Here is a 115,343-nt window from a genome sequence, read left to right on the forward strand (position 1 = left end):
AAAGGCCTCCATTTCTGACCGGTCACTCTGTTTTCTTTGCCTGAAACGCATCGTGAGCTCTTTCCACCAGTTCTTTCAATACAACATCCCGTTTATTGATTTCGGATTCATCCTTTTTCCAGCCTAAATGGGCTAAAAATTCAATGTTGCCATCTCCGCCTGTTATCGGTGAATACGTTAGGTCAATCAGTTGATAGCCTTCCTGTTCGGCAAACACGATGATCTTCTCTAAAACACTCAAGTGTATCCTTCTATCCCGGACAATACCTTTTTTACCAACCTGATCACGCCCGGCTTCAAATTGAGGCTTAATGAGAGCAATTACATCACTGCCAGATTTCAGCAGCTGACGCAATACCGGTAAAATTAATGTCAGGGAGATAAATGAGACGTCAATTGTTGCAAAATCCGGCTGACCATGCTGAATCATATCCGGTGTTACGTAGCGAAAATTCGTCCGTTCCATGACAATGACCCGTTCATCATTGCGCAGCTTCCAATTCAGCTGATTATAGCCTGTATCAATGGCATAACAAAGCTGTGCACCGTACTTCAGTGCACAATCAGTGAAACCGCCGGTAGAGGAACCAACATCCATCATCGTTCTTTTTTTAAGGTTGATGGAAAAATCATCCAGCGCTTTTTCAAGTTTTAAACCGCCGCGACCGACATATGGAATGGATTGTCCCTTTAGAGTCAAAGGAACAGACGCATCGATTTTCATTCCCGGTTTATCAAGACGGTGATTCTCAGTGAAAATAAGGCCCGCCATAATAAGCCTTTTTGCTTTTTCCCTGGTTTCAGCCAATTGCCGCTCAACCAACAAAACATCCAAACGTTTTTTCATAATTGATACCCTTTATTCATGAATTCTACCTTGCAGTTTTATTTTCATCCGGAAGCAGCTTTATTTTAAAGTTTTTCTCGATGAATGCCACTGCTTTCCCGGCAAAAAATATGATTTTAGTTGATGCTGTGATGGCAGCATATTTTCCCAGTGCCTTTCCGCCCACAGTCAGTGCAGCAACAAGGCTTGTCATCACAACTGACAAAACAATCTGTATGGTAGAGCCGTCTCCTTCACCAAAAATATTCGCAATTTGCAATACGACGGTTGCCGATGCTGTGCCACTGACAACACCAGCTATATCTCCAATCACATCATTACAAAAGCTGGCAAATTTATCGGCATTACGGATAATATTAACAGCTTCTTTAGCACCGGAAACCTTTTCAGCCGCCATCGCATGAAATGGTTTTTCAACAGCCGAGGTGGCAGCTATTCCCATCATATCAAAGATGACCCCTGCCAATACTATTATAAACACAATCAATAACCCAATCATCCAGATAACATTGCTGAGCACCGATTCAGAAACGACTGAAAAAATAGCCGCTAGCACAAACGTGATAACGGCAATGGTAACACTGAATTTCACAGAACTTTTAACTTGTGGACTCATTTTAGCTCCTATTTAAAAAAAATATGTACAAGGAGGAATGGTCATTTAAAAGGTAAAAACTGCGGCTTAGGTCCAGTAGGTTTTCCCAAGCGGATACCCTATGTTGCCATCAGGGCGGTTCCCCTTTAAATCCGCCTCGGCACCGTCTCCGAATGCCGGACTGGATTGCCACTTAGTCCGCACTATAATGCCCTTTAAATGTCACAGAACAGTCTAGGAGTTTTCCTCAACAGCCTTTGACCGCTCCCTATCCTCTTTTGCAGTGATGATTTCATAGAGACCATCAACAAATCGGCGGCCAACCGTAAATGTCGATTAAAACTCTAATCCCCTCACCACCACTCAAGGCAGGCTACGCTGTGAATAAGGTTCCCATCCCTATACCACAGGTTCATACCCCATTCCATAATAACACCTAGCCTTAGATGCCATTACAGATATGGGCCTCCACGGTAATCGGGTCAACGCCCACATGCCTTTGCGGATCGCCCGAAAACCTTAACTCCCAGCACCGACCCCAGGCTGGGCGCCCCAAGCCGGCACAAGGAACTTCATCGATATGCCCTTAAGCGGATTTTTAGGCCCGCCTTCAGGAACGGAGGGCTGACTAGAATACTGCACCATCCCTTTGTGATTCAATTATAACATGGTGCATAATAAAAAACCAGTGAAATTAATGATCCCGTTTACTGAAATAGTCAATCAGCGACATTAAATGAGATGCTTCAGCATCAGCCTTATTCAATGCTTGTTTGGCACGTTGTACGTAATGATTCTTTTTGTCGATCGCGCCATTGAGCCCCAGTAATCGGACATAAGTGTTTTTTTCATTATCTTCATCGCTTCCGACCGGTTTTCCGATTTTATCAGGATCTCCTGTGACATCCAAAATGTCATCCTGAACCTGAAAAATGAGTCCGAGAAAATGCGCATATTCATCCAAGTGTCTTATTTGTTCATCTGTTGCTTCACCGAGGAAAGCACCTGAACGGATCGCAAAGCGGAACAATTCCCCGGTTTTAAGCGTATGGATGTTTTCAAGCTCTTCCAGCGTAACAGCTTTTTTTTCCGCTTCCATGTCAAGGAATTGCCCAGCGATCATTCCTTTAGGACCACTGCCCTCTGAAAGCAGTTGAACAAGCTGCACTTTTTGCCTGTCGGTTAAAAGTGGATCATTTGTAATCAAGTCAAAACTGAATGTCAATAAAGCATCACCAGCCAGAATAGCTGTTGCTTCATCGAATTTCTTATGATTTGTCGGCAGTCCGCGCCGAATATCATCATCATCCATAGCCGGCAAATCATCATGAATCAGAGAGTAGGTATGAATCATTTCCAGTGCGGCAGCAGATGAAAGCACTTTGTTTATATTATGGTTATAGGCATAAAAACTCGCTATTAAAAGTGCGGGCCTTAATCGTTTACCACCGGCTTCTATCGAGTAAACCATTGAAGCTTTCAGACGCTCAGGAATCTCCAATTTATCCAAATGTTCCTGAAGTTCACGCTGAATAATCTCCCTGTTAGTTGCAATGAGATCATTAAGTTCCTGGTTCACGATCATTCTTCCTCCTGTATTTCAAACGTTTCAAACTGACCTTGCTCGTTCATGATTTTTGTCATCTTTTCCTGAACATTCGTTAACTTATCATTGCAGATTTTAGAAAGCTGCATGCCCTCTTGATAGTATGAGATTGCTTTTTCTAAAGGCACATCTCCTTTTTCCAGCTTTTCCACTATTTTTTCCAATTCAAGCATCGCCTCTTCAAACGACAGATTATTCTCCTCTTCCATTGTTATCCTCCTTTATATCCAACACACGGCACTCCAATTTTCCATCGGACAGCCTGACAGCTATTTCATCAGATACAGCTGCATGCTGAACTGATTTAAGAAGCTTACCTGATACTGAATAGGTGATTGCATAACCGCGCTTCATCGTTTCCAGTGGATTCAGAAGCGTTAATTTTTCAATTGCATTTTGCAGTCTATCCCGGTTTTGCTCTACCTGTTTTGTCATCACATAATTGACTTGTTTATTCAGTTGCTTCAATTCCTTTGCGGTACGGTCAATTTGCCGATTGGGATGGAGTGCCTCCAGGCGTGAATTCAGATGTGTCAGCAATTCATGTTTCCGCCGCCATTCATGGTTAAATGCCTTTTCAAGACGTTCCACGTGTTTGTCCAATTCCTGCTCTTTTTGTACGATTAATTGCTCAGGATAGCGAAATGCGTATGACTGTTTCATTCGATTTAAGTTTTGCCTGGAAGTTGCTGTTTGTTCACTGATTATTCGTGTTAACGAACGCTGTAAATTGCTTAGCTTTTCCAAAAGTTCCAGCTGGGATGGAACTGCAATTTCAGCTGCACCTGTTGGAGTCGGCGCTCTTACATCAGCTGCATAATCACTTATCGTAATATCTGTCTCGTGTCCGACAGCAGAAATAATGGGTATCGTCGAATTGAAAATAGCTTTAGCTACAATCTCTTCATTAAAACTCCACAATTCTTCAATTGAACCCCCGCCTCTTCCGACGATTAAAACATCACAACTGGTTTGTTGATTAGCCGTGTTTATAGCATCAGCAATTGACGCAGGAGCGTTCACACCTTGTACTAAAGCTGGAATGGTTGTTGTTTGAACGATTGGGTATCTGCGCTTAATTGTCGTAATAATATCACGTACAGCGGCTCCTGTAGACGATGTAATGATACCTATATGTTCCGGGAATTTTGGCAGCTCTTTTTTATACTGCTTATCAAAATAACCCTGTTTATGTAATTTTTCTTTTAACTGCTCAAATGCTAAATACAGTGACCCAATCCCATCCGGCTCCATTTGCTGAATATACAGCTGATATTGGCCAAATTGTTCAAAGACTCCAATTTCACCCCGCACGAGTACATTCATGCCATTTTCAGGCTGGAATTTCAATCTGCGGTTATTACCCGCAAACATAACTGCCTGGATACGTGCATGATCATCTTTAATCGTTAAGTACATATGGCCGCGGCTATGGTGTTTAAAATTTGATATTTCACCTTTCAGCCAAATGTTTTTTAAATGAGGATCGGTTGTGAATTTACGTTTTATATATTTTGTGAGGGCTGTAACCGTTAAATATTTATCTTCCAAAACGTGACAGTCCTTTAGCAGCTTTGATCGTATTCTGCAGCAGCATCGTAATGGTCATTGGTCCTACCCCTTTAGGGACGGGTGTTATATAAGAAGCTTTTTCAGCCGCAGATGCAAAGTCAACATCCCCGGTCAGTGATCCGTCATCCTGGCGATTGATGCCAACATCGATAATGGCTGCACCTTGCTTAATATGCTCAGCACGAATGACATTCGGTTTTCCCACAGCCGCAATAAGGATATCTGCGCTTGTGGTAAAATCAGTAAGGTTGTGTGTTCTTGAGTGGCAATATGTAACAGTTGCATGCTCATTCAGAAGCAATTGTCCCACCGGCTTTCCGACGATATTACTCCGTCCGATCACAACTGCATGTTTGCCCTTTATCTGTATACCGTACGAATGGAGCATTTTGATGATGCCGTAAGGAGTACACGGCAGAAACGTATCATTGCCTGCCATCATATTGCCAATATTAATCGGGTGAAAACCGTCTACATCTTTATGAGGGCTAATCGTTTCAATAACCGTCTGTTCATTAATGTGATCCGGCAGTGGAAGCTGTACCAGAATGCCATGAACTGATTCCTCATGATTCAGATCATTAATTTTTTCCAGAAGTTCGGCCTCGGAGGTTGAAGATGGCATTTCAATAACATCAGAAGCGATACCTGTTTGCGCTGTGGCTTTCTTTTTGCCATTTACATACGATTTTGATGCCGGATCATCGCCAACTATAATGACCGTTAAATGTGGCGTGATTCCTTGTTCCTTAAGCTGTGATACTTCCTTTGTCATGTCTCCCCTAAGTGTTTGTCCAAGTTCTTTCCCATCAATCACTGTGGCTGGCATAGCTTTTATCCCCTCTCTATGCAATTATTTTTGATAATACACCATTTACAAACTTTCCCGATTTTTCATCCCCATATAAACCAGCAAGCTCTACCGCTTCATTAATGGACACATTGACAGGTATATCTTCCCGGTAGTTGAGCTCAAAAACAGCAATACGCAAAACTGTTTTTTCCACAGAGGCAATCCGGTCAATGGTCCAGTTTTCCAGATGTTCCGCTATCGTGTTGTCTATCCTGCTTTTATACTCGGCTACACCTTCAACAAGACTTTGTAAGTAAGAATCAACTTCCAGAGATTCGAGCTGTTCCTCAATAGCCTCCTCAGGATGTTTGTCATTCATATCAAGTTGAAATAGTATTTGCATTGCTTTTTCTCGTGCTGCATGGCGATTCATTATTCATAACTCCTTTGGCAATATTCAAACTCAAAAGGCTCTTTTCGTAAATTTTGTTTCTTTTTAACCTCGTAGTCGATATAAAATGCGAAACACTGAAATATTTGAGTGTAATGACACCGCTCGGAAATACACTCCGCTGGTGTTGACTTTCTGTATATTGAATCTTCTCCACTAGAACAGAACACGACACGAAGCTGCGGAAAAATGCGACACTCCTGCTGGAAAGGAACAGTCTGAAGACCCCGCAGCGAGCGTTCAAGGAACAAAGGCTAAATTCGCCACGTCAATAGCCAACGCCTCCCGCGACCAACATCGTGTTGGCCCGCGAGCGAGGAGGCTGAGGCGTTCCCCGCGGAAAGGGAGTATTTTTCCGCAGCGACGGACGAGCACTCAGGTCCCGATAGAATTGGAGAAACACATTCCAAAAGTTGTTTCGCAGTTTATGGATTTTGTGTATAAAAACAAACAACAATCTTTGAGAAAACAGCCTTCAAAAAGAAGGAAATCGACTGGAAGACATGTTCACAACGTCATATCACTTATTTCCTTGAACATCTCTTATTTTATATCTTTTCAAATCATAACACGATTGCAGTCCCAAAAGCCAGAAAGAGATTACGATAAAAGAAGGGTCAAAAGAAATACTTCTTTTGACCTTACTCGTTATCATCCGTGCCTTCCATATGAACACCGACAACATGAACATTAATTTCATCAATTTCCAGCGCTGTCATATTCTTTAGCGTCTGACGGATATTTTCCTGAAGCTGCTGTGCCACTTTGGGGATTGATACACCAAAATTTAATACAACAAACAAATCAATAAGGATCCCATTTTCAGTCAGATCAACTTTAACGCCTTTACCGTGTGTTTTTTTCCCGAATCGCTCAACAACACCAGTTGCAAAATTACCGCGCATTGCTGACACACCTTCCACTTCAGATGCTGCGATACCAGTAATAACTTCTATGACTTCCGGCGCAATCTCGACTTTACCTAAATTTGCATCGTCACTAACGTTTAACAAAGGCTGTTCGACCATTATGCATCATCCTTTTCCATAATCGGATTTTCTTCAAGAAAATTCGTGTTAAAATCCCCATTCACAAAAACGTTATGATCCATTATTTGACGATGAAATGGAATGGTGGTATCAACACCTTCTACAACAAACTCATCCAATGAACGTTTCATTCTGTCAATGGTTTCTTCTCTTGTTTTCCCGTACGTAATTAATTTGGCAACCATTGAATCATAGTGTGGCGGTATACGATAGCCGGGATATGCACCTGAATCAACCCTGACGCCCAGCCCGCCCGGGGGAAGGTATAAATCAATATTACCCGGTGATGGCATGAAATTTTTGAACGGACTTTCTGCATTAATCCGGCACTCCATTGCCCAGCCATCAAACTCGAGATCTTCCTGCCGAAAAGACAATTTTGCATTGTTGGCTACTTTGATTTGTTCCTTGATTAAATCAACACCGGTCACCATTTCAGTTACAGGGTGCTCCACCTGTATCCGTGTATTCATTTCCATAAAATAAAACGATTGGTTCTTCCGGTCAAAAATAAATTCAATTGTACCGGCACCAACATAGTCAACGGCTTTGGCGGCTTTCACAGCGGCTTCCCCCATCTGTGCACGGATTTCAGGGGTCAAAGCCGGAGACGGTGTTTCTTCAATCAATTTTTGAAGTCTTCGCTGTATTGTGCAATCCCGCTCGCCAAGATGTACAATATGACCGTGTTGGTCGGCCAGAACCTGGATTTCCACATGACGGAAATCCTCAATAAATTTCTCCAGGTAAACACCTGGGTTCCCGAATGATTTTTCAGCTTCTTCCTGTGTTACCCGTATGCCCTTGATCAGATCTTCTTCTGTTCTGGCAACACGAATACCTTTACCGCCGCCACCGGCAGTTGCTTTAATGATGACCGGATAGCCTAATTGATCAGCTATTTCAATGCCTTCATCCTCACTGTCAATGACGCCTTCTGATCCCGGTACGATTGGTACATCAGCTGCTTTCATCGTTTCCCGTGCAACATCCTTGATACCCATTTTCTGAATGGCTTCAGCGGGCGGACCAATAAATGTGATGTTACAAGCATTGCAAATCTCTACAAAGTCAGCATTCTCCGCCAGAAAACCGTATCCCGGGTGGATAGCATCGACTTCTGTCAATGTCGCGACACTCATGATATTCGTGAAATTTAAATAACTGTCTTTACTTAGCGGAGGCCCAATACAATAGGCCTCATCAGCTAATTGCACATGCAGGGCATCTTTATCTGCTTCAGAGTAAACAGCAACGGTTACAATATTCATCTCTTTACATGCCCGTATGATGCGAACCGCTATTTCCCCTCTATTCGCAATAAGTATTTTTTTAATCACCTATGACATCCCCTTATTTTGTCTTCACTCTGAATAATGGTTGACCGTATTCCACCAATTCACCGTCTTCTACCAATACTTCTGTAATTTCCCCGGTTGTTTCCGCTTCAATCTCATTAAATAGTTTCATGGCTTCAACAATACAAACAACGGTTTCTGCTTCGACCTTTGAACCTTGTTTCACATACACATCGCTTTCCGGATTTGGTTTAGTATAAAAAGTACCTACCATTGGCGAAACAATTTCCTGATCAAAATCCGCTGTATTCTCTTCAGCTGATTTTTCGGGTTTAAGGTTTTCCTCTTTTGGCTCTGTTCGGACTGCTTCAGGTTCTGCAGTTTTAACCGGTTCTGCCGGCTGCTCGATCGTTTCGGCTGATTTGGCATTAGCAGCAGCAACCGTGTGTCCATTTGATTTTTTCATTGAAACAGTCGTCCCATTTGTTTCATAAGTGAATTCATCAATTGCAGATTGATCGATCAATTTTATTAATTCACGTATTTCCTGTACTTTCAACATGTCTGGCACCCCTTCGTTTATTACAGTTTAATAACAAGTACTAATAATTCCTTTTAAGTGCGTGTTCAAAAAGGAGGATAAAAAGGACCGAGAAGTTCGAGGCGGCGTAGTTTCGAGCAGCGGAATGTATGCCTTTAGATACATGAGCAGACGCTCTAGCACGCAGGAAAAGTGTTTTTCTTTTCCAAGGAGCGGAGAAATAAGCCAACGAGCTTCTCGCGCGTGTGGTGACTTCTGCGCCCGCCACAGGACGTGGGCGGTTTTAGCAGAAGTTCCCCTATCGATGCGTCATTTTTACTGGACTTTTTGAACAACCTCTTTAATATTTTACGATAAATTGAATTAAAACATCAACCGGGACTTCTTTGTGAAACGGTTTCAGTAATGTCATTATATCAATCTTCATCAGATTATGCGAATGTTAATCAGAAAATCTCAGGCCCAGCCTCGTCTTTACAGAGGTCAGATGCCGTAAGTCAGAGTTGAAGAAATCGGCGAGTTAGCCGATTTCCGTATCATCCGAAATTTTTCGATAAAAAAACCGGGAGCGCTTTCCACCCGGTTTTAATCAACATATTAAGGTTAGCCTTCAGCTGGCTGATAGTCCACATCTACTGTTACATCTCCAAACTCATCACGGACCATTTGCATAATGTTGACAACTTCAGAGTTGCTCAACTGTTCCGTTTGCTTGACGTGGACAAGAACTTTATCATCCTCATGTCTGACTAGGACGTCACTGTAATCAGCTGCTGCAATAATGGACTCTTCCAGAACCGATTCTTTTCTTGAGATTTCATCAAGCTGATTCATCTCATCTCTGGCCTCATTTTTCTCTTCAACACTTGCTGAGCTTGATGCCACAACATCGTTTAACCGATCTTTCGATTGACTGCGCTCATCCTGAATTTCCATCCTTATTGTGGTGAATAGCTGATCTTCTCCTAAATTGGATATATCATCCACATTTGCATCCTGTTCGCCTTCCGTTGCTTCATCCTCTGAAGTATCAGTAGAAGCTGCTTCCTCTGACGTATTTTCTCCCTGATCAAAATAAGCCAGATCCCCACCGTTATCAGGTGACGTCATGTAATAAACGCTTAGTACAATCATTAAACTTAACATTGTCAAAAGCCATACCGTTTGTTTTTTTAACATTATGAAACCCTCCTAATTTTTTGGCATTACAGATACTCTATGTGTTGGAACATCAAGCACACGGGAAACCGCCTCAACCACCCATTCTTCTACTGTTGCATGATCAACCCCTTGAGCAACAACGAAAACCCCCCTTACATCCGGTTTTTCTGTTCGGACAATCAGTGGCACTTCTTTATCTCCCTGATTCACTAACACAACCTGTGACTCTTCTTGCGTATCTTCTATATCTCTCGTACCGCCGTTTGTATCCGATTCTTCGGTTAATTGCTGGTTGCTTATCAGATTTTTTTCAAATACTTTTTCCCGCGTTGACTCGAGATTGACCATCACTTCAGTTTCAGAAACACCTTGTATCTGGTTCAGCATGTTCTGAAGATCGTCTTCATAACTGGTTTCGATTTCGCCTACATTCGACGTTTCGGATGAGTTATCTGAAAATGTTTCATCGGAAGTCTGTTCTTCCACATTGTCCTGATTATTTTGAATGGGTGGTTCATCATCATCAGCTTCTGTTGATGAAAATATATTTCCAATGATAATCAACAACAATCCCATTAAGCCGATGACAATAATATAACCTGCTTTTTTGGACGGCTTATCTGTCGAATCTGAGCTCTGCAAAAGTTTTTTTAATTGATTTTTCAAGATGACCCTCCCTCCCCTATAATGGTGATCTTCTCTTTCTCTACATCCCATAAATCCTGAAGCAGTTGTTTAATCCCTTCCACATCAAGATCCACTTCTTCTTCAGAAGGCTCATCAGTATCTATGACTACATCTTCAACTGCATCCACTCCCCCCTCACCTGGTTGTGATTCCTGCAATGTTACATTGATTTCATCCAGGTTCTCATCCAGGTTTTCATATGTAAGGTCAGCATCCCCGGAAATTTGCAAATCGATTTGTATTATTTCCTGCTCATATTCCTGCTGCAAAGAGCTGTTAGCTAAATCTTTCAGTTGGACAGCCATCTGTTCTAAAATATATGCATGTTGGGAAGCTTGTATTTCACTTTTTTGCGTTTTCATTAAATTTTCTGTCTGAACCATCTCATCCTGCTCGCTTTCAATCTGTTCCATGGATCCCTCCAGTGCCTGTCTAATGTCCATATCAAACAAATAAAATACCGGTTTTAAAATTAGGAGAATTAGAATCAGACCAACAACCAATTTGACATATTTTTTCATTGAAGTTGCCGGAACAAGCAAATCAACGACAGATGCCAGCAGTAAAAATATGATGATTTGTGTTACCCATTCAATCAGTACATCCATTGTCCGACCCCCTAACGAAGGAGAATTGTTATATTGCTTGCGGCAACTAAAATAACAATTGACAGAAAGAACATTAATGTGACAGCTAATAAACAGGCAAGAATAAATACGATATATTTACCGATTGTATCCAATGCTGTAATAACCGGACCATCACCAACAGGCTGCAGGATAGCTGCGGCCAGTTTATAAACAAGAGCAATGGCAAATATTTTCAGCGCCGGAAATACGGCAATCAATATGACGATCAATACACCGACAATGCCAACAGCATTTTTTAATAATAACGACGCGCTTAAAATCGTGTCTGTCGCATCCGTGAACGTCCTCCCGACGACCGGTATAAAATTGCCGGTAATGAATTTCGTTGTTTTCATGGCAACGCCGTCCTGAATAGCACTTGACGCTCCCTGGACAGACATAACACCCAGAAAGATTGTTAAAAATACACCTAATGTTCCCATTCCAACTTGTTTGAACAGATTTGCAAGATTCGTAACTTTATAATTGTCATTTAAACTGCTGACAATCAGTAAAAGTGCAGCCAGAAATAATAACGGCAAAATAAATTTAGAGACAAGTACGCCACTCACGTTAATAAGAAATATGATAATCGGATGAAAGAAAGACACCGTTATAACATTGCCGAGGGTGGCCATAATGCCGAGAACAAGCGGTAATAAAGCAATCATAAAGCTGCTCATCATGTCGATCGCATCACTGGCATAGGAAACCGCCGAATAAAAACTGTTAAGAGCCAAATAGATCAGTACGATATAGACAACATAATAGGCAATTTTACTGACCGCACTTTTTTCAAATGCTGTATGCATCGTTTGTAAAATAACCGAGAATAATGTCAGCATGAGCAGTGTACCTAATAATTTCCCATTCAGGATCAGCTCATGCAGCAAATACTCAACAAGACCCCGTAATGTATTTTCTATGGAAAAAGATCCGTTGTCTTTAATAAATTCATAGATACTCGTTTTCTCAAGCTCTGGTACATAGCCCCCATAGTCATCAATAAGCGTGCTCCAGTACGATTCAACCCCGTCAAGCTGAACATCATTCAGTATTTGTTCTTCGATATCTTCCGGATTCATTTCTTCCTGATTTTCGTCCGCTGAAACAGTCGTTTGTCCTATCAGGAGTAACAGTAACATGAAAGTGATCCCGACTATCTTATTTCGTTTCACTCAGCGCATAACCCCTTTCCCGGACTGATTCAGACCGAATCGACGAAGCTCAGGATTGCTTCGATAACTGCCGTAATAATAGGAATAGCCAATAAAAGAATAAATATCTTTCCGGCGAGTTCGATTTTGGCTGCTACCGACTGGAGGCCGGCATCCTTCGTGAGGTTAGCTCCAAGCTCTGTAATGTAAGCTATCCCGATGATTTTTAAGATGGTCTCCATATACATGCCATCAACATTGGCTCTATTCCCCAATGACTCAATCAGCTGAAAAATAACACCAATTTGTTGAATAACAATCAGAAAGATAAGGATTGTCGTGATGAGTACTAAAAAAAAGGCAAAGGAAGCATTGAGCTCCTTCAATACGATGTAAAGAATACTGGTAATGATCCCGATAGCGACGATCTGGAAGATATCCATTTGTAACTACCCCTGGAAAAGGAATACGGATTTTATCTGCTCAAATAGATCAGAAAGACCATCAATGACAATAACCAATACAATAATAAATCCTACCAGTGTTGCAAATTGTGCGATTTCTTCCTTACCCATTTGCTTCAATATCGTGTGTATGAGGGCAACAATAATGCCAATCCCTGCAATTTGAAATAATATGGATGCATCAATAGCCATAGAAGTACTCCTTTCCCTCTAAATAAGCAGCAATACGATGAAGATACCAGACAGAAGACCTAAACTTTTTGCCATTTTACTGTATTTATACTGCTGTTCCCGAGCATCATCCAATTCCCGGTCCAAGTGTTTAATCGTCAAATGAATATGCTTTTGCTGCTGATCAAAATCATGCTGTCCCAGTGTTCTTCCAAACTGCTTCAGTATTTCACCCTCATTGGCGTCCAGTGCAGATGTATTCATTAACACATCGACATGCTCGGCCCAAATACTGTACAATTCAACATTATGCTTGCGCAGCGAAACATCCAATTTATTAAAAAATGCACTCGCAGGCTGCGGAATCTGCATCGCTATTGTCGCGAACACATCCGGTAAGGGCAGCTGACTATAAAGTATTTCCGCCTCCAGAATCTGCAAAGCATTTTTCATTTGTCTGATATGCTTTGGTCTTTCATTTAATTTTGTACTGATATTAAAGCCTATCAACGTTGTCATGCCTATGAAAAGAAGCGCGCCAATCCACTGCATTCGTTACGCACCTCGGTTTCTGCCAAAGATTTTCGCCTTTTTGATTATAAACCTGATAAATATCACCAGGTTTGAGCTGCCTGTCCAATAAGACATACCGGTGAAAAACGTGTTCTGTAAACAACGGCTGTAAAGATGGGCGTTTTTGCAGTGCTTCCAGCGAATTGCCGTGGATGGTACATATGACGATCACACCGGCATTAATGGCTTCCATTAAAGCTTGTACATCCGACTGGCTCCCAATTTCATCAACAATCAATACTTCGGGGGACATTGATCTGATCATCATCATCATCCCCTCGTCTTTGGGACATGCATCCATTACATCAGTCCTTATCCCCAGGTCATGTTGTGGAATGCCTTTTTTTGAACCGCCAATTTCGGACCGTTCATCAACGATACCGACTTTGTGGGCGTCAGCTTTATTCCAGCCTGAACCAATCAGACGGGCTATATCGCGAATTAACGTTGTCTTCCCTGTTTGCGGCGGGCCTATCAGCAGTGTGTTGAGATACCCGTGCTGATAAAGATACGGGATGAGTGGCAGTGCCGCTCCAATTTTTTGTTTGGCAATCCGAATATTGAAAAAGGCTATATGCTGGATAGCTTTCACATGTCCATGAATTGTGTTTACTTTGCCCGATAACCCGACACGGTGACCGCCCTCTATCGTGACGTACCCTTCACGTAATTCATCTTCCATCCTGTATAAAGAAAATTCACTGAGCTGATTCAAGACAAATATACTGTCGTTTCTGTCCGGCCTGAAACCTTGAAGCCATTCTCTATGGTCATCAAAAATTAACTCAATGGGCTGATGAAGCCTGAAGCGGATCTCCTGCATACTATCCCAGCGATTATGAAGTTTTTTCTGGATAGCTTGTCTCATATTTTCCGGGAACAGACCCAATATTTCTTCCATCACATGTCCTCACCTTCACAATAGCTTGTTAGTAAATGTATGTTTTTCAGAATAAATTATGACTTTCAAGCGCGGTAAAAGTGCATAAAAAAACGGCCCTGACTTACAGGACCGTTTTTTAGGATAAAACGTATGACATTTGGATGATGTTTTTTAATACCGAAATCGGCTAATTCGCCGATTTCTTCAAGTCCGACTTCCGGCATCTGACCTCTGGAAAGGCGAGGCTGGGCCTGAGTTTTTCTTATTTATGCTCTGGATACATATTTACCTTCCGATGTACTGATGACCAGGACGTCACCTTCATTAATGAAGAGTGGGACCTGAACCGTATAACCGGTCTCCAATGTTGCGGGTTTCGTTCCCCCGCTTGCTGTATCGCCTTTCAATCCTGGTTCTGTTTCCGTTACAGTCAGTTCCACATTTTTAGGAAGATCAACACCGATGACTTCGCCTTCATAGGTTATCACTGAAACTTCCATATTTTCCCTCATAAAATTTAATTCGTTTTCAATCTGGTTAGTCTGCAGCTCCAGCTGGTCATATGTGTTTGTATCCATAAATGCATGCGTGTCGCCTGATGCGTATAGATATTGCATCTTCCTGTTTTCAATATGTGCTTTATTAACTTTCTCACCAGCCCGGAATGTTTTATCCTGGACATTGCCAGTCCGCACATTTCTGAGTTTTGACCGGACAAAAGCGGCGCCCTTTCCGGGTTTAACATGCTGAAAATCAACGACTTGCCAGGCATCATTATCCAGTTCGATTGTTAAACCAGTCTTAAAATCATTGACGGATATCATATCGAAGTCCTCCTTAAGCTTAAAATTTATGGCTCTTTTCGTAATCTTTGTTGTTCTGGATTCTCAGCTGATATAAACTGCGACACAATGAAGAATTAGAGTGCTATGACACCGCTCCGGAAATACACTCCGCGCACCTTAGGGCGGCTGGTGAGCCTCCTCGCGCTGTATGCTCGTCGTGTTGCAAGAATTTTCGGTGAAGCAGCACTCCTCGCAACTCGCAGCCTATTCGGTTGATGTTTCGCTTGTCGCTGCGGGGTCTCACCTATGCCTATCCTCCCGCTGGAGTCTCCGCGTATTTCCTCCGCTGTTTGCTGTTTATAATCTCATTTTGTGTTGTTTAATTAAACCTCTCTTGTGGTTGTTGATTGGAGTGGAGGGCAGGAGACTCCTGCGGGAAAGCGGGCAGCTGGACCTGAGCAGGAAGCGGTTTTCTTCCGAGGAGGCTGAAGCGTTGCCCTAAGGTGCGCGACTGCCCGAAACGGAAATCAACAAAGCACTCTGTGTCGCAGTTTATGGGTTTTGTATTGGAAACAACAGTCGTTTGAATCAGTCTTGCCTTATAACTGAATTAATTCTTTTGGTGCACGAGTCAGTCTTTCATTACCGGACTGTGTGATGACAAGATCATCTTCTATGCGGCAGCCGCCAACATTTGGCACATAAATACCAGGCTCCACTGTCACAACCATCCCAGGTTCCAATTGTTTGTCTGACCGGAATGACAGACTTGGCCCCTCATGTACTTCCATGCCAAGACCATGTCCGGTTGAATGGCCAAAATAATCACCAAACCCTTTAGCTTTAATATGGTCTCTTGTGAGGGCATCAGCTTCTTTTCCGGTCATGCCCGGTTTGATACCTTCAACACCTTGCAACTGTGCTTCCAGAACAGTGTTATAAATCGTTTTTAGCTCATCATTTATTTCACCGACAGCAATTGTTCTGGTCGTATCAGAGCAGTAACCATTCAACAATGCGCCGTAGTCCATGGTTACCAATTCCCCCGATTGGATTTCCTTTTCAGAAGCGACCCCATGCGGAAGGGCTGCTCGATATCCTGAGGCAACTATAATGTCAAAACTGGATGATGCTGCACCTTGTCTGCGTATGAAAAATTCCAGTTCATTTGAGATATCAATTTCTTTAACACCTGGTTTAATATAAGTTTGAATATGTTCAAATGCGTCATCTGCTATTTTAGCTGCCTGTTTTAAAATTGTCAGTTCGTCATCTGATTTAACGAGCCGGATTTCTTCCACGAGACCACTGACAGGCACCAATTCAGCCTCGAACATCTCTTTATATTGTTCGTAATCCGAAAATGTCACCTGATCTTTTTCAAACCCGATACGTTTTACGTTCATTTGCTTTAACTGTGTATTGATTTCCTGATGGATTAACTGTTTATGTTCAACAACCGTAAAATCAGTTGCCTGCTCATTTGCCTGTTCTATGTAACGAAAATCTGTTATGAAGCGTGCATCATTGTGACTGACAACTGCCGCTCCTGCTGTACCGGTAAACCCGGTTATATATCTTCTGTTGATTGGACTGTTAATTAAAATGGCGTCCAGGTTTTTAGCCTCTAATTTTTCACGAATTTTGTCTAATTTCCCCATCTGATCATCCCTTTCTATTTATTTTTCCAGGAAAGCTTGTGCCGCGAGTCGATAACTCTGCTTGCCAAAACCGACAATCTGCCCATAACAAACGGACGCGAGCATTGACTGGTGCCGGAAAGCTTCACGTTTATGCACATTCGAAATATGCACTTCGATTACAGGACTATTAATGGCGGCAATTGCATCGCGTAACGCAATACTCGTATGTGTATACGCAGCTGGATTAAAAATGATGCCATCATAGCCGGATTCATTCGCCTGATGCAGACGATCAATCAATTCCCCTTCATGGTTCGATTGAAAACAGTCCAGTTCACCCCCGTGAGCCTGCGCTAATTCGGTCAGTTCCGCTTCAATTGTCTGTAATGTGAATTCCCCGTAAACATCTGTTTCGCGTTTTCCCAGTAAATTAATATTGGGCCCATTCAAAAGTAAAAGACGGCTCATGTTACGACTCATTCCCTTATCAATCATAATCGTTATGGACTTCTCCAGTTTATCACAAACTAAAATGATTGAATAATGCTAAACACCGAAATTAACTTTTTCTTTCCTTTTCTGCCCTGATTTTCGTTTCAAGATAATCATAAGAGATGGAAAAACCAATAAACGTACCGTATAATATATATAAGCAGATTGTTGAAACAATTGTAATTAACTTCAGATCTGTCAAATGAGGGATGTTCGGGAAGATTGGCTGGATAATATAAAATACGATAAACCAGAGAGCAAGACCATAGGCAGCACCCATCCAGAGCGAATTAATCCTTTTGAATAATAGAAAATAAATAAACGCTGTCGCCAGCGAAAGAATTCCGATCATTAATATCGACAAAACCGAACCTAACCATGAGTCTATCCAGTCTGCAGTAAGCCAGGAACGAAGCAGATAACTCTTGGGGGCCACCTCTGAGAAGTTAAAAAAGTACAGAACAATCCCAAAAAATCCGCCTATTAATCCCCCGATAAACCCTGTCAGCAGTGATCTGGACAGAATACTTAACGGTTCTTCCTGTTTATTCTGTTCCAATTGTTTATCTTGCTTTCCCATGAAAACACCTCCATTTGTATTGTTACCAAACACCGCCAATCCAATTATGACATTTTTCGGAAAAGGCTATCTTAATAGTGGTTACCTGAGGCGATTTCTAGTAAAATAGAAGATGAAAATATTATTTAATTATGATGCATATTTATAACGTGAACGGAAACAATTAAAATAGGGTCTTATCATACAACGTGCCACGTTTTTTCCTAAAGGTTTAAATTGAATGATATAAATGCAGGTAAACGTGGTATAAGGGTAATAAGTATTGAAGAAGGAAAGGAGGATATCCCGGTGCCTAAAAGTAAAGGAACCTTGGTGGTATATGTGATTATAGGGCTGGCCATTATTGGTGTTGTCACCCAATTATTCAGCAATACAGCTTCCTTTCTGACAAACATACTGACAATGCTGGGATTTGGGGTAGCTGTGTTTGCTTTGCTCTATTTTCTTGTTCTGAGAAAAAGGGGTCCTTCAAATTCAAATGATGCCAAAAAATATAAGCAGGCGGTAAAGCAATCAAAAGCCAAATATAATCAGCAGCAAAACAAATCAGCTACTTCATCAAAATCAAAACGTCCGCAGTCATTCCCGTTAAAAAAGAAATCGGGTAAACGCCCGTCCCATCTGCGGGTGATTGATGGGAATAAATCAAAAAGAAAAAACCGGGCCAGCTTTTAAACTGGGCCGGTTTTCAATTTGGCCAATGCTTCAGAAACAAGTCAGCTTTTTGTTTCCCGATATGAATCAATTGTTCTTTTGTATCATCGGTAAGCTTAAAATCAGTTGTGTCAACATGATCCACCGGAATGAAAATAATATTATCTTTATCCGATTTGGATACATAACGGGCATCATGAGCGTTCAACATCGTGGAAAACAAGGCATGAAACATATCAAGTGCGTTTCGGATATCACGCGGTTTTTCCTGTCCCGGATAGCCGCTTAGTTTCACCCCTAATACCGGACGTTTACTTCGGTTGGTCGCATCTTTAAAAACCCATAATGGAAAATTGCTCAATAATCCCCCATCAACAATAAGGCTTTTTTTAGCCGTTTTTCCGGGTATTTTCTTCGGCATAAAAAAATATGGAAAACCGGCACTCATTCTCACGGCTTTGGCAACAGGAAAATAATTCGGGTTAATACCATAAATTCGTTTTAAGTCATCCGGAATAACGACAAGTTTCCCAAGCGATATATCACTGATAACCACTTTCAGATAATCAGGTTTCAAATCATGGAAAGTGTATATATTTTTTGCCGCCAGCTGTTTATAGATCCACTTTTCCAGTTTATTGCCTTTATAGAGACCAAGTTGGAAATAAAGGTTTATCCATTTGGAGAAAGGAATAAGCGTTGTCCATTTGGGGGGATCCAAAAGCTGTTCCGTATCCAGCTCTTGCATCATCTCATCTATCTCGTCAATCTGGTAGCCGGCTGAAAGAAAAGCCGCCATAATAGCCCCGGCAGATGAACCTGCCAGCCGTTCGAACGAATGATTGTGTTCTGAAATACGATGAAGCGCTCCAAGAAGAGCATATGCTTTTATACCGCCTCCTGAAAAAACACCGTCAATTTTCATCTGTTCTCTCCCCGATGTCTTAGTAGCCTTTTATATATATGTAAGACCACACAAGGGGAAATAGAACACAAAATTATGAGATATGTGAATTAATCCTCATTTGCCCGCATGATGCTTCGTAAATCATCGATACGTCCATCGTTACCCCTGAAATATTGCACCAGATCACCAATTCGGTCAATGGAATTCCAGCTGAGATGATGTTCGATTCCTTCTACATCTTCATATATTTTGTCATCATCAACACCGATGATTTCCAGAAATTCCTCCAGTAACTCATGCCGGTAAACAAGCCGCTCTCCAAGCTTTTTACCTTTGGTTGTCAGAATAAAACCCCTGTATTTTTCATAATTAAGATAACCGTCCTTGTCCAGTTTCTGCACCATTTTGGTAACGGATGACGGATGCACCATTAATGACTCAGCAATATCGGACACTCGGGCATAGCCTTTTGACTCCATTAAATTGTGTATCAGTTCAATATAATCTTCCATGCTCGGCGTTGGCATCGAATCACTCACTTCGCGGAAATAATTTTTATCAAATGCAACAATGTTTCTCAATAAAAGCATACAAGATATTTATCATGGAGACAAGCTTTTACAAAATGGCTCTTTTTGTAATCATTGTTGAATTTAATTCTTAGTTGATATAAAATGCGAAACACTGAAATATTTGAGTGTAATGACACCGCCTCCGGAAATACACTCCGCTGGACTTTCTGTAATATTGAATCTTTTCTCCACTAGGACAGAACACGACACGAAGCTGCGGAAAAATGCGAGACTCCTGCGGGAAAGGAACAGTCTGATGACCCCGCAGCGAGCGTTCAAGGAACAAAGGCTAAATTCGCCACGTCAATAGCCAACGCCTCCCGCGACCAACATCGTGTTGGCCCGCGAGCGAGGAGGCTGAGGCGTTCCCCGCGGAAAGGGAGTATTTTTCCGCAGCGACGGACGAGCACTCAGGTCCCGATAGAATTGGAGAAACACATTCCAAAAGTTGTTTCGTAGTTTATGTGTTTTGTGTTGAAACAACAATCTTTTGGATAACAGCCTGCTCAATAAAATGAGGAGCTGGTATGAACCAGTTCCTCATTAAAACTTTCATTATAATCCACATTTAAGCTGAGCACACAGCTTGTACACGTATTGGCAGCCTCCGATATCTTCAATACTGCCATTGCGGCAGACAGGGCAGGTATCTCCTATTTCGATCCGATCGAAACGTTTGTTTATCCAATTCCTGAAGTATATCATCAGAACGACTTTCGGTTTCTCATCTTCAAAAAGCTCGGTCTGTTCACTAATTGCGTTTTCTTCAGATTTCAACGTTAACACCTGTGTATCACGGCTGCCATCGACATAAACCGTTCCGCCCTTTGCACCGCCATTATACAATCTCCGGTAGACGCTCTCTACCTGATCAACCGTATAACCTTTAGGTGCGTTAACGGTTTTCGAAATGGAACTGTCCACCCAACTCTGGATGACACATTGTGCGTCTGCATGTTCCTCCGCTGACAGATCCATAGCAGATACAAACCATTCCGGAAGATTTTCGGAATCCTGTTCAGGGTGATGATCCAGGTATTCCTGTACAATATCTGCATTGACTTCAATGAACTTACCTAATCTTCCGCTTCTGTAGTAAGAAAAGGAAAAATAATGGTTCCATCCTGTGCTGACACCGGCCATGGTCCTGTGCTTCCAGTTGGGCGCACGTTAGTAAGTGTGAGTTACGGAATACCGTACTCTAATATATATTTATATCTTCCGGCATTTTCTTCATATAACCGGTATTAACGAAAGCTTCCCGCAGATTTTTTGTTTCGTCATCGGTCTCCCCGACCAGGAACGGGAAACTTCCCTTCTCTTTAGCCAGTTCAATCGATTCGCGGTATGCGGTCGTTGCAATTGTTTCAAAAATATTATCAGCTAGCGTATTGCCTTCTTCTGATCCATACTTGGTCTCGCAATAGATCAATAAATCGTGAAGACCCATAACACCAAGACCGACACGGCGTTCACCAAGTGCTTGTTTTTTATTTTCTTCAAGAAAATATGGTGTTGCATCAATGACATTATCCTGCATGCGAACTCCCGTTTTAACGGTTTGTTTCAGTTTAGCGTAATCAACGGATTTCGTATTTTTATCAGCCATCTGGGCTAAATTGACAGCTGCAAGATTGCAGACAGAATAAGGTGCAAGTGGTTGTTCCAATTTTGTTATCCTATTGGCTTTTTATCCAATAGTTCTTACAGTTGATTTCCTGCAAGTTCAGCATACATTTTCATTACACAATTTTTGCATGAATTTCAGTAATTCTTTTCTTCCACAATCTTTTCCAAAAACTGCTTTTGAAATAACTCTAAAGTCTTTTACTCCAAACTCTTTGTGTATATCTTCAATTAATGGCTCTAAAGTCGATTTAATTTTGTTAAATGGTGTTTGAATTACAATATCTTTGTTCTGCAATGACCATTGAATAATATAGTTTCTAATGTTTTCATGAATGCTTTTTCTTTTGTTTATATAGGATTTTGTTGCATTTCTTATCGCGAAATTGCCAGCACATTTTTGAGTGCAAAACGTTTGAATGGATGTAGCAATCACCTCAAAATTATGTCCGCATTCTTTACAGAGTCTTATTTCTCTGGGCTTTTTGAACTTTCCTTTTTGAGCTAAACCTGATTTTTTTAAACCAACAACCATTCTTTGTTTTGCGGTACTATTAGAGGCCCATAGTTTCTTGGTATGTTCACCTATTTTTCTTTTGGTGTCAATACTATGAGCTATGTTGTAATGTCCATTAAGTTTTCCTTTTGCAGCCTTATGAATAGTTGTGTTTTCAGATTGAATCCATTCTGTTATTGTTCCTGTTAACGAAAATGGCAGCTCCCTATACTTCTCTAGCAATTCTTCATAAGAAACCAGTTCATATTTAATATTATAATTTTTTTCAATAATACTTAGAGCCTTTAATGCACTTATTTTCTCGTCTTTATTTCTTGATTTTATTTCTGTTATTTTTTTAATCTTGCCATCTTGACCGTAGAAGAAAAAATCTGGTTTATAAATTTTGTAACCTAAATCGAAAAATTCAGTTTCGTATTCCATGGGATTGAATAGTAATCAAGACATTTAGCGTAGGCATATTCATAGGAGCTTCTTAAATAGTTTCCCTTATAAAAGCCTGCATATCCCCTATTCATTATATTAGCTCAACCCCTTAAATGAACTTAAAAAACTAATAATATAATTGTGTATTGTTGCGGTCTCGTGGGTGGGTTATATTCTCTTTCGAGGTTCACCACCTATGCGTTGCCCCTGACTAACGTTTTACCTTTAGTCTTCGGTTCGGATTAGCATCTCAGCCTTCCCGTTTAATCCCGCAATTTTTAACGTGAGGCAAACTATACCACTTTACCACACGGGTTTGTTGCAACGACCTGATCACCATAAGCTTTAGCGTTTGTCATTTCATTGGCGTTATCAATGAAGAAAATGCCCGGTTCTGCTGAATACGTTGCGCAAATGTTGATCAGGTTCCATAATTCTTTTGCTTTAATCCGGCGATAAACACGAATACCGTAACCCATTTCTTCCCATTTTCTTACATCGCCAACTTCATGCCACTGTTCATTGTATGCTTTCATTTGTTCTTCCGTATAATTCTCGACATCAGGGAAACGGAGTTCATAAACATCATCATTCTCAACGGCTTCCATGAAATCTTTTGTGATGCAGACTGAAATATTGGCGCCGGTTAAGAACTCCGGATTATGCACATCGTACGTTCCGCCGGTAACAAGTTTTTGTTCCGCTTCACGGATGGCAGCCTGCGTGAACCCGCCTTGTCCAGGCATTGACCGGTAATTGACAATTCCCTGATAAAGATCGGATTCTGTTTCAGTCAATGGCGTGAACTTTAATTTTTCCTGTGCCAGTGTCTTTATTTGCTCATCCTCGGTGTTTTCAATCAAATACCGTAAAATTCTCGGATTCTGCATTTTTGAAATGATAAATTCAATAATATCCGGGTGCGAATCGACTAACATGATCATTTGAGCACCACGTCTTGATCCGCCCTGCTCGACAAGATGTGTCAGTTTGGCGATATCATCAAGCCATGAGACCGACCCGGATGATTTGCCGTTCACACCTCTTGCAAGAGCATTCCGCGGTCTGAGTGTCGAGCCGTTTGTACCGACACCGCCGCCGCGTGACATAATTTCCATTACCTGCTTGCGGTGGTCTGATATGCCTTCACGCGAGTCTTTAATATATGGCATGACATAGCAGTTGAAATACGTAACATCTGTATCTGCTCCGGCCCCATAAAGAACACGCCCTGCAGGAATAAAGTTCATGCTGCTTAATTCTTCATTGAATTTTTTGTACCATTCATTCTGTTTTTCCTTAGTTGTCTCAACATCAGCGAGACCTGTTGAATTCCGCTTAGCAATCTGCTCATAATAAATTTCCAGCGGCTTGTCTATCACACTGAGAGAGCGTCTTATAATGCCTGTGGAAGCCTCCTCCTCATCATCAAGGACAGACACAAACTCTGAATCTACCTTAATCATGGCTTCCTTGTTATCCCAATTAATAGACTCAACAAATCCCAGTCCCCGTGCAGGAAATTTGGGATCGGCCTTTACGGTCAATACAACAAAGTCACCTGCTTTAAGTGTCGTCTTTCCCGTATCTTTAAATGAATACCGATCAAGCATAACCAGCCGTGAGACACCTTTGTGCGTCAGTTTCATATCGTCAGTAATCGGATGTACTTGCGGAAACAGCTTTATATCTTCATTCAGCGTTTGTACATCAATTTCAGGCTGGTTTTCAACAGCAGTCGACATATTTGATTCACTCCTTATCATAAATATGCTATTATTAACATACCACATTTCGAATCATTTAAACAATATATAGTATATAAATTTTTAAATTAATACAATATATGGAGTAAAAGGCAAAAAAACAATACTTTGTCAATCACAAGAGGGCACAAATATATCAAGAAACCAGAAGTAAATTCAAGCTAACCGGCTAAAATATAGCTTTTTTAAACTTTTTCAAGTTTTGTATGAGGAATGAATGATCTCGTATTTTCATTTTCGGCACATCCCTTTTTAGCCTTATTTTTAACTCTATTAATCGTACGTAACGGTGAAAAATCATACGTATATCGAGCGTTAAGAAAAATACTTTGAAAAAAGATAACATCACTCATATAATAGAAGAGAGAGATTTAGATTGACGGGGGATTCTTAATGGACATTTTAGTCATAGTTGTTCTGGTTTTATTGGCAATAGGTATGTTCCGGTATTTCAGGCGAAAAAACTTCCTGAAGGTATTAACAGAGGATCAATTCCGGGAAGGCTACCGAAAAGCACAGCTGATTGATGTGCGTGAACCAAATGAATTTGATAAAGGGCATATTCTTGGTGCCAGGAATATACCTTTGACACAAATGAAACAGCGGCTTGTAGAGCTCAGAAAAGATAAGCCGGTTTATCTTTATTGCCAGGGTGGTTCAAGGTCAGCAAGAGCTGCACAACTGCTCCATAAAAAGGGCTATGAAGATATCAGCCAGCTCAAAGGCGGGTTTAAAAAATGGACCGGAAAAGTAAAATCTAAATGACTTTACAAATAGATAAATGAAATGGGCGGGGAGCATTACCCGCCCATTTCATTATTAATAGCGCAATATCGGTTTCCGTGCAGCTGTTGTTTCATCCATTCGTTTTACAACGGTATTGAGTGGTGCTTCCTGAACCAATTCAGGCTTATGTTTCGCCTCCTCGGAAATCTGGAGCATCGCATCTATGAAACCATCCAATGTTTCTTTTGACTCGGTCTCAGTCGGTTCGGTCATCATAGCTTCTTCCACATTCAGTGGGAAGTAAATCGTCGGCGGGTGATACCCGTAATCAAGCAGACGTTTTGCCATATCCAATGTACGGACACCCAGCTGTTTCTGATTCCTGCCGGATAAAACAAATTCATGCATGCAGTGCTGCGGATACGGCAGTACATATTCTTTTTCCAGCCTGCGCATTAAATAATTTGCATTTAATACCGCATATTCACTAACCTTCTTAAGGCCTTCTGCACCCATTGTTCGAATGTACGTGTAAGCCCGTAAATAAATACCGAAATTCCCATAATACGGTTTGATCCGTCCGATGGATAGAGGGCGGTCATAATCGAATACGTATTGGTCATTCTTTTTGGTAAGTACCGGGTTTGGCAGAAAGGCCGCGAACTCCTCAGTCACACCGACAGGACCTGACCCCGGTCCACCGCCGCCATGCGGTCCGGTAAATGTTTTGTGTAAATTTAAATGAACGACATCAAAGCCCATATCTCCGGGACGGGCATATCCCATAATCGCATTCAGGTTTGCCCCGTCATAATAAAGCTTTCCGCCTGCTCCATGAATAATTTCGGCCATTTCCATGATTTCAGTTTCAAACAACCCGAGTGTGTTCGGGTTTGTCAGCATTAATGCGGCTGTCTCCTCATCAACGACACGCTTTAAATCTTCAAGATCCACTAAGCCCTTATCATTTGTTTTAACCGTGACAGCATCAAATCCGGCTACTGAGACTGAGGCTGGGTTGGTTCCGTGGGCAGAATCGGGAACAATGACGTTTGTCCTGTTATAATCGCCGTTTGCCTCGTGAAACGCCCGGATCATCATCAGGCCACTCCACTCTCCTTGCGCTCCGGCTGCCGACTGCAGAGAAAAATCATGCATACCGGTTTTTCACTGAGCGAGGTTTGCAGATCGTACATCCATTTCCATAGCCCCTGTACCGTTTTTGGATCCTGATGGGGGATGAATGTGACTGAACCCGGCAAAGTTTGCAACATCTTCATTTATTTTCGGGTTATACTTCATCGTGCATGATCCAAGCGGATAAAAGCCTGAATCCACGCCATAATTGCGATTGGACAATGCCGTATAATGACGCATAATATCCAGTTCACTCACTTCCGGCAAGCCGGGTGCCTCTGAACGGATATAGGAATCCTCAAATTCGCTGTCCAGATCGATTTCCGGAACATCGAATTCCGGCAGACTGTAACTTGTTCGTCCCTCTTTGCCACGTTCGAAAATTAACGGAAAATCTGTATTAGCCATGGATATCCCCCAATTCTTTTACAAACGTATCCAATTCTTTCCTTCGTAACGTTTTCTGTGACTGCAACCAGCCATATGGCCTTCCATTCCGGATAACTGTCCAGATCATAGCCGCCCAATATACCGCTCGTCAATAGCTTATACATTGGATACGCGATACAGCTTCAGGCAGTTTGATGACCAATTCATTGAAAAATGGACCTGAGAAAGCTGCAGGTATGCCGGCCATTTCAAGTTTGCTTAAGATAACGTGCCTTTGCATATCAAGACAGCCCATTTTCCGGAGACCATGTTTCCGATGATGTCATCGCCACAGAACTGGCCAGCGCATTTAATGCCTGATGAAAACAAATGTTGATGTTGCCTTATCCACGCCTGATATGCTGTCCCTTGCCTGCAGTGTCAGCACAAACCCGCGCGCGCCTTCTTCATCAGTTGTTTGACCGACCAGCCGTCCCGGAACTTTGCGTTTTAACTTATCCGTCGTTGCAAAATAACCGCAATGCGGCCCTCCAAATTGAGCAGGAATACCAAACACTTGCGTATCACCCACGACAACATCGGCACCAATGTCACCTGGTGGCGTCAAGTAACCTAATGCCAGCGGATTGCTGGAAACCAGAAACATCGTCTTTCTGCTGGCGAAATAATGTCGTTTACTTTCATTTAACGGTCAATCGACCGAAAAAATTAGGGTATTGGATGACGACACTTGCTGTATCATCAATCATGTTTACTGCTCAAGATCAGTTCCATATGATGTCAAATTTCAATAATGTCGAGGTTTGCCCTTGGCATACGTGAATGACTGCGCGTGATCAGGATGAACTGTTTGATACAATAACTTTTCGTTCTGTCTGACCGGCACTCAGCGTGACAGCCTCAGCCAGTGCTGTTCCCCCATCATACATGGAAGAGTTCGCTACTTCCATGCCAGTCAGTTCACAAATCATCGTCTGAAATTCGAAAATGGGCCTGCAGCTCACCTGGGATTTCCGGCTGATAAGTATAAGCTGTATAAAAACCGAACGTGAAATAACATGATCAACAACAGATGGATGTAGTGATCATAAACCCGCACCCCAAAAATGAGGTGTATTCCTTCATATAGCATTTCTCCTGCCATCCTGTAAGCTTTCATAATGCTGCTTCTTGCAGGTCAAGATCAATGTTGTTGAACCGAACATCATCCGGAATATCCGAAAATAGCTCCTCGGTGGATTCAACACCAATAGCAGCAAGCATTTCCTCCTTATCCGATTCTGTCATTGGCAAATAACGAAATTCCATATCAACTTCTCCCCCTTTTACTTCCGTTTATAAAATGGTGTTTCGACAATGATTGCCTTTAGCTTCCGTTTCCGCACCTGTACATACAATTCAGTGCCTACAGCAGTAAATTCACTGTCCAAAAGGGCCAGACCAATATTTTTTTGCAGCGTTGGTGACTGGGTTCCGGTTGTCACAAAACCGGCCTCTTCATCACCGGCAAAAACCTGATAGCCTGTACGCGGAATGCCTTTATCAACCATTTCAATACCGGCGAGCCTGCGATCCGGACCGTTTTCCACTTGTTGTTTCAGAACGTCTTTACCGATAAAATCAGTTTCTTTGTTTACTTTTACAGCGAACTTCATGCCAGCTTCAACCGGGGTGATTGTCTCAGAAAGTTCCTGACCGTATAACGGTAAATTTGCTTCAAACCGCAGTGTATCCCGTGCCCCCAAACCAATTGGTTCAAGACCATCCTCTTTACCTGTTTCAAGAATAAGTGTCCAGAGTTCACGACCTTTGTCTGCATCGAGATAAATCTCAAATCCATCTTCCCCTGTGTATCCTGTACGCGAGACTATCGCACCCGCATCAATTGAGGAAAAATAGACAGGATTTTCGAACCGGAAAAATTTAATGTCACTCAAGTCCGTATCAGTGATACGTTGCAGGATAGTTTGTGCAAGCGGACCTTGCAAGGCCAGCTGAACATAGTCCCGCGAAACATTTTCAATGACAACCTGCTCATTCCTTTGATGTTCTGTCAGCCACTTATAGTCTTTTTCCGTGTTCGCCGCATTGACAACAAGCAAATACTGATCTGCATCAAGCATGTATACGATAAAATCGTCTATTGTGCCACCATCTCCATTACACATAAACGTATATTGGCACGTTTCGGTGTAATTTTGAGATATCATTTGTGACCCATCTTCTGTAAAAATAGTGCACTGTCAGGACCTTGGACTATAATTTCACCCATGTGCGATACATCAAATAAGCCTGCTTTCGTTCTGGTTGTTTCATGTTCATGCTTAATACCGTTAAATTGGACAGGCAGATCCCATCCCCCAAAATCAATGGTCTTGCCTCCTGATTTTTCGTATTCAGGAAATAAAGGTGTCCGTTTTAATTCACTCATCCCCTCAACTCCTTTTACTAAGAATCTTTCCTTCAGCCTCCCGTTTTTGGCCATAAAAATAGAGACTCCCCATTATCAGGGAAATCTCTGTCCTTAAACCAGAAAGTTGCACACTTTTGAAATCGCCTTCATCTGCAAAAGTGCTTGCTTCGTGGGTGGTTTACGTATGTAAACACTCTCCAGAGCTGCGTCCTACAAGAGTCTTTTTGCCTGAGAGATTCACAAATTGCTTGCTCCTTCGGCGTTACTGCGCACGCTTGCAGTAAGCTCTCCCCTTGTAATCATTCGCATTATGATATTCATTGTTTTGGTTATACTATGTATGAACTATCTATGTTACTTGCATTATATCACATGAACAATGCTAAAAGTAGAGATAATCATTACTTTGTTAAAAAGGAGTATTCAATGAATCATATGGATATTCAGCAGGATTCCGTATTTATTGATGGATTTGAAGAAAGACTGCAAACAGAAGGTCCCTTTTCTTCCTGGGATCTGTTTCAGATGAATTATCAGGCTGCCCTGACAACGATGACAGCATCATTCGAAGGGTTAAAGGCGCTGGATTACCTGCCGCAAATGGATTTTATGGAGCACCAATTAACAAGTGCCACACAAGTCATTGAAGAGATGAACGGTCGTGCTATTTTGGCTGATGAGGTAGGACTTGGCAAAACAATTGAAGCTGGTCTGATATTAAAAGAATACATGATCAGAGGGTTAGTCAAAAAAGCATTGATTATTGTCCCGGCTTCGTTAGTCAACCAATGGGCGCAGGAATTGAATGAAAAATTTTATATCCCGGCCGTTACATTCCGAAAAAGTTATCCGTGGGACCAGTATGACGTGATTATCACATCGATTGACACGGCAAAACGTTCACCGCATCGTGAACAGATTCTTGAACAGGACTATGACTTCCTGTTAGTTGATGAAGCCCATAAACTGAAAAACCATAAAACAAAAAACTTTGCGTTTGTGCAGTCTTTGAAGAAAAAATATTGTTTGCTGCTGACGGCAACACCCGTCCAAAATCGGTTAGTCGAAATATTTAACCTGGTTTCCATTTTAAAACCGGGTCATCTTGGCGACTATGATTCTTTTTTAAAGACATATGGGAAAAACCGCAAAAACCTGAAGCAGGACGCCTATTTGAAACAGCTGGTTCAAAAGGTCATGATACGCAACACACGGCAAAACACAAAATTTGATGCGATTAAACGTCATATTGAAACGATCTGGGTTGACTTCAGCAACGAAGAGAGACAGGTTTATTCTCAATTGGAAAATGCAACTGACGTCTTCAGTGCCTTTTCGAAAATCACATTTCTCAGAGAGCTCTGTTCATCACGTGAAGCATGTTATTTGTCACTGAATAAAATGATCGATCAATCAAACGAAAATAGCATTAAACCGATAACTGAAGAAATTGAACAGCTCCGCCACCATGTAAAGGCGGAAAAAGTCGTTGAGTTAATTAAGCAGGCCGGCGATGAAAAAGTGATTATATTTACCGAATACCGGGCAACCCAGGTTTATTTGCAATGGTATTTAAAGGAAAGCGGTATTATGTCAGTTCCTTATCGGGGCGGATTTAATAAAGGGAAAAAAGATTGGATGAAGCAACTGTTCGAAAACCATGCCCAGGTACTGATTGCAACTGAAGCAGGCGGTGAGGGAATCAACCTGCAGTTTTGCAACCATTTGATTAACTATGATCTGCCGTGGAATCCAATGCGTCTCGAACAGCGCATCGGCAGAATTCACAGGTATGGTCAGCAGCATGATGTGCATATTTACAATATTGCCATTCGCGGGACAATAGAAGAGCATATCATGACACTTTTGTATGAGAAAATCAACTTGTTCGAACAAATCATTGGCCATTTGGACGATATTCTCGATGAACTTAACATTAATGATATGGAATCTGAAATCCAGTCGATATTTTCCGAGTCGGCATCAACCGGTGAAGCCAAAATAAAATTGGATAACCTGTCTTCTGTTATCAACCTGACACATCAACAAGCCGATCAGGAGGAAGAGTCTTATGGCAATTAATGATCTGCACAATTTTATACAAGATTATTTCACATCGCACCATTGTGATGTATTGTACAACCATGACGGCATGATCACAGTACAGCTGACAGAGGACATGGACCGGGCCCTTATGAACCGCCCTTTTTATTGGCACTATATTAAAAAAATGGGCCACCCGGGAGATCCAAAACAGCTGACTTTAATTACAAATCCGGAGAAGCGGGATGGCAATCATGAATGGATTCATTATGGCAGTCCCAGGCTCCATCAGATTATCAATCATTTACACGAGCATGAAAAATACACGAAACTATTTGAGCGCCTTGATACGAATAAGAAGCAGGCTTTATACCCATGGTTAGTCACCAATATCAAAATCAGCTATCAGGGAAAACAAAAAAAGGATGAAATGGTTTCAATCGGCCTTCATCTCGTGAATGGCGTCATGAAATTAAAGATGATGGAAGAGCTGCAGACCAAGACGATGCAGAACACGATTTCCGATTATTGTTATACCATTTCACCCATGATAAAACTTCACAGCGGTTTTAAACGAATCGAAAAGGTGCTTGAAAGTTACGTCCACGACCAGGACCATGACTGGGCAGAAGAATCACAAAAAACAATGGATGAAGAAATCGATTTACTCCGCCATTTTTATAAAGAAGAAACTGAGGAACAAGCAATGAAAAAAGAAATCAACGAAATTAAAAAGCGCTATTCACCATACATTAAATTTGAAGTCGTTAATGGCGGCATTTTTTACTTAGCAGACAATACGATTTAGGAAACAGGCTCCTTATAAAAACCCGGCACGCGCTAAAAGATATAAGCGCGTGCCGGGTTTGTTTTTCCAGTGAGTCAGTTGGTATTCTTTCTTGATACTTTAAAAGCGAAGGGCAATACCCCAAGCCATCTGTTGGAATAGAGCGGTGGCTCCTGTTTATTTTTTAGCCGCTGTTTCCGTTTTTCCTCAGCCGGCGTGTCCAAGTAAGCGGTAATCTGTTGCGTCAGATATTTGACATAATCATCAAAAGACATAAGCATCACCTATCCGGTTAAATTTGTATGCTATTATGTCCTGTCTAAAGAAAAATTATACAGACCCCGCAGCTGAATTTCCACGTCTCTTTCCTGAAACGGGATGACCACAGTTACATGCTGGATAAAGATTTAAGGATTTCGGCCGCAATGTCTTGTGGCGATTTTCCGTCTGTTTCCATTGTGATATCCGCTAATTCACCATACCGTTCATTCCGGGCCTGGAACAATTGAAATTTCTCTGACCTGTCTTTTCCCCATAACGGTCTTTTAGAGTCGGTTCCTAAACGGTGCTCAATTTCAGCAAATGATGCATTAAGGTGTATAATCCGGCCATTATTTTTCATAAATAAAGTGTTTTCCTCTCGCTCGACAATCCCGCCGCCAGTCGAAACAATATAATCTGATTCAGGAATTTGGGTAAGCATATCTGTTTCATAATTACGAAACTGTTTTTCACCCTCCCGCTGAAATATAGACGCTATTTCGCCATACTTTTCAACGACCATTTGATCTGTATCCAAATGCGAAACACCCAATTGTTGATGCAACAGCTTGCCAACCGTACTTTTTCCACTTCCCATAAACCCGATTAAATAAAGTGTTTTCACCCTTTTCAACCTGCCTTTAAAAAATTTTTAAAAATAATTTCAAAAAAAAGAAGGAGTTTTACAAAACATGTCGAATATAGTCTAATAAAGGAGGTGACAAATGATTGGACACAGCATCCAGACTCTCAGATAAACTGCTGCAATCTGCTGTCAATGTCAATGCTTCGGATATTCACTTCTACCCTTTCTCCGATAAAGTTAACATTTACTTCCGTGTATTTGGAAAAAGAATCCTTCATCAGACAATCCCTTTAAACCAATACCAGTTATTACTGACGTATTACAAGTTTACATCAGGAATGGATATAGGTGAAGTCCGTAAACCACAAAACGGCACCATCATTCATGAGAAGCTGAACCATTATTATTATTTGCGTTTATCCACGCTTCCGGTAAACCACATCGAAAGCCTGGCAATCCGTCTCCTCCCGCAGGAAAACAGTCTCACCCTTGATAGACTATTTCTTTTTCCCAGTCAATTACAAAAACTGAAAGAATGGATTACCAATCAGAGCGGCATCATTCTGCTCACAGGTCCAACCGGCAGCGGGAAGACAACAACTTTATACGCATTACTGCAATCAATTTTGGCTGAAAAGTCATACCAGACAATCACACTGGAAGATCCAATTGAAAAAGAGATTAACGACATATTGCAGGTACAGGTGAATGAAAAAGCAGGAATGACGTATCAAACCGGACTTAAAGCTGCTCTCCGGCATGACCCGGACATCATTATGATTGGCGAGATCAGGGATCGATTCACGGCCGAGTTTGCATTTGACGCGTCATTGACCGGACATCTGGTGTTAAGCACGTTACATGCTAAAAACGCAGCAGGCACGGTTCACCGTTTAATTGAGATGGGTATGAAAGAAACAGACCTGAAGCAATCATTAATTGCTGTTGCAGCATTGCAATTAATCCCCGTCGAAATCAACCGCCATGTAACAAGACGCGCTGCCATTATGGAGCTGTTGGATGGCAAGCTGCTGGAAACTATCATTAATGGAGGAAATATGCCATCAACAACACATTTTCACACATTCCATCATTTACGAAAGAAGGCTTTTGCATATGGCTTTATCACAGAAGAAACGTTTTTGGCAGCCGGTAAGTAATGCCCCTAAAAAAGAGCTGCAGTTACGTTTTCTACGCCGTCTGTCACGATTACTGAACAATGGCTATCCGATTATTCAGGCACTCGAAATAATCCAGTGGGACAGCCAATTGAAGTCGATCTCCTCCTCTGTCATGCTGTCCCTGAAATCCGGCAAACACTTCGATGAAGCGCTGGAAGCTATTCATTTCAAGCAGTCCATTACAGCTTATTTATATTTTGTCCGCAGTAATGGCGATCTCAATACCAGTATTGAAAAATGCATTAGCATGTTTGAACAGCGTCTGCTTTATATGAAAAAATTCCAGGAAACCATACGCTATCCACTCATATTACTGCTTATCTTTGCGGTTCTTTTATATTTTGTTAAACAGTCGGTTCTTCCATCATTTGTCGACCTGTTTCAGAACAGTGCCGAGACAGCTTCTGCTGTGATGTTGACAATGGCATTCATTGATATCGCAGGCCGGTTTATTATGATTGCAAGTCTCATTCTTGGGATTGGGTTTCTTATATGGCGATTTCAGCAACGAAAGATAAGTATTGATAAACGCATCAAATTTTATAGCTTAATCCCGATTTACCGGCATTACAAAACGATGGAAATATCATTCCTATTTGCTGCCCACCTCAGTTCCTTATTGACAACCGGACTTTCCATAAAAGAAATTTTAGTGAATATGGCTAGGCAGAAAAAACAACCCATTCTTGCTTACTATGCTTCGTTGCTTACTTCCGAATTATCCAAAGGGATTTATGTGACAAACTTACTGGCTAATCTGCCGCTTATCGATAAACAGATCTCTGTCATATTTCAAAAGAATTCAGATACAGAAGCATTAGAAAAAGACTTATCCGTTTACGCGGAATTTCAGACAGAAGAAATGCACCGAAAAGTCATGAAAATCATCACATATATCCAGCCAATTTTCTTTTTGATATTGGCAAGTCTGATCATTTTTATCTACATGGCACTCATGTGGCCAATGTTCCAGTTAATCAATACAATCTAAAAAAGGAGATGCAATCAATGTTCAACAATCAACGTGGTTTTACTTTAATCGAGATAAATATGGGTGATTACCCATGATATAAAGACCAGCTTTCCCCGGTCTCATCACTATATATTTTTAATTTTTTAAGGAATAGCATAGCAGTATAAAATAAAGTCAGTTAGATATGATAAGCGACATGAATAACCAAATGCCTTTGTAACTTCTAACAAATAATTCAATTATTATTATGTGACAATGAAGAAGAGAATATATCTTGAGATCACCCAATTAACCGTGCTCATTATGATAGTAGGGGATTAATTAATACAATTCAATCATTTGGAGCGCTTTTCCTCAATTGATACTTAGAAACACTGTTTGTCAATGAATAAAATGACAGAACATCAAAGTTTCATTTACCAAATAGCCTAGTTGGGTAAAACATAATTTAAGTCAGCTCCGAATATATTTTTATGGACAACTTAAGATTGGAGTTGAAATTATGTCTCTCGCACTAGTTCTCATTATTGGACTTTTTATTAGTCAAGTTCTTATCATTATTACCTATATCACGCATTACCGCAGATGGATATCACTTATGAGCGGAATGGTGATTTCTATGTCAGTTGGTATGACAGCCGGCATTTTAATGGGAACCATCTTTGGCGTGTTTCTCCATGGTGATTTGTTTGTATCTACACTATATGGCATCCTGATTGGCATGACAGCAGGATTTCTAGCTGGTATACCTATTGGACTGCCTGCGGTCATTGACGGTATGCTTTCCGGATTAATGGGAGCCATGATGGGGGCGATGCTCGGAGATATGTTGGCCATTACACACCCTGATTCCATCATAAAAATAGTGGCCCTTATCGTGACTATGACGTTACTGCTCGTACTATATATGACTGAAGATTTAGTTCGAAAGCAATCCAGTCAAGCAACTGTTTTCGTATTAAAACATCCCTATTTGGTATTATTTATCCTAGCAATTCTTTTAAAAGGATTAGAACTCTCAGGAGCGATTATCGAGGGAAAATAACCGTGACATATTGTATTTGTTGAGTTGTCACAAAATGAAAAGAGAAAAACTCGTTGTGGAATTGATGGAATGATAATGGAAACCTACGATGATTAAAATATAACGTGCAGAAAACCCAAATGCTTTCTGCACGCAATATTTGATCAGCCGGCCATTTTCCGGCACGCTTCAGCACATTGCCGGCATATAGCTGCACATTCTTGGCAATGGGTATCTTTAAATTTTTCACATTCTGTGGCACATTGCTCACAGACATTCGCGCATACACCGCAAAATTGAGCTGAAAAAGTACTACTTCTGGACATATATTGCCCCGCTTGCGCACATATTTCCGCACAGTCATTTAACGTTTGGATGCATGTTGCACGAGCCTGCACATCCGGTTCCTGAAAACAAGCCATCGTACATTCCTCACAAGCTCGCATGCATTTAAGGCACGCTTCAATACAGTTATCCATAGCGGTTGGTGATGTTGATAATACGCCCATTAGGCATTCTCCTTTCATGATAAGTCCTCACTATTTTGTCCATCATGAGCAGTTATATGAATTTAAATCATTATCTCAAATATTATCACCCTCATACAAATGTCAATATAAGCACCTTAAAAAGTGTCCCAAGGCTATGCGCCCCGGGACACCGTCTTGTGCCTATGCTTTCAATAATTTGGCGTTAATCGCAACAATGATCGTACTCATACTCATTAATACCGCTCCAACTGCAGGGCTGAGTACAATCCCGATTGGCGCCAGAACACCCGCTGCTAAAGGAATTGCAAATATGTTATACCCGGCTGCCCACCAAAGATTCTGGACCATTTTGCGATACGTTTTTCTGGATAGATTCATCAGTGATACAACATCTTTTGGATTGCTTTTGACAAGTACGACATCAGCTGACTCCATGGCTACATCTGTTCCTGCACCGATCGCAATACCTAAATCGGCTGTTGCCAGTGCGGGGGCATCGTTAACACCGTCACCTGTCATAGCAACTTCCCAGCCTTTGCTTTTAATCGTTTTGACCTGATTGGCTTTATCATCAGTAGAACTTCCTGCATAAACTTCATCGAATATCTAAATTGCTTGGCAACCAATTTCGCACTTTTTTATTGTCACAGTCAACATAATGGAAATGATATCTTTTCTTTAATGATGCAATGGCTCTTTTGCAGTTTTCGCGAACCATATCCGCAAGTGCAAACCATTCAATCAATTCGTCATCAAAGCAGGACAAAACCAACGTTTTACCCCTCTCGGACAATTTAGCGAACGTTTCCCGGTCATAATTCATGTTGTTATTGTCAACATAGCCAGGACTTACGACATTCACTTTTTTGCTCTCAATTTTTCCTTCGATTCCTTTTCCGGTGATGGATTCAAACGCCTCAATTTTTTTCAGTTCAAGATCTTTTTCGTTTGCCGAACTGACAATACCTGCCGCTATCGGGTGTTCCGAATTCTGCTCAAGACTGGCAGCCCATGTCAACACCTCGTTTTCTTGATACCCGTTATTTGGCACAATATTCGTTACACCGAATTCTCCCTTCGTCAGGGTCCCAGTCTTATCGAAAACAACGGCATTCAATTTTCGTGCTCCTTCAAAATTGGCACGGTTCCGGATAAGCAGTCCCTGTTTGGCCGAAATGGATGTCGATACTGCCACGACCAATGGTGCTGCCAGACCGAGCGCATGCGGACATGTAATGACCATTACCGTGACCATTCGCTCAAGTGCAACATCAAAGGAGTAACCAAGCATTAACCATACAAATAAGGTAATAAAACCGGATGCAAGGGCGATGTAAAACAGCCATTTGGCAGCACGGTTGGTCAGATCCTGTGTTTTTGATTTGGATTCCTGTGCTTCCCTAACCAGTGTGATTACCTGGGACAGATAGGAATCTTCACCAGTTTTTTCAACTGTTACTTTGATTGACCCTTCTTTATTGATCGACCCACCTATCACTTCATCGTCTTTATCTTTCTCTACCGGAACTGATTCACCAGTCAGCATCGATTCATCAATTGCTGAACTGCCTTCGTAAATCGTTCCGTCGACTGGAATTTTCTCCCCGGGTTTAATCAGTACGTTATCATCATGTTTCAATTCCGATGTGGGCACGTCTGTTACGTCGCCATTCTCATCAAGCTTATGTGCTTCACTCGGCATCAGTTTAACCAGTTCCTCAAGTGCATTCGATGCCCCCATCACTGAACGCATTTCAATCCAGTGACCAAGCAGCATGATATCAATCAATGTGGCAAGTTCCCAGAAGAAGTCCTTCCCTTCCCAGCCGAAAACAGTTAATGAACTATAGCCATATGCAACAAGAATCGCAAGGCCAATTAAAGTCATCATGCCAGGATTTTTATCTTTTAACTCACTAATCGCACCAGTGATGAACGGCCAACCACCGTAGAAGAAAACAAATGTCGCAAGTGCAAACAAGATATATTGATCAGCCGGAAATCCCCAGTCAAAACCAATAAAATCTTGGATCATCGGCGACAAAATTAAAATGGGAATTGTGACAATCAGCGATATATAAAATCTTTTTTTGAAATCACTGACCATATCGCCATGATCATGGTGTCCGTGATCGTGATGGTTATGATCGCCATGATCGTGACTACCGTGGTTATGATCATGATGCTTATGTTCTCCGTTGCTGTGGTCAATATGGCCTTCATGAGCATCGGTGTGATGACTATGATTGTCGTATTCATTATGTCGGTTATTTTGCCCTTCTTCCCTATCATGGACGTAATGATTATCATAATGTCGGTGATCATGTTGATTCGTATTTGTGTTATGATTTTCCTCTTCAAATTTACCCAATTATATTCTCCTTTCTGGAAAGCTTATTTTCCCAAATAATTACTTATCCATGATATCAATTTATACAATACCCCCGTATGGTAATAAACAAGCTGTACAATTATATTATCATTTTTCTTAATGAAAGTAAACTGCCAAATCTCTTTCATTAATTCCGAATTACATTGGCTGTGACCTATTTAATTGGTTCATCATGGGCTCTTGGGCTCTCATGATTCGTGTTGATAGCGGTAACAACTGGAAGCTCCACTCCATTATTGATTGCAGCAGTCCTTTCCGATGGTACCTTCGGAGATATGACATTCCCGGTTTCCGGTATGACCGCCATGTCATTAGGAATATCAAAAGCAACTCATATGACGTATGTCAGAGCAATAAGCACTTACATATTATTTACTGGCATTCCTTTCATTATCGATTAAGGATAATATTAGTCTGATATTGTCCAACTCCTACTCCCAACACGTTGTATCTAATTCTTATAAAATTAATTGACAAATACGAGACGGGGGTATAGACTTTACATGAAATTGGTAAAGTGGACAAAATAGGGAGTTGAACAATATATGAAAAAAAGTATCATCGGATTGATTGGATTATTGCTGATTTTTATAGTGGCGGCATGTGGTGAAGGTACCCAAAATGAAAAGGAAGCACAGAATATAAAAGAAATGGTAGAGGAATACAGTACTAGTGAATCTGATGACATATCAGCTTCCATTACATCACATGAACTTATTGTAACTGATAGTGAGTCCAACGAAACTTCTTATGAACTTCCTGAAGATGAATTTTTTGTTTCAATTGCGCCATATGCTAACCAAACACACCCTTGTTCCATTCATAGTTTAACAGGTTGTCAAGGGGAATTGACTACAGAAGAATTCGAGGTAAATATAACAAATGATGAAGGCAAAGTAATAGTTGATGAAACCATGACTTCATTACAAAATGGATTTATTGACTTATGGTTACCTCGTAATGAAACATTTCAAGTAAAGATTGAACAAAACGGCAAAACAGCAGAATCTGAAATTTCCACTTTTGAAGGTGACAATACTTGTATAACCACCATGCAATTAACATAGTCAATAATGATTAAATTTCCGGCTGAGAATCCATTTTGATTATTTAAAATGGATTCTTTATATTAAAACAGCAGAAATATTAAATCAAATCACCTTATGAAACAGCTGCAATTAATTCGTTGGAAACCATACCTTAACGGTTGTCCCAACGTTTATCTCGCTTTGAATTTCTATTTCACCGTTATGGGCATCAACTAGAGCTTTTACGATTGACAATCCAATACCAATACCACCTGTTTTCCTATCTCGTGATTTGTCACCACGATAAAACCTTTCAAATAAATGCGGAATATCTTCTTCACTAATGCCCGTTCCCTGATCGCTGACAATGAATCCAAGATAATCCGTTTGCTGTTGAATGTCTATAGACACCCTCCCATTAGTTGGCGTATAACTCAGTGCATTCTTCAAAATATTTGTTAATACCTGGACCACTTTATCACGATCACCTATGAAAGAATACTCTACATCAGGCTTATTCACATACAATTCTACGCCTTTTTCTCTAAACAAAGGAAAGAATAGATTCGTTAATTGATCTAAAAGCTGGTTTGCTTCAATTGTTGATGTTTCCAGCTTGATTTGTGGATTTTCAGCTGCAATCAGCTGTTCCAATTCATTAACAAGACGTACTAAACGCATTAATTCATTATGACTCTTTTCCAGCCTTTTTGGAGTTGGTTCCCATATGCCATCTTGATAAGCTTCGATTTGACTCCTAAGCGTTGCAAGAGGGGTCCTAATTTCATGAGCAAAATCAGCTGTGAATTGTTTTCTCAGTTGTTCCTCCTTAACCAGTGATTCTGCAAGTTGATTAAACGATTCTCCCAGTGTTTTTAATTCTGAAGTTAATTCATCCACAGGAACCTTTGCTTTGTGATTGTGTTTCCGTAAACTTTCGATTGCCCTCGATAATTGTTTAAATCCCCTTGTTAACCGCCTGGAAAAAAACAAACTAAAAAGTACTGATAGTCCCACCGTCACGATAACTGCTATCAGAATGTTTCTTTGAATTGACTTAAGAAACGTAAAATCCTCACCAATAAGTTCTACAGGGTAAAATACGTTTATCTGACCAATACGTTTATCATTTATCATTATATCAGTGGTATAGGATTCATAATTCTGTTCTGATCGGGAATCCCCGTGCATCCTGTTCATCATATCAAGCATCGTTGTCGTATTAATTAATAAGTTGTCGTTTTCATCATATATTTTATAATATAAATCCTCTGTCATCGCCTGATCATGCAGCAAATCCCTCAATCCATTAATTGATAAATGTCCACTTTCATCATAGTCCTCAATCAATTCTTGCTTAATGAGTTCTACATTCTTCTCCCTATCTTTTTGTAAGTATTTAGAGAAGTTATTCTCCACACCGAAAAATATTGTAAAGCTTGAAAGAAAAATGCCACAAAAGGAAACCACTAGCAGGTAAAACAAAATTTTAAATCGTAGCGTTCGGTTCATCAGCCTCTCCCCCAAATTTGTATCCCATTCCAAATACAGTCACGATGAATTCAGGATGTCGCGAATCTTCTTCTACTTTTTTCCTAAGGTTTTTGATATGGGTATCAATACTTCTTTCATACCCTTCGAAATAAACAGCGTCCACCTGAACCTTTTCTAATAAATCCGCTCTGCTATAAACACGTCCTGGGTACGATGCCATGGCAACAATAATTTTATATTCATTAGGTGTTAATGTTAAAACTTGATCATTTAGCTTTACTTCTTTTTTGTCTTGATCAATGACCATTTTCTCATTATTAAACTGAAGCAGACTTGTTTTCTCTGTATTTCTTAGCCTTCGCAAAACTGCTTTAACACGTATAACGACTTCTCTGGGACTGAATGGTTTTGTAACATAATCATCCGCCCCTATAACAATCCCATTGATTAAATCGTCTTCCGCTGATTTAGCCGTCAACATAATAATGGGAACATTACTCTCTTTTCTTATCAAACGGCAAACTTCTTCCCCCGAAATATCGGGTAACATCAAATCTAATATCATAATATCCGGTCTCTCATGCTTTGCTTTTTTTAAAGCTTCTAACCCATTAGATGCAAAATCAACAAACCAGCCTTCTTTTTTAAAATAAGCCTCCAGTACTTCAAGAATAACTTCTTCATCATCTACCACAAGGACTTTTGTCATGTAATCACCTCACCACTAATAGTATCATTTGTTAATTTAAAATGAATCATCTTCACAACTTCTACACAAGTTCTACATAAGAAAAACACGAGCAACCTGTATGATGTAGGTAAAAGAAAGGAGATGGACACAATGAAAAAATTATTTATTAGTATTTTAGCTGGAGCATTTATCATCGGAGGGACTGGAACTTTAGCTTTTGCGAATGCAGGAGGAGAAGAAGGCAATGGCCCATTTAACTTTGGTCAAATGAAACCCTATATAGAAGAGATGCATCCTGACCTATCAACACAACAGCAGAAAGAAATGTTTGATAATTGTCATGGCGAAGATGGGTATATGCAAAACTTTAACAATCAGGGCATGATGAGCGACTTCTAAAAAGGGGGCGATTACTATGATGGGTGGCTACAGTGGAATGATGAATGGATACGGCCTAATGGGTTTTGGATGGATAGGTTGGCTAATTAACATTATCGTAATTGGGATTGTTGTTTACTATGCAACCAAGTTAGCACTGAAACATCATAATAAAGAAAATCAAAATAAAAGGATAGACAAGGATAACAGCGAAAACAAGCAAGATTAGCTTCAATTAATACGTCACCGAATTTGTAACCATTTAAAACACATCTGAATTTTGCTGTGTTTGTGCTTTTAAGGTTTTATAAAAAGCATTCAATTCATAAATATAGGTACATTACCTGCACATGTGCATACGATAATTTCAGAAAACATGTGAAAGGATTGAAAAAATGTACAATTTTCCTTATGTGTATCCATGGCCGCATCAATATCCTTATTATACGAATGGACCATTGTATCAACATGAAAGGCAGCCTGTTTACTGGCCATATCCTAATGAATATGCAAACAACTCAAATGGTTTTTGTTCTAATTGCAGTGCTCCTATTTACTTAACAGACTACGGGCCAAATCCATTTGTGATCAATATCAATGAAGCAACGAAACAAAACAATACATTTCGCACCGCTTTGTGGACAGGAGAGCATTTACAAGTTACGTTAATGCGTATCGAGGTTGGGGAAGACATTGGTTTGGAGATGCATCCAGATGTTGATCAATTCATACGTATCGAACAAGGGCAAGGAATTACGCAAATGGGTGAGGATAAAAACAACTTAAATTTTGAACGAAATGTCTATGATGATTCCGCAATAGTCATACCTGCTGGAATGTGGCACAATCTGACCAATACCGGTATTGTTCCACTCAAACTTTACTCCATCTACGCTCCACCTAACCACCCATTTGGTACGGTTCATGTTACCAAAGCGGATGCAACTGCTGCTGAAGAAAATCACTACAAAGAAAATACAAGTATTTTTGGTAAGACACCGGATGAATGGGTTCGACACACTGAATTTTTGGTAGAAGAAGGATTGGAAGATGTAGAAAGAGGCATAAATGCTACGCATATTCTTCAGGAATTTATATTAATGGGTGTTCTTGTCGGGAAAGGCTATTCTCCTGAAAGAGCATATGAGACAGTAGAAGAATGGGAACGTACAGGAGAATCCAAACTTCTTCAGCAAAGTAAAAATATGTAGGGGGCGTCAATTGAACCCCCCCTTATTTTAGATTGACTTCTTACAGAATAAGGTTACTTTATTTATTCCCCTACATACGTATTAATAACCGTACGATTTATGACTGCATTCCTTGTTAAATGAACTTCTTTTATCAGTGAGCCATCTTCGGAATCAGGATTAATTAGATTTAAATTGTCCATATAGCCTGGTGGGGTTACTTCAAGTAGTACATAGCCTCCTAGTTTCAGTGATTCCCGAGGTTCCTCCCAAATAACAATTCCTTCTTCATTGGTCGTTCCAATTATTTTTACTTCATCAGTAAATTGTCCAGCGCTATTATCCCAATAATCTTCCCAATTTAAATTAGGAATTTCGATATCACTCAGTTCTCTGGCAAGAATAAAAGTGATGTTCGCTAGTTGATTTTCTCTTGGTCCACCGATAATCTCTTTCATAACATGAATATTATCTTCCGGAACAGTTGGCACGGCAGTACCAATGGTAAAGTTCGTGCGCAATGTCATATCTTCTTCAGGCGGAAAGCTAGGATCTGTACTCATAGAGACAAAGTATCTAGCACTATAATTTTGCGTCATATGAAAGAGGGTGGCAATATATAAATTAAATCCCGTTGTGTCAGGACCAATAACTACTTCTCCTTCCCCGAGAATACGATTGCTACCCGATTGTTCTACCTTTACATAATACGTGGTTGGTACAAAAATTGGTTTATAGGCAACAAGATTTTCCACATTAATGAAAACCTCTTCCGGTCGAGTGTAAACCTCTTGGGTTGGATAGATGAGTTCAATTTCTGGTGCGACACTTACTGTTAGTTGAGCATATGCTTGAAATCCACCGTCAACTGTCTCCGCTGTTATGATAGCAAACCCTGGAGAAACAGCAGTTACCAATCCAGTTTCTGACACTGTTGCCACATTATTATTGGAAGAACTCCAAGTTACATTAGGAGTAGTGGCATTATCTGGCGTTACGGTTGCGTTTAACTGTAATGTTCCTCCGACATAAAGAGATGCTGTATTGGGTTCAACACTTACTCCTGTAACTGGGACAGCTGATTCTGGTTTAGAATCTACTGTAATTAGTAACTGGGCAGTTAAATTTGTATAGGCTACATCCCCAAGCAACGTGTAGGATGGGGCAGGATTTAACGGGATAATAAATGTAGACCCAACAGGATCACCAGTAGAAGTTCGCCACATCACCGGTACATTTCTAGTGGAACCATCACTTAGGCTGACGGAAATTGTTTCAGGAAGAACGACAATTTGCCCTCTAATAGCGTTAATCGGTTCTGGAGTATTAATTGATTCGACATTAACGACCGTTACCATAGTAGATGCGGTAAACCCACCTCCATCGGTAGTTACGGTAATGATGGCAGTTCCTTCAGAGAGAGCTGAGACTACTCCTTCGTTATTAACTATCGCAACGTTGTCATTATTACTATTCCAATAGACAACTTGGTTATTGGCGTTTTCAGGTAGTACGGTTGCAGTTAATTGTCCTTGATTCCCTACTAGCAGACGCAGAGGCTCAGTATCTATGCGAACTCCTCCAACAGGTATGTCACTTGCTGTATATTCTAATGTTTCTGTAACGTATCTTTGATTTCCAGTTAAACGAATTTGTTTTGCTGGGGTAATGAAGCCAGGAACATCTTCCCCTCTGATAGCAACATCTCCACTTGGTTCTGTCGCAAAAGTTGCAACACCGTTAATGGTACGAGAGGTAATTACAGCATCTTCTCTGATGTTAGTCTGAAAATTGGACACAGAGAATGGGGATTTTTATACTTAAAATAATCATTTCTAGGAGTGTCCAAGATGAGCGGAAAAAGATATGATCGAGAATTTAAATTATATGCTGTAAAAATGGTAGTGGAAGACGGCAGGAAGGTTTCTGAGGTAGCACGGGAGTTGGATATAGTTCATCAAACCTTGCATAAATGGGTAGGGAAGTATCAAGAAGACCAAGAGGCGAGTTTTGTTGGCAGTGGGAGCTTGAGTCCTAAGGAAGAAGCCGAATACAAAAAAGATAAACGTATCCGTGACCTGGAAGAAGAAAATGTGATATTAAAAAAGGCTATGGGCATCTTCGCAAAAAACCAGAAGTAATCTACGACTTCATTGAAAAACACCGACACGAATTCCGTGTAGCGAAGATGTGCCAGGTATTAGGTGTTTCCAAAGGCGGTTATTATGAATGGCGAGATCGACCTCAGAGTGAACAGAAAAAGCGAAAAGAAAAGCTGACTGCACAAGTCAAACGCGTATTTATTGAGTCTAAAAGAAGGTACGTAAGCCCGAAAATTACAGAAACATTAAATCAAAAAGGCTGGAACGTATCTCCAAAAACAGTGACTCGCATCATGAAAGAGAATCGTTTGCGTTCAAAGACAGTGAAAAAATATAAAGCGACGACAAATTCAAAACATAATTATCCTGTTTATCCAAATCTATTGAATCAACAATTTCAGGTGAATCGACCTGGTGCTGTTTGGGTCAGTGATATCACATACGTGTGGACAAAAGAAGGCTGGCTGTATTTGGCCACTGTGATGGACCTATTTTCAAGAAGAATCATAGGGTGGCAAATGAGCCGTCGAATGACCAAAGAGTTGACAATGACAGCTTTACAGAGGGCCATCAATCAACAGCAGCCCCAGAAAGGACTCATTCATCACTCCGATCGTGGCAGTCAATACGCAGCAACTGATTATCAAGCGATTCTACGAAACCATGACATTACGACGAGCATGAGCAGGAAAGGCAACTGTTATGATAACGCCTGTATCGAATCGTTTCATAGCGTCATTAAGAAAGAACTAATATTTCACGAGAGGTATCAAACACGGAAAGAAGCTAAACGAAGCATATTCACCTATATAATGACCTTTTATAATTACAAACGGATTCATTCAGCTATTAATTATATGTCACCATTACAATATGAAAAAATGTATATTCAACAGCTAAAAGCAACTGCTTAAAAGGAATTTAACACCCTCTCAGGTAATGAAAGGGTAGCGTCCCTTTCATTACCTGAGAGGCCAGCAAGCGAAGCGCGGTAGGGATTGCAGGGAGATTCAACATTTTATGTGTCCAATTTCTTGACATAGATCCAGTCTCACTTATATTTGTATCATCAAAATAAATTACATCAATATCAGGCATAGGTGTCCTTTCGCTATAACCATGTAATATATCCCAAATTTTTGAACGGACAAAACCAGCACACACCCACCAATCGGGTAAATTCAGTGACTTTACCGTAGTTAAAATATCCATCATCCAATCATCTTCATTAATTACTTTTAAAATGTCCTTTTCACTCTTTAAGTCCATATTAGGTCCCGTATGCTCCCTATTTTAATGAATTTCCTTATCAGCAAAATGACTCTTATGTACATCCCAGACGCCAAGTCTTATTCCAGATAGCCGCCCGTTAACGGAACTTTAGTCATTAAATAAATCTTCATCTGGATAAGCAGCAGTCCAGTGATAAGGTTGCACCTCTGATAAAGTTTTAAAGACTATATCTTTTCCTGGTAAACTAACTGCCACCTTTACATCTGGTCCCCAATAAATTAATCTTTCCTGGCATACTCCACACGGTGACAAGACCTTGAATTCAGAATGTTCATCATCACGTACTACGCATATTGAATGAGTCACTTTTTTTCCAAGTTTATGAGCTTCAAGGATTGCTCCTGTTTCTATACAGAGTTCAGTGGAAGCAACAATGACTTTAGGTGCTATACTTGTCAAAATTGTACCATCTTCTAATGCCATCGATGCGGCACCGCCCCAATCAGAAGGATATTTTTCTTTAATTAATTCAATAGCCGAATCATATAATTTCTTTTCTATATCCATTGATATCCCCCTAGTAAATGATAATTGTATTTGGGTAGTGTCAATAAGTTTGTGTAAATCTTATAGGGTATCCTACAGAATAGGATTGGATTTTCAGACATCACCCCGGGTACCGGTAGATGTCTGAAAATTAAGTCAAATTACCCCCGGTCATTTCCGTACCGACTTTCGAACATATCCTGCAGCTGCTGATAAGCACTTGCGAATCCCCTCAGTTTCCGTTCTGCCCATCTTTGGTTGTAATCAGTAACCTGAAGATATACCACCTTTTCTGTAGCCCTTTCGCTGGGCAAACTGTTCATCGTCTTTGTGCGTTTCTTGATTTCCTTCATGGTTCTCTCTATGATGTTTGTCGTGTAAATGATGCGTTGGATGGAAGACGGATAATCCAGAAACGTCAAAAGCACTTCGAGATCTTTTTCCCATGATTTAACGACTTTCGGATGCTTGGACTGCCAAGCTTCTTTAAAAGCTTTAAATTGCTTTTTAGCTTCTTCTTTTGTGCTTGCCTCATATATAGGTTTTAAATCTTCTGCAACGGCAGTCTGATCCTTTTTACGTACGGCGTTTAAGGCATTACGGATTTATGGACGACGCCAACGCTGGACATCGGCTTTTGGAATTATATTTCTTCTCGCTTCCTTAAGCCGGGAAGGCCGTCAAACACCCGAGCAATACTTCTTCGGCTCCCCGTTCGTATATCACAAGGATATCTTTCCAGCCAAGAAGCGCTTTCCTGGCCACCATAGATCCTAAGATTTCACGATATCCCTCTTCCCGTGACACCATGACAATGTAGACCACTTCGTTAGCGACATCATCGCGACGCAATTTCAGATAGGTCCCGTCAAGGTAAAGAACGGAGTATCGCTTTTGTAATGGACGCTGCTGCCAGGCCTCAATGTTTTCAATCGTTGCATCTGTGATGTTACTTACCGTCGTTGCCGAGTAGGACGATCCCAGCATATGCTCGATCATCTGGCCGATTTCTCGCGTGCTCACGCCCTTTTGATACATTCGCGTGACCGTTTCACCGACCCATTGATCTCGACGCTTGTATGGCGAAAATAGTTCTGTTTGAAAGTCTCCATTGCGATCACGTGGAACGGCGAGATCATCAATATGACCGTGTTTGGTATCCAGTGTCCGTTCGTAATAGCCATTCTTCACTTGCTTCAAATCTGGCCGTTCTACCTTGAAAAATTGTTCTCGTTCTTCTTCCATCATTGTTTCGAGCTGATCTTTAACAAAATCACGCACAAGATCGTTCAGTTGATTCATGAAGCCATCATTCGTTATACTTTGAGACATGGTAGGGTTTCTCCTCTCTTTTTTCTGTCCAATTCTGAGGATACCCTACCTCTTTTTTTGTCTCAAAGAGTTTACACAAACTATTTTACGTCATCTGTATTTGGATTGAGTTGTGGTGTTTCACGCCAAGTGTATTTCGGAATGGCGCCCTTTAACGAAAGAATCTTTAACATACTATAGCTGTTTACCTTGCGCATTCATACTTCATTTTCAAAAACTCAAAACTACTGCCATTAGTATCTTGCATAAAGGTCTCAACAAATTCAAATCCTGCTTTTTTATAGACCTTTATAGCCCTATCATTAAAAGTGGCAACGGATAGCGTTATTTCCTTAGGGTTATATTTGGATATCGCAAATCTGAGTCCAGCTTTAAAAAAACCCAATCCAAGACCCCTCCCAGTCAATTCAGGCTTCATTCCTAACCCAATATCAACCGAATCACCCTTGTCATTAAAACTAAAGAACCCAATTTCTTCTTCGCCTTCTTTAACAATGTAATGAGAGTCCTCCCGTTTTTTTGGGTCCAAAAATTCAGCTAAATCTTCTTCATCTGCATCAACATCATAAAAAGAATATTCACCTTCATAGTGCCAATTTGAAGCAATATTTTCTGCCTGCTCTTGTGACATTTTACTAAAAATATAATCCATAACGACCCCTCCAATATATCCCTAAAACCTATCTGATCTTCTGGAATAATGTTTCTTATATCCAGTTAAGGCGCTAATGCTTATTCCTGATTAGCGCCCGATTGTTTAAATGCCAGCAACTCTATTTTACTGAATCCACAACTTTTTTTGCATCTACCAAAGACAAACCATATTTCTCTCTTAATGATTTAACGACCTTTACCTCAGTTGAAGTGCTTAATATTTCCTTTGCTTCACTTTTTATATCTTCATATTCCCCAGTTTTCTTTAACAGTCTGTTGTTTTCTCGTTTTAAAGCGTCGTTTTTACGCATTAAACTAAAGCACCAACACGCAAGTGCAATTATAATTAATAATGAGCTAATATCTGACCACGGCATTTTCAAGATCTCCTTTAACCATTGGTTTTGGTCAATGACCTACTTAAATTTTAACATATTCTACTCCCCAAAATGGTTCACTCTCAGGAGAAAAGAACGCAATTCTTATTCCGGAATGGCGCCCTATTACGGAATACCGTTAAGTGTTCGTTTTGCTGATGACTATCTTTCTGTACATACCGTTAAACATTAAAGGTGTATCCTCTTTAATAGATAAAGCCTCTTTGTTTTTCTCATACAATGTCTCAAAGTTCATACCTATGTCAGTACTAATACTTGAATAACGGTCTAACTGCTTTTTTCAAAGGAGAGTTCTTACTTTAGGTGAAATTTATCAAAGATGATATCTCACCATTTGGTTTTTAATACTCTTACTATCTCTTTGATGGCATTTATCTGCATTAGGAATAACTGATAAAACAAGACTTCAATCACTACATCGAAATGATTATCTTTAAAAGCTCATATCTTGAGCGTCCATTTTCAAAACTGTATTTGATGAACTTTTGAATTTAATTTTAGCCTTCTCAGCATTTCGTTAGAGTAGTCTATTCCTGTATATTAAATCACGATGATTTAATTAGTTCCAAATCCGCACCTGTTCCTTACACCAACGATAGTATACTTTGATTTTAATAAACTTTTTCTCCTGAATATCAACTTTCTCGCTTCAAGAATTTCTCGAATTGAAAGTTTATCGTACACTGGAGACCACATTTATATATTATTTCGTTCCAACGATTATTCATTTTTCACCTCCTTTTATCAACTATACTGTTCGATTTCAGAAAAAGACACCTTCTAATTCAAGAATGGCGCCCCGTTAAGCAGGAAATGAGAATAAAGGCCGTTGAATGTGCCATTTCAAACATAATATAATTCCTAGCCCTATAAAAACAATTGGGACAATTCCAACGGTTCATATTCTTCAATTTTCCGATACAAATCTAGGAAAGCTAAAGCGATAGCTGACATAGCATAAACCGCCACATAATTAAAAAGACAATAATAGCAACAATGATTTTCAAACATATTTAACGCCGTAAAGTACGGTATATAATGGAAAATCATCCGCACTGGAGCCAAATACAATAAAAAGTAACCCGTTCAAAAATAATTGATTAAACCTATCTGAGGAAAATAGGACAAAATGTTACTTTCAATCTTCATCCTCTTCCCTTTAAATCCATATTTTTACACCTAAATAAAAGTGGTAAAAGTCCAAAGTAGTCCTACAACCCATTGCTGAGAATTAAATTTGCAACCCCGGGCAACTAAAGACTTACTCCTATAATAATTACAGTCCCTATATATTGTCCCTATCCAAATATGTTTTGGCCTGGCCTTTTTTATTTGCGAAACAAGAATTAAATATAACAAAGTATCAATTCCTGTCGCTACATAAAACCGCAGCAGCTGTAGTATCGTTTGTAATCATTTTTCATCTCCAAAAATATTCTCTGTAGTCATTTTATACTGATTAAACATTACCTCTCCCACTTCCCTATGTGTCAATGCAATCTCATTATCTCCTTGATATGTTCATCATCTAAAGAATAAAATGCAAGTTTGCCTTTTCTTCGGTATTCACAACTCTTGTTTGTGAATTTTCGTAAATGTTGAGAAGCATTTGCAACTGTGATACCTATAATATTTGCTATATCACAACACACATAGCTCTTCATCTTGACATAAAGCATAGGTAATTTTTGCCTCTATTTCATCAGCATAGGCTTTTAGCATTTGAGAAACACTAGAAATATCTACTGTCTGTAAATCCCCTTGTATTCGATTGACCTTTTCTTCGTCATAACAATAAATCTCACAAGTACCTTTCTTATTCATAACATCATCTCATCCTCATTAAATATTTTGCTTGAATAAAGTATAACTCTTTTTTTATTTTCATTCAATTAATTACTTAATGAGAAATAAAAAAAAGAATTGATTTCCAACTCTATAAAAATTCTCAAATATACGAAATGGCTCTAAAAAGGAAAACAGGCGCTACCTTCAAGTTAAGCGCCTGATTAGCTAACACTTAATTGGAAATAAAAGAAATAATTTAATGCATTGTATTATAAATTATTATGTGAGAAAGTAATCATTCACAGCCACCTTTTTAAAGAAAGAGAGATTCATTTATGGGACACTAGATAAACTACAAACCTTTATCATACTATTTGCTGTTGTTTAGGGTCTTTTATTTAGGACAAGCAGACAATAATTGAACAATATGCGGAGACTCTAGTTATTCCGTTTCTGCTCCTAATGCTATGGATATTTTTACGATTCCTTGCAGCAATAAAGAGGCTTTTCAAATATTTAAATTCCTGGGATCCAGCACGATCATTAATTTTATATGGACACAATACTCGCTTGGGATTGGGAGCTATATTCTTATCTTGATTATCCAGCTTTATGGATTGGTTTATCATGCTTATGGTGGACACCTTGTACAGATTGGTATCTCGCGTTCACTGGCATAGCAAAAGGAAATATGTCTCTTTCAACATCAATTTTACCGATTAATTTAATTCTGCAGGTGGTGCTTCTGCCGGTATTATTTACTCCTATTGCTGGAACAATTGAACAAAATAGCCATATCAACGCTTGTAGAGAGTGTATTAATTGTATTGGTTATTCCCTTCGTACTTGCGCACTTTACGCGATTCTTATTAAGAAGAAGAGAGTCTGTTTTAAAGAAGAAAATTATCCCCTTCTTCGCCAATGCTCAAATTTTCTTTTTATCATTGGCCATTATGTCAATGTTTGCTTCCCAAGGTTCTTACTTAATTGAAAACCTAGAAGTCATTTACATTTTAATCATACCAATATTAATGTTTTTTTTTGATTAATTATGTAATAGCACGACATTCTAGAAGCATTATACTTTTTCCTCGCTCATGTTCTTTATCACGTTCTGTCAAAACTTGGTTCCATCTCGTCAATAAATCCAACAGCCGTTTCACGTAAATCAGCCAAGAGCTTTGCTTTATCTTTGATCTCTTTACCTTATGTCCAAGTGGCTAAATAACTCAGTGTATAATCGCTTGTATCAATGTTTTAAAATAAAGATGCTACCGCATAAGCCGTCATTTCAGCTTAAAACTTCTTTTCTTCTGCCGACATAGCTTGGTAATGTTCAATCTTTGGATTATGCATCTTGGCATGTGCCAGTGTATCCAATAATTTTTTAACATTCTGTAGCTCACCATTTCTTGGGTTCCAAATATATGGCTATTATTCTTATCATAAACGCTATGATAGAATATCCCTTTTGCTGTACCGAGTTCTTCAAAAGGATCACCAATTGTGACATTTAGCTTATATCAAGCAATACGTTGGTAGCAGATAAGTTTAATTGGATTTACTCTTTTTCAGTCTCCCTTGCATCAAAAAATGAACAATCTCCTGTACAACACCGGTTGAAATACACTATTAATTTTATTTTAATCTCCTTCTTGCTCTAATTAATGTACTTTTAGAAATCCCCGTCATTTCTTCGACTTCTTTATATGTACGGGAATCCAGTAAGCTTATCGCATGTGCTTTTTGTTTTTTGGAGAATTTCGTTGGCCTTCCCTCTTTGTAATTAGGATTTTGTTTTGCTATTTCTCTGCCTTCCGACGTTCTTTCAATAATTAAATCCCGCTCAAATTGTGCAAATGAACCCAAAACATTAAACAACAATGTTTGCATACTATTATTCTCAGCTCCGGCAACAAATTCAATGTTATCTTTGATAAATGAAATGGACACTTTTTTTGCTTGTAAGTCCTGCACGATATTACTCAGGTCGGTAATGGAACGTGCAAGGCGATCAATTTTGGTTACATATAGTTGGTCACCTTCACCCAATTCGTTGAGCAGCTGATTAAATGCAGGCCTGCTTTTTTTCGTTCCTGTAAATTTGTCCTGGTAAATGTTTTCATCTTCACAACCCTGTTTCTTTAAGAGCGATATTTGAGAATGTAGATCCTGATGGATTGTCGATACGCGCGCATATCCATATTTCATTTAGCTCCCCCTTTTTACTAATAACTTATGACCCTTACTTATGACACCTTTCTAAGCCCGATACTACGCGACTAAGTTTTCGGTGTCAAAACTTCTAAGTTATGACACCATATCATACTTTAAATCCACAGAAGACAAGATTATTAAAGCTTCGAAAAGCATCATTTCATTTTTTGTATAACATAATATAATTGTCGCGCGCCCGTTAGTTGAAGAAACTAAGGAGATCCCTTAAACATAAATCGCCCGGTTGAAGGCTGGATTCCACATCACATGCTGCTTTCCGATCACTGGTTGTTTCCGGATGAACGGATGTATGAAGAAATACGCCCCGGAGCAATTCATATTCGAGTTGTACCTTTACACCAGACGCATGAGCACCGGGATATTCCGGCATTTCATTCGGTAATGAAAAAGAAGTGGCACCCATAATTCGTATACGCGAAAAAAGATGGTCAAGAGCCATTGGAAAGGCAAACTCATATTGCCGACAGACTAGTTTAAAAGGGAACAAATTGCCAGGAAATCATCAGGCTTAATCTTTTTAAGACGTTGGACAAACCCCGTATCTCTTGGCGACTTGACGTAAATATGAAGGTGATAAGGTTTGATAAATAGCTTGAGCAAGTGGTCTAAATTCATGATGCGGCATAAAATCACCCTTCCTTGGAAATTTCTTCAAGGAAGGATAACGTTTGGATTGGGGTATACGAAAATACGTTGCTTAGCTTGACGGCTATGGGGTCTGACACCCTGTCCCCCATCACACGAGGGGCATGATGGCGACTTCTTCGCCAATTTCCATTTTTTTGCTTATTGGCAGGTGTGCGATGATGGTTTGGCCTGCCACATCGACGGAATAATGGTATTCTTTACCCTGGAATTGTCTGGACCTGATCACCCCGGTCATTTGGTCTTGCGTTTGGTTGGTTAATGTTATTTGCTCCGGGCGCAGGGGGTAAAGGTTTTCCTTTTTTATTTCATCGGGAATGCCCCAATCACGCCACGAGACCGCGCTGTTCTCAAGCGTAAATACCGAACTCTGATGCCATGTACCTTTAAAAAGATTGGCTTTGCCGACAAAAGTTGCGACAAATGGGGTTTTCGGGTAATAATAGATTTCTTCCGGCGTGCCAATTTGCTCGATTTTACCTTTATTCATGACGACAATACGATCGGCCATTGCCAGAGCTTCGCCTTGATCATGCGTCACATACACAATCGAAGCTTTTGTTAATTGATGCAGTGCTTGAATCTCACGGCGCATTTCCATACGCAGTTCAGCATCCAAGTTGCTCAGTGGTTCATCCATGAGCAGCAATTTCGGTTCCGGTGCGATGGCACGTGCCAGTGAAACACGCTGTTTTTGACCGCCTGACAATTCATTAGGCATGCGATCTGAAAAATCCTCCAATTCAACAATCCTTAACACTTCATTGACGCGGTCCGCCATCTTCCCTTTTAATGCCCGATCAACAAAATGGTGGTGCCGCAGGGGGAATTGAATATGTTCGCGTACATTCATATGCGGCCACAAAGCAAATGACTGAAACACCATGCTGACATTGCGCTGTTCAGGCGGGACGACCATTTTATTGTTCGCCACTTCTGAGTCATCCAGCAAAATCGCACCATCCGTCAATGATTCAAAGCCTGCCAGAAGACGAAGCAAAGTTGTTTTGCCGCAGCCGGACGGCCCGAGGATAGCTAGAAATTCCCCGTCTTGAATGTTTAAATCAACATCATACAAGGCCTGAACGTCACCAAACTTTTTGTTGACATGCTTGACAGCTGTACTCATTTCTTTTTTGCCACCTTCCTGTTCCAAACATTCTGTACCAAATATAAAAGACCATAACCGCACATAATCATCACTACAATCACGCTCGAAAATGCCGTGGCGTTCAAGGTATAGCCTGATTGCTGAAAACTTAAAATGGAAACACCGATCGTTTCAGACGTCGATGAATACAACAGAGCGGACACTGTCAGCTCGGTTAGTGCAGTAAGAAAGACCAAAAGACCGCCGCCCAGGATGCCGGGTGTGATTAATGGAATAATGATCGTCTTCCACTTTCCGAAGCCATTCGAACCACTTACCCGCGCCGCTTCTTCCACGCTGACATTCAATTGCTGAAATGCGGTCATACTGCTTCGAACCTGCAAAATGAGAAACCGCGTGACATAAGCGATATACAAGATCATCGCCGAGCCGTAAATGCCGGGATTCCATCCGGGGATCGGCTCCATCCATGCAAAAATCATTGCCAGTGCCAACACCGTCCCGGGCAAAGCATACGGAATGGTGATCGCACTTTCAGCAATTTTACTTGCTGCATCCGCCTTGCGAACCCGAATATAAGCAAATATTGTCCCCGCAATAATGCCAACAATTGTTGTAACACCAGCCAGTTTAATACTTGTTAAAATAGAAGCAACGGTTGATTGACTGGTCAATATGTATTGATAGTTTTCCAACGAAAGATTTTCAAAGCTAAAATCAAGCCCGTACGCTTTTAAAAACGATGTCATGACCATCGATAGCAACGGCAGAATACTCGTCACAGCAAAAAACAGCCAAATGCCGATTTCAACATACTTCCGCTTTTTGCCTAAGAAATACCGTGGCGTATAATCGAGTTTCGTCGTTTCCATACGCTTTGACTTGCGCAAAATCAGCCATTGCAAGCCGACCCCGATAATAGCAATAACCCCAAGGATGACCGATAATACAGCAGCGTGATTAAATGCTGACGTTCCAAACCCGATAATTTGCTGATAAATATAGGTTGATAACACCGAAATATCGGCAGGTGTGCCAAGAAACGCCGGTATCCCAAAATTATCAAGGCTTCCTAAAAAAGCAATAAACGAGCCGCCAACAATACCAGGCAACGCCATAGGCAGAACAATCCTGGTAAACGACCGCCATCTCGAAGCACCGGAAATTTGCGCGGCTGATTCCATTTCCCGCGGGATCTTACGAAAGACGTTAACCGTAAATAAATAGACCAGTGGAAAATGGCTGATTCCCATGACAAATATAATACCCGACATACTGTACAAATCCCACGATGGTACATTATCCGAAACGATACTAGCACGTCCATCAGCAAGCCTGTCGGACCGAAGAATTGCACCCAGGCGAGTGATGTAATGTAAGATGGAATAATAAAGGGCAGAAAGACAAATAATTGAATAAGATGTTTCATACGAATATCTGTGTAGGCAACTACCCACGCAAAAAGTGTTCCCAGCAATGACGCAATCATCGTTGATCCTGCCATGGCAATGAGTGTGTTTTTCAGCACATCCCACGTCCGCGGATCCTGCAGAATCTCCTGATAATAGCCGAGTGTCACACCGTCACTGCTCATAAAACTCATAACCACTAAGCGTACAATCGGAATGATAAAGAAAATCGTCACTAAACCGAGACCGATCACCTGAAAAAATGAAGGGGAAAATGCACCGTGACGCATTTTCCCTTGTGTCAACACATTCCGCATCAAAACCATCACCCTATCCGTTATTCAGAAAACAATTGATCAAATTCTTCTTTATCCGCTTCACGATTTTGATACAATTCTTCGATTGGCGCCGTCAGCACATCGATTTCATCGAAAGTCTTCAGCCCTTCAGGTGCTTCGACCCCTTCACGAATCGGTGTATAACCGATTTCCGACTGCATTTTCTGTCCTTCTTCGGATAACACAAAGTCAACAAACGCTTTAGCCGCCTTTTCCTGATCGGTATCTGCCATGATGCCAATTGGTTCGGTGATGACCGGAACACCTTCGTCCGGATAAACCAATTCAACCGGAGAACCATCATTTGCCGCACGGGCAGCAAGATAGTCAACCACCATGCCATAAGTTTTTTGACCTGAGGCTACATTCTCCATTACAGCACCGTTGCCATCGGTTACCATTGGATTGTTCGCTTTTATGTCCTCGTAAAATTCCCAGCCAAACGCGTCATTCCGGGTCAGTACACTCAGATTATAAGCCGCTGCACCGGAATAAAGCGGGCTTGGCATGACAACCTGATCAGCTGCTTCGTCTGACGTTAAAACCTGCCATGATGACGGCATTTCATCCACATTTTCCGTATTTACTACTAATCCGGTCGACATGATTTTAGTCCCTGTATACGTACCATCTGAATCAATGAACTCATCCGGAATCGCGTCTGTTTCAGGTGATGAATACGACATCAGCATTTCTTGTTCTTTTAACCCTTCAAATGTTACTTCGTCAGCAACTAACAGAACGTCTGCCTGAACATCTCCCGCTTGTTTTTCCGCATTGATTTTACTCATCACTTCCTCTGTACCTGAGCGGAAAATGTTCACCTGAACCTCCGGATATGCCTCGTTGAACGCCGACACTAACTGTTCTGCGTCAGCATCAGGCTGTGAGGTGTAAAATTCCAGCTCCCCAGTCACTTCGGCGTCCGACTCAGCGTTTTCCCCTTCACTGCTTGTTTCCTCTGAGCTTTCCTCAGCTGTTGCAGATTCGTTCTCGTCTGATGCGTCAGTTCCGCACGCTGCAAGAATAAGCATGAACAGCATGAACATAGCGACTAATACTTTTTTCATTTAGTACTCCTCCTCAGTTGTTGCGTATTGTTTAAACCAGCGGCTGATTGTGTCGATTTTCCGTTTCTGCGTATGGTTCAATTCAATCGGTGAAATGGTGACATAGCCTTCTTTCAGCAGATGATAATCTGTTCCTTCATTAATTTCCAGATCATGATAGCTGTCTTTCAGCCAGTAATACGCTTGGCCATGCGGATCATTTAATCCGGTGAAATTGTAACGTGATAACTGACAAATCCATTGGCACAACCCGTACTCCTTTACAAAGTTCCTTTGACGTATAAGGCAAATTAACATTGAGCATCATATTGCCGGGAATTTTATTTTGTAAGATCACCTCCAATACTTGGTAAAACAATTGTTTCACCACACTAAATTTAACTTTTTGATGGTGGAAAGCTTCCAGTGATACAGCCACTGAAGGCACGCTATAAAGCATCGCTTCCTGGGCCGCTGCAATCGTAGCTGAATAGTAAACATCCCTCCCCACATTCGGACCGATATTTATGCCGGTAAATACAATATCCGGCTTTTCCTGTAATAGCACTTCCATACTGAGCTTGACGCAATCAGCCGGCGAACCATTGACAGCATAGGCTTGGGCAAATGATGACAGCGTCACTTCTTTCAGTTTCAACGGCTGCCGGAGTGTAATTTTATGGCTGTAGGCGCTTTTTTCGGTTTCAGGGCATACAATAATCACCTCGCCAAAATGTGACAGCAAATCCGCCAGTGCTTCAACACCCGGTGCAAAAATACCATCATCATTTGTAACTAAAATTTTCAATCGTGCTCACCTCCTTCAAGCCATTTTTCACGCTGCAAGAATTGAATATGTTTCCTCAGAAAAGGTAGCGCTTCACTCGTATCCAATCCCTCAAGCACGACCGGCAAGCCGGATTCCGCCAGACGCTGCTGTATTCTTCCCAGATCAATTGAGCCTTCACCCAACGGAAGATGATAGTGTTCCGCACTCGAATCGCTTAAATGAATGCTGTTGACATCCGTTATTTGCTCAAGATAATCCAGCGCATCGTCGACCAGCGGCACATGTGCAATATCGAGTGTAACGTGCAGACCGCCACGGAGTTTTTGCTTGAATTCAGCCATTTTATCCGGAGTCGTCAGAATCTCTTTTGGCAGAGGTTCCATTAATTCCATTGACAAGGTAACGTCTTTTTCAGATGCATAGGCCATTAATTTTTGCGTATTGCTGATCAGAGCCTGTTCATGTGCCTCCGGAAAAAATGTTTTTACCGAGTATTTGCCGGGATGAAATGTCATATGACGCGCATTCACCCGGGATGCCAAATCAATCGATTTATAGAGTTCGTTCAGCGATTGTTCCTGAACCCCTTCATTTATTGAGCAAATATTCAAATCCCAGCTGGAAGCATGCAGCGACAAAGTAAGGTTTGCCTGCTCAGCACAATCACGAACGGCTTCAGGGTGAGCGTCATGATCATACATATGCTCCGCCCACATTTCTACCCCCTGAAAACCGTACAATGCCGCAATCTTAATAACGTCCTTCGGGTGATAATGCCAGCATAACGAAGAAGCGATAAATAGTTTCATAGACTTGCATCAACTCGATTCAGCCAGTGTCTTTTAGATTGGTCATCCAATTGCACGCTGCCAATCGGATAGGGGTTACGCGAATCAGGGCCGTGATGATCAGACCCTCCCGAAGCGAACAAATCATGTTCCGTCACGAACGCCCGCCAATAACGCTCTGTTTCCTCGGTATGTTTCGAATGATAGACTTCCACACCATCCAATCCATAAGTGAGGAGTCGTTCAGCATCCACAGGGAATCGATAGGCGCCCGGATGAGCTAGATACGCTTCACCGCCGCTAATATGAATCAATTTAATCGCATCCCGGGCGGAAAATGGTGCACGCGGTACAAACCCTGGCGTACCTTTTACGAGCATTCGGTGATAAGCATCGTGGGCGGTTGAAAAATAATTTTTCTCCACAAGCGCTTCGGCAATATGTGTCCGGACTAAAATGTCACCAGGTGCATGCTGCATCGCGTCGTCAAGCGTAATTTCATAATTGAATGCCTTCAGCTGGTCAATTATCTTTTGAGCCCAGCTTCGGCGCTCGTCTTTTCGCCAAGCAATGTGAGCCGTCATATCCGGATGATCCGGGTCGAAGAAAAATCCAAGGATGTGCAGCTCGCCGTCCGCTCCATCCGTGTTCAGTTCAATCCCCGGTATGAGCCGAATACCAGCTTGTTGCGCAGGGGCTAAGGCTTGTTTATAGGCCCCCACTTCATCATGGTCGGTAAACGCAACTAATTGGCATTCCTGTTTTGCGGCCTCCTTTATAATTTCCTCCGGTGTTAAATGGCCATCTGAAAATGTCGAATGAACATGCAATTCCGTTTTGGGCATACAAACAACCTTTCATCATCTTTATTGTTAACTCAACTTCATTGTAAAGGCCGAACATGAAGTGAGTTTAAATTGAGCATTAAGAGATTTAAGTGTTTTAGTAAATAAACCTTAATATTCAGCTTCGTGGTCCATAAATTAAAAATCACCCTTCCAAGGCACGGGTTAAGGGCTTTGAACCGACAATCTAAGCTTGCGGAATGTAAATGTGATATGTATTATTTACACTTCGTTAATTTTTTAAGGCCTTTAAACCTTCTATTGTGAAGCCAGTGTAAAATTCTCTCGTTTCTAGAAACACAAAAAAAGCCGCTGTTATAATACTAAGTAGTTCACTTACGGTGGAGAAAATCTAATATATCAATACAATTAGCAAATGAAATAGCATCGTTTTCAGAACTTTATTAGCAGATTAATTAACAATCAAATTGTCACATCATAAGACATTATTTTGTGAAAGCCTTTGAAAATAAAATAAAACAGCTCAGTTTATATTTAACTGAGCTGTTTCTTTAATTATTTACATTTGATTTTTTAAGCAATCGCGCCCGATTATTGAGCTATTAGAATCCACTTTTTTCGGAATGGTCTTGAATGTTTGGCTATACAGCTAAAGTTTGTACGGACGTGATTTATTTTGTATTCTGGCTTAATTGGACTCAAAAAACAGGGAAAGTTTTGCCTTTCTCAGTCCCCAATAACGCCAATCAATCCAATGTATAATTGATTGTTATCTTAACATTATCCATACTCCACAGGCTGACTAAGATACAGTAATAATAGTACGAAATAGATGATTGGTTATGATGGTAGTTAGTATCATATAATACTACCCGATTTACAGACATTCTTTCAGACAGATGGTTCCTTTGTTTTAGCTCGCTCCAATGGTCGAAAGAGGGCCGTACTATTTTATCAAGTATATAAGCATCTTCTTTATCCGATTCACCCAAAGTGTTTAGTTTCTCGATCATTTCTTTTGCGCTAAGTACTCCCATCCCATGACCATAATAAAGACCATCCCCAAGGTAAACAGAATTCTCCCCTTGCCATTGAGGTTTAATATTGTCAGGGTTATCAAAATAAACGACATCACCTGGAATTGGATCAGTTTCCGTAACGATTTTCAAGACAAGATCAGAATCTGTAAACCAGCTATACAAATATAAATCCTTAAAATAATTATTAAACGTTTCAGCTCCTAGGTATCGAAGCAAGACATAGTAGTATACAACCGTCATAGCTGTTGCACATTCAAACGCGTATTCATCGCCATTCTTAAAAATATCGGAAATTGCAGCTGAAGGTTTGACCCCTTTCCTTAAACGAATACCACCTTGTGCCGTGACAGTCCAATACCTATCATTAGCCTTTGTGTTTTTAAAGGTGGCAAAGCTTGCATTGCTGGTGTTTAGCTTTTTGGCTGCGTCAATAATGTGCTCCCTTATAAGAATGGTGCTCTCCAAGTCCTGTAAGGTTAAATATCTGTATACTGTTGAGTTTTTGTCTAGCTCTTTTAAAATATGTCTACCTTTATTTGAAACAGAGATTTTATCAATCAATTCACCCCAATGAAAGGTCGTACCCGAAACTTTAATCATTTTTGTACACACCTCTCCTGAAAAGTCATCATAATAGTGTATACAATCAAAAGAAATATTGTGATACCTTCTAGTATAATCCATCTATTCTGAGAACTAAGGTGAAATTGTATGAATAACCTGCCGCAGTGCCAAGATTCATGTGGGGCATATTGCTAGGGTCTGGACACACTTTAATTTTTTACCAGCCACTTCCCACTGTAAATCCTTAAAAACCGACAAAGGATCAAACTGGGTATCTTCTCCATGTAGTCCATTTTGAAAAAAGCAGGATGACAAGAATAACCCAAAATCAATTCCTTACCTAAATGTTAACACATATTATTTTGACGTTAACAATAATATTGATCTAATCGCTGCTTCACTTGAATATGGATAGAGCGTTACCGTTGTTCCAGTAATGCGCCCGTTTATGGAATTTAAAAAGATTAATCTAAAGTAAAAAGTAATGCGTTCGTTTACGCACTACTTTTTTTCATGTACATTTATTAGTTAGGCATTGTGTATTATATTGTATATATTAAAATTATTTATCTAAACATTTTAATCCACTAGCTGAGCCAATTCTTTTCTAGTAAAATTATCTAAGATGTGTTCGGGTGTTAAATGTTTCTCATAAAGGCTACTTATGAGTAACTTTCTTAAATTTGATTTAACTCCGTATTTTAACTCATTTAATCCACTACGAAGTATGCCCTCTAAATTAGTAGCTAATTCTATAATGTCTTCTGTACTAACTAAGTAAATACCTTCTGCAGCATGTTGTGATGTATCCTTGATCTTATATTTAGGACATACCATAACAAGTGTAACCTTTTCTTCATTCTCCAAATTATATTCCTCTTTCACCCATTTCTTATGCACAAACACTTGTCTTATGTCATCTAGTGGAATATAGGTATCTTCGTCTTCTATATTTGTCTTAGCTTCTAAAGATATCCATATGTTATTAATGTTCCACACTCCATCTGGTACTCCTTCTTCATTAGGAGGTTTTTCTGCATAAAAACCTAGTATAGTACCTAAAGATTTAAGTGCAGGTTCATAAAATTGAGCTTCTTTGCTTCGCAATCCATCTATTATCTTTGCCCAATCTTTGTCAAATTTTTTCTCCCTATCACCAAATGATTTTAAGTAATTACTTATTCGCTCAATTTGAAGCTCTAAATCCTCTGAGTAAATCTCATCCTGAATTTCATCACTGAAATTTATATCCCTTTTGTCTAGCCATACTTTATTATCAGATGCATTTAAGCTTTTGGTTAGATATTTTCTTGTCTTATCTTCATCACGTTGTAGTGTAGATACACATGCTATAAGGTAATTCCACCATGCTCTATAACCTTTTAAAGTTTCATTTCTCCCTAGTTTTGTAAGTGTTTCATTAGCAGAAATGTGAGCTTTTGAAAAATCTTCATTCCACAAGTTATATATAAATTCAATCTCATGATTAGTAGAATTATATAATTGGACAGCATTTTCATTCGAAGAATCCATTTGTTTTTCTTCCATCAGCTTACTTTCTTGTTTTTCAAGGTAATTTTCAACCTTTTTCCAATCCGTTTCATTATTAAATTCTTCTATTGAAGTATGCCATGATTCAATATCTTTAATAAAATCAATCTGATTAAAACCGAGATTCATTTCAGCGTGAACATCAGCAGGTAGCAGGTTTATAAATTCATCTTTATACAAGTAATCGCCTACGTATTTTCCGGTGAATAAAACTACCGAAGAGTCATTCTTACTTCTAGTGCATCTACCTAAACCTTGTATAATCCTTGTGGATAATTTACTATTTAATAGTTCCGTGGCATTAAGTCGGTCCTGAAGAAATTTTTCTTCAATACTAATAGCAACAGGTAAGTCATGAATGATTTCTAATTTACATTCATCTCCTTTTAAATCAATGCCTTCATATCTACCCGTCAAAGCTAATATTGCGTTATCTTCATCGGTAAACTTAGTTAAATCATCTTCAATATCACTATTCTCAAAAAGAGTAAATTCAGGTAACAATTTTTCTTTTGTCTCTTTTACTTTTCTCATGCTTTTTTTTGAGGGAGTCAATATAAGAGCTCTGTTGCTTTTAATAGCAGTTTCTTTTACTACTCTTTCCAATTCCTCTCCCTCAAAATGATCTTCGGGAAACATTATGAGTCTTCTGCCAGATACTTTATTGGAATGATTGGAAAATTTATTAATGTAATGAATACCCTGAACACCAAACATTCTTTCCAGTTCTCCAGATTTACCAATAGTTGCTGACATATATATTCTTTCTTGAGGATTAACAAATGCTTGATGTACTTTATTTGGTGGTATTATAGGTTTAATAACTATATTTGAATGATTAACGAATATTTGGCATGAATGCAAACTGTTTCTGATTCTACTCCATGGATAATAAAGCTTGGTATCATCGGTGCGTGAATCTAACAAACTTCTAATAGAATCTGATTTCTTATACCATTGTGGAAAAGAAACAATATCTACTCCATCAGTCATAGGGTCATATGTACCGTGTATTAGTTTGTCATACACATTAGGTGAGAGACTATCTCCTAATGTTGAAACAAGAGCTTCAAAAATATCACTATATTCATGCCTATTAATATCAACTGACCAAAAATCATTTATTGCATACTCAGTTGCATGTGCATCATCAAAAATTATTAAATTTGAGTCATTAAACTTTGGATTAATATTGAATATATGCCCATAAGTTGTCACACATATTGCTTCTGATCTCTGGTACTTACCCAAATCAATTTGTGAGAAGTTTTCTCCCTTTCCAGTTAAAAGGACAGAAGAAATACCATATAAATCAAGTAATTGGTGAGTTTGATTAGCTAATTGCCTAGTAGCACATGCATAGATTACCCTCCAGTTATTATTTATTCGATTGTATTCAGATATTAGTCCGCCAACAAGAGTCTTACCATGTCCAGCTGGCATTTCAATTGCAAAGTCTGTTTTATTATCTCTATTAAGTTCATATTCTTTTAAAGATTCACCTTGTTCATGAGAAAGTCTTTCCAGTTTGCCTAACTTATTAAATAAATCGATTGTATCATTATACTTACTTTCATCTTCATCAGGTATAAAAAACGGCACAGGATGTACCCCCTTCTTTTTAGATTCAAGCGCATTATAACATTATATAGCTCTATAAATACATTTTTACCACTGTGGTCATATCCAAAACTAGGCAACGATTAATAGACCAGATCCCTCATAAGCCCCTAAATGAACTTGGACAATAAGAGTGTTATTTACTATACTGCTTATGTACCAAGGAGGAAGCTTCATGAAACGAACAAGATATTCAGATGAATTTAAAAGACAGGCTGTTAAGGAAGCCATGGAAACAGGGAAACCATCCGTTGTCGCCCGCCGTTATGACTTAAATGCGAATATGGTTGGGCGCTGGGTTCGCGAATACAAAAACGGTAAATTTGGTGATGCAGATGTCGCATCAGTACCCGATCTTGATACAAAAGAGCTATCTAATGAAAATGATCAGTTAAAGCAGCTATTAGGCGAAAAAGACCTTGAAATTGCAGTATTGCGAGATCTTATAAAAAAGAAAAACCCTCACTTGCTGAAAAAATTGAAGTAGCCGATAAATGGATCGGGAAAGGCTATACAACGACGTTAGTATTAAAAATCGTCGACATACCTCGTTCCACCTATTACCATCGTAAATACTACCGGGTGGAAGAGAAAAAAGTAAGTGAGGGACGCCCGGCACCAGGCTACTCAACCTATGAAAACGGGGAAAAAGTTCCCGACGAACAAATAAAAGAGTTTTTATTAGAGCTTATAGCCGGCGAATACAGTAATTTCGGCTATCGTAAACTGGCTAAAATGCTCCGGCGTCTTTACAAGCTTCAAATCAATAAAAAGAAGGTGTATCGTCTATGTAAAGAACTAGGTATTCTACGCCCACAGAGAAGGAGACGGATCAAACATCCAAGGAAATTGGCACGAAATCGTGTTATCACAGCATCCAATCAGCTTTGGGAGGCTGATATCAAATATGGCTATATTCAAGGAAAAGACCGGTTTTTCTTCATCTGTTCGCTTATTGATATCTATGACAGGTCTATTATTGACTACCATGTTGGCCTTGAATGCACAGCAGAAAATGTTGTGCAGGCACTAAACAGAGCACTGTTGAAAAGGCAACAATTTGAACACCAGGCAAAGCCTGTGATTCGAACGGATAACGGTCCACAGTTTATTTCGACTACGTTTGAGAAGTCCTGTGAGGCCTATGAGATGGAACATGAAAGGATTCCACCTAAAACACCAAATATGAATGCTCATATCGAGTCATTTCATCGCATTCTGGAAGATGACTGTCTCTCAGGCTGTGAGTTTGAAACATATGGAGAAGCATACAAGGCCATTATTGACTTTATGGATTTTTATAACAATCGACGCATTCATTCAAGTATTCTGGATTTGGCTCCAAAAGAATTTTATGAACTGCAAAAAGGTGGCAAGACTGGCATCAAAGACATTCGGGTTTAACCCCCTTCATTTTTTCTTTGTTTTGTCCCTGCCTTGAAATCAGCCAATTCTGGAATGGAATCAAGGGCTGAGCGTAAGCGAAGGGCAAAGCCTTTACCCTTGATGGAATGGAAGCATTGGCTATCATATTGAAAGGGACAAAAGAAGGAGTTAATCTATGAAAAATCGAGAAATTTTGAGTCTGAGCTAGTTTAAGAGTGTAATTGTCCAAATTTCAGGGGTTAATCCGATTTAAAGCCTAATTCCCCCTTCTTTTGTAAGAGAAATTAGGCTTGTGAATTATATACAATCGCATCTTTATATGCGATATTAGCGCTAATCTTTATTAGGGAAAAGCGCCCGATTTCGGTAGAATCCTTACGTTGGTTTTTGTTCTTTTTTATTGCTTTAAAGTTGAGGTATATACCATATCCTCCAGCTAAAATTAAAAACCCATTCACCATACGAAGTATTGTTAAACAATCTGGCCCGATTGACGCATAAAGTAAATTGAGTATTCGAATTAAGAAATACTCTAAGTTTGTGGTTAAATATTGTACATGCTAAAACAACAATAGTATTAAAAATTATTATGAGCGATCTGAGCAATGCTTTTGTCATTAAGAATTCTTAAAACATTCACACTAGAACCAGAATACTGAACCTTAATAAGGTTAGTGGTATGGGGGTTGTATAAGCACTGATTCACCAGCAAGCAACCCCGCCGTCAGTACGTGTTTCAGTTCCTGCAACCAAAACGTCAGTATCAGGATTACGCCATATTATCTGACCTCTTCCAAAACTGTTGGGCTCGAGTTGAATCGTTACGTCATGTCCTTTTTCAGAGAGCCCCTGAGCGAGATGGTGCGGAAGGCGGTTCTCAACCTCTATCTTTTTATCTTTTAACCACTGCCATCTTGGTGCATCCAAGGCAGCTTGCGGTGTTAAACCAAAATCAATGGTATTCATCAGAACTTGAACATGTCCCTGCGGTTGCATAAATCCCCCCATCACACCAAAAGGGCCAACAGCTTGGTTTCCTTGTGTAATGAACCCCGGTATGATTGTGTGATAACTCCGCTTCCCGCCAGCCAAAGCGTTCACATGTGCCGGATTCATAGAGAAATTATGGCCACGGTTCTGAAGGGCAATCCCGGTCCCCGGAACAACAAGGCCGGATCCAAATCCCATATAATTACTTTGAATCAATGACACCATATTTCCTTCATTATCAGCAGCAGCTAAATAAACCGTGCCGCCGGGAGATGGTTCACCTGCTTCTGGTGTTCCCCGCCATGTCCACTATTAGTTGTTTCTTTTTTGCATATTGCTCACTCAGAAGTCTTTCGTTGTATACTCAATAATATTTTTCATCGTTAATGTGCTTTTGCCCATCAGCAAATGCCATTTTTAATATCTTCAATTTGTTTATGGTATGTATCTGTAGATACTTTTTGAAATATTGAGTCTGCATTAGTCAATCACAACCTCCACAACATCTTCAAGGGAAACTGCCGTATTTCCCTCATCGTCAAATTGTAAAGTACGTGTTAACGGTTCAATCACCAATAACTTGGCCTTTAATTTTTGAGAATCTTGTATGCTCTGATTGAAATATTCAACCTCGACTGTAAGATCATTTTGTAAAGCAAGTTGTAACTTGGCATTAAGCTCAAACTGTTTTTGCTCATCCAGAATTGGTTTCTTTTGAGAGTCTTGTTCCTCCCCCATTTGCTGCATCAATTCTTCTTCATGCATAATCCTCGCAGACCATTTTTTAGTTTCTTTGTCATTAACTTCGCTCATCACCAAACCTCCAAACGCAAACATTTGTTCGTATTTTATCACAAAAAAATATCCCGCTCAATATGGACTTGATCAGTCAATTTCTAACTATAACTGTTCGAACCAAGTATACACACTAACTTGACACATAAAAATTTAAACGTTTTTATTTTGCGCCACCTTTTTCAACCTCCATAATTTCGATTATAGGGATAGGAGGTGAATAAATATCATTAGAAAAGGATAATTGACGGGCACAATCGTTGGATCGGATCAGTTTAGGGATATATAGAACATTTGGAAAGCGATTATACTGGGGAGTTCACTGATGCAGGCATGTCCGGAGAAAAAGATATATTTTGAGCCAATGTTTGAATCGATTTTAAAAGATGAAATGAACCATCACATAAGTTATGAATCCAATAATAAAGTCGAAAAGGAAACCCTAACCTACACCTGAACTTACGTCTAATACTTCTGAAACTGAACACGTTCACGATAACTGTGGTTTCAATTGCAAAAGAGACGTTGGTGTATTGGAAAATGCATTATGGAGAGAAAAATTAACAAAAAAAAAGTGTTTGTAAACAGTTTAAAAAACTTCCACGATAACACTCTTTGAATATATTAATTGTAAATTTGCTCGCAAAAGTTGACGTTGTCCTTATAAAGGTAAAGGAACGTATGAGGCACGACGACCTACAAATTACATTAAAAACTAAACTCCTGTAAACAGAAAAAGGATATTTCCGCAAAAGTCAACCACTCTACGAAAATGTCCATTTTAGTTAATTAGTTAATCCTTGTGACATTTAAGATTTTGCACAAGGGATACACCCTGAGATAAAGGGTTGAGAGCATACTTGCATTATGCCGCCCCTATGGAACTTGTGGACCCATTGGTAATCAAGGTGCTACCATCCTGAAGTCTGACTCGTAGAACTTATCACCAAAGAAATATTGTTCACCGGTAATCAGATTTTCATTATTTTTTTATTACACCAATCTTGCCGTTAATTTTCTTAAAAGCCTTTTAAGTTGCTAAAAGGCTTTTTATTCTTTTCAATCAACTGTTCTCCAAACTCATCATTGGATGCCATTCTTCAACAACTGTATATCTTTGTTGATGTCTTTTGGCTTTATGCTTCTCAACACCTTTCGCTCGACCTCAGGTGTCCAGTAGATTTTGAGCTTATTTCTCGCACGGGTAATAGCCGTGTAGAAAATATTATGGTTTATAAGTTCGTCAATCTCATCTGTTATAACGATTTTAACAGAGTTGTACTCCAAGCCTTGTGCCTTGTGGATGGATACGGCATATGCAACTTGGAATGGAACTACCGATTTTGATGAACCATCATCATCTTCATCTGTGCTTTTAAGTTTGTTGACACAAAAACGTATTACAGAGTTACCGTTTTCTAAATTGTCCAAGAACTCAAAATCCTGACCAGCGGCATCTACGCCATTAATTGTAATACCCAGTTCGATATCAAACTGTATGCGTTCGGTGGGTTTTTCACTATCAAGAATTTCTATCCCCACTATTCGCCCTTTCATATTATTGTAAATCAGGGGCGTAAAGCGGTCGGATTCATTAAATAAAATTGGATCGTTAACCTTATATTGCTGAACTCCCCACAACACTGAAATGCTCGGATTGCTCTCTTGTAAAAAACGATTAATATTATTTATTCCGTACAGCCCGTCATAATTAAGGCAAAGAATTATTTCATCTGCTTCAGCTGGATCAAAAATTGAAACGTCCAACTTGTTGGAATAGCCTTCCTTTGTAATAAGTTCTAGGACGGTATCATCCATCTTACGTATTCTGTCCCATAGTGTAAGCAACCCCTGATTGTTGCTACGATAAGGCTTCGTCAATTCAAACACCGAGCTTTCGGGAACAAACGCACGAGCCACACTAAACCAGTTACCAAATCGAATAGAGTCTATTTGATATGAGTCCCCTACCAAAACCAACAACTTATATGTAGCTTTGGTAAGAATATCCCGCATATCACCATTGTTCACAGTACTGCACTCGTCTATTATTAGCAAGTCATAGTCAGTAATGATGCTTTGTCTTTTTATAAACTTGGTAACCGTTGAAAATGTGCAGTTGGAAGCTTTCACACGTCGTTTTAAATTATCCACAGCGGGGTTGGTCTGTGCTAAAAACAGCTTTTTCTTATCAGCGAAGAAATGTGCTATGTGGTTTATGAGCGTAGACTTTCCCGTGCCGGCCGATCCGTACATCAGAGCCACTCTTGAGTTTTCAAACATTTGAGTTAAAGCCTCTTTTTTCTCATTGCAGTCAACACCGTGGTTAGGTTCGCTCAACCATGCCTTTACTGAATTTGAATAGTTCTCAACTCCGCTTTTTGCTAGATCCTCAAGTTCGTCAATAATGAACCGGGTATCGTTTTTATAACCATTAATGAATATTTGACCAGATTCAATCACTAATTTACTGTTTTCAACATGGCCATGCCATAAAGTAGAGTTATAGATTTTTATAAGCGCTGGTATATCATCAAAACCCACAATATCCTTTATGGGCGTAAAAAGTTGTCCTTTGATTTCGGTATTGTTCCTAACCAGACGTGCAAGTATTTCATGCTGCCGTCCGTCGGCATTGATGCAAGCGAACAAATCAACCAGTCTGGGGTTATGTCCTAATGGCGAGGAATTAAAGGGCATCCTGTCGAACGGGAGACAACCGTTTTTCACAAAAAGCCAGGACAAATTATTGTTTGCAAGGCTTTGATGCTGATTCTTAATAATTTTGTTATTCATATTGTAAAGTAAATAACGTAGCAGATTTTTACCCGCGCTATTTGCATTCATTATCGCACGACAACGCTCTAAATCATTGAAGAACACAACTGCCTTAGATCGTTGTGTCGCTTGCTGTTTAATCTTTTGAAATTCCGCATCGGGAAAATCCACGAGTTCCGTTAGATTAAATCCGGTTGATGTTAAAAATTTTGCAATCCCCTGTTGTTCAGCATATCCTGTCTTAACGGCTGTTCCTCTAACCAGATTTGTGAAATTTTTAAACTCGCAATCTCGAATTGCTACTTCCCAACCTACGATAACGGTGATAGGCATAGTCTTGCCAAGAATTTCAATGCTGTCGTGGGTTAAGGAAAACTTGACAGCATAGTTGTCGGTTATTTCCAAACTTGTAAAGGCGATTACCCGGTTAAACTTGCTCGCATAATCATTGGCAGGTGTAAAAGTTACCTCATAGTAAACCCGTTGCCCGACAAAGAATGGCTTTACCTTTTGAATATAATATTTCTCAGATCTTCCAACGTTCTGTATATTATAGCGTTTTATTTTAGCGGCAATCTTCTCATAGTATTCCTGCAAGTTTGAATCCATGTTCAGCGGAAACTTGTCAAGGTTTTCAAGAACAGCAAGGGTGAATCTGTCATGCATGAGATTTTTGATTCTTAAAAGGTATTCATAATATTTTAGCATTAATCTCTCTGAGTTTTCTTCGTCAAGCGTATAGTGTGATGCTACAATTTGCAAATAATCATGAAATCGCCTCAGCACTTTTAAATTTCCCCGTGTTTTAACAAAGGCAATTGATTTACGAATATTATCATAGGTGTTTTCTATGTCTTCACCGTTAGCGTAGAACTTCAGCATTATATGCTCAACAAAGTTACGCAGTTGAGACAGGATGTCCTGCGAAACTACCCCTCTTGGCGAAGTGGCAAGGCTGTCTATGTGACGACAAATAACCTTGTTTATATTAAGAATCTGTGAGTCTATTCGTAAAAGTGTTATATTAGACATTTTGCACCTCCAATAAAGTCACTACCATTTCATCTTTAGTACATACAGAATTCAGAGATAATTTTACAGCTTAACTAACACTCTGTTTTTCCTTTTTATACATACTTCAACAAAATTTGTTAAAATCCTCCTAAATAGTTTAATTCATTATACGGAATAGGATTTAAATAATTAGCCGTTTCCGGAAAAATAATGGTTGTGTTTATATTTATAGTATTTAACCTATAGTGGGCAAATATTTTTCTTTGAAAGCACTTCATATTGTGGCGTTAAATTAAAATCTTTCATGTACTCAATTCACAAGATTCTCTTAGCCAATTTATCATTCAGTTCTTTATGCCCCCCTAATGTAGGTTTGACTTTCCTTCTTTTGCTTTTAGCTTTTTTTAATTCTTCCATACAAGAGACTAAAGGGGTTATGAGATTTGCAAAACATTTGTTTGTAGCGATTTATTTATTAGCATTCATGGTCATAGGTAACTTTGAATTAGAAATATGTTTACCAAAATATTCCGAGAAGTCAAAAATTATAAAATGAAAAGATAACAGTCAAAAATCCTATACCGAGTATTGAATGGTGTTTTCTCAAACACCAAAACTTTCGTAGTAGCTATTACAATGAAAATCACCTCTCACCAAGATCTGACAAATATGCTATAATTTAGCCGGGTGATAAATATGTTACAGATAATTGGAACAACAACCTTATATTTTAAAACCGATAAATTTTCCATGAACCTGGTTCAATCTCGATTAAATGATACATTTGAAAAATTTGATGTGCTGGAGCATGACATCTATAACGATAATCACAAACTGCAGATAAAATTTATTATGAATATGCACGAAAGCCCTAATTGCAGGGACTTTAACGACTACATAACCTATGTATTGCCGGAAATCAAGAGCCACTTTCCATGGGACATCAAATTTCGTCCTTTAATCGTTCATAATATCACAAAATCATACCAACCTCTCCAGCCACTGAACAAGCATATGACTACATTTATCAATAAAAAGCTTAACAAAGGTGATTGATTTTATATCGTTGTCCACATCTTTGGTGATGGCTTACCTATCAATCGACGCCTAAAAGTTGCCAGGCGTGCTTTCAATCCCTTTTTCTACCCTTACACCCGGCAACCTATATTCTACTGATAGGGCTTTAAACCCTGTTCGCTTTTTCGTATTCTGCTGACGCCCAGTGAAAAGCCCATTTCCAGCTTTTAAAACCTCCCCACATGATTTTCCGTCGAGGTCCTGTATGACACTTTTATTGTGTGTTGTTGTTGATAGTTGAAAGATTAGTTCTTCATGAGTACCTAATGGTTGCAGGTAGCCGTCATCTTACATATTCCGAGATATTAACATTCAGCATTCTTCAAGATTCTCATATTACGTTTGTAAGCTATTGACTATTCCTTCATATAGAAACATTGAGATCTTCAAGGTGAAATGTTGCCAGAATGGTTAACAAATGACAAATATTGGATTAATATAAAGATACACTATCTTAAGGGCGTTGGGGGGTTAACTTTCAATTGACGAAACAGGTTAAAATCGGCACTAGAAAAATTTTACCGGTTCTCATTATTATGCTCTTTAGTTTTGGTATAGCGGGGTGTGCCGATGACAGCTCTCAGTCAGCGAATGGTACGCAGCAGGGAGAACAAACACACCAAAGCGAGGAAGAAACGACAGAGAAAATTGAGGAAACAAAACAAGATGAAGAAAAGACCAACCAGGATGATACAAACACGGCCGAAGCCGATCATTCTGAGTCTGACACCTCCACGTCACAGCAAAATAATGCGCCATCGGACGCTGAAAAAGCAACCATTTCCCGGGTTGTCGACGGAGATACAATCGAAGTGAACTACAATGGTTCAACTGAAGACGTGCGTTTGCTGTTGGTGGACACACCGGAGACCGTACATCCTTCCAAGCCCGTCCAGCCATTTGGACCTGAGGCTTCTGAATTTGCAAAAGAGACATTAACACCCGGCGAAAGCGTCAAAATTGAATTTGACGGTCCTAAACGGGATCATTATGATCGCTTGTTAGGCTACATTTGGGACGATGGTCAGAATTTCAACAAACAGTTGTTGAGAAAGGGATTAGCCCGATATGCATATGTTTATGACCCGCCGTATACCCATCAAGAAGCTTTTCAACAAGCAGAGGCGAATGCACGCAATAACAATATCGGCATATGGAGTATCGAAGGCTATGTCACATCAGATGGATTTGCCTCTCAATCGAGTGAACATGAGGACAGTGGCTCATCAGATTCTTCCAATTCCGCTGATTCCTCACTCGTATCAGGCTATGACCCAAATGGACCCGATCGGGATTGCAGTGACTTTGAAACACAGCAGTCTGCACAGGCATTTTTTGAAGCTGCCGGCGGACCTGAAGCGGATCCGCATCGGCTGGATGGAAATGATAATGACGGGCAGGTATGTGAATCATTGCCATAAAACACACTAGTCTAAGATTAAGTGATTAAATTAAAGATTCAATGTTTAACAAATCGCAAAATTAAGGTATACTATAATTAGAAAGACATACAATAAAAAAGACCGAGTGGTGCTGGTAACACCAAACGGTCCAATGTGTGCAATAGCCCTTCAAGGGGGCAGCTCACATTGATCGGTGAAAAGTAACACACCTTAAATGCTTGCTAGGCTGACAGGGTGGTTACTTTTTTTCGTGAAACGACAATACAGCAACGATTAATGAACTAAATGAAATAGCTACGATTATTGTTTCGAATACTGTCATTCTCTCACCCCCTTTCTATCCAAGAAGGGAGTGAGCTACCACCCATGAAAGCCTTATCACACTATCATGATTATATCAAAAATTATTTATTTTGTGGGCTTTCTGATTGAATTGAGTATAAAAATAGACCCCGGTACCATCCCGGCGTCTATTTTTCTCTGCTAAATTTCAAACGCTTTAAAACTTCTTTTGTCATTAAAATCGCTTATCTCCACAACTTTATCGGAAAATGTCTCCACATGCCTGTTTGTTCCAATCAAAAGCGACAGAACATGAAAACCGTGTTTCTGTTTCTGTTCTTGGAAAAAATCCAGAAAGTTATCTGAAACACGTGCTTCGCCATCCGTTACAAACACTATATCAGCTCTCTTAAACCTGGTTTGTTGAATCACTTCTACTCCTTTCCGCAATGCTGATTCAAAATTTGTTCCGCCGCCTATAAAGTACTGGCAAAGTTCTACCATATCCTCGCTCTTTAGTTTTCCTTCTTTATAGAGATACTTATAAGCACTGCCTGAAAATGGGATGAATGCAAAATCGCGCTTCTCTCTTTTTGCAATACTCATCAGAGCTAACGTAAATCCTTTGGCTTGTGTATCCAACGATGCCATGCTGCCTGATTGATCCAAGCATAGAACAATCGGCCCCTGCCCTAATGCATCTTTTCCGGCAGTGTCGTGCTGTCGAATGCGTTGCTGTGCAAACCGCCGTAAAAATTCTGTTCTGGTTGTTTCGTTCTTATATAAAGCAAGTTCAGCAGGCAATAAACGGGCCGGGTCATTACCGCGTGTCACACCTCGCCGGCTGGTTGCCTGATGATGTTTCGATTTCTGCTTCTTCCGGGCAATCAGCTTGAAGCGTCCTGCCCATTCAGCTATCTGTTGCAGGCGCGCATCATCTGTTAACTGCTCGGCCAATGCCAATTGGTCACGAAGCGGTACTTTTTTTAACTCAGCTTCCCCGCTTCCAGCTTTGGTACCGCCCATAAGGGTCTTCAGATTCTGTTTGGACGCCTGTGTCGCTTCTAGAGCCTGCTCCATTGCCTCGTCAAACCCGTTATTACGCGGATTAAGCGCCTGTTCGATCACTTCCTGTAACTCCTCTGTTCGATGCTGTAATTCTTCCTGAAGGTTTTGATTTTCGTTTCCAGCCCCGTATTCCTGACGCTGCCGTTCAAATTGACGCTGCATGGCATTCAATTCCTGCATTTGCTCGTCCAACGAATCATCATGCTCTCTTTGCTGCTTAAGCCATTCATGCGTTTTCTTCCCGAATTGAACCGTGCCAATTGCTGAGGCTAAGTCATCCAAGCGTGTAGTCTCCCGGTAGCGTTCAAAATTTTCATCATCCATGATGCGCTTCATGAATGCATGATTTGTTTGAAAAGCCTTTGGGACGTCCTCACGTTCTTTCAATTCAGGTTTCATTTTATACAAGGACCCCCAGATATCATTCAGCAACGATCCGTACGTTGGAAATGGGGCTTCAAATTCATTTAAATTCTGTAAACCCTGTGATAGATCATATAACTTCTGAAACCGTCGTTTATCGAACTTGTCATTATTGATTACCGACGCTTGCTTACGCCATGTTTGTTCATTCATGTTATCATCTCCTTTTTAAAAAAAGGTGAAATGCCAAAGCCTGCGCTTCAACACGTCACCTTTTCGAATGATGTCATTTTATGACTCAATCGGTTCCAGTACCGAATTGGTCAGCTCTTCCAAGTCCTGTTTTAACGTCTCATGAACTGTATTCAATTCATTTTCCCGCTCAGGGTACTTTGTTTTTAAATCGGTTAACTCCTGAGCGAGTGATTTAATTTTTTGTGTCGCTTCCAAAACATTGTCGGTTGAATGCCCTTTAGCAACACCGTCCATAATATCCTGTGCATCTTCCAGGATGATCTCCAGTGTATGACTGACCGGGTCCTGTGCATGATGCCGGATAATATCGGTGACCTGCTGCCGCTGATCGACATTCTCCCAGAGCACATGCGCCAGAAATAAAATGTCTCTCTTGTCAACGATATGCCGTTGTTCAATCAACGCTTTGGCCTGCAGGACGGCATAAGACTTCTGCAGCCTTCTGTCTGACGGCTGGATGCCCTCATCCCGAAGGTCTTCCCAGATATCTGCCAGTGTTTCATAGATATCAGCCGGAATTTCCACCATTTCACGAATGAACTGCAGATTTTCCAGTTCATCCAGAGAGATGCGGGGCATTACCTGTTCCTCGTCCGTTCCTTTCATCATGGCTATCAGGTTCTGACGGTCCTTAATAGCATCCACTTCAAACCGTAATAAAAATCGGTCGAATAACGCTTCAAGTCCTTCGTCCTCCTCAGGATATTCATTGCTTGCCCCGACAAGGGTCATCAGCGGCATTGCCATTTCCTCGGTCCCATTTTCAAAAATCCGTTCATTAATCGATTTGAGCAATGCGTTTAAAATCTCTGAACTTCCTTTAAAAATTTCATCGAGAAACACCAAATGCGCTTCGGCCATTTTGGCTGTGGTATTATGCCTGTAAATGCCCTGTTCCATATCTTTCAACATGATACCGCCGAACACTTCATCCGGTGTGGTATATTTCGTCAGCAACCACTGGAAGTAGTTCGAGCCGTCGATGATACCGGCCAGTTCATTTGACAAGGCACTTTTGGCCGTTCCCGGCGGGCCAACCATGAGCATATGCTCCTGCGCCAATAAAGCCACAAGCATTCCTTCGACCTGTGTTTCCCGTTCTAAATATTTCGCGTTTAATGCATTTTGAATTGCCTTTAATTTTTCGAGATTGTTTCCCATGTTCAATCATCCTTTCTCGCTTGAAAAAAATAAATCGCACGTTCTCTTATCGTAGAACCCATAAGAAAACGTGCGTTTATCCCGTCATTAACCTTTTTTAATATTCACTCGGCAGCATCGCCACACATGTGACGTCGGAATCAATGGACTCAAAGATAAACCAAATCGTCTCCGGTATTGGCACAAAAAGCTTATCCAGAATGTGGTCATTCCCGTCTGTCACAAGGGTTGTCTGCATTTGTTTATGAAAAGCAATGAATTCGCTTTTAGCTGCATATCGGACCGCTGTTTCGATCAAGACGTGCATATCGTCCCGGTGAATCCGGTTTTCCTGTATATAGGCTTCCACACCGGGCGTCACGGCCATTAAAAAGCTTTTGACCATAGGTTTTTCCTCCTTCGTTTTTAGCCAGCATCAACGTGCACGCGTTTGTATTGCTGCATAATGGCCTCGAAATGATCATCCGCCCAATCTTCGAAACAGCCGTCGTCGCAGAAAAAGACTTCTGATTGCTCATCGAAAAGGGCGTCATCACGACTCAAAAACCCTTGGCAACTCTCACACTTGACCTTTTCATGCATGAACATGATCGTCACTCCTTTATTAGCGTTAAAATCAAAAAAAGACATGCCGGATGGCTAAACACCTTCCAGCATGTCTTTTAAGTACCGTTCCAAATTTATTTAGAGATATCCCTTCTCTTTCATACTCACGTACCGGCCATCTCCAATGACAACATGGTCTAACAGTTCAATGCCAATCATTTTACCCGACTCCGCCAATCGTCTGGTGATGTGGACATCCTCCTGTGACGGCTTTGGTGAGCCGCTCGGATGATTATGTGCCACAATTACCGATGCAGCAGAGTATTTGACCGCTTCACGATAGAGCTCCCGCGGATGGACAATTGAAGCATTCAAACTGCCGATAAACAATGTTATTTTATGCATGATTTCATTCTTTGTATTCAACAAAAGCGTCACGAAATGTTCCTGATTCAACTGCCCCATGTCACAATTGAGATAATCCGCCACATCTTCCGGTGAACGGATAACGGTCCGCCGTTCTTTTTTGCTCTGCATCGACCGCTTGCCCAAAAGCATAGACGCATGGAGCGTTACCGCCTGATTACGGGTCAGCCCTTCAGCTTCAAGTTCCTTAACGGTCATCTCAGCCAGGGAACGCAGGGAATATACGCTTAGTTTTTCCACTGTTTCCCTTTTGGCAAATGGGCCAAGGACGACTGACAGCATATCATAGGTGCTGATCAAACCGTGTTCGCCAATTGAATCATATTCCGTCACAGCTTCTCTCGCCTTTTCAATCACGCTCATGTCTATCTCCTTTCCACGCAAGACAGGAACCAGATGGCACCTGTCTTGCATGCCATCTGATTATCTGCCTTGATGGAAGGCTTATTTTTAGTTATACTGTCTCTAACAAATACTTTTTAGTTTTTACGTGACGTAAACCTTTGCGTCACTTTTTTTGTGCCCAATTGGGAAAGCCGTTGTTCCTCCCAGCCCAACTTGTTGAGGGTGGCTTTGGAAATCGTCAGCATCTCCCACGGGTCAATCCCTTCCATGGCCATTTCGCCTGCCAGTTCCTTCAAGTGGTTCCGGTCAAATTTCCATGAAACAGATTGATAGAAGTCCCAGACTTCGTCACCCGTATCAACTCGTCCATGTGTTTTCACATAGGTCTTTAAGTCATCCTTCATCTGTTTTAACGCTGCTTCCAAACGGTTGATTTCATTCGCAAGCTGAACAGCTTCTTCATGTGATTGAAGCTCCTGTTCCTGAAGTTCCGTTACGGCACTCATTTAACACCAGCTCCTTTTCGTAAGTTTTGAAATGAACCAATCCCGCGGAATTCCACTTCCCTCGTTGAGATCATGAGAAAGATTTGATAAGCCTCTTTGATACTCAATTTCCTCATCTCGCTTTGGCTGGATAAGTGGAAGAACTGTTTCCCTTTCCGCACCAAAAACTGGTTCTTGGCTCCATCAGCATAAGCGATGAATACCCTCTTCTGCTTTTTGAACGATGCATGTGCCATGCAGCTCCCTCCTATAAAATATTTTTATAATAAAAAAAGCCGACCAACCCCCTCAGGGATTAATCGACCTTTTTATTAGCATGAAAAAAGCATTGCCAACAGCAATACTATTTTTAACACGATTCACTTGAGTTTAATCACACAACATGTGCTTTTTAAACGTTAAACACGTCAACCTAACCTTTCCAAAAACAGACATTCAGAATGCAAAGGTAAGCAAACACTTTTTGCCGAATCTCCTTCTCAATTGAAGGTATAGCGACCTTTAACCAAATTGCTAACAGAAACACTTAAAATTTATAGTTTCAGCATACTTGAATTTTCAGATAATGTCAAATGAATCCAGGTTAAGAATTATTTTAAATAAAATAGGCACAGTTTCGCCCCCAGAGAAAATAAAATCATGCTTTTTTTAGAAATGTTCCAAACACCTGCCTTTTTTTATCCAGTATACTTGGCAGAATTAAGGCATCCAACCATAGGCTTCTCATACTATGATTGGATGCTTTTTTTCTAAATGGACACATCATTTGGTTACCTTAAGGATCAATGCTCTATTTCATATGGATGTTGATCAGTTAGGTTCTACAGGCAACGCTCTTTGCTGCATAAAGCGGTAAATAGGCAAAGTTTCCCCAACTTCACTTGGAATATAGTCCCATGTTACAAAACTGGCTGGGGATTCCGGCTCGAGCGTGACAGGAAGTTTGTTAGCCGTTGGTTGAGCCATGGAATAAACATAACTTCCCTCTGGTAAATCTACTTCTTTCGATATAACCTCGGTTTCAACATGAGATTGATGAACTCCCTCAAATTCCCTTTCGTCCACTTCTTTATCTGTGACCGTATAGGTTTCCATTTCAAGTTTCAAAGGCATTTTTGTTTTTGCAACATCTATGCCCATCAATTCAAATTTCTCCGCCAGCTCATCGTACTCCGGTGGCATAATATACTTAGTCGGACGTACTCTTTCCAGGGTTGGTATAGCTTCTGTTGAGCTCAAATACACAACATTAAGGTCTGCAGCATCTCCTGTAGCAATATCAGTGACTGTGAAATCCTGGTCATCCATCTGCTTCCTTTTCATCGTTACTGCAATCTTATCATCATTGTCTTTTTTTCTTCCTTTTTTCACAGTCTCCTTTCGCGCATTTTCCACCACTTTTTTAACCATTTTTGGATTTTTTGCTGTTGTTTCCAAAATACTCATTTGTGCCGTTACTGCCGATGCAACACGTCTTTCAAATGATTCTCTGCCGATTCCAATACCTCTTGTTTCAGTTATAAATGAAATGGCAGGCTGCAGGCCTAAATTACTCGGCCCTCTATCCGCACCGTAAGTAGGTTCGTTTATGATAAGCTGCCCGTCCTTATTACGTCCTGCAACCGTGTAATAGGTATCATTGGAAAAACCACGCTCTGTCAATTTCTCGCTGGCATTCGAGATGAAGAGATCAAATGACATGTCTCGAATTTGATCGGGTATGCCGAGATTTCTGCCTGATTGTAATAAAATATCATGATACGCAAGCGACCCCTGTTCTCCAATATCTTTGAAAAGTTGGCTATTGTGCTTTATCCCATATTCGTGTCCTACAATCGATACCTCAGGTTGTATGTCGTTAAATGCCTTATGAATTGCCTGCGTTTCCGGAGATTCCAATTTAGTATGGTCACGGTTGAGATCTAATCCGATTACGTTTTCCCTCTGAAAATGGTAGGAACCATCGACATTGACCCTCGGCACAATAATAACGTTAATTTTTTCGAGAAGCTTTTGGCCATATTCATTCGCTAATTTATTGGCCATGACTAACGCCGTCTCACCAGAAGCTGGTTCATTACCGTGAATTTGGCTATGTATCCAAACTGTTGGCTTTTGATTCGGGTTATTTCCTTTTTTAAACGCAAGCATTGGGATTTCTCTTCCTTCAATTGATTCTCCAATGATCGTCATTTCTATGAAACTATTTTCTTCTTCCAATTCACGAACAAAATCCATCATTTGTTCCTGGGATGTAAAACTTCTTCCGTCAGTGGTAAAAGCCGGTGTACCAAAGTCGGCATCCGGATTAGGGTAAAGCTCTAACACCTGTTCAGGCTGGGAGTAATCTTTTCCGTAATATGGCTCAGATGAAGCGGCAACGGGAATCGATAAAAAAACAGCAAGTAAGACTGAGCTAGTAATAAATAATAATCTCCTAAACTTAACCACAAGAAAAACCCCTTTCTAATGAATAACAATTATGTAAAACATCCCGTTTCACTTTAAAAGTGGTGCGGGATGTTTTCTTTATATGCTCTTTTATATAACTTTTAGAGGCGGACCATAACCTCTCATTCACCTGTCTGTTAAAGGTATATCGTCATATCGATCGGCATCCAGCTCTTGAACTTTACCTGTTGCAACACCATCTAATATGCCGAGAACTCCTGTCTCGACTGCCCTTCTCAGTTGCCCCATTCTCTTTTGGCCAAAGTCTTGTGTTTGGCCGGTAATTTCAAATAAAACAGATCCGCTGCCATTTAGCGCAAATGAGCCAAGTGCTGTCCCCGGTAAATCCAAATCTTGAGGGTATAATGAAATATTCCCAAATGGCGAATTGCCCATTTGCTGTACCGCGTCATAAGCTGCCAAGTTTAACTGCTTGGCGTATTCGACATTGTATTGATCAGCATATTCACTATATTTTTGTCCCTCTTCAGTGTCTGGATGTGGTACGAACACACCGGACAATGAGAATGTAACCGGGTCCCCCGTTCCTTCGATGACATAATCTCCCTGATGGTGCAAGTCAATAAAAACATCTACGGTGCCAAATTGATTCTGCAAGTCTTTATAAACATCGCGCACTGTCTGTGCTTCAGGTGTAATATACCACCCCGGTTCGGAAGATGAACCTGGAAAATCATCCGGCTGTGGTGTGTAATTCAAGTCAGGATTAAAGTCCCGATTCATATCAAATCCCGGGTTGGATGCATAATCCCAATATTGGTTTTTATAGGTGTAATAATTCCATGATGGTTCAGCCTCTTCCAACTGCGGAAATGCGGTTGTCACTTCATCCCATGTCATTTCAGTTCCGCGACGATTCAATTCTGTTGCATCCGGGTTAATCATAGGCATAGCAACAATCGTTAATTCTTCCCTAAGCTGTCGCATTTCAGGTGAATTATTCGATCCGATTTTTTTAATCATCTCCAACAGAGCTTTTGTGCCCACTTTCTCATTGCCATGAATTTCGCTTTGGATTAACACAACCTTATCCCCGGAACCAATCGTTGCCTTATGAATTTCACGACCTTGATTTGAATAACCGGCCACTTCCACCTCGACATTTCCTTGGCTGGTCCTCTCAACCCGATTTAACTCCCTGGTTAATTCATCATGACTAATAAAACCCGATACGGGCGGCTTATTCATGGTGACAGGATTTGACTCAGCCTTAACCGGGGCATCATACGCTGGTACAAGCAACCCTGCACTTAGCAGCACAGCACTGCAGGACAGTGCTAGCTTCTTCCTTTTCCTCATACAAAAATCCCTCCATTTGTCTAAACTCCCATAATTACTTCTATTCAGAAGAATTGAATTCCTTCCAAATACTGTAAAATGAATCTAAAGTACTTGTTTCAAGTAACCTCAGAGGACATTTGAAGCAGTAAATCCTAATTATTGTATCGGCATTTAATATATTGGAGCTAAGAAGTTGCCAAAAATAGGCAGCGCTGCCGGCCAAACACTTCGAGAATTCAAGAATTCAACCAGTGACATTTTGGAGGATGATAAACCCCACTGATACGGAGGATAAGAGCTCACGAAATAAAATGAATGATTCATAGTAAGAACTTTTCTCTTATGTGGCTTTGATATACTCAAGTATTTTACAAACTTAATAAAAATTCACTGCGTTAAAGATTTAAGAGGAAATGTGACGTAGTTATCACATTTCCTCTTATCCTTATTATAAGGTGGACCTATATAGTCAATAACACCCGTTTTTTGGTTATACAAAAACACAGAAGGTTTTACTTAATAATCAGCACAATACCATCTTCAATTTGAATGGTTCTCCCCAGCAATGCGTAATCACGTAACCAATCATTTGCATGAATGCTCAATACATAACCGTTGTCAGGAATGGCGGAATCGTTTCCACCTCTTTTTGAGACAGTGTTATCAGCAACAACCACTTCATAGCCCCACTGATTCGATCCGGTAGAGTCACCATGATCCGGGGTATATTGAATCAATTCCCCAGCACCACGGTAGGTGTTGACACCATCCAGTTCACGGTACTCAATAACATTGAGATTGTCCCACATGCTGTCAATTAGAAACGGTTTAATAACCTGTTCGCCTACCATTTGTGGCTGCTTATAAGCTTGTACCATGAGTTCTTTTAATTGGGACTGGTGCATTGCTGCTTCATCCGATTCATTATTTTTCTTGGCCATTAAATAGGCAACCGCAACTTCGCCAGCTTCACCGTAAATATCCAAATTGTTTAAATATGGCTCAGCCGCTTCAATAAACGCTTCATTCTCAATCGTTTCACGAGCGTTTTCAGAGACTGCTTGCAAATTTTCAAAGGAAGCGGTGAGTTTCTCTGCAGCCTGATTATTCTCACTGTCATCATAATGCTCCCAGAATGTATCAATTTGCGGTTGTAATGACAAATGTAATGGTGGCAACATTAACACACTTTTGATCAAAAAAGGCTTAATGACTCCTTCGCCCATCTTTTGTGGAATTTTTTCGGACTCATTAAAGATTGTGATAAGCTCTTCTCTATACTGATTAGCCTTATCTGACTTACCGCCTTTTTGTGCCATTAAGTAGTTAACGGCTGCTTCACCGGCTTTACCGTATGACTCCAATTTTTCCATGTAAGGTTCCGTTTCTACTAGAAATTTTTTATTACTCAGTTCCTGTTGTAGCTCGTATGGAACATCCTGCAAATTCTTAAATTCAGCTTTTAATGTGTTCGCTTCATCTTCAGCATCGCCGGATACAATTGCTTCCCAAAAATCTTCAATTAATGGGGTTAACGTCAACGATTCTTTTTCGTTTAGCGGAGAGGAATATGAATTTTCAGCAAATTTTTTCAGTGTATCTGCAGCATCTCCTCCAAATGCCTGAATACTGTGTTCCCATGATTGTTGCGGATCGTAATCAGCAGGATTCCATGTATAATCAGCAATGGTATACAAAGGAATCTTTGAAGCTTCCGCCTCGTTCATCGGATTGGAAGTCAACCCTATAACGCCGTGTTCCGTTAGATCAGCGTCTCGATTAACCAGCGGACCGAGAAACAGACTATTGCGGTCAAAATCGTTTACAGGATAATTATCCCACAGCAACAAGTCGTGTTGAAAAATCTCCCAAACTTTTTTCGTTCCTTCTGATGTAATTTCTTCAGAAACAACTTTAGGTCCTGTCCACATAACAACGGTGTCACCATCCAGACTATCAGCAAACTCCTCACGGTAATCGGTTGTGCCATTGCCGGAGTAATCCGTCGGAACTGTTATTAATCGTTCTGCACCATCATGAGTCTGAATAAATTCCTCTGAGAACCGATTCAATAGATAGGCATGTGCTGCGGCTGTCGGGGTCTCTTGACTTCCAAATTTTTTCCGGTCTTCTTCACAATGCAAATTCTTACTGATATCATCCAGAAAAATAGCATATGACCGTACGCCCAAATCCCACACTTGCTCCATCTTCTGCTTAAGCAACTCAAAATCTTCATCTCCTGAATAACAAATCGACTGACCAGGTGATATCGAGAAAGTAAAGTTTACATGATTGTCCTCCGCTTCCTCTACCAGCTTCTGTATCCTGGTTAATTCTTCTTCAGGATACGGCTCCCGCCAATTCTCTCGATGATAAGGGTCATCTTTAGGAGCATAAATATATGTGTTCATCTTATTTTCACCATAAAACGCCAGTTGGTTCAACCTGTCCTCATGGGTCCATGGCGGACCATAGAACCCTTCAATCGACCCGCGGATCGGCATTTCCGGCCAATCACGTATGTTCACTTGTGGTACCCAGTCCCTGCCTGGTCGTTCTTCGATTAGCTGACTAAAAGTTTTCGCGGCATAATACGTGCCTGTCGCATCTTTTCCAGCAAGAACAACTTGTTTGTGTTTCTTTTGAGATGAAATAACATACCCTTCATCTTCCAATGTTTCTGGACTTTGGCTTCCATGCTCCTCCAAAGCATTTGCTACATCCCCATTAAAAGAAGGAGACCCTATAAATATAATCATCGATGCATTCACTTTTTCGTCTGGTTTCTTTTGAATGATCTTTTTCACATCGGCTTCCTTCAGAACCCTGATGACTTCATCGACTGCTTTCTCATCCGTCTCTTCTCCAGAAACAATGCCAACTTTTGGTGGCAAAGGGAAACCTTTACTTGTTTTGTCAATCTCCTGAGGTTTAGGATTTATGTTAAGTTCCCCTTCTACCGACGCTGACGCTTTGTCCATGTTACTCATGACTGGCACGCAAAGCAATAATATGGAAGTCAGCATCAAAACCCTTTTCCAATAACTCACAAAGTAACGCCTCCTTTATTATATTCATGCATAACTCAACTTAGGCTATATGTTATCTACAAAAAAAGCATAGTGATACACGGAAAAATCCCTTCAATCTATCACCATGCCTGATTAAATCAGTCACATATGCCCTCTATTGAGTTGATAAATAAATAGTAACATTTAAAAAAATTAGAATATATATGAAGGAAATACTAATTCTCTAATAACACTTTAGGTATATTGGCACATTTCAGTGTTTATGATTTACTGACTTATTGCAGCTTTTTTTGAACCCTTTATTCAGCATCTGATTTCCCTAACTACCATGTAATTTTTCCTTTGATATTTTAACAACGCGACCTTGAATTGAGAATAGTCAATATAATCGGAGGTTATAGCTCTGCTTAACTTATCCTATTAAGACTATCCCCCTATTCATAAAGATCACTTTAAAGTAAATACTAAACCTACCTTAACTATATTGGGAGGTTACACAATGAGTGAAGAGAATATTTACCTGACATCTGCAGAAATTGGTTCACTCTGGACGTGTTATATGCAGGATAGTATGTCCATAAATATCTTGAATTTTATGCTAAAACATATTAAAGACGCGGATATAAAACCCAGTATTCAGTATGCTTACGACCTTTCATCGGATCACCTAAAACAGTTGCGGACTATCTTTGAAAAGGACCAATATACCGAACCGAACGGCTTTACAGAACAAGACGTCCATATGGATGCTCCGTGGCTGTTTACAGATACATTTTGTTTAACCTATGTCAATCACATGGCTAAAGTCGGGATGATAGCTTACAGCGGCTTTCTCTCCATGAGTGCCAGAAAAGATATACGAGATTATTTTACGCAAGCCCTAAACGATACTGCTGAACTGTATAACCAGGCCAGTGAAATTGCTCTTACGAAAGGAATTAATGCCAGGCATCCGTATATTGAAGTTCCTAAAACAGCAGATTATGTCGACAGCAAGGAATATTTAAGCGGTTTAAACCCCTTTCGCAACCATCGACCACTAAACGCCGTTGAAATTTCCCATTTATACATGAACGTTCTGACCAATACAATCGGCGCCAAATTATGTATTGCGTTTGCTCAAACATCACCCTCCAAAGACGTCCAAGATTTTATGCTGCGGGGAAAAGAAATTTCCCAAAAACATATTAGGATTTTTACTGATACGCTTTTAAAAGATGATATTGAAACACCACAGGTACCCGATGTAGCTGTAAGTGACTCAACAACCCAAACTTTCTCGGATAGAATATTGATGTATCATATGTCATTGTTAAGTGCATCAGGATTCGGAAACTATGCTACTGCTGCGGCTGCCAGCCAACGAAGCGATTTAATGATTAATTATGAGAGGCTATCACTAGAAATTTCCCGGCTTGCTAAAAGCGGAGCCGATATCATGATTAAACATGAATGGTTGGAACAACCGCCCGGCATAAGAGATCGTGTAAGCTTAGCGAAGAACAAACAAAATCAGCAAAGTACAAACGAATGATTTATAAAATAATTATAAAACAAGGCCAACCAGTCATCGCACTGGATGGCCTGTATTAGATAGGTTATATGCTTGAGGTAGTCGGGGCTTTTCCGGAAGCAGAGAATAAGAAGATGAACCTTGAGTCTTGTTGTTTATATGTTCAGGGTAAACCGGTTAAACAGCTGTTATAGTATTTTAAGAACCTCCTCAAATTTTTATAGCATCTCGAAACCAGTAATCTTCTGTGTCTTTAAATAAATAAGTCACCTGTTTTGTATTCGTATCGTAGAAAAATATAGCGTAATCCCCTCTGTTATCGTAAATTTGTAACCCATATGGAAGAGAAGGATAGCGGCTAATAACGATATCTTCTATGTCAACTAGCTCCCTGATACAACGAAAAACCTCATCATAGGGCAACTTAACCTCACCTCCAATCAATCTGTTTATTTTTCTCTTCCCAAAATGCTTTCCCCAAAAACATATATATAATCCTGCTTCGACAACATTAGTGACAATCTTTAAAAATTTTTTGAGGAAATTAATTAACTTTATAAAGAGGGCGCTTACCTTTTTTCAAATAAGCGCCTGCTAACTTACAACAGCAAATGGAAAGCAACAATCAAAATAACCAATAATTTATTTTGCATATATGGATGGTTCCCAACAGGACTCCCTCCTTAATAAAGTCATGTAAGATATATCAAAATCACCTCAGAGCTGAGCGGTTTCGACGGAGGGCTTTCCTTGACGGAGCGGTGTTATACAACCTCTTTTCTTCCTCCGTTTCAGGGATAATAAACGGAACTGATTTTGGGTTTCCTTCTGTATCAACGGCGACCATCGTTAAAAATGATTCCGTTGTCATAACTTTTCTCCCCCGAAGAAGGTCATCCGCATAAACTTTTACATACACTTCCATCGAAGTACGCCCCGTTCTGGTAATGCTGGCTTCTAGGGTCAACGCATCCCCGACTTTGGCGGAAGATAGAAAGTCGACAGAGTCAATCGACGCGGTAACGACCACACTATTGGAGTGCTTCATCGCTGTCAAAGCCGCAATCTCATCGATATATGCCAATACTTTTCCTCCAAATATTGTATCCAAGTGATTTGTATCCGGTGGTAATACTAATCTTGTTTGTGCCATTTTTGAATAACTGACTGGCAATGATTCCATGAAAATTGTGCCTCCTTTGATTTGAATCATAAAAATACACCTTCTATACGAAGGTGCTTGAGATTAAGCTCATTATTAACATGGAATCATGACAAACGACCACTGAAAAAATTCCACGTAACACCCTCCTATCTCCCGTAGGAATTCATGTGCTTCCTTATGGCAGGTCTCCTGACTCAGATTCATCAGCACATAGCCCTTCCCGTTCATTAGCAGTGGGTAATCTGTGTGCCTCCTCATTACAGTGGCGGGACCGTGCTGGATTTTCACCAAACTTCCCTTTTCAGCTTCTTCAAGAAGCCACCATAAGGCGTATACAGTTTTAACCTGAAAAATTCGTTCTATACTAAATCAATATCTCTTAAACTCGTTTACCTGTCAAGAGTTACTGTTCTAATTGAAGGGAAGACAATCTTTTTCTATGATGAAAAAGGTAGTTTTTTTAGAACATCTTAAATACAGTCCTATAGGGTATTGCCGTTTCAGTACGAAATTTGATTCATAACATATCGGAATGGAGGTGATAAATATGGTCTGCAAACGTAACAACTTCTTTCACGACAGAGACAGAAGAAGAGCAAGAGAAAAAGATCAAGTCAGAGAAGAAGAAAGAGATCGAGATAAGGATGAAGTCATGGGAAGAAATCGCGATAAAGATCAACTTAGAGGCAGAGAAAGAAAACGAAGACATTGCTGTTAGTACCAAGGTGCCTAAATTGGCACCTTTTTTTATACAATACTGCTGATAGACCATGGCTGACTATTAGTCGAGTGAAGGTAAGAATGTTGGAACAGAAACAATTAATGCATATGTACTTGATACGTTAAAAGGATTGAAAGCAGTACAGCGTGAAGCGAAAAAGACAGTTGTTGCTTTGAAGGAAGTTGAAAAATATCGACGAAAAGACTCGTAATCAATGGAGCTTTGAGTCGTTGGATAGTGTTCCAAATGTTTATTACACAGGCGAACAGATTGATAAAAAGGATTGCATCTGATTTCCTCACCCGTTTCCGGATGACTAAGACCATACTTCTGTTGAATGTCCAGGGGGCCGAATGCCATACGTACATAAAATTGTTTCATCCTCTGGAATATTCTTCTTCTAACAATTAACTAAACCATAATCAAGATTTTTGGGGGTTCTAAAGATTCCAGGGGTTGAATATGATTTGCTTGTATATATTATGGATAAACGCCAATAATAAAAGAGAGTATCCCCTCTCTCCCCGCCTTTTTGGCGGGTTTTTTTATCCATTGCATATACCCAATACATTCCACAGCCTTCCCAAACTTTTGGAAGAGGGTTAAGTAAATAAAGTTTGTTTTGTTATTCTTCAATTTAAACCATATATAGCTAAGCTACACAATCTTCATTCAATAGATGAGGTTTCCCTGCTCAACTCAATAAAAACAGCTTAACTACCGTGCTGGCAATTAACCTATGAATGGGATACGCATCTATATGTAGAAAAAGTAAGGAAACGATCGCAAAAAAGGGAAAAAGCACCCTCCTCTGGTTGAAGAAACGTAAATTCCCTTAAGTTTTACATCCTTCAGAAAACCGCGATAACATTTACATAGTAATCTTTAACTTCAACTGGTTTTCAAACTTTATGATACAAATATTTAGCTGACATTGTTGAACTTTTTCAGGAGGGCCCTAGAGCTCCCTATTCTCATTTAATACTCTGCAAAACTGGCACCTAAAATAATGAGAAGAATAATCAGCTGTTTTTTTGACACAACGTCGCGTTGTTAAATAAATTAGCCCCCCATAAAATATCTTATGTTAAAAAGCTGATTTCGAATGGACGATTGACAAGGATGGTCAATTGTTGAATTATCGTCGTCTTCTACAACTCCCCCCTCGTCAAACCATGCGTGAGTTTTCCCTCACACTGCTTTCCGACAGCTCTCATCTAAGGCATTCAGAACGGCATCTTTAAACGTTATCAGGCATCATGGCGTGCACACACAGAAACAGACGCATTCCTGTCATAAGGATGCACCTGCACGGTAAAATCAAGAATCCAAAATTAAGAAGAAGGGGTAAATCATTCTTTTGAAATTATTGATACAAACCAAGAGGTTAATAGAAATATGGGAAGAAGAGCCTTCTTAAAAAGAAAAATGGAAAACGCCTGCGTCTAAAGCGACGGAACCTTCTTGGATAGCCGTATCCTCCATAACCATAATTATAGCCATAACCAAATTGACGTGTCATATCACCTAGGTAATCGCTATCCATATCTCCTACAGGCACAAGTAGATAGACAGCATCGTCAGCAACATCGTCAATAATGCCATCATACATTTGATCATCTGTACCTTCACATTGGATTAAATGATATTTGTACCTTTTGCACATATCATACATGTGATGCTGATGCCCCATGTTCTTGTCATCTGATGGCATATGGGAACTCTGGTAATCCTGTGTTTGAGGATAGCTATTCTGATAATTATAGACCATACCATACTGACGATGATCAGGCTGGGCATACATTGGATAAGGTGCATAAGCAGGGACAGGAATATCATATGACATGTTTGAACGTTCAGCACCCGAGTCCGGTGTCACATTATTTTGAGAGCCTTTATTAGCCGATTGTTTCTCTTCAATGTTGAATTCTTCCTCCATAAAAAAATCCTCCTTACATTTTTGGGTAGCACACTTACCACTATATGAACAGGAGGCAGTCCCAGCTACAATAAATTTTTATATGAAGGAAAGAAAATTCCTCAGAATACCGCCTTAAAACTACTGCAGCACTTCATTTTCGGAAACCAAACACGTGAACACCTCAGTTTTCATTATTCCTGAATCCTGATCCTATAACGGACTAAAAATCAGAAAGTGGACTGCTAAAGCCTATCATTTTTAAATTTTTGCGCCCTATAAAGCAATTAACATTATCGTTTGAACACTTTAGTTGAGGATGAGAATAAACTCTTCAACATCCTTACCACGCGCATTAGCATACCCGGTGTCTTCACCCGAAATAAGGAACCCACATCTTTTTAAAACCTTTATGGATCCAATGTTGTCTTTTGCAGCACGAGCATAAAGTGGACGAATTGTAACCTGTTTTAGAAATTCCCGTAAAGCTTTGGTTGCGATTCCCTTACCCCAGTATTCCTTTCCAATCCAATAGGTTATTTCTGGTTCTCCAAACTGCTCGAATTGTACAACATGGCCAACGACGGTGTTCTCAACAATGATCGTTTGCTTAATAATATTCTTATTCGTAAGTATTTTGTTCCAGTTTTCAGCAAAACTATTCCAATCATTAGGGTCTTTCCTTGTAAAGGCGGCCATTTGGTTTGCCTCCCTGTCCTGCTGATGCTTAAAAAAAATAGGGAGATCATCATCAATCACATTCCGAAGCACTAACTTGCTCATTAATCTCACCCTCTGCCGTTCATGTTCTACTATATTTTATCAAGTGAAGTCACCTTGATATGACTACAATCACTTCATTTTCTTGTTTAATTAAACTGCCTTACAATGGCAATTTTGGCACTTTTCCTTATTCGAAATCACGCCATAACAATATCAAAATTTCTAAACTTAAGTAGTTAATGTTTAGAAATTGTGCCAACTAATCCGTTAATCACTTTAAAACAATGGCTCTCTATCGTTAGTAAACTTTAAATTAAATGGGATTAATGATAAATAAAAAATCAACGAAAGAAAAGTGATTAAACCAGTCAAACACCAAGTTAAACCAAGTACATTTAGTATGAAAGGAATCAATGGTAATGCAATACCATAGGTTCCCAATTTGCGATTACTTTGTGTTGTTATGTATTGTCTTTCACCACAATTGGGACATTTCTTTAGACCATCAATCACAAATAATAACTCTCTCCATTTAAACATATAATCACAGGACCAACATTCAGGTAAAGCCATTAAAACGCCTCCACTCTAACCTTTCGCTTTGCTGTTCTTCAACTGATAAAGAATGCTGAAAAGCCAATCGTTGTTCAATTCTCGCACCCTTTTCTTGCATAGGTGCAATTCAAAATGCCCAGCCGCCATTACGAAAAATCGGAATAGATTTGCCATCACGAGTTTCACCATCGATATCGAGATTAGAAGAACCAATCATAAAATCAATATGTCCAATGCTTTCATTGAATCCCATTTCTGCTAGTTCTTCTTGACTGTATTTTTCTGCATCTTTAATGTTTAACGATAATGCATTTCCAAGTGCAATATGACAAGAAGCATTCTCATCAAATAACGTGTTGAAGAAAATTAAATTTAAATTTGAAATCAATGAATCATGGGGCACGAGAGCGACCTCACCGAGGCTACGAGTACCATCGTCGATATCAAGTATACTTTTTAAATGCTCCTCTCCCTTTTCTGCACGACAATCAATAACTTTTCCATTTTCGAAGGTCAGTGAAAAGTTTTCAATAAGGTTTCCATCATAATTTAACGGCTTTGTACTGGTAACGATTCCATTAATTTTATCCTTATGCGGCATTGTAAACACTTCTTCCGTCGGAAGATTGGGAAGGAATTGAATGCCTTTCTTTGTAGTAAACTGCGCAGTTTTCCAAAGATGGTCATCCGCAAGCCCGATTGTTAAATTGGTTCCTGGTGCTTTATAGTGGAGGACAGAAATGTTTTTATCATTAAGATGATTAGCTTTTTCCTGGAGGTCTCTAAGGTGTTTTTTCCATGAGGTTACCGGATCATCAGTATTAATACGTGAGGTGTAAAAAATCTTATCCCATAAGGTTTCAATCTGCATATCAGTACCAAGATCCGGAAAAACCTTTGCTGCCCACTTTTTTGTTGGTACAGAAAGGAGACACCAGGAGATATCTCCATTGGTTTGAGCCTTTTTATAACGATTCAGAGCTTTTCCAATCGCCCTTCTGTTGAGAGCGATTCGCTCAGGGTCAATACCCTCCAAAAAATCCGGATCAGGTGCATAGACTTTTAGAAAAGCCCCTCCCTCATCAACTATCTCCTCAAACATATTGACTTGCCAATCTGAAATTTCTACAAGTCCTTCTTCAGGTGCTTTTTCATATGTAATACGTTGTATGATTGGGTCATTGAAATCCGTATAAACCTTTTTAGCTCCAGCTTCATAAGCTTTTCTAGTGACCAGTTCAACAAAATCTGCATTTTCAATATCAGCACTTATACGTAGTTTTTGTCCCTCCTGAATATTCAGCGCGACCTTAATAGTTAAATCAGCATACTCTTCGAGTTTTTTCTGAAAGCTTTTCAAGTTCAGTCCTCCAATTATCGTTTCATATGATATTATTGTATTGTCAATCTAGGCCAAGCAATAAGCGCAGTGATTATTCCACGAAAGCGCCCGAACAGAGTTATGTCACAATGTGCCCTACAATGGCAATTTTGGGCATGAGTGAACTGAATAAAAATCTAAGATAATGACAATTTTCATTGCTCAATTGTAAACTGTGCTGCCAAATAATATTTATCATAATCGCCTGTACCTCTAAAATCCAATATATCTTTAACAATACGGTATTCACCAGTATCCAGACTTCCATATAGCCAATCCCAATCAATTGTAAACTCTTCAATTTCTGATGGAGTTAATTCATAACCGATATCGTTAAAACCATATTCATCTAAGATGGTGGGTACTTGATACCAATCCCCTTCGATTTCCTTTTCCAAGGAAAAGTATTCACCGTAGACACCTTGCTTATCGGTGGTATTCTCAAATATTACTGTTAATGCTGTTGGAGAGATGCTACCTTCTTTGACAATCATAGAAATTCCATCAAAATTATTAACCGTATCATATTGTGTAACTTCCCAGTCCTTTGTTTCCAATGAATCTCCATTTCCACAAGCGACTAATAAAACGCTTACTAACAACGTCATTGCAAAAAGAAGGATTTTCTTCATTGATTAATCCTCCGACTCTTTATACCTTTAGACGAATTAAACTCATGATAAGTTTCAGATTTTTTCAAGTTCCCATTGAATCCGGAAAAACAGGACAACAAGGAGTCATTAGCTAATTCACAGCTTTTAATCTTATGCTTATATTTGTGCCAGTACCAGGTGCGCTTTCAACGTCGACTTTTCCGTCGTGAAGATCGATAATCTTTTTCACGATCGCAAGTCCAAGTCCCGTACTGCCTTTTCCGGGGGTGCGTGCCTGATCCCCCCTGTAGAAACGGTCAAATATTTTATTAACCTCATGGGATGTCATACCAATCCCGTTATCCTGAACTTCAACATTAACCCAGTTATCCTCTTTTAGTATGTTGATCAAAATTTCACCGCCACTGTCAGTGAATTTGATTGCATTCGTAAGCAGATTCGTCCACACCTGATACAGAAGATCAGAATCTCCCAGTACTTGTTCGGGTTTCCCTTCAATCTCAATGTATAATTCCTTTTCCCGCCATTCAAAACGGTGTGTTTGGATAATTTCTTTGATCTGTTGGTGAATATCCACGTGCTCATTTACAATCTTACCTTCATTATCCAGAGAAGCGAGAGTAAGCAATTGTCTGCTTAAAGTGGATAGCCGCCTGCTCTCCTTTTCTATAATATTGATATACTTTCCCTTTTGGTTCTCGTCCAATTCGGATTGTTGCAGCGACTGGGTGATTCCTCGAATTGTTGTTAACGGTGACTGGATTTCATGAGAGACATTGGAAACGAATTCCTGACGCATCTCCTCAAGCTGGCTAAGCTCTTTGCTCATGGCTGTGAAATGCTTTGCCAGTTGCCCGATTTCATCTTTGCGTGTTACGTTAAGTTCAATATTAAAGGGCCCCTCGGAGATTTTTTTCGTCGCTTCTGTTAGGGATGTCACAGGTTTAACAATTCGTCGAGCCATTAAAGCAACGAACAAAAAACTAATGACCACTGTGAGCACAAGTAAAACAGCTAGAAAAATACAAACTCCTCAAGTTGATGCTCATGATCAGGCCGAATAAACATCGCTGTGGTTCCTTCTGTAGTTTCAACTGGAACACCGATTGTATTTTCTGACACATTATTAAAAAATCGGCGGGTTGCTCTGTAACTCCATGATATTGTCCGCCTGCCAAGACTTTCTCGATCTCTTCTGTGTGTTAAATCATTATGGCGAAAATAACTGCCAAATTGGCTTTCACTACCATTTTCATGATACAAAATCAATTGATAACCCAAGTCAGCTAAGTGTGAAAAGTAGGATTCGTCTACAGCTCCTTCCTCATTTTCCACGTATTGCTTTATGTCTTGTGCCATATCTGTAATCCTGGCATCGTTAGCAGGCTTTAAAAATATTTGGTAGTAACCCTTACTAATAAAAAATGCGAGCAGACTGCTTATTATCATCACTGTGAACGTTGCGATTACAATGCGAACATAAAAACTTTTCAATCGTAAACCTCCAGTTTGTACCCAACTCCCCGTACCGTTTTAATTGAAAAAGAATTTGTATCTTTTGATAAGCGCTTGCGCAACCGTTTTATGTGAACATCAACAGTCCGGTCATTCCCCATAAAGTCGATTCCCCAGATAGTTTCTATCAACATTTCACGCGTAAACGTTTGGTTCGGAAAACTTGCTAGTTGAGTCAACAGATCAAGGGGGTCACATTGGCAAATCGAAACATAGCCGTAAGGGGATTAACCATAGGGCTAAATTGTTATTAAACAAATTATTGTAATGTGGAAGGCAAAAATAGTTAATTTATTATTATAGCATAGGAAGGATTATTTATGATTTTGAAGCGGTTGGAGTTGGCACCGCTATAGAGAATGCCGGAAGTTGTACACTCAATTTCCCCCCGCCTTTTTAAAATAAGAAATCCCCAATAACAAAAACGGAATCGGAAATAAAACAATCATATAAGCATACACATTCAGCGTCACGTCAAGGCGAAAATGTTCCTCGGAAATGAAATAGGCACCAATGGATACAAGCAACATAAGAACAGCAAATGTACTGCGCTTGATCCACTTAGAGTCGATTTTAGAAACCGTGATATTATAAGCAATTCGAAAATAAAGACTGCAGCGTATATAAATACCTACAGACATTAACAGTAATCCATAAATATCAAAACGGTCGATAAATCCCAGACTAATGATCCGAACCGATTCCAAAGCCGGGTATACAAAGTTGTCCGCCTGACCTAAACCAAATATAGAAATATTACCTGTCAGCGTCGAAAACATAAAAAGTGCATTCAGCAAAATGCCAATGCTCCATAATAAAAATGTATGCTTTTCTTTAATGTTTTGAATGGGAAGACATAACAGCAGTAATAATTCTACCCATATACTGGTTATAAGTAACACTCCCCAGAACACTGGACTCCAGCCGAATTCCAGCAGGGGGGTTAACTCTCCCCAATCTTTAAGACGTGTATCCAAAAGTGTTATCGTATGGCCAGCAAACATAGCGATGATGGCTAAAATTCCGGCTGTTAGAGCAATTCGTTTTAACCCTTTGACAGCAGCGTATACAAAGAAGATTAAAAACCAGATTAATATTGCAATTCGTGGGGTTTCCGGCAGAAAGGCAATATAAACAAAGTCGATGAGCAGTGCGAAAGAATAAATCACTAAAAATAAAAAGTACAGCATAAATAAAAGAATCATCGCATTACCGATTGGCTTTCCTAATAAATGATGAAGGATACTGGAAATACCGTCCTTAGGATATTTCCGTCTTAAGCGATAAATAGCAATTGCGAGTATAAAGGCTAAAGGCAAGGATAAAAGGGTGGAAAGCCACCCATCCCTACCAGCCATATCAATCATTAATGGTAAAATAACCACATGCCCCATTACTGCAGGCGCCATGATGAGTAGAAAAAGTGTATCCCATTTTGAAAGCATGCTCCTCAACCTCCTTCCTCTTATACCATTTCTCCTTAGATTTGGTGCTTGGTGCTAGATATGTTTTTTCTACGTCTAGTTCTTTCTTCTAAATATGAAAAGAGGTCGCTGATCGGTCTTCTCACCGCCCAATTTTTCACACTGCCCAGCAATTTGGTAGAAGAGAAGCCCTCTCAAGGCCCAAATGTACATACAGATCAGCAATTAGGTAAAAGCCAGCCTTTTTAAACTGATACTTGGTCAATGAAAACGAACGTTTATTACATCATTTAAATTTATACGGATTGTTATGAGGTCTTTCATTATGTCTTTCCATACTTTTATTAATGAGTCCTTGATGGTTGATATCTGTATTTACTTTCACAGATATTTCTGCTTTAGTGAAAATATCGTTCCATTGATCCTGAACATGTTTCCACTTTTCGGGGTATTTTCGGTAGGTTTCCATGCCTATACCGGTAATGTCTGTTTTCAATTCCTGCTGTAGCGTATCCAAGGTTGAATGGATCTGGCGCTTTGTCTTCTTATTTACCTCTTCTTGCACTTGATTCAGCCATTGTTCATTGACCGGATTTTTTGATGTGTTGTCAGCCAATGTACCATCAATGGTTACTTCAATATGTGCTTTAAGTTTGTTTCCTTGTAAAGTTGGCTTCAGTTCCGTCTTCGAATTATTGATTTCGACGGAAACCTTATCTCCATTGACCTCAACATCTACATAGCCACCGGTCGCACGGTCCAAAAGGACATTTAATCCTACACTTTCTTCATTATTCAGTTTACCGATCATTCTTCGGTTATTAATAACAGCTGTACCACCTAAGGAAGTGATGACCTGTTCATTCACTTCTTTTGTATGAATGATTGGAATATAAGCATTTGGAATCGGTCCCTCCATTAACCTAAACAAATCATACAATTTAACAGGCGTATAGCCGGCAACATATTGCGTTTGGTCTAAGGCAGAAACAATTTCAGTAGAGGAAAGGTCCTCATATAGTGTCGGCGTTTCCAGAATGTCGATAGGGTCTCCTTCTGTAATAAAAATGTAACTATTCAATCGAAACATTTGGTCCCGTCTGCTTAAGTCCAGATAACCGATAAAATCTTCTTTTGCCAGTTCCTCACTGATTACCCATATCCGATTATGATCAAAATATACTCTGCGCTTAATTCCCCGTATGGATTCGCGAGCACCTTCGATTAACGTATCTGCTTCATATTCCAATATGATGCTTTCTCCTGTTGTTCCCCCCTCACCACCACTAGATTCCCCCGGTTTGATGATCTCGGTGCTGAATTTTATTTTACCGTTGGATCCTTTGTCCAGACCGACACCATGCACAAGAGCGGAATCATTCAATTCCTGACTGTTCCAACAACCTGTCAGTAAACATAAAAAAAGAATACAAGAAAGAATTCGAAACATTACTTATCCCCCGTTTTCGGCAATGATTTGATTCTGGTAGACCGTTTGTGCGGAATACTCTTTGCACGTTTTTTGAGCCAGCGTTGTGGAACACGGATGATTGAATCCTTCCAGTCCTGGTAATAAAATGGTGAGATCGGCGCCATATATGGAACACCTACAGATGTTAATGAAACCATGTGGGTTAATAGTCCAAGCATCGCAATAATTAATCCATATCCCCCAAAAAAACTTGCGGCAATAATAAAACCGATTCGAAGCAGGGAAATAGCTCCTGTAACAGAGTTATTTATAAAAGACGTAATATAGGCGATTGAAACAACAATGGTAGTAGGTGCACTAACAATCCCTGCTTGGACAGCCACTTGTCCAAAGATTAAAGCGCCGACAATACTTAATGCTGAGCCAACCTGTTGAGGAAGGCGGACACCGGCCTCGCGCACCCCTTCAAACATGAGGAGAATCAATAGTACTTCCATTATAAGCGGGAAAGGGACTGTCTCTCTTCCCTCCATAATAGGTACCAGCATATCGGAAGGAATCATCACCTTATGAAAATTAAGGATTGCAATATAGATGGCTGGTAAGAAAATACTAACTAACATGGAAATAAACCTTAATCCCCGAAGGAATGTCGTATAATAAGGACGGGAAGTGTAATCTTCCACACTATGCATACTTTCAAGAAACAAAAATGGAGTATATAAACTAACCGGATCCCCATCAACAATAAGGACTACTCTCCCTTCCATTAAGAGGGCAGAAGCTTTATCCGGTCGTTCAGTATTTCCGATTGTAGGAAAGATGGAAAAGGGATGATCCTCAATCGCCTCTTCAATTTTTCCTGAATGATTAATCTCATCCACATTGATTTGATTTAATCGCTTTCTAACTCGCTCTATTAATTTTGGATCTGCAATATCTTTTACATATCCAATGGTTACATCCCTTTGGCTGTACTCACCAATTTGAATGGTTTCAAACTGCAAGGATGGATGTGGAATTCTTCGACGCAGCAAACTGATATTAATAGAAGATGATTCGTTAAAACCGTCATGTGCTCCTCTAACCGCCCGTTCGGTTTCCGGTTCTTCAACTGCCCGAAGCTCGTATCCTGCGACTTTTAGAAGCAATCCTTCATGAAATCCATCGACTAATAATAAGGCTGATCCTTTTAATACTTGAAGAACTGATTTTTCTAGATCGGTTTCGTTCGTAATTGTATTAAAGATCGAGATTTTATTTTCAACTTGTTGCAGTCTGGCTTCCTTGGACGCTGTTAGTGGTTCACTCGTCAGTGGATCTAAGATGTTATTACGAATCGCATCTTCTTCAACTAATCCATCTGTTATAACGAGAAGAGCCTCTAAAGAGCTTGCATCATCAAAAGAAATATGGAAATGACGAAAAATGACATCTTTTGTAGATCCAATTTGTTGTTTTAGGTTTTCTTCGTTTTGCTGAAGATCCTTGGTGAACATGGATGACTTCTGTTGTTGTGAATGTTTACCCATGGACCGAAGAATGGATGTCATTTTAGAGTTGCGTTTCATTTTGTTCATCCTTCAATAAAACTTGTTTTTTTAGTATTTAAAAAAGCATAAAGTCATTCCTTTCGATCAGGGTAGCGTCCAGATAGTGAAAGCAGCTATTTCGCCGATTTCTATCAATCCGACCAGCTGGCCCCTGACTTTAAGAAAGACGCTTTAGTGTTTTCTTATAAAAAAGTTTGGTCATTGGAAATTCCTTAATTGTCACTTACATTAAGGGGTGTTATATATAGGATGAAAAGTGGAATCAAAAATCCATTTTTGATGGTTCCTCAAGCCATACCTTGGATATCATGAATATATTACCTTCCCGTGTGTATTCAAAGAATCTTTTATTTGGTGAAAAAGATTGCTACTCTTACGCAATCGGGCCATATGGTTTTTAAAAAGAAGGAACTTATTCGCACCATTTGAAAAACAGTTCATTTTACCAGCGTGTCCGATAGAGATCACATTAATTTTAGCGTCATTGCACATTATAAAAATTTTGTTCCCTTCACTATCCAATGTTTCATCAAGCGCAAAGAATGTTTCATTTTGCCGATTTTAGCCACGGCATCCCGGATGATCGGAGAGGAAGGTTCAACAGGTAACTCCTCTATCACGTGAACAACCGGATTGGTTCTCTGGTGACAAATCGAATCCCTTCTGCTTAGTAGAAATCAAATTTTTCAAAGTTGAAATAGCCTCTATCGAACACGTGAAGTGCATTTTTATCTGGTACGATTAAGGCTCATCTGCTGGTCTGGCGGCGTAATAATCATATCGGTTGGGTAGGTTTCACCATCGCAAAAGACAATCGATGTATGCATCTTTACCCCGGATTTTGTATCCCGAAAATCCGCCCATTCATATTGACTAAGACACATGGAAAGCGTTGATGAATCAATTACATGAATTCTCCCAAGCGCCTTATCAGCCCTATTGGATCCAAGTGTTTGGTGCAGCTTTTGAATCAAATGATGCAGGATAACTTGGAAGATCTCAGATGGTATGTCACCAAACTTTCTTGAAAGTTGGGATTTACTGATACTTTCAATCCCAACTTGCCTTTGAACCGATTGACAGATATGTTAAAAAGCTGGATGTACTGACATTTACCAGGCTTTTCATCTATGCCCAGCTAAAAGGGCAATTACCACCATTCATAATATTGACATAATAATTATGCTTGACTTTTACTTGAAATTTTTATGCAACGCTAGTGGCATATTATTAATTTCTAACAATTGGCTGGATGCAGATCTTTCTATGGAAGGCACAGGTGATCCGGTTCCAAGCATGGTTAATTTAATTTTTGTCATTTTATAATCCTCCTTTAGTTCAAGGATTACCAGAAGCGTACTATTTTATTATAAGGCCGCTTCTTTCTTGCACGAGAACCGGGTTAATAATCAAGAATTGAAAGCATGGGTTAAAGGGAAGAATAGAAATGTCGAGTTAAACACGTTACTTAACTCAAGGATGATATTATGAAAAATAGGAAATCAAAACAAATCAATAAAGATAAACCAACATCGGAATCCAAGTATATTCAACAACATCTGGCAAATGAACGGACATATCTGGCTTGGCTGCGAACAGCTATAGCCATTATGGGAGTTGGTTTTCTGGTCACGAATATGCATTATGTGACAGATTCACCACATTCACCGGAGACTGATATGCTGGCAAACATAGTCGGACTGGCCTCTGTCGGACTGGCAATTTTTACGATCGTTCTGGCTTTAATCGGATATACAAAAAAAGCAAAGTCTATCAACAACCAGACTTTCCATAGCTCGAAAATAACCCTTGTCCTGACTGGTATACTAGTAATTGTAATTGCTCTGTTATTTGCCGCCTATTTTTTAATGCTTAACTAAGGACGTCAAATCACCAAGTGCAAATATGTTGTTGACATCCTTCTTTAAATCATTGGATAAGACAAGAATTAAAAAGATTTCCTATCGTTCTGTAGATCAGAAAGCAAAACATTTGTCGTTAAAAGAAACTGGGACAATATCCCATTTTTGGGACCGTAACAAAGTAGCATGTCCTACGACGTCTCAAGGAATATCAGAATAACGAAGTAATATTCAGATCTGGTACTTACCGATTAGGTGATGTGCCATGCTTTTTTTATTATTGTTTAGTTTTAAGTAAACAAAATGGATCACCTCTGATTAAATTAAAGTAACCACACAATAACCATCGTAGGGACAGTTATGTATAAATAATATCATTTTTTGCTGGCTGTTCCCTATTTTGCACTTGAAGTGGTTCTTCCTCCATAGCATTTTTACATTAATAAGACCTATCCCTTGTTTTTTGCTAATTGATCATGGTCAATCAAACGTGGCGGCTCTTCCAACCACCCATTATCAATCATAATATTTGCCCCATCTTCGGAGTATTTACCAATCTCTAGCGCGAGGCGCGAGTAAAGCACTGCTAGATCACGTCTGAAAGTGGTTGACACTGAAGTTCCGTAATAAGCTGCACCGAGCTGGTTCAGTGCCAGAACCTGAAACATCATCATCTTATCTGAAAATGGTGAGACGGTTGAATTGGTCACCGGTTCATCCGAAAACATGGAGGCAGGCAAGCCCTCTTTCTGTAACTTCGTTGTGAAGACTTGTACGTGTCTCGATGCTATTTCTTTACCTCGTTTGAAGTACTTCTGCACGTCATTCGATTTTGCAACCTGGTTAAAAGCGGTTAATAAATGCATCCCAAGTGCATTTCGTTGTGTATTCGCATGAAGATTAGAGATTTCCAGACTCAGTAAAGGTCTTTGCTGCCCGAACCATCCCGCCAAAAAATTTTGTTTCGTGACAAAGTCCACCTCATCCGGCGTGTTGATAAAAGGGGAACGAACATAAATCCCTTTCGACAACAATACGTTCATAGCCTGGTCATGAAGTTGCGTGGATTCATTCAGACATTCTGAAAAATACTCTCGGACATCCTGCCGCGCACAGAAGGCTATCGCTTGGGCATACTCCTGCATCCCCAGTTGGCCGGTTTGCTTAATGATATTTAATATAAATTGATCAGAAACCAATCGCGGTGCCTTTAAATCCACGTCCTGATCAGTAAAACCAACAGGAACGGGGCGATTATCAGATTGAAAAAAAACAGTGAGTTTGGGGATATGGGCTTGTGAAATTGTTAAAGCTTGCTTGACTACCGGGCGAATATCAGCGTCTTCAACAACTTGCATAGCATGTTTCATAGTACAAATGGTAATGCTGTCCTGCATATACGCCACCCAGAGCTGCGAAAGCTCCGAGGAATTTAATCCCGCATTATGTTGTGTTTGGTCCATACTTATCATCCTTCGTTATTTATTTCATGCTTGTCATATTTTTTACTCACCTCCAGAAGATATTCATTACTCAATCTGTGAAATAACAGTTATGCGATCCACTGTTTAAAGGCTTAGTCGCGGATGAATTTTGCTGATGCGGACGGTTCGCCGGTGCTATAATGCATTATATTCTAAGAAATAAGGCCGAGTTGAAGGGAACAATGACTCTTTTGAGTAAACCACGTACATACTTTTTTTTGAATCTGAAAATAAACTTAATCGAACATTAACAATCGATGATATGGAAAAAGACGTCTGATTTGAATTTAGATATAGTATGAGCTTTCTGGTTGAAATTTTTGGTCATGCAAAGGCATTAAATTTAGACTCGGATTTTTTCAGGCTAATCAAGAAGGAAATGAACCAAGGCCGCTAATTGTACTTTTGTTGAATATTTAACATTATTAAGGCTACATACTCCCTCAAAATAGCCCTTACTTCCAACTTTAATTTTTTAAACTAGAATTGTATATATTTTTTAAAAGCCCATACACTATAAATGCCCAAAGTTAATCTGTTGAAGTGGTTTAATCCTTCAATGTCAAAAAGATGCCAAGTTAATGATGGCATCTTTTTTGGTAATATTTTCGACAGTAATTCCTAATAGAACGCACCATAAATAAAGCTTATTATTCCAAGATATGACCCGTTTGCTGATTATTATAATCTTTAACTCATTAAAAAAATAACACCGCTCAGAATATAATCCAAGCGGTGCATGAATGGGATTTACTTTTATACACGTTTTTGCAAAGGACTGTGACTGCATAAACGTGAAGGTTTGGCTGTTTGGACGTTCGATACACCAAGTCCGGTTAATTCAGCTCTTCATGAAAATCCGCTGCAATATAACCATTCATTAAAACGGAAATTCCCGCGCATTCTTCTGCACCGAAATCCACTTGCCTTCTGTGAATTCATCAACAATAAATGGGCTGCCGAAACGACCGATACCACTTTGGCGCATGCCACCGAAGAGGGCAGTTGGTTCATCATTGACAGGTTGATCATTGATGTGCGTCATGCCGAATTTTAAGTCAATTGCATATTCACGTGCTTTTTCCATATCCTCCGAAAAGATGGTTGAGCTTAAGCCATATTCAGTGTCATTAGCCTTGTTGATGACATCATCGTCTGAAGAGGCTTTAACCAGAAGCGCAATTGGTGAAAACATTTCTGTTTGGGCCAGCTCACTGGCATTCTCAACATTACCAATGACTGTTGGTGTTAGGATATTGCCAACCTGTTTGCCTTCCACCAAGATATCATAGCCGAATTCTTTTGCCTTGTTAATATTAGCAAGTGATTTCTCCATCTGCTTTTCATCGATTAGAGGGCCGACGACAACATCCGGGTCACGTGGGTCGCCATATTTAACTTCTTTGGAGCGAGCAACGAATTTTTCCGCAAATTCATCATATGCATCTTCATGCACAATGATACGGTTAATCATCATACAAATTTGACCCTGGTGCAAATATTTTCCAAAGATGGCTGCGTCTACGGCTTTGTCAATATCAGCATCACTTAGGACACAGAATGGACCGTTGCCTCCGAGTTCCAGTGCGACATCTTTCAATTGCTCACCGGCAACTTGGCCAATGTGACGACCGACAGGTGTGGAACCAGTAAAGCTAACAAAGCTAGCAGCTTCATGGTTGAACATTGTATCGCCAGTCACGCTTGATTTGGTCAATAACGACTGGAATAGACCTGCAGGCATACCGGCTTCTTCAAATACTTTGGCAATCACAGACCCGGAGCTAAGACCGCATTTGAGATCCGGTTTGTGAACGATCGAATTACCAAGTGCGAGCGCCGGCGCAATAGTACGCATCGATAAATACAGCGGGAAGTTAAACGGTGCAATTGATGAAATGACACCTTTTGGCAACCGGTAAAATTCATTCATTTTATCTGGAATAATTGATGGTTTCTCCTCGAATTGACCGATTTTATCGATCATCGTTAACGACTCTTCAATAATTCCAACCGTTAAATCAAATTCCAGGTTGGCTTTGACAGCTGTACTGCCTGATTCAAGAGTCAGGATTTCCTGGATATCATCTTTATGATCTTTAAAATATTGAATGGCTTTTGTTAGCACGTCTTTGCGAAGTTCTGCATCTTTACCCCAGGCTTTTTGTGCTTTTTTAGCACCATCAAAGGCTTCATTAAGCTGATCATGGGAAGCAAGGTTGACTTTTGCCAATACATCATTATCATATGGGTTCATCATATCAACAGTTTTATTTTCCTTCCCCTCAACCCATGTGCCGTTGATGAAACTTTTATTTAACACCTGATATTGATTCATTAATATAGCCTCCTAGTATTATAGCGTTACGATTTAGCTGTTATGGTGGCAACTGAATCTACTATACTTACAATTTAATTGTAGAATGATCGAACATTCATGTCTATTTTTCTGTTTAACGCTTTTATATCACAATAAATTTCTATATAATGCGCTTCTATACCCATACATTCAGAAGTTCGTCAGCAGGACTGTTATGGTAAATCTTCGCAACAATTAACCGAGAATATAACACGAAATCTCTTACTAAATAGCTTGCTATTCGACGCAGGGAGAGCCTTTCAGAAAGTTACTTCCTCATTCGATTCCTCGACATAATCCTTCAGTATTAAAATCTTAAACCTGCCTGACCTGTACCGAAATTGTGTGACCACATTTCAATTGAGTCAAGAACGATTCGCACAAGCACAGGTCCATACCTACTATTTCTCTATTTTTGAAAGCGTCATTCAATAAAATATGCAGCGTATTCATGTTACATTGCACCAAGTGGTTCTAAATCAATAAATTGCTATTTCATTTTTTTAAGCGTTAACATTAAGATGTAATAAAACATACTTGAAATAAATCAAATACAAAAAGGGTGATACTTAAATGGGAAGATTAGATGGTAAAGTTGCCATTATTACCGGGGCCGCACAAGGGCTAGGTGAAGCACTCGTTAAACGCTTTGTTGAAGAAGGTGCGAAAGTCGTTGGTGTTGACTTAAACGAAGAAAAGTTAAACGAAACAGTCGATAAATACGGAAATGACAATCTTGCCTTAAAGTTAGATGTAACCGACGAAGAAGGCTGGCAAAAAGTTGTTGATACGACGGTTGAAAAATTTGGTAAAATCGATATTTTGGTCAATAACGCCGGTATGATGTCAAAAAAAGGCGTGCTTGAGTTAAAACCAGAAGAATATATGAAAACTATTCAAGTCAATTCGCTCGGTCCACTCTTAGGCATTCAAAAAAGCATCCCAAAGATGAAAGAAAATGGTAGCGGATCGATTGTCAACATTGCATCGATTGGAAGTCTGAAATCAGGTGCTGCTGATGGCGGCGATGCTGCATACTCTGCTTCCAAAGGGAGTGTTCGTTCATTAACAAAACACGTCGCACATTACTTCGCTAAAGACAACATTCGTTGTAGCTCCGTATTTCCAGGTGGCATTATGACAGACATGTTGAAAAAAGTATTTAACGAAAATCCTGAGCTTTGGGAAACGACAAAAGTTTCAAGTCCGCTTCCAGATCACATTGCTGACCCAGAAGATATTGCGAATGGTGCAGTTTACTTAGCAAGTGATGATGCAAAAGCTGTGACAGGTGCTGAACTCGTCATTGATAACGGTAATATGACCCATTAATCGTACGATAAAAACTGTAGCATTAAAATAAAGTTTGATTAAATGGGCTAATAAACACTGATTCAACAACACAACTATAGCCTGTTTTTGAACAAAGACTGACCAAAAACAGGCTCACAATATATTTTATCCGTAGCGTTTTTTCTACCTTTGATTTCATATTTCGCGCCTTCGTATTATATGGTAGTCAGTCGTGTACTGGCTGACCTATTTTAAATAGTTTATCCTTGGGGAGCCGGGTAGGACGCTCGCGCCGTGGGACTGATCCCGTTCCGTAATACTGTCACCCCTTCCTTATAGAAACATGTTTGAGGCTGGTTGGGACATGATCCCGTATAACACACGAAGCTATGAAACTACAAGGTTGGTTAGGGGCACCGGCAAATATACTAAAGGAGTTGTGATAAAAAATGGATCCTGTCATTGGCCTGGATATCGCAAAAGGGGAGAGCCAGGTCCAAGCCTTTTTAAAAAGGAAACAAACTTATAAGCAGAGCTTTAAATTTGCTCATGATCTACAGGGACTTCATGCTTTTTATCGATTTTATCAAGAAATGGAACAGGTTTCTGGCCAAACACCAGCTGTAATCTTTGAATCTACTGGACATTATCATGAGCCTGTGCTTCAATTTCTTGAAAATCATGATGTAACGTATTATTTAATCAATCCGGTGGTTTCCTATGAAGCCAGAAAAACGAGTCTACGCAAAGTGAAAACGGACAAAACCGATGCCTTCCATCTAGGGGAGCTGTACTACAAAGAAGATTTGGAAGTTTTCCAGAGAAAAACAGAGCAGTATTTAAATCTGCGGCAATTAACCAGGCAACATAGTGCTTTAACAGACAGCTATGTCGAAATCAAACTTCAGTTTCAGGCTGCCCTGGATCAGATTTTCCCGGAATATCATGGTGTTTTTTCTGACCTTTATTCCAAAATCTCGTTAACAACGTTACAGCGTTATCCAACATCTTCCGATGTCAAAAACACAAATCAGGATGATTTGGCCAGGGAGTTACGTGAAAATGGTCCTAAGCGTTCTTACGCATGGTTTTTTGGAGAAGGCGAGTCAGTTAAAGGATTCGGCTGAACGGAACCCTTTTAAACACCATGTATATCATGGCCATCTTGTCAGTCTGCATATGTACATTCAGATGCTTCTTCAATTCCAAAGGCATCTATCCAAGCTGGAAGAAGAGATAGATGCCCTGGCTAACACTTTGAAGATATTAAGTTGATTACGACAATCCCGGTATTGGAAGTTAAAATTGCAGCGGACAATTACTCCGAGATGGGGAGCATTGGATCATTCAATCATCAAAAAGCTTGTTGCCTATTGTCGGTATTTGATCTAGCGTATTTTGAAATCAGGTAAGTTTAAAGCAACCATCAATAGCATCACGAAAAGAGGTTCATCAAGATTACGCCAAGCTCTTTATACAGCGGTGAAGTGCGGTATAAATAAAGATCGCAACACAAAGCTTAGAACCTTTTATGATCGCAAAAGAGAGGAAGGAAAACCGCATAAGGTAGCTATCATTGCTTGTGCAAACAAGCTTCTCCACTGGATCCATGACATGTTGAAACATAAAGAAGCTTTTATTGATCAATAACAACACTAGAAATACCATATTTCAAATCCTTCCAGTTAAATAAAAGAGGATATTTGGTATGTCCATTTAGTGTAACATGTTTTTTTGAACTTTTTAGGCTTAAGTATTGACTCCTATTAGCTGGTATTAGCTGAGATACTTTATTTTAATTACCATTCATCCGTAAATTTCTTTAGAAAACCTTCCATAATGGGTTATTGTTGTCGTGTACAATCAAGTCAGGTCATTTTTAACAAACAAAGTTGGTAGCCATAACAAATTAATACTGAATTATTACTATCTTCCGCAACGGGGCGACGGACAAGTTATGCTATACACTTTGAAGCGCGGAATGATGGATCAAATGATTCAACTTTACAACGGAGGGTGGAAATGAGGGACCCACGTTTCCCGAATTCATCTCGTGACAATCCTGAGTGCATCTATTCTTGAGGTATGAAGCCAGTTGATTCGGCAGAACGAAGACTTGAAGACGCTCTTCGAGAGAAGGTATGTCGGATATCTTGAACGGCTGAAGACTGGATAAGGATCTACCAGGAATACAGTAAATATACAGTTTGTGAGTATATGTCGTTATGAAAGCCACCTTTTTGTAGGTGGCTTTTTGAAGAAGGCATTTAATCTGTTAATCGACACCAGGGACCATCCAGGGGTGTGGATATCGCTTTCAAAGAGGGTTCGGTACGACAGGCGATCTTGACCATTTGTATCTTAAAATGGTCTCATGTCGGAGCCTTTCCTTGTTCAATTTTGCCTACCAGTCAGGATCTATATAAGTTCGCGTCTAAAGCTTAGCAAAGGACATCGCTTTGGATTGGCGGATCGGGCATCTCGGCTGAGGTAGATGGAGCCTACTCCGACACAGGGACTTTGTTCCCTACACGATCTTGGATTGATGTTTAGCGTGACGTGTATCTGCCAAGCCTCGTCTAGGACGGGACCAAAAATTCATTAGTGAAACATGAATGTAATCCAGTTCCTGATCGGATAGCACATCGACGAATTCCAACGTGTCCGCCATTGTAATACCCGGAGTTTGGGGTTCTTCCGGAGAAAGCCGGTGCCCCACGATGAATGGATCTTTTGCGTGGTCACCCACGGGTTTTTCTGGATCTCATTTGATGACAGCCAGTGAAAGTTCATTCGTTTTTTCAGGCTTCCACCCCAGTGGTCGTCACGATGATTTGATGAGGAGAAAGAACTGATGGATCAGGTATCCATTCGCTCCATTGGATTTCACCCCGGTCGATCCGGCTTGAATGGCTCGACGGGCGCCCTCCCCATACGCATGAATGATTCCCTTAATTTCGCCATCCTCTAATGCACGGGGACCGATCGTTCTTTCTCTCCTGCCAGACTGCACTAGCACTGACAATGTCCCCATTTTGGACTATCGGTGGACACACGTCGCCATGATAAATTGCAAGGACCGCTTTGGCGCCTTGATCTTGAATCGTTTGTCGCCAACCTTCTTAATCGGGATCATATCATCATTGTGCACGCCAATTTCGCCGGAGAAGCCTTTGCCGCCTGCTGTCACATTTGGCACAGGCTGTTGACGACCATTGCTGACGCCTTTTTGACGACGTTATAATATTTCACTTCATCATCAGAAACCGTTCCGTCCGAATTTGAGGACCAGTTGGTCATGGGGGCCATGACCATACGATTCTTCAATCGGGTACCATTTGGAAAAGAAAAGGATTCAAATAATAGCTAGTATTTTTCATTCAATGTTTTTGCCTCCCCTTTATAACTTCACTTAAAAGATTATTTACAAATAAATGTTACCTCCTATAATAAAACAACCATCGCAATCATATAAATTACTTCATTACTCGCAAATTCTAGACATTCCTTAGTGCCTCTTCAATCGGAACATCGCCTTGACAAGAATTTCAAACCCGATGGGATGTATTTCTGTATCTAGTGAGTGACAGCACTTGCGCTATCAGCACGCGGATGCCATTTGGACGGTCTTCGATATGTTCCGCCGCGGTAATGGTCCCATTGGCAGGTTCGTTTAATAACCTTCCGGGACGGAGAATGGTATAATTTCAAATGACTGGATTGCAGGTTTTGTCCGCATCGCTTTTTGCTTTGAAATATATTTCATGGACTCCGGGCCATTTATCAGGGGTATCAGCATCATCGAACTGACATGATAAAACGCTTTACATGATTATTTTCTGCCTCGTTCACGCCTTTCATAGCACCTTGGCGATCCACCAATTCCGTTTTTTCAAGGACGGTATGGCCCGGACCAGCGGTAAAATCACGCATTCGCAACGTCAAAAGCATAGAAATCTGCTCTAATCAGCAACAACAACCTCCGCCCCTAAATGTTTCTAGTTCATTTCGCCTGATTTTCGTTGCGAATCATCCGCCTTTGCTTGATGTCGCTCTTGTCCAGGACAGATAAATATGTTGCCAATTTGTCCATATGCACCGATCACTAACTTTCATATTCAACAGCTCCTCTTATATAATCACAGCTCAACTGGGCGGTTACTTTTCATCCTATATTTAAATTTGTCTTCTTCTTAATAGGATTAAACATCGAATCAATTCATTAAGCAGTCTTCTTATACGCTATCATACGATTCATCAAGTATGGATGCGATATTGACTTTATTCTATTTTTACACGCTAGCCCTTAATCAAATAAGACCATATCGCGTTCTTTCGTGTTGGACAGATACATTGTACTGTTGTGAATTCGTCAAGATCCAGTTCCATTAAATCGACAAGGACTGATTCTTTTTCCGCCAAACGGGACGTGGAACTCGTCATTAACGGTGATCATTGACATGAACCATACGATATTGAAGTTCTTCTAGCGATGTTTACCCCATGTTCTAAGGAATAAGAATGGACGGCTCCGCCTAAGCCATACGGTGAATCGTTGGCGATGTCACTCCTTTGCCATGAAAATCGTTAGTAAATCTGTGCACTTTCTTACTCACACGGGACCAATTTTCTTTGGCATGATGTGTTTCACTTAATCGGTGGGCTTCTTGAATCTCCTCAAGTTTCATAACTGTCCCTACATTTGCGCGGATCTTTCCTTGTTCAGTCATTTCCCCGATCTTGGCAAGCTGTTCACCATCAGGTTCAAGGAAAACATAGCCCGCTTTCACCTTTTTCGTATGGCTATTCTGATCAGGCTGACCCAGCAATAGAAACCAGAACACCTTTCTTTTAACACATCATAACTTGCGTCTGGATGTCACGCCAAGCGTATCAAACACAATGTCCATATCGGGCAAGAACCTGTGTGAAATCTTTCGTTGGCGGTATCAATAACTTTGTCTGCCCCCAGCGATTTTACAAATTCAACATTTTTCGTGCTGCAAGTCGTGCCACCAGGCACCAAGGATTTTGCGAGTTGATGGCAAAACTTCCAACTTCCCCTGATCCAGCGTGAATTAACACTTTGTCACCTTGTTTGATGTCAGCAAAGTCATCAAGACATTGCCACGATGTTAATCCAACAAGCGGAATTGATGCAGCTTCTTCAAAAGATAGATTTTCCGGTTTTTTTTTTGCAACAAGGGTTTTTCATCACGCTACATATCCGCATAGGTTCCATTACGGGTTATATCCGGCCGGGTAAATACCTTGTCTCCGACCCTGAATTTCGTCACTTTTTCCTACCTCTTTATTGTTTTCCTGCGGCATCCAAACGAGAGTAAGCGGAAAGTTATATCCAGCATTCCTTTTCAGATACCCCTCACGTATTTTCCAATCACGGGGTTTACGGACGTAGCTGCTATTCTCAATCAAACATCATTGTTCTTTCAAATTTGGTTCGTCTATTTCGTATACTTTAACTCATCAAATCCCCGCCGTATTTTCAATATACTGCTTTCAATTTGGGTCCTCCTTCATCATGCCATTTCCTTTATTCCTAATTCGTTATTCATCGACTTTTATAAGTTGCTGCCAAGATTCTCACCCTTTAAACAACCGAGAAAAGCTTCTGGTACGTTCTCAAATCCTTCCACAATATTTTCTTCATTATTCAGTTTCCCTCGGCTAACCAGCTGAAAGATCTCGGATACCTTCACTGAAACGGTTCAGCATAGTCACAATGATAAAGCCTTGATCAATCCACGGCTCTAATGAGTTTTGTCTGAATTCTTGGACCTAGATCACCGTCAGTCCGGGTTATAAGACGAAATCGCACCGCAAAGAGGATGCGTGCAAATTCATTTAATAGATTTATCGCTGCGTCAGAAAATTGGGTCGCCGACATTTGTCAAAATATATATCTATTCCATTTGGACAGGCTTTCTCAAGCGCCTGTTCCATATTTGGAGAGGTTTTATAGTTAATCGTTTCGTCAAAGCCAAGTTCCTGCTTTAAATAGGTTGTCTTTTCATCGGAACCAGCAATTCCGACAACTCGAGCTCCTTTAATTTTGGCAATCTGTCCAACGATCATACAACCGCTCCTGCTGCACCGGATAAAACACTGTTTCCCTTCTTTTGGCTGACCAATATCAAGCAGACCAAAATAAGCAGTTCAGCCAGTTTAAGCCAAGGACACTCAGGTATGCGGTCAGAGGAGCGATTGTTTCATCAATTTTACGTACCTTGGATTCCTGAATAACGTTATATCGCTGCCATCCGAGCGTCCCGACTACTTTATCACCGACGCTTAACTGATCTGAATCAGACAAAACGACCTCTCCAATAATTCCGCCACAGATCATTCTCATTTTAATTCGAAAGGTTTCACATACGATTTTGCATTATCCATTCCTGCCTCATATACGGATCAACAGATAAATAGATTGTTTTAAACAAGAACTCTCCTTCTTCGGTTGTGGTACAGGAACTGTCTTTAAATGTAAATTCTCTTTTGGTTGGCATCCCTTTTTGGCGCTTTGCCAATAGATCTGACTATTTTTTAATTTTTCTTTTAATGTCATTATCTTTCACCCCTTTAGCCTTCAAGTTCGACTGCATATTATCCCTGGGTTGCTTGGAGTATGGACAGATTTGATGGGCGGATTCAACAAGTTGTTCAGCTACTTCTTGTTCAACCCCTGGAATTTTAACATCCAATGCAACAGTAAGAGCGAAACCTCCACCGGTATCTTTTCCTATTGATACTTGCGCTTTCTCTGTTTCGCCAATTTTTAGTTCGTTGCTTTTCTGGCAGCCAAATTCACGCACTGTCAAAGCAGGCTGCATACCAGCAGAAATAATTGTTCCGGATTGGTCCTTCCCAGCACGCCAAGTGATTTAGTACTATTGGCATATCAATTATCTTATCATCTTGAAATTCACACGCCCATTACGTCCACCTCTGACAGTGGATGAAGCAGTATATAAAGCATTTCATGTTATCACCTTCAA

General features: G+C 40.1%; 102 protein-coding genes, 14 pseudogenes and 2 riboswitches. Of the genes and pseudogenes, 24 read left to right on the forward strand and 92 right to left on the reverse strand.

Going from position 1 to position 115,343, the window contains the following annotated elements; all coding sequences use genetic code 11:
- Positions 1 to 22 precede the first annotated feature (22 nt).
- The 22 genes from Len3610_RS06425 to Len3610_RS06530 form a co-directional block, all read right to left on the reverse strand.
- Positions 23 to 847 (reverse strand): TlyA family RNA methyltransferase, encoded by an 825-nt coding sequence (locus Len3610_RS06425; RefSeq protein WP_176447223.1) that lies wholly within the window; start codon positions 845 to 847, stop codon positions 23 to 25.
- Positions 848 to 872: 25 nt separating this feature from the next.
- Positions 873 to 1,463 (reverse strand): hypothetical protein, encoded by a 591-nt coding sequence (locus Len3610_RS06430; RefSeq protein ID WP_176447224.1) that lies wholly within the window; start codon positions 1,461 to 1,463, stop codon positions 873 to 875.
- 673 nt (positions 1,464 to 2,136) lie between these two features.
- On the reverse strand, positions 2,137 to 3,027 hold the full coding sequence (locus Len3610_RS06435; protein ID WP_176447225.1) for a polyprenyl synthetase family protein: 891 nt from the start codon (positions 3,025 to 3,027) through the stop codon (positions 2,137 to 2,139).
- Positions 3,024 to 3,257, reverse strand: coding sequence for an exodeoxyribonuclease VII small subunit (locus Len3610_RS06440; RefSeq protein ID WP_176447226.1), 234 nt, complete (start codon positions 3,255 to 3,257; stop codon positions 3,024 to 3,026). The genes Len3610_RS06435 and Len3610_RS06440 overlap by 4 nt, the downstream gene beginning before the upstream one ends.
- Positions 3,241 to 4,599, reverse strand: a complete 1,359-nt coding sequence (gene xseA / locus Len3610_RS06445) for an exodeoxyribonuclease VII large subunit (protein ID WP_176447227.1) — start codon at positions 4,597 to 4,599, stop codon at positions 3,241 to 3,243. Before xseA ends, Len3610_RS06440 begins: the two co-directional genes overlap by 17 nt.
- Positions 4,589 to 5,449: a bifunctional methylenetetrahydrofolate dehydrogenase/methenyltetrahydrofolate cyclohydrolase FolD gene (gene folD / locus Len3610_RS06450; RefSeq protein WP_176447228.1), complete on the reverse strand. Its 861-nt coding sequence runs from the start codon at positions 5,447 to 5,449 to the stop codon at positions 4,589 to 4,591. Before folD ends, xseA begins: the two co-directional genes overlap by 11 nt.
- A gap of 16 nt (positions 5,450 to 5,465) precedes the next feature.
- On the reverse strand, positions 5,466 to 5,846 hold the full coding sequence (nusB, locus tag Len3610_RS06455; RefSeq protein ID WP_176447229.1) for a transcription antitermination factor NusB: 381 nt from the start codon (positions 5,844 to 5,846) through the stop codon (positions 5,466 to 5,468).
- A gap of 659 nt (positions 5,847 to 6,505) precedes the next feature.
- Entirely contained in the window at positions 6,506 to 6,892 is a 387-nt protein-coding gene (locus Len3610_RS06460) for an Asp23/Gls24 family envelope stress response protein (RefSeq protein ID WP_176447230.1), read from the reverse strand.
- Entirely contained in the window at positions 6,892 to 8,253 is a 1,362-nt protein-coding gene (accC, locus tag Len3610_RS06465) for an acetyl-CoA carboxylase biotin carboxylase subunit (RefSeq protein ID WP_176447231.1), read from the reverse strand. Before accC ends, Len3610_RS06460 begins: the two co-directional genes overlap by 1 nt.
- Positions 8,254 to 8,266: 13 nt before the next feature.
- Positions 8,267 to 8,773 carry an acetyl-CoA carboxylase biotin carboxyl carrier protein gene (gene accB / locus Len3610_RS06470; protein WP_176447232.1) on the reverse strand — a complete coding sequence of 169 codons (507 nt, stop codon included), beginning with the start codon at positions 8,771 to 8,773 and terminating at the stop codon, positions 8,267 to 8,269.
- A gap of 582 nt (positions 8,774 to 9,355) precedes the next feature.
- Positions 9,356 to 9,931 (reverse strand): SpoIIIAH-like family protein, encoded by a 576-nt coding sequence (locus tag Len3610_RS06475; protein ID WP_176447233.1) that lies wholly within the window; start codon positions 9,929 to 9,931, stop codon positions 9,356 to 9,358.
- Between the two features lie 12 nt (positions 9,932 to 9,943).
- Positions 9,944 to 10,579: a stage III sporulation protein AG gene (gene spoIIIAG / locus Len3610_RS06480; protein ID WP_255259813.1), complete on the reverse strand. Its 636-nt coding sequence runs from the start codon at positions 10,577 to 10,579 to the stop codon at positions 9,944 to 9,946.
- Positions 10,576 to 11,208 carry a stage III sporulation protein AF gene (gene spoIIIAF / locus Len3610_RS06485; RefSeq protein WP_176447235.1) on the reverse strand — a complete coding sequence of 211 codons (633 nt, stop codon included), beginning with the start codon at positions 11,206 to 11,208 and terminating at the stop codon, positions 10,576 to 10,578. The genes spoIIIAG and spoIIIAF overlap by 4 nt, the downstream gene beginning before the upstream one ends.
- 11 nt (positions 11,209 to 11,219) lie before the next feature.
- Positions 11,220 to 12,407: a stage III sporulation protein AE gene (gene spoIIIAE / locus Len3610_RS06490; protein ID WP_255259814.1), complete on the reverse strand. Its 1,188-nt coding sequence runs from the start codon at positions 12,405 to 12,407 to the stop codon at positions 11,220 to 11,222.
- 29 nt (positions 12,408 to 12,436) lie between these two features.
- Positions 12,437 to 12,829 carry a stage III sporulation protein AD gene (gene spoIIIAD / locus Len3610_RS06495; RefSeq protein ID WP_176447236.1) on the reverse strand — a complete coding sequence of 131 codons (393 nt, stop codon included), beginning with the start codon at positions 12,827 to 12,829 and terminating at the stop codon, positions 12,437 to 12,439.
- Between the two features lie 6 nt (positions 12,830 to 12,835).
- A complete protein-coding gene (gene spoIIIAC, locus Len3610_RS06500) occupies positions 12,836 to 13,042 on the reverse strand; it encodes a stage III sporulation protein AC (RefSeq protein WP_176447237.1) in 207 nt (68 codons plus the stop codon).
- Positions 13,043 to 13,060: 18 nt separating this feature from the next.
- Positions 13,061 to 13,573 carry a stage III sporulation protein SpoIIIAB gene (gene spoIIIAB, locus Len3610_RS06505; RefSeq protein ID WP_176447238.1) on the reverse strand — a complete coding sequence of 171 codons (513 nt, stop codon included), beginning with the start codon at positions 13,571 to 13,573 and terminating at the stop codon, positions 13,061 to 13,063.
- On the reverse strand, positions 13,518 to 14,495 hold the full coding sequence (gene spoIIIAA / locus Len3610_RS06510; RefSeq protein WP_176447239.1) for a stage III sporulation protein AA: 978 nt from the start codon (positions 14,493 to 14,495) through the stop codon (positions 13,518 to 13,520). The genes spoIIIAB and spoIIIAA overlap by 56 nt, the downstream gene beginning before the upstream one ends.
- A gap of 248 nt (positions 14,496 to 14,743) precedes the next feature.
- Positions 14,744 to 15,301: an elongation factor P gene (efp, locus tag Len3610_RS06515; RefSeq protein WP_176447240.1), complete on the reverse strand. Its 558-nt coding sequence runs from the start codon at positions 15,299 to 15,301 to the stop codon at positions 14,744 to 14,746.
- A gap of 560 nt (positions 15,302 to 15,861) precedes the next feature.
- Positions 15,862 to 16,923 (reverse strand): M24 family metallopeptidase, encoded by a 1,062-nt coding sequence (locus Len3610_RS06520; protein WP_176447241.1) that lies wholly within the window; start codon positions 16,921 to 16,923, stop codon positions 15,862 to 15,864.
- A gap of 18 nt (positions 16,924 to 16,941) precedes the next feature.
- Positions 16,942 to 17,373 carry a type II 3-dehydroquinate dehydratase gene (gene aroQ, locus Len3610_RS06525; protein ID WP_176447242.1) on the reverse strand — a complete coding sequence of 144 codons (432 nt, stop codon included), beginning with the start codon at positions 17,371 to 17,373 and terminating at the stop codon, positions 16,942 to 16,944.
- Positions 17,374 to 17,464: 91 nt separating this feature from the next.
- Complete coding sequence (locus Len3610_RS06530) at positions 17,465 to 17,977, reverse strand: YqhR family membrane protein (protein ID WP_176447243.1); 513 nt, start codon at positions 17,975 to 17,977, stop codon at positions 17,465 to 17,467.
- A 288-nt stretch (positions 17,978 to 18,265) separates the two neighbouring features.
- On the opposite strand from Len3610_RS06530, the gene Len3610_RS06535 reads away from it, so the two are divergent.
- Positions 18,266 to 18,652, forward strand: coding sequence for an SA1362 family protein (locus Len3610_RS06535; RefSeq protein WP_176447244.1), 387 nt, complete (start codon positions 18,266 to 18,268; stop codon positions 18,650 to 18,652).
- A 13-nt stretch (positions 18,653 to 18,665) separates the two neighbouring features.
- On the opposite strand, the gene Len3610_RS06540 is transcribed toward Len3610_RS06535, so the two are convergent.
- From Len3610_RS06540 to Len3610_RS06560, 5 genes and pseudogenes are all read right to left on the reverse strand, one after another.
- A complete protein-coding gene (locus tag Len3610_RS06540) occupies positions 18,666 to 19,556 on the reverse strand; it encodes a patatin-like phospholipase family protein (protein WP_176447245.1) in 891 nt (296 codons plus the stop codon).
- An 89-nt stretch (positions 19,557 to 19,645) separates the two neighbouring features.
- Complete coding sequence (gene mntR, locus Len3610_RS06545) at positions 19,646 to 20,065, reverse strand: transcriptional regulator MntR (RefSeq protein WP_176449578.1); 420 nt, start codon at positions 20,063 to 20,065, stop codon at positions 19,646 to 19,648.
- 600 nt (positions 20,066 to 20,665) lie between these two features.
- Positions 20,666 to 21,776, reverse strand: a pseudogene (locus Len3610_RS06550) (hypothetical protein); the annotation flags it as partial.
- Between the two features lie 60 nt (positions 21,777 to 21,836).
- Positions 21,837 to 22,676 carry a restriction endonuclease gene (locus tag Len3610_RS06555; protein ID WP_255259815.1) on the reverse strand — a complete coding sequence of 280 codons (840 nt, stop codon included), beginning with the start codon at positions 22,674 to 22,676 and terminating at the stop codon, positions 21,837 to 21,839.
- Between the two features lie 305 nt (positions 22,677 to 22,981).
- Positions 22,982 to 24,424 (reverse strand): annotated as a pseudogene (locus Len3610_RS06560) (vitamin B12-dependent ribonucleotide reductase); the annotation flags it as partial.
- A gap of 414 nt (positions 24,425 to 24,838) precedes the next feature.
- Here Len3610_RS06560 and Len3610_RS06565 point away from each other — a divergent pair.
- Positions 24,839 to 25,210 (forward strand): rhodanese-like domain-containing protein, encoded by a 372-nt coding sequence (locus Len3610_RS06565; protein ID WP_176447247.1) that lies wholly within the window; start codon positions 24,839 to 24,841, stop codon positions 25,208 to 25,210.
- Positions 25,211 to 25,264: 54 nt separating this feature from the next.
- Here Len3610_RS06565 and gcvPB read toward each other — a convergent pair.
- The 5 genes and pseudogenes from gcvPB to gcvT form a co-directional block, all read right to left on the reverse strand.
- A pseudogene (gene gcvPB / locus Len3610_RS06570) lies at positions 25,265 to 26,716 on the reverse strand (aminomethyl-transferring glycine dehydrogenase subunit GcvPB).
- Between the two features lie 331 nt (positions 26,717 to 27,047).
- Complete coding sequence (locus tag Len3610_RS20710; RefSeq protein ID WP_255259816.1) at positions 27,048 to 27,344, reverse strand: PLP-dependent aminotransferase family protein; 297 nt, start codon at positions 27,342 to 27,344, stop codon at positions 27,048 to 27,050.
- A gap of 190 nt (positions 27,345 to 27,534) precedes the next feature.
- Positions 27,535 to 27,753, reverse strand: a complete 219-nt coding sequence (locus Len3610_RS20715) for a hypothetical protein (RefSeq protein WP_369693681.1) — start codon at positions 27,751 to 27,753, stop codon at positions 27,535 to 27,537.
- A 100-nt stretch (positions 27,754 to 27,853) separates the two neighbouring features.
- Positions 27,854 to 28,006, reverse strand: a complete 153-nt coding sequence (locus Len3610_RS20720) for a hypothetical protein (protein ID WP_255259817.1) — start codon at positions 28,004 to 28,006, stop codon at positions 27,854 to 27,856.
- A gap of 17 nt (positions 28,007 to 28,023) precedes the next feature.
- Positions 28,024 to 29,129: pseudogene (gene gcvT / locus Len3610_RS06580) on the reverse strand (glycine cleavage system aminomethyltransferase GcvT).
- Between the two features lie 188 nt (positions 29,130 to 29,317).
- A riboswitch (glycine riboswitch) is annotated at positions 29,318 to 29,414 on the reverse strand.
- Between the two features lie 123 nt (positions 29,415 to 29,537).
- Between gcvT and Len3610_RS06585 the strand changes: the two are divergent.
- Both Len3610_RS06585 and Len3610_RS06590 read left to right on the forward strand, forming a co-directional pair.
- Positions 29,538 to 31,193, forward strand: coding sequence for a DEAD/DEAH box helicase (locus tag Len3610_RS06585; protein ID WP_176447248.1), 1,656 nt, complete (start codon positions 29,538 to 29,540; stop codon positions 31,191 to 31,193).
- Complete coding sequence (locus tag Len3610_RS06590) at positions 31,183 to 31,962, forward strand: YqhG family protein (RefSeq protein ID WP_176447249.1); 780 nt, start codon at positions 31,183 to 31,185, stop codon at positions 31,960 to 31,962. Before Len3610_RS06585 ends, Len3610_RS06590 begins: the two co-directional genes overlap by 11 nt.
- A 74-nt stretch (positions 31,963 to 32,036) precedes the next feature.
- Here the strand turns inward: Len3610_RS06590 and Len3610_RS06595 are convergent, their stop codons facing one another.
- Together Len3610_RS06595 and Len3610_RS06600 are read right to left on the reverse strand one after the other, a co-directional pair.
- A complete protein-coding gene (locus Len3610_RS06595; RefSeq protein WP_176447250.1) occupies positions 32,037 to 32,216 on the reverse strand; it encodes a YqzE family protein in 180 nt (59 codons plus the stop codon).
- A gap of 113 nt (positions 32,217 to 32,329) precedes the next feature.
- The gene (locus Len3610_RS06600) at positions 32,330 to 32,827 is read right to left on the reverse strand and encodes a shikimate kinase (RefSeq protein WP_176447251.1); all 498 of its coding nucleotides are present in this window, start codon (positions 32,825 to 32,827) and stop codon (positions 32,330 to 32,332) included.
- Positions 32,828 to 32,931: 104 nt separating this feature from the next.
- On the opposite strand from Len3610_RS06600, the gene comGA reads away from it, so the two are divergent.
- The 3 genes from comGA (at position 32,932) to Len3610_RS06615 (ending at position 35,987) form a co-directional block, all read left to right on the forward strand.
- Positions 32,932 to 33,948: a competence type IV pilus ATPase ComGA gene (comGA, locus tag Len3610_RS06605; RefSeq protein ID WP_176447252.1), complete on the forward strand. Its 1,017-nt coding sequence runs from the start codon at positions 32,932 to 32,934 to the stop codon at positions 33,946 to 33,948.
- Complete coding sequence (comGB, locus tag Len3610_RS06610; RefSeq protein ID WP_176447253.1) at positions 33,905 to 34,960, forward strand: competence type IV pilus assembly protein ComGB; 1,056 nt, start codon at positions 33,905 to 33,907, stop codon at positions 34,958 to 34,960. Before comGA ends, comGB begins: the two co-directional genes overlap by 44 nt.
- A 484-nt stretch (positions 34,961 to 35,444) precedes the next feature.
- On the forward strand, positions 35,445 to 35,987 hold the full coding sequence (locus Len3610_RS06615) for a hypothetical protein (protein WP_176447254.1): 543 nt from the start codon (positions 35,445 to 35,447) through the stop codon (positions 35,985 to 35,987).
- Positions 35,988 to 36,130: 143 nt separating this feature from the next.
- On the opposite strand, the gene Len3610_RS06620 is transcribed toward Len3610_RS06615, so the two are convergent.
- Both Len3610_RS06620 and Len3610_RS06625 read right to left on the reverse strand, forming a co-directional pair.
- Positions 36,131 to 36,493 carry a four-helix bundle copper-binding protein gene (locus Len3610_RS06620; protein WP_349254632.1) on the reverse strand — a complete coding sequence of 121 codons (363 nt, stop codon included), beginning with the start codon at positions 36,491 to 36,493 and terminating at the stop codon, positions 36,131 to 36,133.
- Positions 36,494 to 36,637: 144 nt separating this feature from the next.
- Positions 36,638 to 38,669 (reverse strand): annotated as a pseudogene (locus Len3610_RS06625) (copper-translocating P-type ATPase).
- A gap of 725 nt (positions 38,670 to 39,394) precedes the next feature.
- On the opposite strand from Len3610_RS06625, the gene Len3610_RS06630 reads away from it, so the two are divergent.
- Positions 39,395 to 39,916 carry a CueP family metal-binding protein gene (locus tag Len3610_RS06630; protein ID WP_176447256.1) on the forward strand — a complete coding sequence of 174 codons (522 nt, stop codon included), beginning with the start codon at positions 39,395 to 39,397 and terminating at the stop codon, positions 39,914 to 39,916.
- A gap of 111 nt (positions 39,917 to 40,027) precedes the next feature.
- Here Len3610_RS06630 and Len3610_RS06635 read toward each other — a convergent pair whose 3' ends face one another.
- Both Len3610_RS06635 and Len3610_RS06640 read right to left on the reverse strand, forming a co-directional pair.
- Positions 40,028 to 41,422 carry a sensor histidine kinase gene (locus Len3610_RS06635; RefSeq protein ID WP_255259818.1) on the reverse strand — a complete coding sequence of 465 codons (1,395 nt, stop codon included), beginning with the start codon at positions 41,420 to 41,422 and terminating at the stop codon, positions 40,028 to 40,030.
- The gene (locus tag Len3610_RS06640) at positions 41,367 to 42,080 is read right to left on the reverse strand and encodes a response regulator transcription factor (RefSeq protein ID WP_176447257.1); all 714 of its coding nucleotides are present in this window, start codon (positions 42,078 to 42,080) and stop codon (positions 41,367 to 41,369) included. The genes Len3610_RS06635 and Len3610_RS06640 overlap by 56 nt, the downstream gene beginning before the upstream one ends.
- 132 nt (positions 42,081 to 42,212) lie before the next feature.
- Here Len3610_RS06640 and Len3610_RS06645 point away from each other — a divergent pair, with 132 nt between their 5' ends.
- The 3 genes from Len3610_RS06645 (at position 42,213) to Len3610_RS06655 (ending at position 43,651) form a co-directional block, all read left to right on the forward strand.
- Positions 42,213 to 42,461 carry a hypothetical protein gene (locus Len3610_RS06645; RefSeq protein WP_176447258.1) on the forward strand — a complete coding sequence of 83 codons (249 nt, stop codon included), beginning with the start codon at positions 42,213 to 42,215 and terminating at the stop codon, positions 42,459 to 42,461.
- A gap of 16 nt (positions 42,462 to 42,477) precedes the next feature.
- A complete protein-coding gene (locus Len3610_RS06650; protein ID WP_142790623.1) occupies positions 42,478 to 42,669 on the forward strand; it encodes a hypothetical protein in 192 nt (63 codons plus the stop codon).
- 166 nt (positions 42,670 to 42,835) lie between these two features.
- Positions 42,836 to 43,651 (forward strand): cupin domain-containing protein, encoded by an 816-nt coding sequence (locus Len3610_RS06655; RefSeq protein WP_176447259.1) that lies wholly within the window; start codon positions 42,836 to 42,838, stop codon positions 43,649 to 43,651.
- Between the two features lie 62 nt (positions 43,652 to 43,713).
- On the opposite strand, the gene Len3610_RS06660 is transcribed toward Len3610_RS06655, so the two are convergent.
- On the reverse strand, positions 43,714 to 45,429 hold the full coding sequence (locus Len3610_RS06660; RefSeq protein WP_176447260.1) for an Ig-like domain-containing protein: 1,716 nt from the start codon (positions 45,427 to 45,429) through the stop codon (positions 43,714 to 43,716).
- A 51-nt stretch (positions 45,430 to 45,480) separates the two neighbouring features.
- Between Len3610_RS06660 and Len3610_RS06665 the strand changes: the two are divergent.
- Positions 45,481 to 46,646, forward strand: a pseudogene (locus tag Len3610_RS06665) (IS3 family transposase).
- Between the two features lie 7 nt (positions 46,647 to 46,653).
- Here Len3610_RS06665 and Len3610_RS06670 read toward each other — a convergent pair.
- The 7 genes and pseudogenes from Len3610_RS06670 to Len3610_RS06695 form a co-directional block, all read right to left on the reverse strand.
- A complete protein-coding gene (locus Len3610_RS06670) occupies positions 46,654 to 47,001 on the reverse strand; it encodes a nucleotidyltransferase family protein (protein WP_176447261.1) in 348 nt (115 codons plus the stop codon).
- Between the two features lie 111 nt (positions 47,002 to 47,112).
- Positions 47,113 to 47,532, reverse strand: coding sequence for a cytidine deaminase (locus Len3610_RS06675; protein WP_176447262.1), 420 nt, complete (start codon positions 47,530 to 47,532; stop codon positions 47,113 to 47,115).
- Between the two features lie 140 nt (positions 47,533 to 47,672).
- A pseudogene (locus tag Len3610_RS06680) lies at positions 47,673 to 48,843 on the reverse strand (IS256 family transposase).
- Between the two features lie 184 nt (positions 48,844 to 49,027).
- A complete protein-coding gene (locus tag Len3610_RS06685) occupies positions 49,028 to 49,495 on the reverse strand; it encodes a GNAT family N-acetyltransferase (RefSeq protein WP_176447263.1) in 468 nt (155 codons plus the stop codon).
- A 121-nt stretch (positions 49,496 to 49,616) separates the two neighbouring features.
- A complete protein-coding gene (locus Len3610_RS06690; protein WP_176447264.1) occupies positions 49,617 to 49,874 on the reverse strand; it encodes a hypothetical protein in 258 nt (85 codons plus the stop codon).
- Positions 49,875 to 50,675: 801 nt separating this feature from the next.
- Positions 50,676 to 51,299: pseudogene (locus Len3610_RS21715) on the reverse strand (cadmium resistance transporter).
- A 9-nt stretch (positions 51,300 to 51,308) separates the two neighbouring features.
- Positions 51,309 to 51,719 (reverse strand): annotated as a pseudogene (locus tag Len3610_RS06695) (ArsR/SmtB family transcription factor).
- Between the two features lie 517 nt (positions 51,720 to 52,236).
- Here Len3610_RS06695 and Len3610_RS21720 point away from each other — a divergent pair.
- Positions 52,237 to 52,374 (forward strand): annotated as a pseudogene (locus Len3610_RS21720) (arsenic resistance protein); the annotation flags it as partial.
- Positions 52,375 to 52,462: 88 nt separating this feature from the next.
- Positions 52,463 to 52,732: a hypothetical protein gene (locus Len3610_RS21725; RefSeq protein WP_369693682.1), complete on the forward strand. Its 270-nt coding sequence runs from the start codon at positions 52,463 to 52,465 to the stop codon at positions 52,730 to 52,732.
- Positions 52,733 to 53,321: 589 nt separating this feature from the next.
- Here the strand turns inward: Len3610_RS21725 and Len3610_RS06705 are convergent.
- From Len3610_RS06705 to Len3610_RS06755, 11 genes are all read right to left on the reverse strand, one after another.
- Positions 53,322 to 53,894 (reverse strand): recombinase family protein, encoded by a 573-nt coding sequence (locus tag Len3610_RS06705; RefSeq protein ID WP_176447265.1) that lies wholly within the window; start codon positions 53,892 to 53,894, stop codon positions 53,322 to 53,324.
- Positions 53,895 to 54,099: 205 nt separating this feature from the next.
- Positions 54,100 to 54,360, reverse strand: a complete 261-nt coding sequence (locus Len3610_RS06710) for a hypothetical protein (protein WP_176447266.1) — start codon at positions 54,358 to 54,360, stop codon at positions 54,100 to 54,102.
- A 297-nt stretch (positions 54,361 to 54,657) separates the two neighbouring features.
- Complete coding sequence (locus Len3610_RS06715; protein ID WP_176447267.1) at positions 54,658 to 55,695, reverse strand: ABC transporter ATP-binding protein; 1,038 nt, start codon at positions 55,693 to 55,695, stop codon at positions 54,658 to 54,660.
- The gene (locus tag Len3610_RS06720; RefSeq protein WP_369693651.1) at positions 55,692 to 56,951 is read right to left on the reverse strand and encodes an ABC transporter permease; all 1,260 of its coding nucleotides are present in this window, start codon (positions 56,949 to 56,951) and stop codon (positions 55,692 to 55,694) included. Before Len3610_RS06720 ends, Len3610_RS06715 begins: the two co-directional genes overlap by 4 nt.
- Before the next feature lie 472 nt (positions 56,952 to 57,423).
- Complete coding sequence (locus Len3610_RS06730; RefSeq protein WP_176447270.1) at positions 57,424 to 58,494, reverse strand: ABC transporter substrate-binding protein; 1,071 nt, start codon at positions 58,492 to 58,494, stop codon at positions 57,424 to 57,426.
- On the reverse strand, positions 58,495 to 58,743 hold the full coding sequence (locus Len3610_RS20725) for a SurE domain-containing protein (RefSeq protein WP_255259819.1): 249 nt from the start codon (positions 58,741 to 58,743) through the stop codon (positions 58,495 to 58,497).
- Positions 58,691 to 59,281, reverse strand: coding sequence for a 5'/3'-nucleotidase SurE (gene surE, locus Len3610_RS06735; protein ID WP_255259820.1), 591 nt, complete (start codon positions 59,279 to 59,281; stop codon positions 58,691 to 58,693). Before surE ends, Len3610_RS20725 begins: the two co-directional genes overlap by 53 nt.
- Positions 59,278 to 60,072, reverse strand: a complete 795-nt coding sequence (locus Len3610_RS06740; RefSeq protein ID WP_176447271.1) for a sugar phosphate isomerase/epimerase family protein — start codon at positions 60,070 to 60,072, stop codon at positions 59,278 to 59,280. Before Len3610_RS06740 ends, surE begins: the two co-directional genes overlap by 4 nt.
- Positions 60,069 to 60,896 (reverse strand): PHP domain-containing protein, encoded by an 828-nt coding sequence (locus Len3610_RS06745; RefSeq protein WP_176447272.1) that lies wholly within the window; start codon positions 60,894 to 60,896, stop codon positions 60,069 to 60,071. The genes Len3610_RS06740 and Len3610_RS06745 overlap by 4 nt, the downstream gene beginning before the upstream one ends.
- Positions 60,897 to 61,603: 707 nt before the next feature.
- Complete coding sequence (locus tag Len3610_RS06750; protein ID WP_176447273.1) at positions 61,604 to 62,497, reverse strand: protein-glutamine gamma-glutamyltransferase; 894 nt, start codon at positions 62,495 to 62,497, stop codon at positions 61,604 to 61,606.
- Between the two features lie 543 nt (positions 62,498 to 63,040).
- A complete protein-coding gene (locus Len3610_RS06755) occupies positions 63,041 to 65,614 on the reverse strand; it encodes a helicase C-terminal domain-containing protein (RefSeq protein ID WP_176447274.1) in 2,574 nt (857 codons plus the stop codon).
- A 193-nt stretch (positions 65,615 to 65,807) separates the two neighbouring features.
- Here Len3610_RS06755 and Len3610_RS06760 point away from each other — a divergent pair.
- Positions 65,808 to 67,036 (forward strand): IS3 family transposase gene (locus tag Len3610_RS06760; RefSeq protein ID WP_176447275.1). Its coding sequence is split into 2 segments (ribosomal slippage): positions 65,808 to 66,096 and positions 66,096 to 67,036, totalling 1,230 coding nucleotides; the frame shifts between segments, so codons are not numbered across the junction.
- Positions 67,037 to 67,720: 684 nt separating this feature from the next.
- Here the strand turns inward: Len3610_RS06760 and Len3610_RS06765 are convergent.
- Both Len3610_RS06765 and Len3610_RS06770 read right to left on the reverse strand, forming a co-directional pair.
- Positions 67,721 to 68,363 (reverse strand): annotated as a pseudogene (locus Len3610_RS06765) (gamma-glutamyltransferase); the annotation flags it as partial.
- 125 nt (positions 68,364 to 68,488) lie between these two features.
- On the reverse strand, positions 68,489 to 68,821 hold the full coding sequence (locus Len3610_RS06770) for a YolD-like family protein (protein WP_176447276.1): 333 nt from the start codon (positions 68,819 to 68,821) through the stop codon (positions 68,489 to 68,491).
- Positions 68,822 to 69,128: 307 nt separating this feature from the next.
- Here Len3610_RS06770 and Len3610_RS20730 point away from each other — a divergent pair, with 307 nt between their 5' ends.
- Positions 69,129 to 69,260 (forward strand): hypothetical protein, encoded by a 132-nt coding sequence (locus Len3610_RS20730; protein ID WP_255259935.1) that lies wholly within the window; start codon positions 69,129 to 69,131, stop codon positions 69,258 to 69,260.
- Between the two features lie 626 nt (positions 69,261 to 69,886).
- Here the strand turns inward: Len3610_RS20730 and Len3610_RS06775 are convergent.
- On the reverse strand, positions 69,887 to 72,613 hold the full coding sequence (locus Len3610_RS06775; protein ID WP_176447277.1) for an ATP-dependent DNA helicase: 2,727 nt from the start codon (positions 72,611 to 72,613) through the stop codon (positions 69,887 to 69,889).
- A 678-nt stretch (positions 72,614 to 73,291) separates the two neighbouring features.
- On the opposite strand from Len3610_RS06775, the gene Len3610_RS06780 reads away from it, so the two are divergent.
- A complete protein-coding gene (locus tag Len3610_RS06780; protein ID WP_176447278.1) occupies positions 73,292 to 73,651 on the forward strand; it encodes a hypothetical protein in 360 nt (119 codons plus the stop codon).
- 503 nt (positions 73,652 to 74,154) lie between these two features.
- Complete coding sequence (locus Len3610_RS06785; RefSeq protein WP_255259821.1) at positions 74,155 to 75,093, forward strand: thermonuclease family protein; 939 nt, start codon at positions 74,155 to 74,157, stop codon at positions 75,091 to 75,093.
- Positions 75,094 to 75,313: 220 nt separating this feature from the next.
- On the opposite strand, the gene Len3610_RS21730 is transcribed toward Len3610_RS06785, so the two are convergent.
- The 10 genes from Len3610_RS21730 to Len3610_RS06830 all read right to left on the reverse strand — a co-directional run bounded on the left by Len3610_RS21730 (position 75,314) and on the right by Len3610_RS06830 (position 83,798).
- Entirely contained in the window at positions 75,314 to 75,397 is an 84-nt protein-coding gene (locus tag Len3610_RS21730; protein ID WP_369693683.1) for a putative holin-like toxin, read from the reverse strand.
- 161 nt (positions 75,398 to 75,558) lie between these two features.
- Positions 75,559 to 77,001: a VWA domain-containing protein gene (locus Len3610_RS06790; protein ID WP_176447279.1), complete on the reverse strand. Its 1,443-nt coding sequence runs from the start codon at positions 76,999 to 77,001 to the stop codon at positions 75,559 to 75,561.
- Positions 77,002 to 77,079: 78 nt separating this feature from the next.
- Positions 77,080 to 78,204 carry an AAA family ATPase gene (locus tag Len3610_RS06795; RefSeq protein ID WP_176447280.1) on the reverse strand — a complete coding sequence of 375 codons (1,125 nt, stop codon included), beginning with the start codon at positions 78,202 to 78,204 and terminating at the stop codon, positions 77,080 to 77,082.
- Between the two features lie 97 nt (positions 78,205 to 78,301).
- A complete protein-coding gene (locus Len3610_RS06800; RefSeq protein WP_176447281.1) occupies positions 78,302 to 78,589 on the reverse strand; it encodes a hypothetical protein in 288 nt (95 codons plus the stop codon).
- A gap of 20 nt (positions 78,590 to 78,609) precedes the next feature.
- Positions 78,610 to 78,792, reverse strand: a complete 183-nt coding sequence (locus Len3610_RS06805; protein WP_176447282.1) for a hypothetical protein — start codon at positions 78,790 to 78,792, stop codon at positions 78,610 to 78,612.
- Positions 78,793 to 78,888: 96 nt separating this feature from the next.
- A complete protein-coding gene (radC, locus tag Len3610_RS06810; protein WP_176447283.1) occupies positions 78,889 to 79,539 on the reverse strand; it encodes a RadC family protein in 651 nt (216 codons plus the stop codon).
- Positions 79,540 to 79,655: 116 nt separating this feature from the next.
- The gene (locus tag Len3610_RS06815) at positions 79,656 to 80,027 is read right to left on the reverse strand and encodes a hypothetical protein (RefSeq protein ID WP_176447284.1); all 372 of its coding nucleotides are present in this window, start codon (positions 80,025 to 80,027) and stop codon (positions 79,656 to 79,658) included.
- Positions 80,024 to 80,263: a hypothetical protein gene (locus Len3610_RS06820; RefSeq protein ID WP_176447285.1), complete on the reverse strand. Its 240-nt coding sequence runs from the start codon at positions 80,261 to 80,263 to the stop codon at positions 80,024 to 80,026. Before Len3610_RS06820 ends, Len3610_RS06815 begins: the two co-directional genes overlap by 4 nt.
- 574 nt (positions 80,264 to 80,837) lie before the next feature.
- The gene (locus Len3610_RS06825; RefSeq protein WP_176447286.1) at positions 80,838 to 82,478 is read right to left on the reverse strand and encodes a M14 family metallopeptidase; all 1,641 of its coding nucleotides are present in this window, start codon (positions 82,476 to 82,478) and stop codon (positions 80,838 to 80,840) included.
- A 126-nt stretch (positions 82,479 to 82,604) separates the two neighbouring features.
- Positions 82,605 to 83,798 carry a M14 family zinc carboxypeptidase gene (locus Len3610_RS06830; RefSeq protein ID WP_176447287.1) on the reverse strand — a complete coding sequence of 398 codons (1,194 nt, stop codon included), beginning with the start codon at positions 83,796 to 83,798 and terminating at the stop codon, positions 82,605 to 82,607.
- Positions 83,799 to 83,958: 160 nt separating this feature from the next.
- Here Len3610_RS06830 and Len3610_RS06835 point away from each other — a divergent pair, with 160 nt between their 5' ends.
- Positions 83,959 to 84,063, forward strand: coding sequence for a twin-arginine translocase TatA/TatE family subunit (locus tag Len3610_RS06835; RefSeq protein ID WP_176449581.1), 105 nt, complete (start codon positions 83,959 to 83,961; stop codon positions 84,061 to 84,063).
- Positions 84,064 to 84,292: 229 nt separating this feature from the next.
- Here Len3610_RS06835 and Len3610_RS06840 read toward each other — a convergent pair whose 3' ends face one another.
- Positions 84,293 to 86,833 (reverse strand): glycoside hydrolase family 84 protein, encoded by a 2,541-nt coding sequence (locus Len3610_RS06840; RefSeq protein WP_176447288.1) that lies wholly within the window; start codon positions 86,831 to 86,833, stop codon positions 84,293 to 84,295.
- A 481-nt stretch (positions 86,834 to 87,314) separates the two neighbouring features.
- Here Len3610_RS06840 and Len3610_RS06845 point away from each other — a divergent pair, with 481 nt between their 5' ends.
- Positions 87,315 to 88,349, forward strand: coding sequence for a DUF3231 family protein (locus Len3610_RS06845; protein ID WP_176447289.1), 1,035 nt, complete (start codon positions 87,315 to 87,317; stop codon positions 88,347 to 88,349).
- 691 nt (positions 88,350 to 89,040) lie between these two features.
- Here the strand turns inward: Len3610_RS06845 and Len3610_RS06850 are convergent.
- The 13 genes and pseudogenes from Len3610_RS06850 to Len3610_RS20740 form a co-directional block, all read right to left on the reverse strand.
- Entirely contained in the window at positions 89,041 to 89,511 is a 471-nt protein-coding gene (locus tag Len3610_RS06850) for an acyl-CoA thioesterase (protein ID WP_176447290.1), read from the reverse strand.
- Between the two features lie 143 nt (positions 89,512 to 89,654).
- Positions 89,655 to 89,834: riboswitch (cobalamin riboswitch) on the reverse strand.
- Between the two features lie 1,767 nt (positions 89,835 to 91,601).
- Complete coding sequence (locus Len3610_RS20735; RefSeq protein ID WP_255259822.1) at positions 91,602 to 92,153, reverse strand: hypothetical protein; 552 nt, start codon at positions 92,151 to 92,153, stop codon at positions 91,602 to 91,604.
- 288 nt (positions 92,154 to 92,441) lie between these two features.
- On the reverse strand, positions 92,442 to 92,915 hold the full coding sequence (locus Len3610_RS06860; RefSeq protein ID WP_176447291.1) for a GNAT family N-acetyltransferase: 474 nt from the start codon (positions 92,913 to 92,915) through the stop codon (positions 92,442 to 92,444).
- 216 nt (positions 92,916 to 93,131) lie between these two features.
- Complete coding sequence (locus Len3610_RS06865) at positions 93,132 to 93,428, reverse strand: TIGR04104 family putative zinc finger protein (protein WP_176447292.1); 297 nt, start codon at positions 93,426 to 93,428, stop codon at positions 93,132 to 93,134.
- Positions 93,429 to 93,537: 109 nt separating this feature from the next.
- On the reverse strand, positions 93,538 to 94,770 hold the full coding sequence (locus Len3610_RS06870) for an aminopeptidase (protein ID WP_176447293.1): 1,233 nt from the start codon (positions 94,768 to 94,770) through the stop codon (positions 93,538 to 93,540).
- 176 nt (positions 94,771 to 94,946) lie between these two features.
- Positions 94,947 to 95,423, reverse strand: coding sequence for an immunoglobulin-like domain-containing protein (locus Len3610_RS06875; RefSeq protein ID WP_176447294.1), 477 nt, complete (start codon positions 95,421 to 95,423; stop codon positions 94,947 to 94,949).
- Between the two features lie 112 nt (positions 95,424 to 95,535).
- Positions 95,536 to 96,408: a HAMP domain-containing sensor histidine kinase gene (locus tag Len3610_RS06880; protein WP_176447295.1), complete on the reverse strand. Its 873-nt coding sequence runs from the start codon at positions 96,406 to 96,408 to the stop codon at positions 95,536 to 95,538.
- A gap of 11 nt (positions 96,409 to 96,419) precedes the next feature.
- Positions 96,420 to 96,899, reverse strand: a complete 480-nt coding sequence (locus Len3610_RS06885; protein ID WP_176447296.1) for a hypothetical protein — start codon at positions 96,897 to 96,899, stop codon at positions 96,420 to 96,422.
- Positions 96,896 to 97,105, reverse strand: a pseudogene (locus Len3610_RS06890) (helix-turn-helix domain-containing protein); the annotation flags it as partial. The pseudogene Len3610_RS06890 and the gene Len3610_RS06885, both read right to left, overlap by 4 nt.
- A gap of 192 nt (positions 97,106 to 97,297) precedes the next feature.
- A complete protein-coding gene (locus Len3610_RS06895) occupies positions 97,298 to 98,365 on the reverse strand; it encodes a GerAB/ArcD/ProY family transporter (RefSeq protein ID WP_176447297.1) in 1,068 nt (355 codons plus the stop codon).
- Positions 98,366 to 98,630: 265 nt separating this feature from the next.
- Positions 98,631 to 99,794 (reverse strand): Ger(x)C family spore germination protein, encoded by a 1,164-nt coding sequence (locus Len3610_RS06900; protein ID WP_176447298.1) that lies wholly within the window; start codon positions 99,792 to 99,794, stop codon positions 98,631 to 98,633.
- Positions 99,794 to 101,347 carry a spore germination protein gene (locus Len3610_RS06905; protein WP_176447299.1) on the reverse strand — a complete coding sequence of 518 codons (1,554 nt, stop codon included), beginning with the start codon at positions 101,345 to 101,347 and terminating at the stop codon, positions 99,794 to 99,796. Before Len3610_RS06905 ends, Len3610_RS06900 begins: the two co-directional genes overlap by 1 nt.
- Before the next feature lie 1,175 nt (positions 101,348 to 102,522).
- Positions 102,523 to 102,648, reverse strand: a complete 126-nt coding sequence (locus tag Len3610_RS20740; protein WP_255259823.1) for a hypothetical protein — start codon at positions 102,646 to 102,648, stop codon at positions 102,523 to 102,525.
- A 168-nt stretch (positions 102,649 to 102,816) separates the two neighbouring features.
- Between Len3610_RS20740 and Len3610_RS06910 the strand changes: the two genes are divergently transcribed.
- Positions 102,817 to 103,209, forward strand: coding sequence for a YidH family protein (locus Len3610_RS06910; RefSeq protein ID WP_176447300.1), 393 nt, complete (start codon positions 102,817 to 102,819; stop codon positions 103,207 to 103,209).
- A gap of 431 nt (positions 103,210 to 103,640) precedes the next feature.
- Here Len3610_RS06910 and Len3610_RS06915 read toward each other — a convergent pair whose 3' ends face one another.
- Positions 103,641 to 104,654 carry a DUF3231 family protein gene (locus tag Len3610_RS06915; RefSeq protein ID WP_176447301.1) on the reverse strand — a complete coding sequence of 338 codons (1,014 nt, stop codon included), beginning with the start codon at positions 104,652 to 104,654 and terminating at the stop codon, positions 103,641 to 103,643.
- A gap of 319 nt (positions 104,655 to 104,973) precedes the next feature.
- On the opposite strand from Len3610_RS06915, the gene sda reads away from it, so the two are divergent.
- Positions 104,974 to 105,072, forward strand: a complete 99-nt coding sequence (gene sda, locus Len3610_RS21735; RefSeq protein ID WP_176447302.1) for a sporulation histidine kinase inhibitor Sda — start codon at positions 104,974 to 104,976, stop codon at positions 105,070 to 105,072.
- 483 nt (positions 105,073 to 105,555) lie between these two features.
- On the opposite strand, the gene Len3610_RS06925 is transcribed toward sda, so the two are convergent.
- A complete protein-coding gene (locus tag Len3610_RS06925) occupies positions 105,556 to 107,013 on the reverse strand; it encodes an aldehyde dehydrogenase family protein (RefSeq protein ID WP_176447303.1) in 1,458 nt (485 codons plus the stop codon).
- A gap of 594 nt (positions 107,014 to 107,607) precedes the next feature.
- Here Len3610_RS06925 and Len3610_RS06930 point away from each other — a divergent pair.
- Positions 107,608 to 108,366, forward strand: a complete 759-nt coding sequence (locus tag Len3610_RS06930) for an SDR family NAD(P)-dependent oxidoreductase (protein WP_176447304.1) — start codon at positions 107,608 to 107,610, stop codon at positions 108,364 to 108,366.
- 410 nt (positions 108,367 to 108,776) lie between these two features.
- A pseudogene (locus Len3610_RS06935) lies at positions 108,777 to 109,977 on the forward strand (IS110 family transposase).
- A gap of 1,174 nt (positions 109,978 to 111,151) precedes the next feature.
- Here Len3610_RS06935 and Len3610_RS20745 read toward each other — a convergent pair.
- From Len3610_RS20745 to Len3610_RS06960, 6 genes and pseudogenes are all read right to left on the reverse strand, one after another.
- Entirely contained in the window at positions 111,152 to 111,346 is a 195-nt protein-coding gene (locus Len3610_RS20745; protein ID WP_255259824.1) for an oxidoreductase, read from the reverse strand.
- Between the two features lie 167 nt (positions 111,347 to 111,513).
- Positions 111,514 to 111,642 (reverse strand): hypothetical protein, encoded by a 129-nt coding sequence (locus tag Len3610_RS20750; protein WP_369693684.1) that lies wholly within the window; start codon positions 111,640 to 111,642, stop codon positions 111,514 to 111,516.
- A gap of 483 nt (positions 111,643 to 112,125) precedes the next feature.
- On the reverse strand, positions 112,126 to 112,278 hold the full coding sequence (locus tag Len3610_RS06945) for a hypothetical protein (RefSeq protein ID WP_176447305.1): 153 nt from the start codon (positions 112,276 to 112,278) through the stop codon (positions 112,126 to 112,128).
- 584 nt (positions 112,279 to 112,862) lie between these two features.
- Positions 112,863 to 113,156, reverse strand: coding sequence for a zinc-binding dehydrogenase (locus tag Len3610_RS06950; protein WP_176447306.1), 294 nt, complete (start codon positions 113,154 to 113,156; stop codon positions 112,863 to 112,865).
- A 753-nt stretch (positions 113,157 to 113,909) separates the two neighbouring features.
- Positions 113,910 to 114,854, reverse strand: a pseudogene (locus Len3610_RS06955) (NADP-dependent oxidoreductase).
- Positions 114,855 to 114,884: 30 nt separating this feature from the next.
- Positions 114,885 to 115,160, reverse strand: a complete 276-nt coding sequence (locus Len3610_RS06960) for an OsmC family protein (RefSeq protein ID WP_255259825.1) — start codon at positions 115,158 to 115,160, stop codon at positions 114,885 to 114,887.
- Positions 115,161 to 115,343: the final 183 nt, after the last annotated feature.

Source organism: Lentibacillus sp. CBA3610 (genome assembly GCF_013373365.1).
In the GTDB taxonomy this organism is placed as follows: Bacteria; Bacillota; Bacilli; order Bacillales; family Amphibacillaceae; genus Lentibacillus.

Coding starts and splice junctions, on each gene's coding strand:
- spoIIIAD (WP_176447236.1), bottom strand. CDS start 12,829: ATGGATATCTTCCAGATCGTCGCTATCGGGATCATTACCAGTATTCTT.
- Len3610_RS06555 (WP_255259815.1), bottom strand. CDS start 22,676: ATGGAATACGAAACTGAATTTTTCGATTTAGGTTACAAAATTTATAAA.
- Len3610_RS06615 (WP_176447254.1), top strand. CDS start 35,445: ATGTCTCTCGCACTAGTTCTCATTATTGGACTTTTTATTAGTCAAGTT.
- Len3610_RS06460 (WP_176447230.1), bottom strand. CDS start 6,892: ATGGTCGAACAGCCTTTGTTAAACGTTAGTGACGATGCAAATTTAGGT.
- spoIIIAC (WP_176447237.1), bottom strand. CDS start 13,042: ATGGCTATTGATGCATCCATATTATTTCAAATTGCAGGGATTGGCATT.
- Len3610_RS06865 (WP_176447292.1), bottom strand. CDS start 93,428: ATGGCTTTACCTGAATGTTGGTCCTGTGATTATATGTTTAAATGGAGA.
- spoIIIAB (WP_176447238.1), bottom strand. CDS start 13,573: ATGCAGTGGATTGGCGCGCTTCTTTTCATAGGCATGACAACGTTGATA.
- Len3610_RS06530 (WP_176447243.1), bottom strand. CDS start 17,977: ATGGGAAAGCAAGATAAACAATTGGAACAGAATAAACAGGAAGAACCG.
- Len3610_RS06430 (WP_176447224.1), bottom strand. CDS start 1,463: ATGAGTCCACAAGTTAAAAGTTCTGTGAAATTCAGTGTTACCATTGCC.
- Len3610_RS06620 (WP_349254632.1), bottom strand. CDS start 36,493: ATGAAAGGAGAATGCCTAATGGGCGTATTATCAACATCACCAACCGCT.
- Len3610_RS06630 (WP_176447256.1), top strand. CDS start 39,395: ATGAAAAAAAGTATCATCGGATTGATTGGATTATTGCTGATTTTTATA.
- Len3610_RS06830 (WP_176447287.1), bottom strand. CDS start 83,798: ATGAGGAAAAGGAAGAAGCTAGCACTGTCCTGCAGTGCTGTGCTGCTA.
- Len3610_RS06540 (WP_176447245.1), bottom strand. CDS start 19,556: ATGAAAATTGACGGTGTTTTTTCAGGAGGCGGTATAAAAGCATATGCT.
- Len3610_RS06875 (WP_176447294.1), bottom strand. CDS start 95,423: ATGAAGAAAATCCTTCTTTTTGCAATGACGTTGTTAGTAAGCGTTTTA.
- Len3610_RS20750 (WP_369693684.1), bottom strand. CDS start 111,642: ATGGTCATGGCCCCCATGACCAACTGGTCCTCAAATTCGGACGGAACG.
- Len3610_RS06670 (WP_176447261.1), bottom strand. CDS start 47,001: ATGGACTTAAAGAGTGAAAAGGACATTTTAAAAGTAATTAATGAAGAT.
- Len3610_RS06845 (WP_176447289.1), top strand. CDS start 87,315: ATGAGTGAAGAGAATATTTACCTGACATCTGCAGAAATTGGTTCACTC.
- Len3610_RS06820 (WP_176447285.1), bottom strand. CDS start 80,263: ATGGCACATGCATCGTTCAAAAAGCAGAAGAGGGTATTCATCGCTTAT.
- comGB (WP_176447253.1), top strand. CDS start 33,905: ATGGCTTTATCACAGAAGAAACGTTTTTGGCAGCCGGTAAGTAATGCC.
- Len3610_RS06790 (WP_176447279.1), bottom strand. CDS start 77,001: ATGAATGAACAAACATGGCGTAAGCAAGCGTCGGTAATCAATAATGAC.
- Len3610_RS06770 (WP_176447276.1), bottom strand. CDS start 68,821: ATGAGCGAAGTTAATGACAAAGAAACTAAAAAATGGTCTGCGAGGATT.
- Len3610_RS20730 (WP_255259935.1), top strand. CDS start 69,129: ATGCAGGCATGTCCGGAGAAAAAGATATATTTTGAGCCAATGTTTGAA.
- Len3610_RS06650 (WP_142790623.1), top strand. CDS start 42,478: ATGATGGGTGGCTACAGTGGAATGATGAATGGATACGGCCTAATGGGT.
- Len3610_RS06715 (WP_176447267.1), bottom strand. CDS start 55,695: ATGAGTACAGCTGTCAAGCATGTCAACAAAAAGTTTGGTGACGTTCAG.
- Len3610_RS06860 (WP_176447291.1), bottom strand. CDS start 92,915: ATGAGCAAGTTAGTGCTTCGGAATGTGATTGATGATGATCTCCCTATT.
- Len3610_RS06640 (WP_176447257.1), bottom strand. CDS start 42,080: ATGACAAAAGTCCTTGTGGTAGATGATGAAGAAGTTATTCTTGAAGTA.
- Len3610_RS06595 (WP_176447250.1), bottom strand. CDS start 32,216: ATGTCTTTTGATGATTATGTCAAATATCTGACGCAACAGATTACCGCT.
- spoIIIAF (WP_176447235.1), bottom strand. CDS start 11,208: ATGGATGTACTGATTGAATGGGTAACACAAATCATCATATTTTTACTG.
- Len3610_RS06815 (WP_176447284.1), bottom strand. CDS start 80,027: ATGAGTGCCGTAACGGAACTTCAGGAACAGGAGCTTCAATCACATGAA.
- Len3610_RS06780 (WP_176447278.1), top strand. CDS start 73,292: ATGTTACAGATAATTGGAACAACAACCTTATATTTTAAAACCGATAAA.
- Len3610_RS06795 (WP_176447280.1), bottom strand. CDS start 78,204: ATGGGAAACAATCTCGAAAAATTAAAGGCAATTCAAAATGCATTAAAC.
- Len3610_RS06850 (WP_176447290.1), bottom strand. CDS start 89,511: ATGGAATCATTGCCAGTCAGTTATTCAAAAATGGCACAAACAAGATTA.
- nusB (WP_176447229.1), bottom strand. CDS start 5,846: ATGAATCGCCATGCAGCACGAGAAAAAGCAATGCAAATACTATTTCAA.
- Len3610_RS06930 (WP_176447304.1), top strand. CDS start 107,608: ATGGGAAGATTAGATGGTAAAGTTGCCATTATTACCGGGGCCGCACAA.
- Len3610_RS06910 (WP_176447300.1), top strand. CDS start 102,817: ATGAAAAATAGGAAATCAAAACAAATCAATAAAGATAAACCAACATCG.
- Len3610_RS06440 (WP_176447226.1), bottom strand. CDS start 3,257: ATGGAAGAGGAGAATAATCTGTCGTTTGAAGAGGCGATGCTTGAATTG.
- Len3610_RS21730 (WP_369693683.1), bottom strand. CDS start 75,397: ATGACAGTATTCGAAACAATAATCGTAGCTATTTCATTTAGTTCATTA.
- Len3610_RS06585 (WP_176447248.1), top strand. CDS start 29,538: ATGAATCATATGGATATTCAGCAGGATTCCGTATTTATTGATGGATTT.
- Len3610_RS06925 (WP_176447303.1), bottom strand. CDS start 107,013: ATGAATCAATATCAGGTGTTAAATAAAAGTTTCATCAACGGCACATGG.
- accB (WP_176447232.1), bottom strand. CDS start 8,773: ATGTTGAAAGTACAGGAAATACGTGAATTAATAAAATTGATCGATCAA.
- Len3610_RS06710 (WP_176447266.1), bottom strand. CDS start 54,360: ATGGCTCTTGACCATCTTTTTTCGCGTATACGAATTATGGGTGCCACT.
- folD (WP_176447228.1), bottom strand. CDS start 5,449: ATGCCAGCCACAGTGATTGATGGGAAAGAACTTGGACAAACACTTAGG.
- Len3610_RS06720 (WP_369693651.1), bottom strand. CDS start 56,951: ATGTCGGGTATTATATTTGTCATGGGAATCAGCCATTTTCCACTGGTC.
- Len3610_RS20710 (WP_255259816.1), bottom strand. CDS start 27,344: ATGTTTCTGGTTTCCAGCAATCCGCTGGCATTAGGTTACTTGACGCCA.
- Len3610_RS06590 (WP_176447249.1), top strand. CDS start 31,183: ATGGCAATTAATGATCTGCACAATTTTATACAAGATTATTTCACATCG.
- Len3610_RS06915 (WP_176447301.1), bottom strand. CDS start 104,654: ATGGACCAAACACAACATAATGCGGGATTAAATTCCTCGGAGCTTTCG.
- efp (WP_176447240.1), bottom strand. CDS start 15,301: ATGATATCCGTCAATGATTTTAAGACTGGTTTAACAATCGAACTGGAT.
- Len3610_RS06895 (WP_176447297.1), bottom strand. CDS start 98,365: ATGCTTTCAAAATGGGATACACTTTTTCTACTCATCATGGCGCCTGCA.
- Len3610_RS06475 (WP_176447233.1), bottom strand. CDS start 9,931: ATGTTAAAAAAACAAACGGTATGGCTTTTGACAATGTTAAGTTTAATG.
- Len3610_RS06740 (WP_176447271.1), bottom strand. CDS start 60,072: ATGAAACTATTTATCGCTTCTTCGTTATGCTGGCATTATCACCCGAAG.
- Len3610_RS06750 (WP_176447273.1), bottom strand. CDS start 62,497: ATGATTAAAGTTTCGGGTACGACCTTTCATTGGGGTGAATTGATTGAT.
- Len3610_RS06425 (WP_176447223.1), bottom strand. CDS start 847: ATGAAAAAACGTTTGGATGTTTTGTTGGTTGAGCGGCAATTGGCTGAA.
- Len3610_RS06645 (WP_176447258.1), top strand. CDS start 42,213: ATGAAAAAATTATTTATTAGTATTTTAGCTGGAGCATTTATCATCGGA.
- Len3610_RS06655 (WP_176447259.1), top strand. CDS start 42,836: ATGTACAATTTTCCTTATGTGTATCCATGGCCGCATCAATATCCTTAT.
- Len3610_RS20740 (WP_255259823.1), bottom strand. CDS start 102,648: ATGACAAAAATTAAATTAACCATGCTTGGAACCGGATCACCTGTGCCT.
- Len3610_RS06905 (WP_176447299.1), bottom strand. CDS start 101,347: ATGAAACGCAACTCTAAAATGACATCCATTCTTCGGTCCATGGGTAAA.
- mntR (WP_176449578.1), bottom strand. CDS start 20,065: ATGCCAACGCCGAGCATGGAAGATTATATTGAACTGATACACAATTTA.
- Len3610_RS06900 (WP_176447298.1), bottom strand. CDS start 99,794: ATGTTTCGAATTCTTTCTTGTATTCTTTTTTTATGTTTACTGACAGGT.
- Len3610_RS20720 (WP_255259817.1), bottom strand. CDS start 28,006: ATGGAATTTCGTTATTTGCCAATGACAGAATCGGATAAGGAGGAAATG.
- Len3610_RS06685 (WP_176447263.1), bottom strand. CDS start 49,495: ATGGATTATATTTTTAGTAAAATGTCACAAGAGCAGGCAGAAAATATT.
- Len3610_RS06775 (WP_176447277.1), bottom strand. CDS start 72,613: ATGTCTAATATAACACTTTTACGAATAGACTCACAGATTCTTAATATA.
- aroQ (WP_176447242.1), bottom strand. CDS start 17,373: ATGAGCCGTCTTTTACTTTTGAATGGGCCCAATATTAATTTACTGGGA.
- Len3610_RS06435 (WP_176447225.1), bottom strand. CDS start 3,027: ATGATCGTGAACCAGGAACTTAATGATCTCATTGCAACTAACAGGGAG.
- Len3610_RS06520 (WP_176447241.1), bottom strand. CDS start 16,923: ATGGGGAAATTAGACAAAATTCGTGAAAAATTAGAGGCTAAAAACCTG.
- radC (WP_176447283.1), bottom strand. CDS start 79,539: ATGAGCGTGATTGAAAAGGCGAGAGAAGCTGTGACGGAATATGATTCA.
- Len3610_RS06675 (WP_176447262.1), bottom strand. CDS start 47,532: ATGGATATAGAAAAGAAATTATATGATTCGGCTATTGAATTAATTAAA.
- Len3610_RS20735 (WP_255259822.1), bottom strand. CDS start 92,153: ATGGAGGAAGAATTCAACATTGAAGAGAAACAATCGGCTAATAAAGGC.
- Len3610_RS06805 (WP_176447282.1), bottom strand. CDS start 78,792: ATGTTCATGCATGAAAAGGTCAAGTGTGAGAGTTGCCAAGGGTTTTTG.
- Len3610_RS06800 (WP_176447281.1), bottom strand. CDS start 78,589: ATGGTCAAAAGCTTTTTAATGGCCGTGACGCCCGGTGTGGAAGCCTAT.
- Len3610_RS06730 (WP_176447270.1), bottom strand. CDS start 58,494: ATGAAAAAAGTATTAGTCGCTATGTTCATGCTGTTCATGCTTATTCTT.
- Len3610_RS06745 (WP_176447272.1), bottom strand. CDS start 60,896: ATGCCCAAAACGGAATTGCATGTTCATTCGACATTTTCAGATGGCCAT.
- Len3610_RS06705 (WP_176447265.1), bottom strand. CDS start 53,894: ATGAAATATGGATATGCGCGCGTATCGACAATCCATCAGGATCTACAT.
- Len3610_RS06690 (WP_176447264.1), bottom strand. CDS start 49,874: ATGCCGTGGTCAGATATTAGCTCATTATTAATTATAATTGCACTTGCG.
- Len3610_RS06565 (WP_176447247.1), top strand. CDS start 24,839: ATGGACATTTTAGTCATAGTTGTTCTGGTTTTATTGGCAATAGGTATG.
- spoIIIAA (WP_176447239.1), bottom strand. CDS start 14,495: ATGGAAGAAATATTGGGTCTGTTCCCGGAAAATATGAGACAAGCTATC.
- sda (WP_176447302.1), top strand. CDS start 104,974: ATGAGCTTTCTGGTTGAAATTTTTGGTCATGCAAAGGCATTAAATTTA.
- Len3610_RS06945 (WP_176447305.1), bottom strand. CDS start 112,278: ATGCTTTTGACGTTGCGAATGCGTGATTTTACCGCTGGTCCGGGCCAT.